At 31.0% G+C, this 109651-nt stretch carries 109 protein-coding genes and 6 tRNA genes; 73 read left to right on the forward strand and 42 right to left on the reverse strand.

What is annotated here, in order from left to right; all coding sequences use genetic code 11:
• Nucleotides 1–637, forward strand: a 637-nt coding sequence (locus FVF61_RS14175) for a hypothetical protein (protein WP_158635201.1), incomplete at its 5' end; no start/stop codon positions are given.
• A gap of 1 nt (nucleotide 638) precedes the next feature.
• On the opposite strand, the gene FVF61_RS08100 is transcribed toward FVF61_RS14175, so the two are convergent.
• Entirely contained in the window at nucleotides 639–1919 is a 1281-nt protein-coding gene (locus tag FVF61_RS08100) for an exo-beta-N-acetylmuramidase NamZ family protein (protein WP_148455166.1), read from the reverse strand.
• Here FVF61_RS08100 and FVF61_RS08105 point away from each other — a divergent pair, their 5' ends adjacent.
• Complete coding sequence (locus FVF61_RS08105) at nucleotides 1920–3155, forward strand: ABC transporter permease (RefSeq protein ID WP_148455168.1); 1236 nt, start codon at nucleotides 1920–1922, stop codon at nucleotides 3153–3155. It abuts the gene before it with no gap.
• A gap of 77 nt (nucleotides 3156–3232) precedes the next feature.
• Nucleotides 3233–4213, forward strand: a complete 981-nt coding sequence (locus tag FVF61_RS08110) for a PLP-dependent cysteine synthase family protein (RefSeq protein WP_148455170.1) — start codon at nucleotides 3233–3235, stop codon at nucleotides 4211–4213.
• 92 nt (nucleotides 4214–4305) lie between these two features.
• On the opposite strand, the gene FVF61_RS08115 is transcribed toward FVF61_RS08110, so the two are convergent.
• Both FVF61_RS08115 and FVF61_RS08120 read right to left on the reverse strand, forming a co-directional pair.
• Entirely contained in the window at nucleotides 4306–4722 is a 417-nt protein-coding gene (locus tag FVF61_RS08115; protein ID WP_148455172.1) for a hypothetical protein, read from the reverse strand.
• 196 nt (nucleotides 4723–4918) lie between these two features.
• Nucleotides 4919–5674, reverse strand: coding sequence for a hypothetical protein (locus FVF61_RS08120; RefSeq protein WP_148455174.1), 756 nt, complete (start codon nucleotides 5672–5674; stop codon nucleotides 4919–4921).
• Nucleotides 5675–5859: 185 nt separating this feature from the next.
• Between FVF61_RS08120 and FVF61_RS08125 the strand changes: the two genes are divergently transcribed.
• The 25 genes from FVF61_RS08125 to FVF61_RS08245 all read left to right on the forward strand — a co-directional run bounded on the left by FVF61_RS08125 (nucleotide 5860) and on the right by FVF61_RS08245 (nucleotide 28955).
• Nucleotides 5860–7131: a DUF2851 family protein gene (locus FVF61_RS08125; RefSeq protein WP_148455176.1), complete on the forward strand. Its 1272-nt coding sequence runs from the start codon at nucleotides 5860–5862 to the stop codon at nucleotides 7129–7131.
• Nucleotides 7132–7147: 16 nt separating this feature from the next.
• A complete protein-coding gene (locus tag FVF61_RS14350; protein WP_148455178.1) occupies nucleotides 7148–7375 on the forward strand; it encodes a PspC domain-containing protein in 228 nt (75 codons plus the stop codon).
• An 8-nt stretch (nucleotides 7376–7383) separates the two neighbouring features.
• On the forward strand, nucleotides 7384–8409 hold the full coding sequence (locus FVF61_RS08135) for a potassium channel family protein (protein WP_148455180.1): 1026 nt from the start codon (nucleotides 7384–7386) through the stop codon (nucleotides 8407–8409).
• Nucleotides 8410–8500: 91 nt separating this feature from the next.
• On the forward strand, nucleotides 8501–10219 hold the full coding sequence (locus FVF61_RS08140) for an alanine/glycine:cation symporter family protein (protein ID WP_148455182.1): 1719 nt from the start codon (nucleotides 8501–8503) through the stop codon (nucleotides 10217–10219).
• 17 nt (nucleotides 10220–10236) lie between these two features.
• The gene (locus FVF61_RS08145) at nucleotides 10237–11103 is read left to right on the forward strand and encodes a ComEA family DNA-binding protein (protein ID WP_148455184.1); all 867 of its coding nucleotides are present in this window, start codon (nucleotides 10237–10239) and stop codon (nucleotides 11101–11103) included.
• Between the two features lie 12 nt (nucleotides 11104–11115).
• A complete protein-coding gene (locus FVF61_RS08150) occupies nucleotides 11116–12282 on the forward strand; it encodes an acyl-CoA dehydrogenase family protein (RefSeq protein ID WP_148455186.1) in 1167 nt (388 codons plus the stop codon).
• Nucleotides 12283–12301: 19 nt separating this feature from the next.
• Nucleotides 12302–13726, forward strand: a complete 1425-nt coding sequence (locus tag FVF61_RS08155) for a carboxypeptidase-like regulatory domain-containing protein (RefSeq protein WP_148455187.1) — start codon at nucleotides 12302–12304, stop codon at nucleotides 13724–13726.
• Between the two features lie 82 nt (nucleotides 13727–13808).
• Nucleotides 13809–14003, forward strand: a complete 195-nt coding sequence (gene rpsU / locus FVF61_RS08160) for a 30S ribosomal protein S21 (protein WP_148455189.1) — start codon at nucleotides 13809–13811, stop codon at nucleotides 14001–14003.
• Between the two features lie 115 nt (nucleotides 14004–14118).
• Entirely contained in the window at nucleotides 14119–15009 is an 891-nt protein-coding gene (locus FVF61_RS08165) for a tyrosine-type recombinase/integrase (protein WP_148455191.1), read from the forward strand.
• Between the two features lie 38 nt (nucleotides 15010–15047).
• Complete coding sequence (hpf, locus tag FVF61_RS08170; protein WP_148455193.1) at nucleotides 15048–15350, forward strand: ribosome hibernation-promoting factor, HPF/YfiA family; 303 nt, start codon at nucleotides 15048–15050, stop codon at nucleotides 15348–15350.
• Nucleotides 15351–15450: 100 nt separating this feature from the next.
• A tRNA-Thr gene (locus FVF61_RS08175) sits at nucleotides 15451–15524 on the forward strand.
• Between the two features lie 80 nt (nucleotides 15525–15604).
• Nucleotides 15605–15686, forward strand: a tRNA-Tyr gene (locus FVF61_RS08180).
• 28 nt (nucleotides 15687–15714) lie between these two features.
• Nucleotides 15715–15787: transfer RNA gene (locus FVF61_RS08185), tRNA-Gly, on the forward strand.
• 9 nt (nucleotides 15788–15796) lie between these two features.
• A tRNA-Thr gene (locus tag FVF61_RS08190) sits at nucleotides 15797–15868 on the forward strand.
• A gap of 69 nt (nucleotides 15869–15937) precedes the next feature.
• Nucleotides 15938–17125 (forward strand): elongation factor Tu, encoded by a 1188-nt coding sequence (gene tuf / locus FVF61_RS08195; protein ID WP_148455195.1) that lies wholly within the window; start codon nucleotides 15938–15940, stop codon nucleotides 17123–17125.
• Between the two features lie 62 nt (nucleotides 17126–17187).
• A tRNA-Trp gene (locus FVF61_RS08200) sits at nucleotides 17188–17260 on the forward strand.
• A 16-nt stretch (nucleotides 17261–17276) separates the two neighbouring features.
• A complete protein-coding gene (gene secE, locus FVF61_RS08205; RefSeq protein ID WP_148455197.1) occupies nucleotides 17277–17474 on the forward strand; it encodes a preprotein translocase subunit SecE in 198 nt (65 codons plus the stop codon).
• Between the two features lie 11 nt (nucleotides 17475–17485).
• Nucleotides 17486–18040 (forward strand): transcription termination/antitermination protein NusG, encoded by a 555-nt coding sequence (nusG, locus tag FVF61_RS08210; RefSeq protein WP_148455199.1) that lies wholly within the window; start codon nucleotides 17486–17488, stop codon nucleotides 18038–18040.
• Between the two features lie 74 nt (nucleotides 18041–18114).
• Nucleotides 18115–18555 carry a 50S ribosomal protein L11 gene (gene rplK / locus FVF61_RS08215; RefSeq protein WP_148455201.1) on the forward strand — a complete coding sequence of 147 codons (441 nt, stop codon included), beginning with the start codon at nucleotides 18115–18117 and terminating at the stop codon, nucleotides 18553–18555.
• A gap of 17 nt (nucleotides 18556–18572) precedes the next feature.
• Nucleotides 18573–19262, forward strand: coding sequence for a 50S ribosomal protein L1 (gene rplA, locus FVF61_RS08220; protein WP_148455203.1), 690 nt, complete (start codon nucleotides 18573–18575; stop codon nucleotides 19260–19262).
• 19 nt (nucleotides 19263–19281) lie between these two features.
• The gene (gene rplJ / locus FVF61_RS08225; RefSeq protein ID WP_148455205.1) at nucleotides 19282–19803 is read left to right on the forward strand and encodes a 50S ribosomal protein L10; all 522 of its coding nucleotides are present in this window, start codon (nucleotides 19282–19284) and stop codon (nucleotides 19801–19803) included.
• 61 nt (nucleotides 19804–19864) lie between these two features.
• Nucleotides 19865–20239 carry a 50S ribosomal protein L7/L12 gene (gene rplL / locus FVF61_RS08230; protein ID WP_109682582.1) on the forward strand — a complete coding sequence of 125 codons (375 nt, stop codon included), beginning with the start codon at nucleotides 19865–19867 and terminating at the stop codon, nucleotides 20237–20239.
• Nucleotides 20240–20363: 124 nt separating this feature from the next.
• A complete protein-coding gene (gene rpoB, locus FVF61_RS08235; RefSeq protein ID WP_148455360.1) occupies nucleotides 20364–24176 on the forward strand; it encodes a DNA-directed RNA polymerase subunit beta in 3813 nt (1270 codons plus the stop codon).
• Nucleotides 24177–24257: 81 nt separating this feature from the next.
• On the forward strand, nucleotides 24258–28559 hold the full coding sequence (gene rpoC, locus FVF61_RS08240; RefSeq protein ID WP_148455207.1) for a DNA-directed RNA polymerase subunit beta': 4302 nt from the start codon (nucleotides 24258–24260) through the stop codon (nucleotides 28557–28559).
• Between the two features lie 78 nt (nucleotides 28560–28637).
• Nucleotides 28638–28955 carry a DUF3467 domain-containing protein gene (locus FVF61_RS08245; protein ID WP_109682579.1) on the forward strand — a complete coding sequence of 106 codons (318 nt, stop codon included), beginning with the start codon at nucleotides 28638–28640 and terminating at the stop codon, nucleotides 28953–28955.
• 123 nt (nucleotides 28956–29078) lie between these two features.
• Here the strand turns inward: FVF61_RS08245 and FVF61_RS08250 are convergent, their stop codons facing one another.
• The 3 genes from FVF61_RS08250 to FVF61_RS08260 form a co-directional block, all read right to left on the reverse strand.
• Entirely contained in the window at nucleotides 29079–30701 is a 1623-nt protein-coding gene (locus FVF61_RS08250; protein ID WP_148455209.1) for an aryl-sulfate sulfotransferase, read from the reverse strand.
• A gap of 70 nt (nucleotides 30702–30771) precedes the next feature.
• The gene (locus tag FVF61_RS08255) at nucleotides 30772–31005 is read right to left on the reverse strand and encodes a (4Fe-4S)-binding protein (protein WP_148455211.1); all 234 of its coding nucleotides are present in this window, start codon (nucleotides 31003–31005) and stop codon (nucleotides 30772–30774) included.
• Nucleotides 31006–31147: 142 nt separating this feature from the next.
• Nucleotides 31148–32737, reverse strand: coding sequence for a peptide chain release factor 3 (locus tag FVF61_RS08260; RefSeq protein ID WP_148455213.1), 1590 nt, complete (start codon nucleotides 32735–32737; stop codon nucleotides 31148–31150).
• 126 nt (nucleotides 32738–32863) lie between these two features.
• Between FVF61_RS08260 and idi the strand changes: the two genes are divergently transcribed.
• From idi to FVF61_RS08285, 5 genes are all read left to right on the forward strand, one after another.
• Nucleotides 32864–33406: an isopentenyl-diphosphate Delta-isomerase gene (gene idi / locus FVF61_RS08265; protein WP_148455214.1), complete on the forward strand. Its 543-nt coding sequence runs from the start codon at nucleotides 32864–32866 to the stop codon at nucleotides 33404–33406.
• The gene (locus FVF61_RS08270) at nucleotides 33387–33797 is read left to right on the forward strand and encodes a 6-pyruvoyl trahydropterin synthase family protein (RefSeq protein WP_148455216.1); all 411 of its coding nucleotides are present in this window, start codon (nucleotides 33387–33389) and stop codon (nucleotides 33795–33797) included. Before idi ends, FVF61_RS08270 begins: the two co-directional genes overlap by 20 nt.
• Before the next feature lie 2 nt (nucleotides 33798–33799).
• The gene (locus FVF61_RS08275; protein ID WP_148455218.1) at nucleotides 33800–34771 is read left to right on the forward strand and encodes a type I phosphomannose isomerase catalytic subunit; all 972 of its coding nucleotides are present in this window, start codon (nucleotides 33800–33802) and stop codon (nucleotides 34769–34771) included.
• Nucleotides 34772–34796: 25 nt separating this feature from the next.
• Complete coding sequence (locus FVF61_RS08280) at nucleotides 34797–35066, forward strand: hypothetical protein (protein ID WP_148455220.1); 270 nt, start codon at nucleotides 34797–34799, stop codon at nucleotides 35064–35066.
• A gap of 57 nt (nucleotides 35067–35123) precedes the next feature.
• Nucleotides 35124–35197 (forward strand) — tRNA-Thr (locus FVF61_RS08285).
• Nucleotides 35198–35352: 155 nt separating this feature from the next.
• On the opposite strand, the gene FVF61_RS08290 is transcribed toward FVF61_RS08285, so the two are convergent.
• The 9 genes from FVF61_RS08290 to FVF61_RS08330 all read right to left on the reverse strand — a co-directional run bounded on the left by FVF61_RS08290 (nucleotide 35353) and on the right by FVF61_RS08330 (nucleotide 41968).
• Nucleotides 35353–36051, reverse strand: a complete 699-nt coding sequence (locus tag FVF61_RS08290; RefSeq protein WP_148455222.1) for a DUF4369 domain-containing protein — start codon at nucleotides 36049–36051, stop codon at nucleotides 35353–35355.
• 50 nt (nucleotides 36052–36101) lie between these two features.
• On the reverse strand, nucleotides 36102–37412 hold the full coding sequence (locus FVF61_RS08295) for a DUF819 family protein (RefSeq protein ID WP_148455224.1): 1311 nt from the start codon (nucleotides 37410–37412) through the stop codon (nucleotides 36102–36104).
• Nucleotides 37413–37476: 64 nt separating this feature from the next.
• Nucleotides 37477–37644, reverse strand: coding sequence for an Arc family DNA binding domain-containing protein (locus FVF61_RS08300; RefSeq protein ID WP_148455226.1), 168 nt, complete (start codon nucleotides 37642–37644; stop codon nucleotides 37477–37479).
• A 1-nt stretch (nucleotide 37645) separates the two neighbouring features.
• Nucleotides 37646–38581 (reverse strand): alpha/beta hydrolase family protein, encoded by a 936-nt coding sequence (locus FVF61_RS08305; RefSeq protein WP_148455228.1) that lies wholly within the window; start codon nucleotides 38579–38581, stop codon nucleotides 37646–37648.
• Nucleotides 38582–38740, reverse strand: a complete 159-nt coding sequence (locus tag FVF61_RS08310; protein ID WP_148455230.1) for a DUF4177 domain-containing protein — start codon at nucleotides 38738–38740, stop codon at nucleotides 38582–38584.
• Between the two features lie 6 nt (nucleotides 38741–38746).
• Nucleotides 38747–38929, reverse strand: coding sequence for a hypothetical protein (locus FVF61_RS08315; protein ID WP_148455232.1), 183 nt, complete (start codon nucleotides 38927–38929; stop codon nucleotides 38747–38749).
• Between the two features lies 1 nt (nucleotide 38930).
• A complete protein-coding gene (locus tag FVF61_RS08320) occupies nucleotides 38931–39791 on the reverse strand; it encodes an SPFH domain-containing protein (protein ID WP_148455234.1) in 861 nt (286 codons plus the stop codon).
• Between the two features lie 252 nt (nucleotides 39792–40043).
• Nucleotides 40044–40970 carry an alpha/beta hydrolase gene (locus tag FVF61_RS08325; protein ID WP_148455236.1) on the reverse strand — a complete coding sequence of 309 codons (927 nt, stop codon included), beginning with the start codon at nucleotides 40968–40970 and terminating at the stop codon, nucleotides 40044–40046.
• Nucleotides 40971–41287: 317 nt separating this feature from the next.
• Nucleotides 41288–41968, reverse strand: a complete 681-nt coding sequence (locus FVF61_RS08330) for an alpha-ketoglutarate-dependent dioxygenase AlkB family protein (protein WP_233586739.1) — start codon at nucleotides 41966–41968, stop codon at nucleotides 41288–41290.
• A 6-nt stretch (nucleotides 41969–41974) separates the two neighbouring features.
• Between FVF61_RS08330 and FVF61_RS08335 the strand changes: the two genes are divergently transcribed.
• Nucleotides 41975–42655, forward strand: a complete 681-nt coding sequence (locus FVF61_RS08335) for a M15 family metallopeptidase (protein ID WP_148455238.1) — start codon at nucleotides 41975–41977, stop codon at nucleotides 42653–42655.
• 34 nt (nucleotides 42656–42689) lie between these two features.
• Here FVF61_RS08335 and FVF61_RS08340 read toward each other — a convergent pair whose 3' ends face one another.
• Genes FVF61_RS08340 through FVF61_RS08350 form a run of 3 tightly spaced genes read right to left on the reverse strand, consistent with a single transcriptional unit; the run spans nucleotide 42690 to nucleotide 46028 of the window.
• A complete protein-coding gene (locus FVF61_RS08340; RefSeq protein WP_148455240.1) occupies nucleotides 42690–44894 on the reverse strand; it encodes a tetratricopeptide repeat-containing hybrid sensor histidine kinase/response regulator in 2205 nt (734 codons plus the stop codon).
• The gene (locus tag FVF61_RS08345) at nucleotides 44894–45670 is read right to left on the reverse strand and encodes a LytR/AlgR family response regulator transcription factor (RefSeq protein WP_148455242.1); all 777 of its coding nucleotides are present in this window, start codon (nucleotides 45668–45670) and stop codon (nucleotides 44894–44896) included. Before FVF61_RS08345 ends, FVF61_RS08340 begins: the two co-directional genes overlap by 1 nt.
• Nucleotides 45663–46028: an Hpt domain-containing protein gene (locus FVF61_RS08350; RefSeq protein WP_148455244.1), complete on the reverse strand. Its 366-nt coding sequence runs from the start codon at nucleotides 46026–46028 to the stop codon at nucleotides 45663–45665. Before FVF61_RS08350 ends, FVF61_RS08345 begins: the two co-directional genes overlap by 8 nt.
• Before the next feature lie 251 nt (nucleotides 46029–46279).
• Here FVF61_RS08350 and FVF61_RS08355 point away from each other — a divergent pair, with 251 nt between their 5' ends.
• A complete protein-coding gene (locus tag FVF61_RS08355) occupies nucleotides 46280–46981 on the forward strand; it encodes a hypothetical protein (RefSeq protein WP_148455246.1) in 702 nt (233 codons plus the stop codon).
• A 63-nt stretch (nucleotides 46982–47044) separates the two neighbouring features.
• Here FVF61_RS08355 and FVF61_RS08360 read toward each other — a convergent pair whose 3' ends face one another.
• The 6 genes from FVF61_RS08360 to FVF61_RS08385 all read right to left on the reverse strand — a co-directional run bounded on the left by FVF61_RS08360 (nucleotide 47045) and on the right by FVF61_RS08385 (nucleotide 54069).
• Nucleotides 47045–47731, reverse strand: a complete 687-nt coding sequence (locus FVF61_RS08360) for an N-formylglutamate amidohydrolase (protein ID WP_148455248.1) — start codon at nucleotides 47729–47731, stop codon at nucleotides 47045–47047.
• Nucleotides 47728–48954, reverse strand: a complete 1227-nt coding sequence (locus FVF61_RS08365; RefSeq protein WP_148455250.1) for a glutamate-cysteine ligase family protein — start codon at nucleotides 48952–48954, stop codon at nucleotides 47728–47730. The genes FVF61_RS08360 and FVF61_RS08365 overlap by 4 nt, the downstream gene beginning before the upstream one ends.
• 1 nt (nucleotide 48955) lies before the next feature.
• Entirely contained in the window at nucleotides 48956–50401 is a 1446-nt protein-coding gene (locus FVF61_RS08370) for a RimK family protein (RefSeq protein WP_148455252.1), read from the reverse strand.
• Nucleotides 50402–50509: 108 nt separating this feature from the next.
• On the reverse strand, nucleotides 50510–50746 hold the full coding sequence (locus tag FVF61_RS08375) for a CBU_0592 family membrane protein (RefSeq protein ID WP_148455254.1): 237 nt from the start codon (nucleotides 50744–50746) through the stop codon (nucleotides 50510–50512).
• A complete protein-coding gene (locus tag FVF61_RS08380) occupies nucleotides 50743–52272 on the reverse strand; it encodes a carbon-nitrogen hydrolase family protein (protein ID WP_148455256.1) in 1530 nt (509 codons plus the stop codon). The genes FVF61_RS08375 and FVF61_RS08380 overlap by 4 nt, the downstream gene beginning before the upstream one ends.
• A 63-nt stretch (nucleotides 52273–52335) precedes the next feature.
• A complete protein-coding gene (locus FVF61_RS08385) occupies nucleotides 52336–54069 on the reverse strand; it encodes a M14 family metallopeptidase (protein ID WP_148455258.1) in 1734 nt (577 codons plus the stop codon).
• A gap of 100 nt (nucleotides 54070–54169) precedes the next feature.
• On the opposite strand from FVF61_RS08385, the gene FVF61_RS08390 reads away from it, so the two are divergent.
• Nucleotides 54170–55792, forward strand: a complete 1623-nt coding sequence (locus FVF61_RS08390) for a SulP family inorganic anion transporter (protein WP_148455260.1) — start codon at nucleotides 54170–54172, stop codon at nucleotides 55790–55792.
• 5 nt (nucleotides 55793–55797) lie between these two features.
• On the opposite strand, the gene coaD is transcribed toward FVF61_RS08390, so the two are convergent.
• Together coaD and FVF61_RS08400 are read right to left on the reverse strand one after the other, a co-directional pair.
• The gene (gene coaD, locus FVF61_RS08395; protein WP_148455262.1) at nucleotides 55798–56253 is read right to left on the reverse strand and encodes a pantetheine-phosphate adenylyltransferase; all 456 of its coding nucleotides are present in this window, start codon (nucleotides 56251–56253) and stop codon (nucleotides 55798–55800) included.
• Between the two features lie 56 nt (nucleotides 56254–56309).
• Nucleotides 56310–57284: a D-alanine--D-alanine ligase gene (locus tag FVF61_RS08400; protein WP_148455264.1), complete on the reverse strand. Its 975-nt coding sequence runs from the start codon at nucleotides 57282–57284 to the stop codon at nucleotides 56310–56312.
• A gap of 149 nt (nucleotides 57285–57433) precedes the next feature.
• Here FVF61_RS08400 and FVF61_RS08405 point away from each other — a divergent pair, with 149 nt between their 5' ends.
• From FVF61_RS08405 to FVF61_RS08430, 6 genes are all read left to right on the forward strand, one after another.
• A complete protein-coding gene (locus FVF61_RS08405) occupies nucleotides 57434–57997 on the forward strand; it encodes a PASTA domain-containing protein (protein ID WP_148455266.1) in 564 nt (187 codons plus the stop codon).
• 1 nt (nucleotide 57998) lies between these two features.
• Nucleotides 57999–59036 carry an RluA family pseudouridine synthase gene (locus FVF61_RS08410; protein WP_148455268.1) on the forward strand — a complete coding sequence of 346 codons (1038 nt, stop codon included), beginning with the start codon at nucleotides 57999–58001 and terminating at the stop codon, nucleotides 59034–59036.
• A 113-nt stretch (nucleotides 59037–59149) separates the two neighbouring features.
• Nucleotides 59150–60058, forward strand: a complete 909-nt coding sequence (locus FVF61_RS08415; RefSeq protein WP_148455270.1) for a hypothetical protein — start codon at nucleotides 59150–59152, stop codon at nucleotides 60056–60058.
• Between the two features lie 22 nt (nucleotides 60059–60080).
• Nucleotides 60081–60512 carry a hypothetical protein gene (locus tag FVF61_RS08420; protein ID WP_148455272.1) on the forward strand — a complete coding sequence of 144 codons (432 nt, stop codon included), beginning with the start codon at nucleotides 60081–60083 and terminating at the stop codon, nucleotides 60510–60512.
• A gap of 193 nt (nucleotides 60513–60705) precedes the next feature.
• The gene (gene yaaA, locus FVF61_RS08425; RefSeq protein WP_148455274.1) at nucleotides 60706–61464 is read left to right on the forward strand and encodes a peroxide stress protein YaaA; all 759 of its coding nucleotides are present in this window, start codon (nucleotides 60706–60708) and stop codon (nucleotides 61462–61464) included.
• Nucleotides 61421–61759, forward strand: a complete 339-nt coding sequence (locus FVF61_RS08430) for a hypothetical protein (protein ID WP_148455276.1) — start codon at nucleotides 61421–61423, stop codon at nucleotides 61757–61759. The genes yaaA and FVF61_RS08430 overlap by 44 nt, the downstream gene beginning before the upstream one ends.
• On the opposite strand, the gene FVF61_RS08435 is transcribed toward FVF61_RS08430, so the two are convergent.
• Entirely contained in the window at nucleotides 61749–61886 is a 138-nt protein-coding gene (locus tag FVF61_RS08435; protein WP_148455363.1) for a 30S ribosomal protein THX, read from the reverse strand. The genes FVF61_RS08430 and FVF61_RS08435 overlap by 11 nt on opposite strands.
• Nucleotides 61887–61979: 93 nt before the next feature.
• Between FVF61_RS08435 and FVF61_RS08440 the strand changes: the two genes are divergently transcribed.
• A complete protein-coding gene (locus FVF61_RS08440; RefSeq protein WP_148455278.1) occupies nucleotides 61980–62639 on the forward strand; it encodes a uracil-DNA glycosylase family protein in 660 nt (219 codons plus the stop codon).
• Here FVF61_RS08440 and FVF61_RS08445 read toward each other — a convergent pair whose 3' ends face one another.
• The 3 genes from FVF61_RS08445 to FVF61_RS08455 form a co-directional block, all read right to left on the reverse strand.
• Nucleotides 62640–64535, reverse strand: a complete 1896-nt coding sequence (locus FVF61_RS08445) for a Xaa-Pro dipeptidyl-peptidase (protein ID WP_148455280.1) — start codon at nucleotides 64533–64535, stop codon at nucleotides 62640–62642.
• A 102-nt stretch (nucleotides 64536–64637) separates the two neighbouring features.
• Nucleotides 64638–65618 (reverse strand): peptidase associated/transthyretin-like domain-containing protein, encoded by a 981-nt coding sequence (locus tag FVF61_RS08450; protein WP_148455282.1) that lies wholly within the window; start codon nucleotides 65616–65618, stop codon nucleotides 64638–64640.
• A 125-nt stretch (nucleotides 65619–65743) separates the two neighbouring features.
• The gene (locus tag FVF61_RS08455; protein ID WP_148455284.1) at nucleotides 65744–66088 is read right to left on the reverse strand and encodes a DUF6249 domain-containing protein; all 345 of its coding nucleotides are present in this window, start codon (nucleotides 66086–66088) and stop codon (nucleotides 65744–65746) included.
• Nucleotides 66089–66164: 76 nt separating this feature from the next.
• Here FVF61_RS08455 and FVF61_RS08460 point away from each other — a divergent pair, with 76 nt between their 5' ends.
• On the forward strand, nucleotides 66165–66818 hold the full coding sequence (locus tag FVF61_RS08460) for an RNA polymerase sigma factor (protein ID WP_317131663.1): 654 nt from the start codon (nucleotides 66165–66167) through the stop codon (nucleotides 66816–66818).
• Nucleotides 66799–67212, forward strand: a complete 414-nt coding sequence (locus tag FVF61_RS08465; RefSeq protein WP_148455286.1) for a hypothetical protein — start codon at nucleotides 66799–66801, stop codon at nucleotides 67210–67212. The genes FVF61_RS08460 and FVF61_RS08465 overlap by 20 nt, the downstream gene beginning before the upstream one ends.
• A gap of 69 nt (nucleotides 67213–67281) precedes the next feature.
• Here FVF61_RS08465 and FVF61_RS08470 read toward each other — a convergent pair whose 3' ends face one another.
• The gene (locus tag FVF61_RS08470; protein ID WP_148455288.1) at nucleotides 67282–68523 is read right to left on the reverse strand and encodes a DEAD/DEAH box helicase; all 1242 of its coding nucleotides are present in this window, start codon (nucleotides 68521–68523) and stop codon (nucleotides 67282–67284) included.
• Nucleotides 68524–69002: 479 nt separating this feature from the next.
• Here FVF61_RS08470 and FVF61_RS08475 point away from each other — a divergent pair, with 479 nt between their 5' ends.
• Nucleotides 69003–69860, forward strand: a complete 858-nt coding sequence (locus tag FVF61_RS08475; RefSeq protein ID WP_148455290.1) for a YitT family protein — start codon at nucleotides 69003–69005, stop codon at nucleotides 69858–69860.
• 9 nt (nucleotides 69861–69869) lie between these two features.
• On the opposite strand, the gene FVF61_RS08480 is transcribed toward FVF61_RS08475, so the two are convergent.
• Nucleotides 69870–70556: a hypothetical protein gene (locus FVF61_RS08480; protein WP_233586740.1), complete on the reverse strand. Its 687-nt coding sequence runs from the start codon at nucleotides 70554–70556 to the stop codon at nucleotides 69870–69872.
• Between the two features lie 97 nt (nucleotides 70557–70653).
• Between FVF61_RS08480 and FVF61_RS08485 the strand changes: the two genes are divergently transcribed.
• From FVF61_RS08485 to FVF61_RS08500, 4 genes are all read left to right on the forward strand, one after another.
• Complete coding sequence (locus FVF61_RS08485; protein WP_233586742.1) at nucleotides 70654–71676, forward strand: hypothetical protein; 1023 nt, start codon at nucleotides 70654–70656, stop codon at nucleotides 71674–71676.
• A 195-nt stretch (nucleotides 71677–71871) separates the two neighbouring features.
• On the forward strand, nucleotides 71872–72702 hold the full coding sequence (locus FVF61_RS08490; RefSeq protein WP_148455294.1) for a hypothetical protein: 831 nt from the start codon (nucleotides 71872–71874) through the stop codon (nucleotides 72700–72702).
• Between the two features lie 97 nt (nucleotides 72703–72799).
• Complete coding sequence (locus FVF61_RS08495; protein ID WP_148455296.1) at nucleotides 72800–73252, forward strand: hypothetical protein; 453 nt, start codon at nucleotides 72800–72802, stop codon at nucleotides 73250–73252.
• 32 nt (nucleotides 73253–73284) lie between these two features.
• A complete protein-coding gene (locus FVF61_RS08500; RefSeq protein WP_148455298.1) occupies nucleotides 73285–74478 on the forward strand; it encodes an NADH:flavin oxidoreductase in 1194 nt (397 codons plus the stop codon).
• Between the two features lie 90 nt (nucleotides 74479–74568).
• Here the strand turns inward: FVF61_RS08500 and htpG are convergent, their stop codons facing one another.
• Nucleotides 74569–76452 (reverse strand): molecular chaperone HtpG, encoded by a 1884-nt coding sequence (gene htpG / locus FVF61_RS08505; protein ID WP_148455300.1) that lies wholly within the window; start codon nucleotides 76450–76452, stop codon nucleotides 74569–74571.
• Nucleotides 76453–76687: 235 nt separating this feature from the next.
• Nucleotides 76688–77425, reverse strand: coding sequence for a DUF2490 domain-containing protein (locus FVF61_RS08510; protein ID WP_148455302.1), 738 nt, complete (start codon nucleotides 77423–77425; stop codon nucleotides 76688–76690).
• Between the two features lie 167 nt (nucleotides 77426–77592).
• On the opposite strand from FVF61_RS08510, the gene FVF61_RS08515 reads away from it, so the two are divergent.
• Nucleotides 77593–79164, forward strand: a complete 1572-nt coding sequence (locus FVF61_RS08515; protein ID WP_148455304.1) for a GMC oxidoreductase — start codon at nucleotides 77593–77595, stop codon at nucleotides 79162–79164.
• A gap of 165 nt (nucleotides 79165–79329) precedes the next feature.
• Here FVF61_RS08515 and FVF61_RS08520 read toward each other — a convergent pair whose 3' ends face one another.
• Nucleotides 79330–81762, reverse strand: coding sequence for an alpha/beta hydrolase family protein (locus FVF61_RS08520; protein ID WP_148455306.1), 2433 nt, complete (start codon nucleotides 81760–81762; stop codon nucleotides 79330–79332).
• A gap of 169 nt (nucleotides 81763–81931) precedes the next feature.
• Here FVF61_RS08520 and FVF61_RS08525 point away from each other — a divergent pair, with 169 nt between their 5' ends.
• Nucleotides 81932–82942, forward strand: a complete 1011-nt coding sequence (locus FVF61_RS08525; RefSeq protein WP_148455308.1) for a 3-oxoacyl-ACP synthase III family protein — start codon at nucleotides 81932–81934, stop codon at nucleotides 82940–82942.
• A 388-nt stretch (nucleotides 82943–83330) separates the two neighbouring features.
• Nucleotides 83331–83693: a CoA-binding protein gene (locus tag FVF61_RS08530; RefSeq protein ID WP_148455310.1), complete on the forward strand. Its 363-nt coding sequence runs from the start codon at nucleotides 83331–83333 to the stop codon at nucleotides 83691–83693.
• On the opposite strand, the gene FVF61_RS08535 is transcribed toward FVF61_RS08530, so the two are convergent.
• Nucleotides 83664–85106, reverse strand: coding sequence for a sodium:solute symporter (locus FVF61_RS08535; RefSeq protein ID WP_148455312.1), 1443 nt, complete (start codon nucleotides 85104–85106; stop codon nucleotides 83664–83666). The genes FVF61_RS08530 and FVF61_RS08535 overlap by 30 nt on opposite strands.
• An 83-nt stretch (nucleotides 85107–85189) precedes the next feature.
• On the opposite strand from FVF61_RS08535, the gene recR reads away from it, so the two are divergent.
• From recR to ftsY, 11 genes are all read left to right on the forward strand, one after another.
• Nucleotides 85190–85807: a recombination mediator RecR gene (gene recR, locus FVF61_RS08540; RefSeq protein ID WP_148455314.1), complete on the forward strand. Its 618-nt coding sequence runs from the start codon at nucleotides 85190–85192 to the stop codon at nucleotides 85805–85807.
• Between the two features lie 10 nt (nucleotides 85808–85817).
• A complete protein-coding gene (locus tag FVF61_RS08545) occupies nucleotides 85818–86924 on the forward strand; it encodes a glycosyltransferase family 2 protein (RefSeq protein ID WP_148455316.1) in 1107 nt (368 codons plus the stop codon).
• Nucleotides 86925–87004: 80 nt separating this feature from the next.
• The gene (locus tag FVF61_RS08550; protein ID WP_148455318.1) at nucleotides 87005–88324 is read left to right on the forward strand and encodes a dihydrolipoamide acetyltransferase family protein; all 1320 of its coding nucleotides are present in this window, start codon (nucleotides 87005–87007) and stop codon (nucleotides 88322–88324) included.
• Between the two features lie 158 nt (nucleotides 88325–88482).
• Nucleotides 88483–89259, forward strand: a complete 777-nt coding sequence (locus FVF61_RS08555; protein WP_148455320.1) for a 3'-5' exonuclease — start codon at nucleotides 88483–88485, stop codon at nucleotides 89257–89259.
• Nucleotides 89260–89345: 86 nt separating this feature from the next.
• The gene (locus tag FVF61_RS08560; protein ID WP_148455322.1) at nucleotides 89346–89957 is read left to right on the forward strand and encodes a fumarylacetoacetate hydrolase family protein; all 612 of its coding nucleotides are present in this window, start codon (nucleotides 89346–89348) and stop codon (nucleotides 89955–89957) included.
• Nucleotides 89958–90299: an Hpt domain-containing protein gene (locus FVF61_RS08565; RefSeq protein ID WP_148455324.1), complete on the forward strand. Its 342-nt coding sequence runs from the start codon at nucleotides 89958–89960 to the stop codon at nucleotides 90297–90299.
• Nucleotides 90299–91546 carry a competence/damage-inducible protein A gene (locus FVF61_RS08570; RefSeq protein ID WP_148455326.1) on the forward strand — a complete coding sequence of 416 codons (1248 nt, stop codon included), beginning with the start codon at nucleotides 90299–90301 and terminating at the stop codon, nucleotides 91544–91546. The genes FVF61_RS08565 and FVF61_RS08570 overlap by 1 nt, the downstream gene beginning before the upstream one ends.
• Before the next feature lie 112 nt (nucleotides 91547–91658).
• A complete protein-coding gene (gene rpmB / locus FVF61_RS08575; protein ID WP_148455328.1) occupies nucleotides 91659–91895 on the forward strand; it encodes a 50S ribosomal protein L28 in 237 nt (78 codons plus the stop codon).
• A 24-nt stretch (nucleotides 91896–91919) separates the two neighbouring features.
• A complete protein-coding gene (gene rpmG, locus FVF61_RS08580) occupies nucleotides 91920–92102 on the forward strand; it encodes a 50S ribosomal protein L33 (protein WP_007648529.1) in 183 nt (60 codons plus the stop codon).
• Nucleotides 92103–92136: 34 nt separating this feature from the next.
• Complete coding sequence (locus FVF61_RS08585) at nucleotides 92137–92289, forward strand: DUF4295 domain-containing protein (RefSeq protein ID WP_148455330.1); 153 nt, start codon at nucleotides 92137–92139, stop codon at nucleotides 92287–92289.
• A 146-nt stretch (nucleotides 92290–92435) separates the two neighbouring features.
• A complete protein-coding gene (gene ftsY / locus FVF61_RS08590) occupies nucleotides 92436–93389 on the forward strand; it encodes a signal recognition particle-docking protein FtsY (RefSeq protein WP_148455332.1) in 954 nt (317 codons plus the stop codon).
• 75 nt (nucleotides 93390–93464) lie between these two features.
• On the opposite strand, the gene FVF61_RS08595 is transcribed toward ftsY, so the two are convergent.
• Nucleotides 93465–94733: a fibronectin type III domain-containing protein gene (locus FVF61_RS08595; protein ID WP_148455334.1), complete on the reverse strand. Its 1269-nt coding sequence runs from the start codon at nucleotides 94731–94733 to the stop codon at nucleotides 93465–93467.
• Nucleotides 94734–94863: 130 nt separating this feature from the next.
• Between FVF61_RS08595 and rimO the strand changes: the two genes are divergently transcribed.
• Nucleotides 94864–96174 (forward strand): 30S ribosomal protein S12 methylthiotransferase RimO, encoded by a 1311-nt coding sequence (gene rimO / locus FVF61_RS08600; RefSeq protein ID WP_148455336.1) that lies wholly within the window; start codon nucleotides 94864–94866, stop codon nucleotides 96172–96174.
• Nucleotides 96175–96257: 83 nt separating this feature from the next.
• Here rimO and FVF61_RS08605 read toward each other — a convergent pair whose 3' ends face one another.
• The 4 genes from FVF61_RS08605 to miaE form a co-directional block, all read right to left on the reverse strand.
• Nucleotides 96258–96482: a hypothetical protein gene (locus FVF61_RS08605; protein WP_148455338.1), complete on the reverse strand. Its 225-nt coding sequence runs from the start codon at nucleotides 96480–96482 to the stop codon at nucleotides 96258–96260.
• 140 nt (nucleotides 96483–96622) lie between these two features.
• The gene (locus FVF61_RS08610; RefSeq protein ID WP_148455340.1) at nucleotides 96623–96823 is read right to left on the reverse strand and encodes a helix-turn-helix domain-containing protein; all 201 of its coding nucleotides are present in this window, start codon (nucleotides 96821–96823) and stop codon (nucleotides 96623–96625) included.
• A 3-nt stretch (nucleotides 96824–96826) separates the two neighbouring features.
• Nucleotides 96827–97360 (reverse strand): DUF2975 domain-containing protein, encoded by a 534-nt coding sequence (locus FVF61_RS08615; protein ID WP_148455342.1) that lies wholly within the window; start codon nucleotides 97358–97360, stop codon nucleotides 96827–96829.
• A gap of 90 nt (nucleotides 97361–97450) precedes the next feature.
• On the reverse strand, nucleotides 97451–98032 hold the full coding sequence (gene miaE / locus FVF61_RS08620; protein WP_148455343.1) for a tRNA-(ms[2]io[6]A)-hydroxylase: 582 nt from the start codon (nucleotides 98030–98032) through the stop codon (nucleotides 97451–97453).
• A 115-nt stretch (nucleotides 98033–98147) separates the two neighbouring features.
• Between miaE and bshC the strand changes: the two genes are divergently transcribed.
• The 6 genes from bshC to FVF61_RS08650 all read left to right on the forward strand — a co-directional run bounded on the left by bshC (nucleotide 98148) and on the right by FVF61_RS08650 (nucleotide 105552).
• Nucleotides 98148–99752, forward strand: coding sequence for a bacillithiol biosynthesis cysteine-adding enzyme BshC (bshC, locus tag FVF61_RS08625; RefSeq protein WP_148455345.1), 1605 nt, complete (start codon nucleotides 98148–98150; stop codon nucleotides 99750–99752).
• A gap of 4 nt (nucleotides 99753–99756) precedes the next feature.
• Nucleotides 99757–101127: a pyridoxal phosphate-dependent decarboxylase family protein gene (locus FVF61_RS08630; RefSeq protein WP_148455347.1), complete on the forward strand. Its 1371-nt coding sequence runs from the start codon at nucleotides 99757–99759 to the stop codon at nucleotides 101125–101127.
• 56 nt (nucleotides 101128–101183) lie between these two features.
• The gene (gene guaA, locus FVF61_RS08635) at nucleotides 101184–102719 is read left to right on the forward strand and encodes a glutamine-hydrolyzing GMP synthase (RefSeq protein WP_148455349.1); all 1536 of its coding nucleotides are present in this window, start codon (nucleotides 101184–101186) and stop codon (nucleotides 102717–102719) included.
• A 76-nt stretch (nucleotides 102720–102795) separates the two neighbouring features.
• Nucleotides 102796–104715: a PBP1 and LysM peptidoglycan-binding domain-containing protein gene (locus FVF61_RS08640; RefSeq protein WP_148455351.1), complete on the forward strand. Its 1920-nt coding sequence runs from the start codon at nucleotides 102796–102798 to the stop codon at nucleotides 104713–104715.
• Between the two features lie 52 nt (nucleotides 104716–104767).
• Nucleotides 104768–105319 carry a hypothetical protein gene (locus FVF61_RS08645; protein ID WP_148455353.1) on the forward strand — a complete coding sequence of 184 codons (552 nt, stop codon included), beginning with the start codon at nucleotides 104768–104770 and terminating at the stop codon, nucleotides 105317–105319.
• Nucleotides 105320–105321: 2 nt separating this feature from the next.
• Nucleotides 105322–105552 (forward strand): DUF3820 family protein, encoded by a 231-nt coding sequence (locus FVF61_RS08650; RefSeq protein ID WP_394348922.1) that lies wholly within the window; start codon nucleotides 105322–105324, stop codon nucleotides 105550–105552.
• A 35-nt stretch (nucleotides 105553–105587) separates the two neighbouring features.
• On the opposite strand, the gene FVF61_RS08655 is transcribed toward FVF61_RS08650, so the two are convergent.
• Nucleotides 105588–106169, reverse strand: a complete 582-nt coding sequence (locus FVF61_RS08655) for a hypothetical protein (protein ID WP_148455355.1) — start codon at nucleotides 106167–106169, stop codon at nucleotides 105588–105590.
• A 166-nt stretch (nucleotides 106170–106335) separates the two neighbouring features.
• On the opposite strand from FVF61_RS08655, the gene FVF61_RS08660 reads away from it, so the two are divergent.
• Together FVF61_RS08660 and yidC are read left to right on the forward strand one after the other, a co-directional pair.
• Nucleotides 106336–107976, forward strand: a complete 1641-nt coding sequence (locus tag FVF61_RS08660; protein WP_148455357.1) for a CTP synthase — start codon at nucleotides 106336–106338, stop codon at nucleotides 107974–107976.
• A 96-nt stretch (nucleotides 107977–108072) separates the two neighbouring features.
• Nucleotides 108073–109651, forward strand: a 1579-nt coding sequence (yidC, locus tag FVF61_RS08665) for a membrane protein insertase YidC (RefSeq protein ID WP_148455359.1), incomplete at its 3' end; no start/stop codon positions are given.

A 109651-nucleotide genomic window follows, 5' to 3' on the forward strand; every position in this document is an offset into this window, starting at 1 on the left:
TCAAGATGTAGTTTATTCTGCAATTTTTAAAAATGTAAATAAAACGGCCAAAAGTTTAAATCATTATTTAAATACTTCAGGAGATACTCTTTTTCTAAAAAGTACATTCAATTTAAATAAAATTGAAGTAATTGGCGCTTTTGGATTAAAAGAATATGCAGTAAACGATTCTTTAAAAAACATTATTATTCCGTTGAACGATTTACCACTTGGAGATTATACGATTGCTGTTGTCCATACTGAAGGTCATGATGACACCTATGTTTATAGAAAAACCATAATTTTTAAAATATCTAGACTGTTACCAATAGATCTTGGAATGAATGATCTTGCATCTAATTATTCTAATAGTGAAATTCAGATTCCCATATTAGATTTAAGCGAAAATAAAATAATTAAAGAGTTACCTGAGCCTTTAGATTTGGCAAGTAATTTAGAAATTAGTGGAACAACATTAATTTCAAATAGTGAAACTTTAGGGTCTATTAATGTATCTGAAAACGATATAATAAAAGAAAAACCTTTAAAACTTAAAGTATATAATCTCACAGATATTAGATATAGAAATCATAACATTCAATCAAGAGCTAATTATAGAAGAAATAATTTAAGACCTAACGGAAAACGCTACGATTAATCTAAGGATATAATAAATAGTTAGATCTAATTTTTCTGAAGGCTTCAAGGTCTTTTTGCCACGTAGCTTTAATATCTTTTTCGCTTAAACCAGCTTCAATTTGTTGTTGTAATTTAGCTGTTCCAGCATGCTTGGTAAAATTAGCTGTATTGAATACTTTAGATTTATCTGTAGCATTTTGATAAGCTTTAATAATCCATTTTAAAGTCATCTCTCCATGAATAGTTTCATTACTTAAATCTTCACCATAGCAAAGAACATCTTTATGTTTTGGAATTTTAGCTCCAAAATTGGATTCAGGAATATAAGTAAATGTCATTATTTCTGGATTAAGAAAAGGAGCTCCATAACGTTGAAACTGAAATTCTGTGCCACGTCCAGCATTAATATCTGTTCCTTCAAAAAGACCTAAACTTGGATACAATTTAATGGCTTGATCGTTTGGTAAATTTGGTGATGGTCTTATTGGAACATGATAAAACGTGTTATGCGTGTAGTTCTCAACAGGAATGATTGTAATGTTGCATTGTGCTTTATTTTCTAGCCATTTTTCACCATTTAACATCTTAGCAAATTCACCAATAGTTAAACCATGAACTAATGGAATTAGATGCATGCCTAAAAAACTTTTATTCTCAATCTCTAGAGTTGGGCCATCTACATAATGTCCATTGGGATTTGGTCTATCTAAAATTAGCAAAGGGATATTAGCTTCTGCACAAGATTCCATCATATAATGTAACGTAGATATATATGTGTAAAAACGAACGCCAACATCTTGGATATCGAAAATCATGATATCTAAATCTTTTAAGTTTTCAATAGTCGCTTTTTTGTTTTTTCCATATAGTGAAACAATTGGCAGCCCTGTTTTTGTGTCTTTCCCACTTTCTACTAATTCTCCAGCATCTGAAGCACCTCTAAAACCATGTTCTGGCGAAAGTACTTTTATAACATCAATGTTTAATGCTAGTAATGAATCTACTAAATGTGTATAACTTGTTTGCTCAGGGTTTTTAAAAATAACACTTGTTAAATTTCCAACAATACCAACACGTTTTCCTTTTAAAAGTGGTAAATATTTTTCAGTTTGATTGGCACCTACAATAATTTTTTTAACCATTTTGTTGTTCGTGTCATTCTGAGCTTGTCGAAGAATCTCACCATCATTTTGTTTAGCTAGTTTTTCACTTTTAGTATTCGAAAAGTTTCCACAAGAAAGGAGTATTAAAACAAATAATAAAACTGTATTTTTGAGCTGAATAAATTTTAATTGCATCATTTGAAATTCGAATATTTTATAGCCAAACGCATAATTGATAGTAAAGCGTATAAAAGTAGTGTTTCGGCACCAATAATAAAAATTGGTATTGCTGCAATTGCTATTGGAATTATTGTGATGATGATTGCTATTGCTACTGGAATAGGGCTTCAACAAAAAATTAGAGAAAAAGTAGTTGCTTTTAATGGCGATATTATAATTTCAAATTTCGATAGTAATAATTCACAGGAAAGTGGACGACCAGTATCACTAAATCAAGATTTTTATCCAGAGTTTAAATCGGTAGAAGGCATCAATCATATTCAAGCTGTGGCTTCTAAATTCGGAATTATTAGAACCGAAAGAGATTTTGAAGCCATCATTCTCAAAGGCGTTGGAGCAGATTATAATTGGATGTATTTTGAATCTTTTATGAAAGAAGGTAGAATGCCTGATTATTCTAAAGAGATGAACGATGAGGTTTTAATTTCTGAATATTTAGCAAATCGTTTAGGTTTCAAAATAAACGACAATTTTATTACTTTATTCAGAAAAGAAGATCCTAATAAACCACCATTTATGAGACCTAATAAAATAGTAGGTATTTATAATTCTGGTTTTAAAGATTTTGATGAAACTTATGTAATAGGAGATTTAAGACATTTGCAACGTTTAAATAAATGGGAAGAAGACCAAGCAGGACATTTTGAAGTTTTTGTAAACGATTATCGTAAATTAAACGAAATTTATAATAATGTGTATAACAATACACCATCCATGTTAAACGTTACAACGGTTGAGCAAAAGTTTGGTTCTATTTTCGAATGGATTAAAATTTTCGACAAAAATATTTATGGTATTATTGGTATCATGATTCTAGTTGCTGGTATCAATATGATAACTGCTTTATTAGTTTTAATATTAGAACGAACACAAATGATTGGTGTTTTAAAAGCACTTGGTTCTAATAATTGGACTATTAGAAAAATATTTTTATATAATGCATCTTATTTAATAACATTAGGGTTGATCTGGGGAAATGCTTTAGGCTTAGGCTTATTGTTTGCGCAAAAATATTTCAGTCTCTTTCCATTAAATCCAGATGTATATTATGTTACTGAAGCTCCAGTATATATTAGTATTAGTTATATTTTAGCATTAAATATTGGAACATTTATTCTATGTCTAATTATGCTTCTTTTGCCTTCTTACCTGATTACTAAAATTTCCCCTGTTAAAGCTATTAGATTTGAATAAATAGAATTTCAGAAACATAATAAATTAATTCGTGTATTCATGTCAAAAACATAAATTTGCAACTGAAAAATTTTATAATGGATTACTCAAAAAACATCTTAGAAACCATTGGAAACACACCTTTGGTAAAATTGAATAAATTAACTGAAGACTTACCATGTTTGGTATTAGCAAAATACGAAACTTTTAATCCTGGAAATTCTGTAAAAGACAGAATGGCTCTAACCATGATTGAAGATGCCGAAGCAGATGGACGTTTGAAACCTGGAGGAACTATTATTGAAGGAACATCTGGAAATACAGGAATGGGATTAGCGTTAGCTGCTATTGTTAAAGGTTACAAATGTATTTTTGTTATGGCAGACAAACAATCTAAAGAAAAAGTAGATATGTTAAGAGCAGTAGGAGCTGAGGTTGTTGTTTGTCCAACAGATGTGGAACCAACAGATCCACGATCTTATTATTCAGTATCTAAACGTTTGGGTGAAGAAATACCAAATTCTTGGTACGTCAATCAATATGATAATTTAAGCAATACTAAAGCACATTACCAAAGTACAGGTCCTGAAATCTGGAAACAAACAGAAGGAAAAATTACTCATTTTGTTGTTGGTGTTGGAACTGGTGGAACTATTTCTGGAGTTGGTAAATATTTAAAAGAACAAAACCCTAATATTAAAGTTTGGGGAATTGATACCTATGGCTCTGTGTTCAAAAAATATCACGAAACTGGAATTTTCGATGAAAAAGAAATTTATCCTTATGTAACCGAAGGTATTGGTGAAGACATTCTGCCAAAAAATGTGGATTTTGATATTATTGATGGATTTACAAAAGTAACCGATAAAGATGCAGCTGTTTACACGCAATTGTTAGCAAAGCAGGAAGGTATGTTTTTAGGAAATTCTGCTGGAGCAGCTATAAAAGGTTTGTTACAGTTAAAAGAACACTTTACAAAAGACGATGTGGTTGTGGTATTGTTTCACGATCATGGAAGTAGATACGTTGGTAAAATGTTTAATAACGACTGGATGAAGAAAATGGGTTATATTGAATAACCTGTTATTCAGAACGAGTGAAACGACTGTAGAAATATATTAAAAAAAACCTGAGCGAAAGCTCAGGTTTTTTTATGTGTTAATTTAAAATATTATTTATTTAAAGGCGCACCAACTGGAATGGCACAATCGTGACCTGGTTGTCCGTGAGCTGGATTCATGCCTGGAGCAGTCTGAACAGGAGATGAATTACCCGAGTTAATTACAGGTGATGAACTTCCAGGGTTTACCATAGGTGATGAATTGTTTTTACTATTCAAAGGTGCACCAACAGGAATAGCACAATCATGACCTGGTTGTCCATGAGCAGGATTCATGCCTGTAGCCGTTTGAGCAGGAATACTTAAAGCATTATTGGTATTATCTTCTGGGACATTTGTTGTTTGATTTACTGGTGATTCTTGTGTAACAGTCTGATCTGTATTACTATCTGTTGTTTTGGATTTAGATTGATCACATCCTAAAAATAAAATGATACCGAAACATATAATTCCTAAATAAGTCTTCATAGATATATGGTTTATACACCATTAAAACCAAATTATGGTTAAAATAATGGCTGATTATTAAAAGAAACAAAGATATAACATTATAAACCTTTTTATGTATGATTTGAAGATTACTATTTTATAGGTTTTTTTCCTATTGTAGCTGTAAATCGTTTCAAATGGTCATTAAATAGTTTTGTTTTCATGAATTCAGCTATTAAAAACTAAAGCCTAAACGCATTTCAGGACCAAAAGTGTCTATGTTATAGGCAAAATAATCAGATCCACTTCCAGTTTCGTAGTCGATACCAATGTATCTATAGCCAATCATTAAATGGAACAAATCTGAGAATTTATAACCAGCATCAACTTGTATTTGCCAAGTAAAATCGGAGCCTATTCCAAAACCTCCAATATCTCCTTTTAAGTTTACTAGAAAATTGTCTTTAATAATATTATGAGAACGGATAACAATAATAGGGTCAACCCAAGTTTCTGTTATATCTGCACTTCTATCCTGGAAAACAAATGAAAAATTTGCGTCTGCACTAACACTTACCAATCTCATACCTAAACCAACTTCAAGCATTGGAAGAATACGTCTGTAACCATCAAGTTCCCAAAGTGTTTCTTTTACCTCTAATTCGCCACTTTCTACTAAATTAGTTGGCGATACATCTTCACCAAGTTTCATGTAAACAAAATCTGAAGTAATAGCCCAATTTTCATTTTTTGCTTCTAGATAAAGCATGGCTCCCATTTTAAGGTGGCTAAAAATATTTTCTATATCTGCATCTACTCCAAGAGATGGAAGATTTTCACGTATTTGTGTGTCTCCTTTCATATTTGGAAACATTAAATAAGGTTCTACTGTAAAATTCCAGGAAGAGTTTTTAGTTTCAACAGTTTCATCTTGAGAAACAATAAATAGACTGCTTAATAAGAAACAAGCAAGAGTTATTTTTTTAATCATTTTTAAAGTTTTTTTTTAATATTTAACGTGTTAAATATATTTTAAAATCAATAGTCAATATTAGGTTAAAGATATAATAATATATTTATTTTAATTAGTGATTATTACTGTATTTTAGTCTTATTAATTGTGATTATTGATACATATTTGAATATTGAAATTTTGTATCTTGTACTTTTACTATTATGCAAGAAGACTTTCTACATTATATCTGGCAACATAAAAAAATAAATGGGTTTCATTTAAAAACTACTCAGTATGAAAGTTTAGAAATACTTTCAGTAGGTAAGCATAATATTAATTCTGGACCAGATTTTTTTAATGCACAACTAAAAATAGGAGATCAGCTTTGGGCAGGGAATGTTGAGATACATATAAAATCTAGCGATTGGTTTGTGCACAATCATGAAACAGATAAAGCTTATGACAATGTAATTTTACATGTAGTATGGGAACATGATACTGAGATTTTTCGAAAAAACAATTCAATTATTCCAACCTTAGAGCTTAAACAGTACATAGATAAAGATGTATTGCAGAACTATAATAAATTGTTTGCTTCTAAAAACAAGTGGATTAATTGTGAAACAGATTTTGCTGATGTAGATAGTTTTATTCTTAATAATTGGTTAGAACGTATTTATTTTGAGCGATTAGAAAGAAAGTCTAACACTATTGAAAAGCTTCTAGAGGTTTCAAAAAACAATTGGGAAGCAGTTTTATTCAAGATGCTAACCAAAAATTTCGGTTTAAAAGTTAATGGCGATTCTTTTTTTAGTTTAGCAAATTCAATTGATTATTCCATTGTAAGGAAATTACAAACTAATAATCAAGCACTAGAATCTTTAATTTTTGGTCAAGCTGGTTTGCTTGAAGAAGATATTCAAGAACCCTATTTTTTAGAATTAAAAAAGGAATACCTGTTTTTAAAACAAAAGTTTAGTTTGAGTAATACTCAAGTGACACCAATTCAATTTTTTAGATTAAGACCACAAAATTTTCCGACTATTAGATTATCTCAATTAGCATCACTTTACCATGAACAACATAACTTGTTTTCAAAAATTATTGAAATTAAAAATATAAACGATTATTATAAGTTGTTTTCAGTTTCGACTTCAGAATTCTGGAAAACACATTACACATTTCAAAAAGTATCAAAATTAACTCAGAAAAAAATAGCGAAATCATTTGTAGATTTATTACTTATAAATACTATAATCCCAATTAAATTTAGGTATGCAAAGCATATAAATGAAGATATAAATGACCTTATCATTAATTTACTTCAGCATATACCTTCAGAGAAAAATAGTATTGTTACTGCATTTAACAATTTAAAACAGGTTTCAAAATCAGCATTACAATCCCAGGCACTTATTCAGCTTAAGACTGAATATTGCGATAAAAATAAATGTTTACAATGTGCTGTAGGCAATGCATTAATCATCAAATAATTTGTTAAATTGCAGCATGAACATTTTTTATAAAATCTTACTTTATTTTCAAAAACACGGATACTATGTGTGTCAGCGAATAGCCGATAGATTAGGGATTAGAGCAAAAGTAGTACGAACATCATTTTTATATTTAACTTTTGTAACACTGGGTTTCGGATTTGCACTTTATCTTTTTATAGCATTTTGGATGCATATTAAAGATCTACTTTATACAAAGCGTTCTTCAGTTTTCGATTTATAAAAATAAAAATGAACAATCCATTAATAAAACTTTTTAGATCTAAAATTTATACTGCCATACTCTTGTTAGCTATTTTGTTAGCAGCAGGAGTTATTGGTTTTAAAGTGTTATCTCAACTTACCTGGATAGATGCTTTTTACATGACAGTAATAACTATTACAACTGTTGGTTTTGGAGAAGTACAACCACTAGATCAATCTTCCAAAATTTTTACTATATTTTTAATATTAACAAGTGTTGTTGTAGTAGGATACGCAATTAGTATTATTACAGAATATATTTTGAGTAAAAATAATTTAGAAGGATTAAAACAAAGAAAGATGCAAAAAAAGATTGATAGTCTTAAAAACCATATTATAATTTGTGGTTATGGTAGAAATGGCAAACAAGCTGCTACAAAACTATTAGCTTATGAGAAACCATTTGTTATTATTGAAAAAGATAAAGAAGTTGCAGAAAAATTTCAAAGTGATTTGGTGCCTTTTGTAGTTGGTAATGCCAATGAAGATGAAATACTTTTACAAGCTGGAATAGATAGAGCAAGTACTTTAATTTCTGCTTTGCCAAACGATGCAGATAATTTGTTTGTTGTACTTTCTTCTAGACAGATTAATAAGAATATGAACATTATTAGTCGTGCCTCTCAAGAAACATCCTATAAAAAACTTAAACTGGCAGGAGCAAATAATGTGATTTTACCAGATAAAATAGGTGGCGACCATATGGCTTCTTTAGTAGTAGTACCAGGTTTATTGGAGTTTATAGATAACCTATCAATTGTTGGAAAATCTAATATCAATATAGAAGAAATATCTGTTGAGCAATTATATGATACTTCAGAAATTAAAACTATAAGAGATTTAGATCTTCGTAAAAAAACGGGTTGTAGTATTATAGGTTATAAGGATGCTAATGGTGAATATTTAATAAATCCAGAAGCGGAATTGAAGCTAGTACCTAATTCTAAAATCATTGTTTTAGGTAGACCAGAACAAATACATACATTAAATTCTGTATATAATATTCATCAATAAGTACTTATTTTAACGAGAGATGTTTTAAAAAATCATTTTTTTTTAGCATCTTGTCACACTTATAAATAAAACTAACTAATTAATAATTCTTATGAAGAAATATCTTCTTTCAATTTTAACCTTAATCATACCATTTATCACCTTCTCACAAGAGGAGGAAGTGGGTCTTGACCAACAAATTGATGCAGCTTTTGCTCCAATTGCAGATTTTTTTACCAATGTAATATTTTTCCCAGTTTATCAAGATGATGTTTATACAATTCCTTTTGTGTTAGTACTTCTTGTAGGTAGTGCCTTATTTTTTACTATTTATTTTGGTTTTCCTAATATCAGATATTTCTGGACAGCTATCAATACTGTTAGAGGAAAATATGAAGATATAGAAAAGCATGGGGCAGCAGAACTATATGGTGAAGATGGTATTGCTCAAGGCCAAGATTTGACAAAAGTTGATATCGATGAACATTTAGATAAAGTTGAAGAAAAATTAGCAGCCAATGAAGATTTGGCAATAGATGGAGATATTGTAGATACTATTCGTGATGAAAGCTCAGATGGAGAAGTGTCTCACTTCCAAGCATTAGCTACTGCCGTTTCAGGTACTGTAGGTAATGGAAATATAGCTGGTGTAGCATTAGCGATTGCTTTAGGTGGTCCAGGAGCTACATTTTGGATGATTGTTTGTGGTTTATTAGGTATGTCTACCAAATTTGTTGAATGTACTTTAGGTGTACAATTTCGTGATGTTGGAGAAGATGGAACTGTTTATGGTGGACCTATGTACTATATAAGTAAAGGACTTAAAGCAAAAGGGTTTAAAACTTTAGGAAAAGTAGCTGCAGGATTATTTGCAGTTTTCTGTATTGGAGGTTCTTTTGGTGGTGGAAATGCAGCACAATCAAATCAAGCAACCATTGTAATTAAAGAATTATTTAATTGGGAGAGTACTGCAGCTGGCGCTATTGTTGGAGTTGTATTAGCTATATTGGTAGGTGTTATCATTATTGGAGGAATTAAGCGTATCGCATCTGTTACAGAAAAAGTAGTTCCATTTATGGCAATTATGTATATTCTAGCTTGTTTATATATCATCTTTAGTAATTTCGCTTTAATTGATGACGCTATTGCACTAATAGTTAGAGAAGCATTTAACCCAACAGCATTTGGTGTTGGTTCACTAATTGGTGTATTATTAGTTGGATTTCAACGTGCAGCCTTTTCAAATGAAGCTGGAGCAGGTTCTGCTTCCATTGCTCACTCGGCAGTAAGAACAAAATATTCAGCGTCTGAAGGTCTTGTAGCTTTATTAGAACCTTTTATTGATACAGTTGTAATATGTACTATGACTGCTTTAGTAATCGTTATATTTAACTTTGGAGGTTTCTTTGAATATGGTGGAGATGGTTCAGGTGTTGTTTTTATAGATGGTATGCCTTTTGAAGGAGCTGGAATCACATCGAAAGCATTTGCAGAATATATTCCTTATTCTAGTATATTTTTAACAGTTGCTGTAGTTTTATTTGCTGTATCTACCATGATTTCATGGTCTTATTACGGTTTACAATCCTGGAAATTTTTATTCGGAAGAGGAAAAACAGCAGATTTAGTTTATAAATTATTGTTTTTAACATTTGTGGTAATTGGTGCAGCAGCAAGTATGGGATCTATTTGGTCTTTCTCTGATGCCATGATTTTTGCTATGATCTTCCCAAATATGGTTGGATTATTTTTCTTATTCCCAGTTGTTAAAAAACAATTAAATAGGTATCTTGATGCTATCAAGCTAAAATCTGATGCTATAGAAGATTAACATTTAAATTAAAATATATGAAATCCCATTTCACGTTTTCTAAAAAACAAAGGAATGGGATTTTTTTATTATTACTTATCATAATCGTTTTGCAATGCGTTTATTATTTTGTTGATTTTTCTTCTGAAGAATTTGTTGTTGAAAACAATGAGTTAATTCAATATCGATCTGAAATAGATTCCCTTCGGTTGGTTGAAATTGAAAACAGAAAACCAAAAATCTATCCATTCAATCCTAATTTTATCACAGATTATAAAGGCTATACACTTGGTATGTCCAACGAAGAGATAGATAGATTATTAAAGTTTAGGTCTCAAGATAAATGGGTGAATTCTACTGAAGAATTTCAGCAGGTCACTAAAGTTTCAGATTCATTACTGTCAATAATTTCACCATTTTTTAAATTCCCTGAATGGGTAACCAATCCGAAACCCAAACCTAATTATTCATTTCAATATAGCAATCAACCAAAAACTTTTGAACAAAAACAGGATTTGAATAAAGCTTCGGCTTCACAGTTGCAGAGAATAAATGGAATTGGAGAAGGTTACTCTAAAAGAATTGTTGAATATAGAGAGAAATATGGAGGATTTATTGCAGATGTTCAATTGCTGGAAGTCTATGGTTTGTCACCAGAAGTTATTGAACGGATTACTGAACAATTTACTGTGAAGACTCCAAGACAGATTGAAAAAATAAGCTTAAACAATGCAACCATAGAAGAATTAGTAACCATTAAATATATAGATTACGAAATTGCACACAATATTATTGAACAAAGAACTTTAAGAGAAGGATATAAGTCTTTAGATGACTTATTAAAAGTTAAAAGCTTTCCAATTAACAAAATCGATATAATTAAATTATATTTGAAGCTCAATTAATAAAGAAAAAATATGAATGGTATGTACTTCACAGAAGAACATCAAATGTTTAGAGAAAGTCTAAAAGATTTTTTGCAGAAAGAAGTGGTTCCACACATTGAAAAATGGGAGAAAACGGGAACAGTTGAACGTTTCATTTGGAAAAAATTTGGCGACATGGGATTTTTTGGTTTGGTCTATCCGGAAGAATATGGAGGATTAAATCTCGATTTGTTTTATACAGTTATCTTCTTAGAAGAACTTCAGAAAGTAAATTCAGGAGGATTTGCTGCAAACATGTGGGCACATGCTTATTTAGCTATGACACATGTAAACAAAGAAGGAAACCATGAAATAAAACAAAAATATCTAACACCAAGTATTACTGGAGATAAGATAGGATGTTTATGTATTACAGAACCTTTTGGAGGTAGCGATGTAGCTGGCATGAGAACGACTGCAATAAAAAAGGGAGACACTTATGTTATAAACGGATCTAAAACATTCATTACTAATGGGGTTTATAGCGATTATTTGGTGGTTGCAGCTAAAACTAGTCCAGAATTAGGAAACAAAGGAATAAGCATTTTTATTATAGATAGAGAAACTCCAGGAATTTCTTCAACTAAACTAGACAAATTAGGTTGGAGAGCAAGTGATACTGCCGAAATTGCTTTCGATAATGTAGTTATTCCTGCTGGCAATTTAATGGGTGAAGAGAATAAAGGCTTTCCATACATCATGCAGCATTTTGCTTTAGAAAGATTAATTATGGCTGTAAATGCGCATGCTAGAGCAGAATTTGCTTTAGATTATGCTAAGCAATACATGAGCGAACGTACAGCTTTTGGTAAAACAATTAATAAATTTCAAGCTTTAAGACATCGTTATGCAGATGCGTATGCAGATATGGAAATTTGCCGCGAGTTTAATTATTCTGTTGCATATAGATTAAATAAAGGTGAGTATGTAGTAAAACAAGCTACCATGTCTAAATTGAAATCGACTAAAATGGCAGATGAAGTTATTAATGAATGTTTGCAGTTTTTAGGAGGTTATGGCTATATGGAAGAATATCCTATGGCAAGATTATTGCGTGATAGTAGGTTAGGCCCAATTGGTGGAGGAACTTCAGAGATTCTTCGTGAAATCTTAGCAAAAATGATTCTTGACGATAAGAATTATAAACCTGCTACTTAAACTTTAAGTCTATAATAATATGAAACCTCAATTTTTCAAACATATTTTAGGGATCATTGTTTTTATAACTTATATCTCTGCATTTTCACAAACGGAATTAAAAAATTCTGTGTTAGATGCCGAAACATTTTTACCATTAGAAAGTGCTAGTGTGTATGTAAAGAATACAACTATTGGTACTATAACAAATGTAGATGGAAAATTTATTTTAGTTGTTCCAGAAAGATATCAAAGCGATACATTGGTTATATCATCCATTGGTTTTAAAAGTTATAAGATTCCAGTGAATGAATTCGATAGCACTTTTGATGTTTATTTAGAACCAGATGTTGCCTCTTTAGATGAGGTTCTTCTTGTGGCTGAAACCAGACCTAAAACAGGAAATGATATTATGCTTCGTGCACTAGAAAGATTACCAGAAAACCTTCCAGATTCATCTTATTTGCAAAAAGGATTTTTAAGACATAAAGAACGAAACAAAAAAGAATTTAAATGGCTTATTGAAAGCGCTATAACACTTTACGATTCTAGTTCAGCAGTATCAGATGAATACCTTAAAATAAATGTCGATCAAGTTAGAAAAAGTTACGATTTACGAGATGTAGATAGTTTACTAGCTTATACTTCCTATTTAAAAAATCAAGCAAAGAACATCAAGCTTCAATCTAGAAATTTAAAACGTGATACCATAGAAACTGCTTCATTAATTAAGGCAATTAAGTGGAATGATAATCGTATTAATGGGTTAGAAACGTTATTTCATGGAAAATTGAATTTAGTTAGAAACTATGCTAGTGCAAAGGCATTATTTGGAGAAAATGTGTTGAATTTGCATCAATTTAAGTTAGATACAATTTTGGTTGAAAACGAAAGAAAGATATATAAAATAAAAATTTCTAAAAGTTTCGATTTTATAAATTTAGAAACAAAAGGAATATATAATGATGGTTATCAAGCAAATGGATGGATTTATATTTATTGGGACTCTTATGCAATAAAAAGAATTGAGTATGAATTAGTCGCAGCATCATCTGCTCAAAAAAGTAGAAGTAAAACACTTTATGATACAGATATTAACCATAAGTTAGTTATATCATATAAAGAATACCAAGACAAAATGTATTTAAACTATGTGTATTATGAAACACCAAAACTGGTAAATGTAGGTGTTGCAATTGATGATCCAAAAACAGAAATAGATGAATCTACTGTAAATAAAGACGAAAGGTATTACTATACTGTTCAAGAAATATTATTTACTGAAATTATTACAAACCCAGATGATATAGCAAGAGCAATAGAAAATGGTTGGGATGCTGATTTGTTTTCACCTAAGCCATACAACAAAGATTTCTGGAAAAATTATAACACCTTATTAGAAAGTAAAGAGGAAGAAAAGCTAATTCAAGACCTAACCAAAAGATATTCATTATTTAAAGAATAATTTTAAAAAAAATGATTGCCAGTTCTAAATTAGTTTTTATATTTGCGCACTGAAATTTTAAAAGAGAGGAGGTTAAGACACTATGTTAATAATACCAATTAAAGAAGGAGAAAATATAGATAGAGCGTTAAAGCGTTATAAGAGAAAGTTTGATAAAACTGGAACGAAACGTGCTTTACAAAGCCGTAAACAGTTTAACAAGCCATCTGTAGTACGTAGAGCTCAAATTCAAAAAGCGCAATACATCCAACATTTAAGAGACCAAGAAAATATCTAATCTCTAAATTTGTTAAATCCATATAAAAATCCTGCTATAGCAGGATTTTTTGTTTTAGACCTTTCCCTTCATTATTAATTATTATATTTACTATGATACTTACAAACTCTACACAATGTCCTATAATTCATTTATAGATTATTTATTACTTGAGAAAAAATACTCAAAATTAACTATAAATGCGTATCAAAAAGATTTAAACGAATTTTTAGATTTTATAAAAATAGAATTTGAATCAGATTCAATAGATACAATTAATTATTCACAAATAAGAAGTTGGATTGTGAGTTTGGTCGAAAAAGATATTTCCAACAGAAGTATAAATAGGAAAATTTCATCTTTAAATTCTTATTATAAGTTTTTATTGAAAATAGAAGCTATCCAAACAAATCCATTGTCTAAACATAAAGCTTTAAAAACTAGCAAAAAAATTCAAGTACCTTTTTCTGAAACAGAAATAGCAACAGTATTAGACCAGCTGCATTTTGAAGATAGTTTTGAAGGAATAAGAAATAAACTCATAATAGAATTATTCTATTCAACCGGAATTCGTAGAATTGAATTAGTAGAACTTAAATTAAAAGATGTTGATTATTCTAATAAAACGTTAAAAGTGTTAGGTAAAAGAAATAAGGAAAGAATTATTCCGTTATTAGATTCAGTAATCCAAACTTTATTAACTTATTTAGAGTCAAGAATTAAACTAATTAATATAAAGGATAAAGACTATCTTTTTTTAACAAAAAAAGGAGTTAAAATTTATGAAACACTTGTTTACCGAATAATTAATGAGTATTTTAGTTTAGCATCAAGTAAGGTAAAAAAGAGTCCGCATATTTTAAGACATTCATTCGCAACTCATTTACTTAACCAAGGTGCAGATTTAAATGCTGTTAAAGAACTTCTAGGACATTCAAGTTTAGCTGCTACTCAAGTATATACACATAATAGTATAGCAGAATTAAAAAAAGTGTATCTAAATACGCATCCAAGAAGTAAAAAATAATTTATTTAAACTATTGTCTAACCAAAAACAAAAGAAGTATGAAAGTAAACACGCAATCCGTCAATTTTAATGCAGACAAAAAATTGATAGACTTTATTCAAAAGCGTATGGATAAGTTAGATTTATTTTATGACAAAGTAATAAGTTCAGACGTTTTTTTAAAAGTAGAAAATACAAGCGATAAAGAAAATAAAATTTTCGAAGCACGAGTAAGTGTGCCTGGAGATAGTTTTGTTGTAAAAAAACAATGTAAAACATTTGAAGAAGGAACAGATATGGCAATTGCGTCCTTAGAAAGACAACTTAAAAAACGAAAAGAAAAATTAAGAGCACATTTATAATAAAATTTTTCAAAAAATGTTTTGAATACGAAAATAAATATTTACATTTGCAGTCCGTTAGAAATAGCGGGCTTTTTTTTATATAAAAAAGAGTTTAAAAGCCGATGTAGCTCAGCTGGCTAGAGCAGCTGATTTGTAATCAGCAGGTCGTGGGTTCGAGTCCCTCCATCGGCTCTAAAACATCAAAATTACTATATAGACTGCAAGGTTTGGTAAAATTGATAACGTTCTTTTAAAGAGTGAAAATTTTAATTGGGGAGATACTCAAGCGGCCAACGAGGGCAGACTGTAAATCTGCTGACTACGTCTTCGCAGGTTCGAATCCTGCTCTCCCCACTTTTAAAATTTAGGATATTAAATTATTGCGAGAGTAGCTCAGTTGGTAGAGCGTCAGCCTTCCAAGCTGAATGTCGCCGGTTCGAACCCGGTCTCTCGCTCTTTTTTAAGCCGGTGTAGCTCAGGGGTAGAGCGTTTCCTTGGTAAGGAAGAGGTCACGGGTTCAATTCCCGTCATTGGCTCTATATAAAGAATTTTTTAAATTAGAATACACTAATATTATTATATAACTAAGATTAAATTATTAAAACATGGCAAAGGCAACTTTCGATCGTTCAAAACCACACTTAAACATTGGTACAATTGGACACGTAGATCACGGTAAAACAACTTTAACTGCTGCTATTACTAAAGTATTAGCTGATGCAGGTTTCTCAGAAGCAAGATCATTTGATCAAATTGATAATGCACCAGAAGAAAAAGAAAGAGGTATTACAATTAATACTTCACACGTAGAATATGCAACTGCAAAACGTCACTATGCTCACGTTGACTGTCCAGGTCACGCGGATTACGTAAAGAACATGGTAACTGGAGCTGCTCAAATGGATGGTGCTATCTTAGTAGTTGCTGCTACTGATGGTCCAATGCCACAAACTAGAGAGCATATCTTATTAGGTCGTCAAGTAGGTATTCCTCGTATCGTTGTATTCATGAATAAAGTGGATATGGTTGATGATGAAGAGTTAATCGAATTAGTAGATATGGAAGTTAGAGATCTATTATCTTTCTATGAGTATGATGGAGATAATGGACCTGTAATTGCTGGTTCTGCATTAGGAGCTTTAAATGGTGAGCAAAAATGGGTAGATACAGTTTTAGAATTAATGGAAGCTGTTGATAACTGGATTGAAGAGCCTTTAAGAGAAGTTGATAAGCCTTTCTTAATGCCTATCGAAGACGTATTCTCTATTACTGGTCGTGGTACTGTAGCAACTGGTCGTATTGAAACTGGTATTGCTAATACAGGAGATCCTGTTGAAATTATTGGTATGGGAGCTGAGAAATTAACTTCTACAATTACAGGAATTGAAATGTTCCGTCAAATCCTTGATAGAGGTGAGGCTGGAGATAATGCAGGTATCTTATTAAGAGGTATTGAGAAAACTCAAATTTCTAGAGGAATGGTAATTTGTAAACCAGGTTCTGTAACACCTCATGCTAAATTTAAAGCTGAGGTTTATATCCTTAAAAAAGAAGAAGGTGGACGTCACACTCCATTCCATAATAACTACCGTCCTCAATTTTACGTTCGTACAACTGACGTAACTGGAAATATTGCACTTCCAGAAGGAGTTGAGATGGTAATGCCTGGAGATAACTTAACAATTCACGTTGAGTTAATTCAACCAATAGCAATGAATGTTGGTCTTCGTTTCGCTATCCGTGAAGGAGGAAGAACAGTTGGTGCTGGTCAGGTTACTGAAATTTTAGACTAATTAAGTTTAATAAATATTAAGTTAAGGTATTCCAGAATTCTGGAATGCCTTGACTTGTATTTACGGGTTTAGCTCAGTTGGTAGAGCACTGGTCTCCAAAACCAGGTGTCGGGAGTTCGAGTCTCTCAACCCGTGCAAATAAAATAATATAATGGCTGGATTTATAAATTATATAAAAGAATCATTTGAAGAATTGAAAAACAATGTGACTTGGCCAACATGGGCTGAAGCACAAAGTTTAACAGTTTTAGTAGCTGTATTCTCTATCATTTTCTCATTAGCAATTTGGGGAGTGGATACAGTTTTTAGTAAAGTGGTAGGGTTCTATTTTAAATTCATTAACGGTTAAAATTAGAATTTATGTCTGAAGGGAATGAAAAAAAATGGTACGTGGTTCGTGCTGTAAGTGGTCAAGAAAACAAAATTAAAACTTATATCGAAACAGAAATAGCTCGATTAGGTTTACAAGATTATGTTGACCAAGTTTTAGTTCCAACTGAAAAAGTAATTCAAATCCGTAACGGTAAGAAAGTAAATAAAGAAAAAGTTTATTTTCCAGGTTACATAATGATTAAAGCAAATTTAACTGGAGAAATACCTCATATTATTAAATCTGTTACAAATGTAATAGGCTTTTTAGGTGAAACAAAAGGCGGAGATCCAGTACCATTAAGACAGTCTGAAGTAAACAGAATGCTAGGTAAAGTAGATGAATTGACTGTAGATACCGACGCAAATGTTGCAATACCATTTAAAGTAGGAGAGACTGTTAAAGTAATCGATGGACCTTTCAATGGATTTGATGGGACAATCGAAAAAATAAATGAAGAAAAGCGTAAACTTGAAGTTATGGTGAAAATTTTCGGAAGAAAAACACCATTAGAATTAAGTTATATGCAAGTTGAAAAAGTATAATAATTGTTACATATATAAAAAGGCAATCTTAAGCTTCTAAATTTAAGAATTGCTAAAAAACTAAATTATTAAAAATGGCAAAAGAGTTAAGTAAAGTAGTTAAACTACAAGTTAGGGGAGGTGCAGCGAATCCGTCGCCACCGGTTGGACCCGCTTTAGGTGCCGCTGGAGTAAATATCATGGAGTTCTGTAAGCAATTTAATGCTAGAACCCAAGATAAACCAGGTAAAGTTTTACCTGTGGTAATTTCTGTTTTCAAAGACAAATCATTTGACTTTGTAATCAAAACACCACCTGCAGCTGTACAATTATTAGAAGCGGCCAAAGTAAAAAAAGGTTCAGGAGAACCACATATTAAGAAAATAGCAAAAGTTTCTTGGGATCAGGTTAGAACCATCGCAGAAGACAAAATGCAAGATTTAAATGCATTTACAATTGATTCTGCTATGAAAATGGTAGCAGGTACTGCTAGATCAATGGGTATAACTGTTAAAGGTGGCGAAGCCCCTAATTAATCTAAAAAATTTTTAAAATGGCAAGATTAACAAGAAAACAAAAAGAAGCTTTAGCTAAAATAGAAAAAGGAAAAATATATTCTATTACTGAAGCATCAGCATTAGTGAAAGAAATTACCAATACTAAATTTGACGCATCTGTTGATTTAGCAGTTCGTTTAGGCGTAGATCCTAGAAAAGCAAATCAAATGGTAAGAGGGGTTGTAACATTACCTCATGGTACTGGTAAAGACGTGAAAGTTTTAGCATTAGTAACACCAGATAAAGAAGCAGAAGCAAAAGAAGCTGGTGCAGATTACGTTGGTTTGGACGAATACCTAGACAAAATCAAAGGTGGTTGGACAGATGTTGACGTGATTGTAACTATGCCGAGTGTTATGGGTAAATTAGGTCCATTAGGACGTGTATTAGGTCCTCGTGGTTTAATGCCTAACCCAAAAACAGGTACAGTTACTATGGATGTAGCTAAAGCTGTAAGCGATGTTAAAGCAGGTAAAATTGACTTTAAAGTTGATAAAACTGGTATCGTTCATGCTTCAATTGGAAAAGCATCTTTTAGTGCTGATAAAATTGTAGATAACGCAAACGAATTATTACAAACATTAATGAAACTTAAACCAACTGCAGCTAAAGGAACTTACGTAAAAAGCATTTATATGTCTTCTACTATGAGTCCAAGTGTAGCTGTTGATCCTAAAATCGGTTAAGTAGTTTAAAACTTTAATTATGACAAGAGAAGAAAAATCACAAGTAATCGAAGAATTAACTGCACAATTAGCTGATAATACAATTATCTATTTAACAGATATTTCTGGATTAGACGCAGCTAATACTTCAAACTTACGTCGTGCTTGTTTTAAAGCAAACGTAAAATTAGCAGTTGTTAAAAATACATTGTTGTCAAAAGCAATGGAAGCATCAGATAAAGAATTTGGAGCACTTCCTGAAACATTAAAAGGAAATACTTCAGTTATGTATTCTGAAACGGGTAATGCTCCAGCAAAAATAATCCAAACATTTCGTAAAAAATCAAACAGACCACTTTTAAAAGGTGCGTTTATTGAAGAAGCGATTTATATTGGAGATGCTCAACTTGACGCTTTAGTTGATATTAAATCTAAGGAAGAAGTTATTGGAGATATTATTGGATTATTACAATCTCCAGCTAAAAATGTTATTTCTGCACTTAAATCAAGTGGTGGAAAACTAGCTGGAATTATGAAAACATTATCCGAAAAAGAAGGATAATAAAAATGTGTACGCACTTAAACAAATTATATTTTATTAAAATTATTAAAACGGTAGAAAAATGGCAGATTTAAAAGATTTCGCAGAACAATTAGTTAACTTAACTGTAAAAGAAGTAAACGAATTAGCAACTATATTAAAAGATGAGTATGGTATTGAGCCTGCAGCTGCTGCTGTAGCTATGGCTGGTCCTGTTGCTGGTGGTGGAGACGCTGCAGAAGAGCAATCAGAATTTGATGTAATGCTTAAAGCGGCTGGTGCTTCTAAATTAGCAGTTGTTAAATTAGTTAAAGAATTAACTGGTTTAGGATTAAAAGAAGCTAAAGAATTAGTTGATGGTGCACCAAGTGCTATCAAAGAAGGAGTTTCTAAAGATGAAGCTGAAGCTTTAAAAGCTTCTTTAGAAGAGGCTGGAGCAGAGGTTGAGCTTAAGTAAGCTTAACAACCAAAATTAACAAAGGTTTAGGTCTGGAGAATACTCTCTAAGACCTAGACCATTTGTCGTATATAGCCAGGAGGCTATAAACAAACATTTTTTTTAATCAAAATTTCGTCCATTGATGTTAGTAACACAAGCTGAAAGATTAAATTTCTCATCTATTATAAATAGAACAGAATACCCAGATTTTATGGATATTCAGATTAAATCCTTCCAGGATTTTTTCCAATTAGAAACTAAATCAGAAGAAAGAGGTACTGAAGGTTTATACAACACCTTCATGGAAAACTTCCCAATAACAGACACTCGTAATCAATTTGTTTTAGAATTTTTAGATTACTTTATTGATCCACCTAGATATACAATTGAAGAATGTATTGAAAGAGGACTTACTTATAGCGTTCCGTTAAAAGCAAGGTTAAAATTGTATTGTACAGACCCTGAACATGAGGACTTCGAGACCATTGTTCAAGATGTGTATTTAGGTACAATTCCTTACATGACGCCAAGTGGTACATTTTGTATCAATGGTGCAGAGCGTGTTGTAGTTTCTCAATTACATCGTTCTCCTGGTGTCTTTTTTGGACAATCATTTCATGCAAATGGTACGAAACTTTATTCGGCTAGAGTAATTCCTTTTAAAGGTTCTTGGATTGAGTTTGCAACAGATATTAATTCTGTAATGTATGCATATATCGATCGTAAGAAAAAATTACCTGTAACTACTTTATTTAGAGCTATTGGTTTTGAACGTGATAAAGACATTCTTGAAATTTTTGATCTTGCTGAAGAAGTAAAAGTTTCTAAAGCTGGATTAAAAAAAGTATTAGGACGAAAACTTGCTGCTCGTGTTCTTAACACTTGGCATGAAGATTTTGTAGATGAAGATACTGGTGAAGTAGTATCTATTGAACGTAACGAAATTATTTTAGATCGTGACACTGTTCTTGATAAAGATAATATTGAAGAAATTCTTGAAACAAGCGTAAAAACTATTCTTTTACACAAAGAAAGTGCGCAACAAGGAGATTACGCAATTATTCACAATACCTTACAAAAAGATCCAACAAACTCTGAAAAAGAAGCTGTAGAACATATCTATAGACAACTTCGTAATGCTGAGCCACCAGATGAGGAAACAGCACGTGGTATAATAGATAAATTATTCTTTAGTGACCAACGTTATTCTTTAGGAGAAGTAGGTCGTTATAGAATGAACAAGAAATTAGGTCTTGATATTGGAATGGATAAGCAAGTGCTTACAAAGGAAGATATCATTACTATTATTAAATATTTAATCGAGCTTATCAACTCTAAAGCAGAGATTGATGATATTGATCACTTATCTAACCGTCGTGTACGTACAGTTGGTGAACAATTATCACAACAATTTGGTGTTGGTCTAGCACGTATGGCTCGTACTATTCGTGAACGTATGAACGTTCGTGATAACGAAGTATTTACTCCAATAGATTTAATTAATGCGAAGACATTATCTTCAGTTATTAATTCATTCTTCGGAACAAATCAACTTTCTCAATTTATGGATCAAACCAATCCACTTGCTGAAATTACGCATAAGCGTCGTTTATCAGCTCTTGGACCTGGAGGTTTATCTCGTGAAAGAGCAGGTTTCGAAGTGCGTGACGTTCATTATACGCACTACGGAAGACTTTGTCCAATTGAAACTCCTGAGGGTCCAAACATTGGTCTTATTTCTTCACTTTCTGTATTTGCTAAAGTAAATTCAATGGGATTCATTGAAACGCCTTATAGAAAAGTAACTGATGGTGTTGTAGATATTAAAGGAGCTCCAATTTATTTAAGTGCTGAAGAAGAAGAAGAACAAATGATAGCTCAAGCAACTGTAAAAGTTGATGATAAAGGAGCAATTCTTCATGATAAGGTAATTGCTAGAATGGAAGGTGACTTCCCTGTTGTTGAACCAACTCAAGTTCATTACACAGATGTAGCACCTAACCAAATCGCTTCAATTTCAGCTTCTTTAATACCTTTCTTAGAGCATGATGATGCGAATAGAGCTTTAATGGGATCGAACATGATGCGTCAAGCTGTCCCTTTATTACGTCCTCAAGCTCCTATTGTAGGAACAGGATTAGAAAGACAAGTTGCATCAGATTCTCGTGTTTTAATTAATGCTGAAGGAAATGGTGTTGTTGAGTATGTAGATGCAAATGAAATTACTATCAAATACGATAGAACAGAAGACGAAGCAAAAGTTAGCTTTGATAGTGATGTTAAAACATACCAATTAGTAAAATTTAGAAAAACTAATCAAGGAACATCTATTAACTTAAAACCTATTGTTGAAAAAGGTGATAAAGTTGTAAAAGGTCAAGTTCTTTGTGAAGGATATGCAACTCAAAAAGGAGAGCTAGCTTTAGGTAGAAATATGAAAGTAGCCTTTATGCCTTGGAAAGGGTATAACTTTGAGGATGCGATTGTTATTTCTGAAGAAGTAGTTAGAAATGATGTTTTCACTTCTATTCATATAGATGAGTATTCACTTGAGGTTAGAGATACTAAATTAGGTAACGAGGAGTTAACTAACGATATTCCTAACGTTTCAGAAGAAGCTACTAAAGACCTTGATGAAAACGGAATGATTCGCGTTGGTGCCGAAGTAAAACCTGGAGATATCTTAATTGGAAAAATTACGCCTAAAGGAGAAAGTGATCCAACACCTGAAGAAAAATTATTACGTGCTATTTTTGGTGATAAAGCTGGAGACGTAAAAGATGCATCTTTAAAAGCCTCACCTTCATTAAATGGAGTAGTAATTGATAAAAAACTTTTTGCTCGTGCAGTTAAAGATAAGCGTAAACGTGCAAAAGATAAAGAAGATATTGCACAATTAGAAGGTATTTACGACAAGAAATTTGACGATTTAAAAGATATTTTAGTTGAAAAACTATTTGCTATTATTAATGGTAAAACTGCGCAAGGTGTCTTTAATGATTTAGGTGAAGAAGTATTACCAAAAGGTAAAAAATATACACTTAAAATGTTAAATGCTGTTGATGATTATACGCACTTAACTAGTGGTACTTGGACAACAGATGATTATACAAACAAACTTGTTGCAGATTTAATTCATAATTACAAGATTAAAGAAAACGACTTACAAGGTTCTTTACGTCGTGAGAAGTTTACAATTTCTGTAGGAGATGAATTACCAGCAGGGATTATCAAATTAGCTAAGGTTTACATTGCTAAAAAACGTAAACTAAAAGTTGGTGATAAAATGGCAGGACGTCACGGTAATAAAGGTATTGTTGCTCGTATCGTTCGTCAAGAAGATATGCCTTTCTTAGAAGATGGAACACCTGTTGATATTGTATTAAATCCACTTGGTGTACCTTCTCGTATGAATATTGGTCAGATTTATGAAACTGTTTTAGGATGGGCTGGGCAAAAATTAGGACGTACGTATGCAACTCCAATTTTTGATGGTGCAACACTAGATCAAATTAACGGATTTACAGATGAAGCTGGAATTCCAAGATTTGGACATACTTATCTTTATGATGGTGGTACTGGAGATCGTTTTGACCAACCAGCAACTGTTGGAGTTATCTATATGTTAAAATTAGGACATATGGTTGACGATAAAATGCATGCTCGTTCAATTGGACCATACTCATTAATTACACAACAACCTCTTGGTGGAAAAGCACAATTTGGAGGTCAACGTTTTGGAGAGATGGAAGTTTGGGCTCTTGAAGCGTATGGAGCATCTGCAACATTAAGAGAAATATTGACCGTTAAATCTGATGATGTTATTGGTAGAGCTAAAACTTACGAAAGTATTGTAAAAGGCGAGCCAATGCCAGAACCTGGATTACCAGAATCTTTCAACGTACTTATGCACGAATTGAAAGGGTTAGGACTAGACATTAGATTAGAAGAATAAAAAAATAGTATACAGTCATAGTATTCAGTTAATAATATCACAAAACTGAATGCTGAGACTGAGACTAAATACTAAAAGAAAATGGCAAGAAAACAAGATAAGAATACAGTACAGAGATTTAATAAAATCTCCATTGGTTTAGCATCACCAGAATCTATTTTAGCAGAATCTAGAGGTGAAGTTTTAAAGCCAGAAACTATCAATTATCGAACTCATAAACCAGAACGTGATGGTTTATTCTGTGAGCGTATTTTTGGTCCTGTAAAGGATTACGAATGTGCTTGTGGTAAATATAAAAGAATTCGTTACAAAGGTATTATTTGCGACCGTTGTGGAGTAGAAGTAACAGAAAAGAAAGTACGTAGAGATAGAGTAGGACACATTAATTTAGTTGTTCCTGTAGCTCATATTTGGTATTTCCGTTCGTTACCAAACAAAATTGGTTACCTTTTAGGATTACCTTCTAAGAAATTAGATATGATTATTTACTACGAACGTTATGTAGTAATTCAGCCAGGTATTGCAAATAATGCAGAAGGTGAACCAGTTCAAAAAATGGATTTCTTAACTGAAGAAGAATATTTAAATATTCTAGAAACACTTCCTAAAGAAAATCTATATTTAGAAGATTCTGACCCTAATAAGTTTATAGCTAAAATGGGAGCTGAATGTTTAATTGATTTATTAGCTAGAATTGATTTAGATGCTTTGTCTTTTGAATTACGTCATAAAGCAAACACAGAAACGTCTAAACAACGTAAAACTGAAGCTCTAAAACGCTTACAAGTTGTAGAATCTTTACGTGAGTCTAATGAGAATAGAGAAAATCGTCCTGAATGGATGATTATGAAAGTTATTCCAATTATTCCACCAGAATTACGTCCATTAGTACCACTAGATGGAGGACGTTTTGCAACGTCAGATTTAAACGATCTTTATCGTCGTGTTATTATCCGTAATAACCGTCTTAAAAGATTAGTTGAAATTAAAGCACCAGAAGTAATTTTACGTAATGAAAAACGTATGTTACAAGAGTCTGTAGATTCGTTATTCGATAACACTCGTAAGTCTTCTGCTGTAAAAACAGATTCTAACAGACCTTTAAAATCTTTATCAGATTCATTAAAAGGGAAGCAAGGACGTTTCCGTCAAAACTTACTTGGTAAACGTGTTGATTATTCAGCTCGTTCGGTAATTGTTGTTGGGCCAGAATTAAAATTATTCGAATGTGGATTGCCAAAAAATATGGCTGCTGAACTATACAAACCTTTCGTAATTAGAAAATTAATTGAAAGAGGTATTGTAAAAACAGTAAAATCTGCTAAGAAAATTATAGATAGAAGAGAACCTGTTGTTTGGGATATTTTAGAGAATGTTTTAAAAGGGCATCCAGTTCTTTTAAATCGTGCTCCTACATTGCACAGACTAGGTATTCAAGCTTTTCAACCTAAATTAATTGAAGGAAAAGCAATTCAGTTACATCCACTTGTAACAACTGCCTTTAATGCTGATTTTGATGGTGACCAAATGGCTGTACATTTACCTTTAGGACCAGAAGCTATTTTAGAGTCGCAATTATTAATGTTAGCGTCTCATAATATTTTAAATCCAGCAAATGGTTCTCCAGTAGCTGTACCTTCTCAAGATATGGTACTTGGCTTATATTATATGACTAAGGAACGTAAATCTACTAAAGATGTAAAAATAACAGGTGAAGGATTAACTTTCTATTCACCAGAAGAGGTTGTTATAGCTTATAATGAAAAAAGAGTTGAATTAAATGCTTCAATTAAAGTTAGAACTTATGATTTTAATGAAGCAGGAGAATTAACACTACAAATAATACCTACAACTGTTGGACGTGTTTTATTTAATCAAAACGTTCCTCATGCTGCTGGATATATAAATGAAGTACTTACTAAAAAATCATTAAGAAATATTATTGGAGATATTTTAAAAGTAACATCTGTTCCAGAAACGGCTGAGTTTCTTGATGAAATAAAAAGTTTAGGATATAACTTCGCTTTTAAAGGAGGTTTATCATTCAGTTTAGGAGATATTATTATTCCACCAGAAAAACAAAGTATGATTGACAAAGCTAATGGCTTAGTTGATGGTATTATGGGTAATTATAACATGGGTCTTATTACTAATAACGAACGTTATAACCAAGTTATTGATATCTGGACTTCAACCAATGCTGAGTTAACTGAGTTATCAATGAAACGTATTCGTGAAGACCAACAAGGATTCAACTCTGTGTATATGATGCTTGATTCTGGAGCTCGTGGATCTAAAGAGCAGATTCGTCAGCTTACAGGTATGCGTGGATTAATGGCGAAACCTAAAAAATCTAATGCAGGTGGAGGAGAAATTATTGAAAATCCAATTCTTTCAAACTTTAAAGAAGGTCTATCCATTTTAGAATACTTTATCTCAACGCATGGTGCTCGTAAAGGTCTTGCCGATACAGCTCTTAAAACGGCAGATGCTGGTTACTTAACTCGTCGTTTAGTAGATGTTTCTCAAGATGTTATTGTTAATAGCGAAGATTGTGGAACTTTAAGAGGTGTTGAAGTAACTCCATTAAAGAAAAATGATGAAGTAGTAGAATCTTTACAAGATAGAATAGTTGGTAGAATTTCTTTAAATGATGTTTATGATCCTTTAAGTGATGATTTATTTGTTGCTTCAGGAGAATTAATTGATGAAAATGTTGCTAAAGCAATAGAGAATTCACCTTTAGAAGCTGTTGAAGTTCGTTCTCCATTAACTTGTGAAGCAAAACAAGGAATTTGTGCTAAATGTTACGGACGTAACTTAGCAACAAATAAAATGGTTCAACGTGGCGAAGCAGTAGGAGTTGTGGCAGCACAATCTATTGGTGAACCAGGTACACAGTTAACATTACGTACATTCCACGTAGGTGGTATTGCAGGAAACATTTCAGAAGAAAATAAATTAGCTGTTAAGTTTGATGGTATTGCTGAGATAGATGATCTTAAAACAGTTAAAGGAGAAGATGGTGAAGGAAATCCAATTAACATTGTAATTTCTCGAACTTCTGAACTTAAACTTATAGATAAGAAAACAGGAATTACGCTAAGTACTAATAATATTCCTTATGGTTCTACTGTTTTTGTTAAAAATGGAGATACTCTTAAAAAAGGAGACGTTGTATGTTCTTGGGATCCATATAATGGTGTTATTATTTCAGAATTTGCTGGAAAAGTTAGTTACGAAAATATTGAACAAGGTATTACTTATCAAGTTGAAATAGATGAGCAAACTGGTTTCCAAGAAAAAGTAATTTCTGAATCTAGAAATAAAAAGTTAATTCCAACCCTTCATATTGAAGATTCTAAAGGAGAAACAATACGTTCTTACAACTTACCAGTTGGAGCTCACTTAATGATTGACGATGGAGATAAAATTAAAGTTGGAAAAGTTTTAGTTAAAATTCCACGTAAGTCAGCTAAGTCTGGAGATATTACAGGAGGTTTACCTCGTGTAACCGAGTTATTTGAAGCTCGTAACCCTTCCAATCCAGCTGTAGTTAGTGCTATTGATGGTGTTATTTCATTCGGTAAGATTAAAAGAGGAAATAGAGAGATTATTGTAGAATCTAAGTTAGGAGAAATTAAGAAATACCTAGTTAAATTATCAAATCAAATTCTAGTTCAAGAAAATGATTTTATTAAAGCAGGTATGCCATTATCTGATGGCTCTATAACTCCAAATGATATTTTAGATATTAAAGGGCCTTCTGCAGTACAACAATACTTAGTAAATGAAGTACAAGAAGTATACCGTTTACAAGGTGTGAAAATTAATGATAAACACTTTGAAGTTGTTGTAAGACAAATGATGCGTAAAGTTAGAATTATTGATTCTGGCGATACAACGTTCTTAGAAGATCAATTAGTTCATAAATCTGACTTTATTGAAGAAAACGATGAAGTATTTGGAATGAAAGTAATTGAAGATGCAGGAGAATCTGCAACTTTTAAAGCAGGACAGATAGTTACACCTCGTGAATTACGAGATGAGAATTCGATTCTTCGTAGAGAAGATAAGAAACTTGTTGTTGCAAGAGATGCACAACCAGCTACAGCAACTCCAATTTTACAAGGTATTACTAGAGCTTCATTACAAACTAAATCGTTTATTTCTGCAGCATCGTTCCAAGAAACAACTAAAGTTCTTAACGAAGCAGCTGTAAATGGTAAAGTTGATGATTTAGAAGGACTAAAAGAAAATGTTATTGTAGGTCATAGAATTCCAGCTGGAACTGGTATGAGAACTTATGAGAATATTATAGTTGGTTCTAAAGAAGAATTCGATGAAATGATGCAAGCAAAACAAGAAGTTAATTATAACTAATTTTGACTGTTTCATTCAATATAAATAATTAAAAGAATCCTGCACAAGCAGGATTCTTTGTTTAAAAATTTTAAAATAATGTCAGACGAAAAAAACAAAAAAAAACCCGGACAAATTAATATAGAGTTAGATGAGAAAGTTGCTGAAGGAACATATTCTAATTTAGCAATCATAAACCATTCTGTTTCAGAATTCGTGATAGATTTTGTAAGTATCATGCCTGGAACGCCTAAAAGCAAAGTTAAATCAAGAATTATATTAACTCCACAACATGCTAAAAGATTATTTAAAGCATTAGGTGATAATGTTCATAAATTTGAAAATGCTCATGGCGAAATTAAAGATTATGAGCAACCTCCAATTCCTCTTAATTTTGGGCCAACAGGAGAAGCTTAAAATATTTTATTGCGAGATTTAAAAACCACGAATTTTATTTAAGTTTGGACCAACTGGTGAAGCTTTATAAACAAAAAAACCAAAGATTATTTTCTATGGTTTTTTTGTTTATTTAACACCTATTTATTGAACTATTATTTTGAAAATATCTTGATTAAATGCATTATCATTTTCTATTTTCACAAAATACAAACCAGTTTTAAGATTAGATACTTCTATCTGGTTGCCATTTAAATTAGATGAATTAAAAATTTGTTGTCCAGATATGTTATAAATTGAAACTGAAGCATTATTAAGAACAGAGTTAAATTGTAATATATTATTTAAAACAGGATTTTTAATTCTAATCTTGTTAGAAATAGTATGACTATTAATAGATAAATTTTCAAAACAAGTAGTAGAATTGTCATTAACATCCTCAATTATAGAACCAGGAGTTAAATCTTTACCATCAAATGCAGGATGATTTTTTGGGTATTTTTCACCTCTAAATAGACTATTATTACTAACAATCTCTAAATTTGTTGCAAACTGATTGAAAACAACAGTTCCTGAAGGATTTCTATAAATCCATACAATATTCCCATTTACATCAATTTCTGTTAACCTTCCTAATGAGGTTTCACATAATATCATGTTTCCATTTGGAAGTGATTGTACTCCAGATTTTTTTAGTTCTAGAACAGTTTCACCTAAAATATCTCCACTCCAAGACCAAAAATAATCAGAAGGTAGAAAGGTGTTATTAGTTATTTGATATTCATTATTAGAATTTAATTCAGGTGTTAATAAATGAATAGAACTATGAGTTTGAGTACCACCTTGATCGTTATTAAAAACGGAAATCTTACCTTCATTTAAATACCCATTGGTAACCCATTTGGCATCATGTTGTTCAAAAAGTTTTCTGTCTGATGGTGTACCTTGTCTATATACTTCAGGATTTCCCCAACGCCAAAGAAAATCGCCTCCTTTGCCAGAATTTCCACCTGTATGACCAGCAGCTTCAGTAGTTGTTGTGCTATGGTCTATAATATAAATTTCTCCCATACTTTTTGCAGACAATATAATATGATCTAAATCTGCATTATAATCTATACTATTCATATGTAACCAATCTGAATGATTCATATTATAGTCTTCATAGTTAAAGTCTACGAGTTCAGGATGACTAGCAACATCACCAAAATTTGGTGCATTAGAATCGAAATCTTGAATTAAATGATCTACAAATCGCCATTCCCAAACAATGTTTATTTGATCAATTCCGATAGGTTGGAACTCAATGATTTTTTCAGATCTAAAATTTCCATTTAGTAAAGTAGGATCTTTTCCTAATAGAATTTGATCAGCTTCAGTAATTATTTCCTTGACTAGGCATAATATATTTCCATTTGGTAAAGGTTCTATATCATGATGTTGATTTAATTCAAGGTTATCTAAATTGTATTGCCAAATTAAATTACTATTCCAATCTCTAATTTCAAGACTTTGTTGTCCTGCTCTTAATAGATTTCCATTCTCTAATAAATAGCATGTTAACCCTGGGTTTTCAGAAAATGTCCAAGTATTGATTACATTTCCACAATTATTTATTAAGTAAACAGTGTTGTTTTTTTCAGGTGAAAATAAAGTATATCCATCATAAGAACTGATGTCGTGATGTAATAAACCAATAGTTTCTTGACAATATATTACAGTCGAGAAGTTTAAGAAAAAAAATAAGTAAAGTAGTTTTAGTTTCATGTTTTATTTAAAAAGTGAAATTACAATTTAAAGCTAAAACATGAAACTAAAACTAGGTTAAAATTTAATTTTAACAAGCTTCTTTTTTATTTAAACAATAATCTAATGCTCCAGAAGGGCATTTTTTAATTTGATTAATAATTTTTTTGGTTGAAGCTCCATCTAAGTCTATCCAAGGAATAACAGAGTCTCTAAAGACATTTGAAAGTTCTCTTGCACAACGTTCAGCATGAATACAAACATGAGGTTTGTAGGTTACAGTAATCTCGTTATTACTGAAAACATTTGGGTTATTTGTTTCCATAAGTAGATCATTATTTGGGGTTATAATCTAAATTAAATGTAAAAAAATGATAATTTGAACAAATTAAAATTCGATTAAATGTATTAAAAATTCGATAAAAAACAATAAAATTGATTTTTATTCGATGAAATACATAGTGTTTTTATTGAAACTCTGAAGTAAAATGGAATTTAATGTTAGGATATTTTTGTTGAGTCATCTGTAGTGAAAAAGGTGAATCTGCTAAGAACACCAATTGATTTTGTTTGTCTTTAGCTAAAAAACGTTGTTTCACTCTTAAAAATTCTTTGTATTCTTCACTTTTAGGATCTTTGGTTTCAACCCAACAAGCTTTATGTACATTTAGATTTTCGTAGGTACATTTTGCACCATATTCATGCTCAAGTCTATATTGAATAACTTCATATTGTAAAGCTCCAACGGTTCCAATAACTTTTCTTCCGTTTAATTCTAAGGTAAATAATTGTGCAACACCTTCGTCCATTAATTGGTCGATACCTTTGTATAGCTGTTTGGATTTTAATGGATCTGCATTGTTAATATATCTAAAATGTTCAGGAGAAAAACTTGGAACACCTTTATAATTTATAATTTCTCCTTCTGTTAATGTATCTCCAATTTTAAAATTTCCAGTATCGTGTAAACCTACAATATCTCCAGGGTATGATACATCTACAATTTCTTTCTTTTCAGCAAAAAAAGCATTCGGACTAGAAAATTTTAGGTTCTTTCCATGTCTAACATGTAAATAAGGAGTGTTACGTTTAAATTTTCCTGATACAATTTTTATAAAAGCCAAACGGTCTCTGTGATTAGGATCCATATTGGCATGAATTTTAAATACAAAACCAGTAAATTTATCTTCATCAGGTTTAACTAATCTTTCTTCACTTTGTTTTGGTCTTGGTTCTGGAGCAATATCTACAAAGCAATCTAGCAGTTCTCTAACACCAAAATTATTTAAAGCAGATCCAAAAAAGACTGGCTGTTGTTGTCCACTTAAATATTCATCTTTATCAAAAGTTGGATAAATTCCTTCAACCAATTCTATTTCTTCACGTAATGTATTTGAAGCCTTATCGCCAACTAATTTGTTTAATTCTGGAGATTGTAAATCGGAAATTTCAATGGTTTCTTCAATGTTTTTTCTACTATCTCCACTAAATAGGTTGATGTTGTTTTCCCAAAGGTTATAAATTCCTTTAAAGTCGTAACCCATTCCAATTGGAAAACTTAAAGGCACTACATGCAACCCAAGTTTTTGTTCAATTTCATCCAACAAATCAAAAGCATCTTTTCCTTCACGATCCATTTTATTGATAAAAACAATCATTGGAATATTTCGCATTCTACAAACCTCAACTAGTTTTTCGGTTTGCTCTTCAACACCTTTTGCAACGTCAATAACAACAATAACACTATCTACAGCAGTTAAAGTCCTAAAGGTGTCTTCAGCAAAATCTTTATGTCCAGGTGTATCTAAAATATTAATTTTCACACCATCATATTCAAAAGCAAGTACAGAAGTTGCTACCGAAATTCCACGCTGACGCTCAATTTCCATAAAATCACTAGTTGCTCCTTTTTTAATTTTATTACTTTTTACAGCTCCAGCTTCTTGAATAGCTCCTCCAAAAAGTAGTAATTTTTCTGTTAAAGTTGTTTTTCCAGCATCAGGATGCGAAATAATACCAAAGGTTCTTCGTCTGTTAATTTCCTTTATAAAACTCATAATATTCTTGCAAATGGGTTGCAAAGATACTATTATTAAACACAATTTGAATGATTGTTTTGTTAGCTTTTTAATTTTATGAAAAGTTTGACGTATTTTTAATATTTTGATTGGTATTTTTACACAATGATTGAAGAACTGGTAATTTTAGTTAATGAAAATAATGAGCAAATTGGCTTAATGCCCAAATTAGAAGCTCATGAAAAAGCCTTATTACATCGTGCTTTTTCTGTATTTATTTTTAATGACAAAAATGAATTAATGATGCAACAAAGGGCTGCAGATAAATATCATTCTCCAAAATTATGGACTAATACATGTTGTAGTCATCAACGAAATGGAGAATCAAATATTGAAGCAGGAAAACGTCGATTGAATGAAGAGATGGGATTTGAAACTGAATTAACAGAATCAATTTCTTTTATTTATAAAGCACCTTTTGATAACGGTTTGACAGAACACGAATACGATCATATTTTAAAAGGAAAGTATAACAATGCTCCAAATATAAATCATGACGAAGTGTTAGACTGGAAATGGATGTCTTTAGATGCTATAAATAATGATATAAAATTACATCCTGAAATTTATACAGAGTGGTTTAAAATAATTTTTGATAAATTCTACGAACATATAAATATTACTGAAAATGGAAGTAACTGTAAGTAGAAAGGCACATTTTAATGCTGCACACAGATTATATAGAAAAGATTGGAGCAATGAAAAAAATGAAGCGGTTTTTGGAAAGTGTAATAACCCTAATTATCATGGACATAATTATGAATTGATTGTAAGTGTTACTGGCAAAATTGATAAGGAAACGGGTTATGTAATTGACATGAAAATATTGAAAGATATTATTAAGGAGGAAGTTGAAGATGCATTTGATCATAAAAATTTAAATGAAGATGTTGCAATTTTTAAAAACTTAAATCCAACTGCCGAAAATATTGTGGTAGTTATTTATAATAAATTAAAACCTAAATTAAAATCAGATTTAAAACTTGAGGTAACACTATTCGAAACACCTCGTAATTATGTAAGTTATTCAGGTAATTAAGTATGACAAATTCATTATATCCATTAAAGTTTAAACCAATTTTAAAAGAAAAAATTTGGGGAGGACAAAAATTAAATACACTACTAAATAAAAATAGTCAATCTCCAAATATTGGAGAAAGTTGGGAAATTAGCGATGTGGAAGGCAATACTTCAATTGTAGCTAATGGTAAATTAATAGGGTTATCATTAAAACAACTTTTAGAAATCTATAAAGCAGAGTTAATTGGCACAAAAAACTATAAAAAGTTTGGTCATACTTTTCCATTACTAATCAAGTTTATAGATGCAAAAGCAGATTTATCCATTCAACTGCATCCTAATGATGAAATAGCTTCTAGAAGACATAACTCTTTTGGAAAAACAGAAATGTGGTATGTAATGCAAACAAATCCTAATTCAAATTTAATTATTGGATTTAATCAAGAAATGACACCTGAAAAGTACTTAAATCATCTTCACAATAAGACTTTAACTGAAATATTGAATTATGAGCGTGTTAAATCTGGTGATACTTTTCTTATAAAAGAAGGTAAAGTGCATTCGATAGGTTCTGGAGTAATGCTGGCAGAAATTCAGCAAACAAGTGATGTTACATATCGAATTTACGATTGGGATAGAAGGGATGATTTAGGAGAACAAAGAGAACTTCACACAGAATTAGCGCTAGAAGCTATAAACTTTAGCTTAAAGAATGATTTTAAAGTAGAATATAAAAAAGAGGAAAACAAACCGAATAAAATGGTTTGTAGTCCATATTTTACAACTAATTATTTAAAAATCAATCAATCAATTAAAATAAATAATACATACGATTCTTTTATTATTTACTTATGTGTTGAAGGTGGAGCTAATATTTCAACTTCTAACTCTAAAGAACATATTAAAAAAGGTGAAACAATTTTAATTCCAGCAAATATTTTAGAATTTGAAATTACTTCTAAAAATGCAACACTATTAGAAGTTTATGTTTAATTTTGCATTTAAATAAAATAATAAAATGGCAAATAAAAGAGATTTAAAAAAGGATATCAATTATGTTTTAGGAGACATTATTGAAGCAGTATATGTTTGGGAATATTCAAACACAGAAAAAGACACTAAAAAAAGTGAAGCAATAATAGATGAAGCCATATCAACTTTTGATGAGTTAATTACAAAAGTTAATGATAAAAATGTTGAAAACAAAAAAGCACATTTTAAGGCCATTAACAACGAATTAGAAACTAAAGGAAGAGCATTAATTGAAAAAATTAATAAACTAGGATAAAAACAGAAAAAAATATTTGCAAATATTATTTTCAAGATTATATTTGCATCCTGTTTTGCCGATGTAGCTCAGCTGGCTAGAGCAGCTGATTTGTAATCAGCAGGTCGTGGGTTCGAGTCCCTCCATCGGCTCAAAATAAGTTCAGTAGAAATACTGGACTTTTTGCGTTTTATAGATTTGTATTAATTAAAAAAAGGAGGGAAGAGAAGTTTATCCTGAGCTTAGTCGAAGTGAGTCCCTCCATCGGCTCAAAAAAAGCCTCTCAATTTGAGAGGCTTTTTTAGTTTTAATTTTCAGATTTTCTAATTTTTATATAGCCTTCTAAAGATTTACCATATTTAGATTCTTTAACCTTAGGAGTTAAAGATTGATTGATAGTATCAAGCCATTTAGTTTGAGCATCATAAATTTCTGTTAGTGCTAAATAAGGAGCTACTTCGCTATTGTTATTTGTTACTGCAAAATTAACTGTATATAAATATTTACTTTTTACTAAACTGTTTAGTGCATCATTATTAGTGCTAATTCTTAATGAATCTTTAGTTTTTTTGGCTTCAAAACTTTCTTTAATTAAGTCTAAATTTTTATCGTCATACCTAGCAATAACTTTTAAGTATTCTTCATAAATTTTTTGTTGTTCAGAGCCAGTTATTTTTGCATCAGAAACAAAGTTTTTTAATGTAGTATTAATTTCAGTAATACCTTTATCTGCAAAAAACACAATTCTAGTATTAGTCTCATGACTGTTTTTTTTGTCTAAACGTAAATAGAATGCTTCAGGAGACTCTAATTGACTTTTTAATTCAAATTCTGAAGAACCATTTAGAAATATGGAATCAACAATAATTATGGATGAATCTTTTTCTTTTTCAAGATAGATAGTTCCTTTTTTTAATCCTTTAACCTGACCTTTTACTATTAAATCTGGATCTTTACCACAAGAAACAATCAATATAAGCGCAAATAAAACGGTTAATTTTTTCATAGATATTTTAATTTTTGGAGCGCAAATATCACATAAAAATATTTTAAATACTAACCTCCAGCTGCTATTTTCATTAAAATTGTACAACCAATGGCAGCAATGGTTCCTATAGCGTATCCAAAGACAGCTAGTAGTACACCAACTGTTGCTAAAGAAGGATGAAACGCTGAAGCTACTATAGGAGCAGAAGCTGCTCCACCAACGTTTGCTTGGCTTCCAACTGCTAAAAAGAAATAAGGTGCTTTAATTATTTTTGCTACAAATATTAGTAAAATGGCATGAATACTTATCCAAATTAATCCAACTGCTATTAACCCTGGATTATCGAAAATTGACATTAAATCTATTTTCATTCCTATAGAAGCTACTAGAATATAAATAAATACGCTTCCAAATTTACTAGCTCCTGCACCTTCATAATTTTTTGCTTTTGTAAATGATAATAGAATAGCTACAAGAGTTGCTATACTTATCATCCAAAAGAATTGTGAGTCTAAAAATGTAAATGTGTTTCTTAGGGTAGGAGACTCAATACTTTTAACGATACTACTAAAATATGGTGCTAAAAAATTTGCACAAATATGAGAAAAACTAACTGTCCCAAAAGCAATAGCAACAATAATCATAATATCTGTTAAAGAAGGATTTCGCTTCACACTTTTTGCAAATGTTGTTACTTTTTCTTTTAATGCTTCAATTGCTGAATTATCTGCTCCTAGCCATTTGTCTATAACTTTGGATCGACCAATTCCTATAAGTATAATAGCCATCCAAATATTAGCAACTACTATATCTACAAAAACCATTTTACCATATTCGGATTGATTATATTCAAAAATCTCAAGCATAGCTGTTTGATTGGCTCCACCACCAATCCAACTACCAGCTAATGTAGAAAGTCCTCTCCATACAGCATCTGGTCCAACTCCTCCAACTGTATCTGGAGAGATCATGGAAATTAATAAAATGGCAATAGGTCCACCAATTACAATTCCAAGAGTTCCTGTTAAAAACATGACTAATGCTTTCCACCCTAAGTTGAAAACAGCTTTTAAGTCTATACTTAAAGTCATTAAAACTAATGCTGCAGGTAATAAATAACGACTTGATACATAATATAAACTTGTACTATGTTCTACAATTTCTCCAGACTCTGAAACTGTTTGCCATTCTGGAGCTATAAGCCCTAAGGTTGTTAAAACAGCAGGAAGCATATAAGCCATAAACAAACCTGGCACAATTCTATAAAATTTAGGCCAAAAACCTGTTTTTATAGATTCGGTATAAAAAATAAACCCTAATGTAAGCATTAGGAGTCCAAATACAATAGTATCGTCTGTAAAAATAGGTGCTTGTTGCATGTTTTAAATTTTGAAGCTGCAAAATACCAAAATAATGACTATAAAAAAAGTAACTTTTTTATAGTCACTTTTTATCTGTTTTTTTTGGGTCTCTATTATGTTCTTTAAGGTATTGCATAAGCATCCATTCTATTTGTCCATTGGTACTCCTAAACTCGTCTGAAGCCCATTTTTCAATAGCTTTAAGCATGTCTTCATTGATTCTTAATGCAAAGGCTTTCTTTTTTGACATATTATTTTTTTATAAAAACTTCAATCGTATTAATTAATTCTTCAGATAATGGAAATTCAGGAGTATAATATGATTTTATATTGTCTTCATCTTTTTCAATAGTTTTTAAAACATGATTCATATTTTCTATAATCATTAATTCTGAATCTGATTTAGCTTCATGTAACAGATTTGCTTCTTCAACTTTTACTTGAAGATCTTTTGTACCGTTAAGAATAAGTACTGGAATTTGTAATTTTTTAATTTCTTCTGAAGGATTATAAGCCATCCACGATATAAAAAATGGTTGATTAGCTTTACTAAACAGATGCGCTAAGGCTGGATTAACTGTTTCAATGGTTCCAGTTTCTTTAAGTTCGTTAATTTGTTCTTTTGCTATGTTTGACATCTCATCACTTACTTGTTTGTAGCTATTAATGATAAATTCTCCCATATCTTCACTAATTCCAGCCAGAGAAATATATTTATCTACATTTTCAATTGAAGCTAGCATAGCTACTAAAGAGCCTTGGCTATGTCCAATTAAAATAATGCTGGTAAATCGTTTGTCATCTTTAAATTTATTTATAGCAAGTTTTGCATCGTCAACAAAACGATAAAAATCTAAATCGTCCATCATGAATTTTAAATTTTCTTCTGTAGAACTACGCTTATCATATCTATAGAAAGCAATTCCCTTAACATTTAAACTATCAGCTAATTGTTTTATATAGTTCGCTTTAATATTAACTCCAGCTTGATTTCCATTTCTATCAACATTTCCTGAACCATGAATAAAGATAACTAATGGCTGACTTTTTAATTCTTTGTTATAAGTTAAAGTACCAGGAAGTTTGATACTCTCATTCATTAATAGGAAATTTTCTGAAGCAATTTGTACTTGAGAAAACCCAAAGTTTAAGCTTATTAATAATATTACGTATAATATAGATTTCATTTATCTGTTTTTATCACGTTCTAAAACAATTCTTGTAGAATGCTCTGAAATATGAACTAATCTCCATCCAGAAACGGCATGCTGGTTAAGAGTTTCTTCTAAACGTTCGTTATTATTGGTAAAACTCATTTTCCATGATATTACTTTATATTCTTTCATAAGTTTTTATGGTTTATTGTTTTCATTTTTAAAATAAGTAATGGCAAGTATGATACCAATAAAAGTTCCAATCATTGAACCATAAACTATTCCCATAGCTACATTACCTATTACTGCTCCAACAGTAGTTCCAATACTTGAACCTAGCGCAACTCCAATAGCAATGCTGTAAGTTTGGTTTTTAGTCATCTTAATGGTTTAAAGTTCCTGTGTTTAACACTGGTGAAGCATCTTTATCACCACATAAAATAACCATTAGGTTACTTACCATAGCTGCTTTGCGTTCTTCATCTAAATCTACTATTTGCTTTTTGCCTAATTCGTGTAAAGCCATTTCTACCATACTAACTGCGCCTTCAACAATCTTATGTCTTGCTGCAACAATAGCAGTTGCTTGCTGACGTTTCAACATGGCATTTGCAATTTCTTGGGCATAAGCTAAATAGCCAATTCTAGCTTCAAGAACTTCTATTCCAGCAATCGATAAGCGTTCGTCTATTTCTTTTTCTAAAGCTTCACTTACTTCGTTTACACTAGATCGAAGTGTGATATCTTCGGCAAGGCCTTCATCTGCAAAATTATCGTAAGGATACATACTTGCCAGTTTTCTTACTGCAGCATCTGTTTGTACACGTACAAAGTTTTCATAATTATCAACATCGAAAGCTGCTTTATATGTATTTTGAACTCTCCATACAAGTATGGTACTTATCATTACTGGATTACCTAGTTTGTCGTTCACTTTCAATCGTTCGCTATCGAAGTTACTTGCGCGAAGTGATATTTTCTTTTTTGTATAAAATGGATTAGTCCAATAAAAACCATTTCTTTTAATACTACCAACATACTTTCCAAATAATAATAAAACCCTAGAATTATTAGGTTGAACCATAATAAACCCTAATGCTATAAATAATGCAGATACTATGGAAACTACAAACCAAGGGTTTTTACTAGCAATAACGGATGCAATGCCTCCAAAAAATAATACTAAAAAAACAAATAGCATTAAATAACCGTTTGCTGGGACAATAATTTTTTCTTCTTTCATGTGTTTAAATTTAAATTATAGTATTTTAATATGATATTATAATGATATCATAAAGATATGTATAATTTATTTAACTGCAAAATTAAGTTTGGCACGAAGATTGGACTATATATAATACAAAAATTTGCTACACAAGACTTTTTATAGAGTGTGGTTACTTTTTAAAAAGGTAGTAATTCATATTTTTGGTTGGTTAGTTAGGAAAAGCATCTCGAACGAGGTGCTTTTCTTTTTTATAACTAAAATGAAATGCTATTTTAAGAAATCTACAATTGCAGGAATAAGCTCTGGACTTAATTGTCTAAAAGATTCGTTATAAGATTTTGAATTTTCTAAATCATCTCCAAGAATAGGAAATAAAACATGATTCATATTTTCAATAATCAAGAGACTTCCATTTTGCGATGCTTCTTTTAATAAATTAGCTTCTTCGACAGGAACTTGTAAGTCTTTTGTTCCATTTATAATTAAAGAAGGTATGTTTAGTTCAGCAATTCTAGTTTGAGGATTGTATTGCATCCAACTTCTTATAAAGTTTTGGTTTTCTAAACTGAATATAGATTCAAGAGCAGGAGGATAGTTTGTTGTGGTTCTTCCTTCTTTTAAAGTTTGAAAAGCCACTTTAGATTCTGCTAATAGTCCAGGAACTGTTTGTTCAATTTGTTCAAGAATAACTTCGTCAATAGATTTTCCAGAACCACCAATAGAAATAAAACCTGTTACATGTTCTTTAGATGCAAGCATTCCTACTAGACTTCCTTGTCCATGACCTAGTATATATATGTTATTAAATGTATTTTTTTCATTAAAGTAATTAACTATAGAAGTAGCATCAGTTACAAAATCTGTAAACATGATGTTTTTATCTACTTTCCCTTTTCTAATTTGTTTTACTATACGTTTATCATATCTGTATGTAGCTAAACCATTATTTACTAACCCTTCTGCTAGTTTTTTTAAGTTATTATTTTTTTGAAAGTTCTGATTTCCATTTCTATCTATTGGGCCAGAATCGCCAATTAAAATTATTAATGGTGGATTTTCTATATTATTTGGAATGAGTAATGTACCATCTACAAACTGATTTATAGAAAGTTCTTCTGCTTTAAATACATTTTCCTGTGAAGTAATTTTAGAGAAATGGCATATTAATAAAACAATTAGAACATTTAGTTTCATAGAATTTAATTTTAAATAGTGTAATACTTAGGAATTTAGATGCCACTATAACGTAAAATTACTTTAAAATTATCTTTTAATAAGATTTATTTTACAAGATTTTTAGTTAATCAAGTAGTGTATTTCATCGATTATTTGTGATATTTCACCTTCAAATGTTAAAAAAAAGCGTATTTCATCGAAAATAATAGCTTTTAAACGTTGAAATTCAAAATTAATTTTACATTTGAAGTGTACTAAAATATTACTTTTTAGTTCAATGGATTAATTAATTAATATTTGCATTATGTTGTTGATACTAGAGACCCTAAATCTGACTACATAATAAAGATGCAAATTAAATTAAACCGAGGTTGAGGGACCTCGGTTTTTTTTGTTATAAACCGAAAAGTTAAATTAATTCGTTTTCCTACTTCGTTTTTAGTTTTTGGTATTTGGTGTAACCAATAGTGTTGCATTTCTCCTTTCATTATTAATAAACTTCCATGTTCTAATTCCAATTTATGATTTTCGGATTTAAGTGTTCGATGTTTATATTTAAAACTTCGTCTAGCTCCAAAACTTACAGAGGTAATTACTGGATTAACACCCAATTCCTTTTCATTGTCTGCATGCCATCCGTTGCTATCATTACCATCTCTATATAAATTTAAAAGAACAGAATTAAACTTGTGTTTTGTTGCTACCTCTACTTGCTCTTTAATTTTTAGTAGCAATTTGTTAAAAGGTTGAGGATTCATAGTAATTCCAGAATAGGTATAAGGTGTATTACTTTCAGCGTATAACGCAGTTAACCTTGGTTGTTTATGTGCTTTTCCAAAAAGAGTAATATTATCTTGTTGCCATAAAATGTCTTTTAATAAACTTTCAAAAATTATATTAGCTTCAGTTTGGCTATAAAATTGAGATATATAAATAAGTTCTGCTTGAGGCAAATTAAATTTGGTTTTTTCTGAAGGAAACAAATTCATCAGGTATTTTTTTTCTAAATTAGCCATAACTCTATGAAAATAAAAATTGCCATAATAGTTTCTCTTTTTTTTATTCTTGTTTCTTTTAAACAGGAAAAAAATAAGTTGCCCGAAGGTTTTGTTTATGCAAATTCCATCATTCCAGATTTAGAAGTTGAATTGCGTTATTATTCAATAAATAATTTTATAGGTGATACTATAACAGGATATTTATCTAATAAATTAATTATTACAAAACAAACAGCTGAAGCTTTAAAAATGGTTCAGGAAGAATTGCTTAAACAAAATTTATGTTTAAAAGTATATGATGGTTACAGACCACAACAAGCTGTAAATCATTTTATGACTTGGGCAAGAAATTTAAAAGATACCATAAACAAGCAACAATTTTATCCTGATGTTAAAAAGAAACATTTGTTTCGGGAAGGATATATTGCTTCTCAATCTGGACATAGTCGAGGAAGTACTTTAGACTTAACAATTATTAATGCAGATTCTCATGAAGCTTTGGATATGGGAAGCCCTTACGATTTTTTTGGTGAAATTTCTTGGGTAGATTATCATGAAATTTCTAAAGAACAAAAAGCAAATAGACAGCTTTTACAGAAAGTGATGTTAAAATATGGTTTTAGAAATTACCCAAAAGAATGGTGGCATTTTACATTGAGAAATGAACCATTTCCTGATACTTATTTTAATTTTCCTATTGAGTAATAGAATTTGAATTGAGCCTTTAGAGTAATGGATCTCATTTATTTAGAATATTATATATTGAGATAATTAAGTCTTCGGGTTTATAAGGCTTTGGAATATAGTCATCCATGCCAGCAGCTAAACATTTGTCAATTTCAGATTTAATAATGTTAGCTGTCATTGCCAAAATAGGTATTCTTTTTTCATTGTTTTCAAGTTCTCTAATTATTTCTGTTGCATCAATCCCATTCATAATTGGCATGTGCATATCCATTAAAATAATATCAAAAGAATGTTGCTTGAATAAATCTATGGCTTCTTGACCGTTAGTAGCTACTTGTAATGTTACATTTTTTAAATAGTAATTCAAATCGTCTTTTACGACCATAATATTAAATTCGTCATCATCAACAATAAGAATGTTTAAATCTTTTATAGTTTCTTTGATGTGCTCTAAATTGGTTTGCTGATAATTCTTATTGATTATTTTTTTTGATAATTCTGTTTGCATTGGTAATTGAAAATAGAATGTACTTCCTTTGTCAACTACACTTTCTGCCCATATTTTACCATTCTGTAATTCAATTAATTTTTTAGAAATGCTTAACCCTAAACCTGTGCCACCATAAATTTGTGATCGTGACCGTTCACCTTGTTCAAAATTTTTAAAAATAGTATTTATTTTATCTGGTTCTACACCCATTCCTGTATCGGATATCTCAAATTGAATGGCATTATCTACTTGACATAATTTAATTGTAATGTTTCCTGAATGTGTGAATTTTATGGCGTTACCAACCAAATTGATTAGAATTTGTGTTAATCGTTGAGCATCTCCAATTATCTGTTCTGGAAAATTTTCTTCAATATTAGTTTTGAGTATTAACTCTTTTTCTTCCGCTTTATATTTGAGCATTTGTACAATGTCTTTTACAACCTGTATAGGATTAAAAATCTCCTGCTTAATTTCTAGTTTACCAGAATCTATCTTTGATAAATCCAAAATATCATTCAACAAAACCAATAAATTATCAGAACTAGTTTTCATAGCCTCCAGATAGGGACTTTGATTACTGTAATGCCTGTTTCTTAATAGCGTATTAGTCATCCCTGAAATGGCGTGCATGGGAGTTCTAATTTCATGACTCATATTAGCCAAAAATTGTTCTTTGTGCTTTTCAGATTGTTCAGCTCTAGCTTTTTCTTGTTGTATGATTACATTTTGTTTTCTAATAAACTTTAAACGATTAAAAATATACAGAATGCCTGAAAACAAGATAAATAAGGCAAATACATTAATCCAAATTACAATTCGTTGATTAGTGATCCTTTCGGAAGTAAGTTGTTCTTGCAATTTTATTTTATCTTCAAGTATTTCATTGTTAATTTTTACCAGTTCCATACCTGATTTAAAAGAACCAGATTTTATTGAAATTTCTTCAAACTTCAAAGTGTGTTTCATGGCATTCTCATAATCTTTAAGTGCCAAATAAATTTCTTTTAATTGAACATGTGCGTTTGACTGTGTTTGTTTTATATTATTTAATTCTGCAATTTTTAGACCTTTTTGTGTGTATGCTAAAGCGCTATCATATTGTTTAACTGTAAAATAGGCAGTACCAATATTAATACTCCTAAACGCTTTTTCACTAACTGTAGGACCTGGTTTACTTAATTTTATATGTTTTAGTGCTTCTTTGTAGTTGTTATCTTCATTATTTAGTAAATAATAAAGGTAATGGGCTCTAGAAATTAATAAATCAATATCTTTTGTTTTTGCTACTTTCATTAATGAATCTGCAATATCATGGGCTTCTTTTTCTTTGCCTAATAGATGTGAATAGAATGCAATGGAGCTTTTTGATTCAAAAACTAAATCATTTAAATTTTGATCATTTGCTTTTTCAATGGCCTTATTAAGATAGTTTATGCTTTTTTCATATTGTACTAATGCACTAAATAACCAACCCATTCTCTTGTAAAAATGAGGGGCAATTTTTATAGCTGAATCATTGGTTTTATTAGCTAATAGTTGTTCTTCTAATACAATACTATTTATGTATGCTTGGTTGTAATCAACTTGGTTAAGATTAGCTAAAAATATTTGATACATTATTGAAATTTCAGAACTTTTATCTCCACTTTTCTTGACAGTTACTAATGCAGATTGTAAACTGTCTATTATATGGTTTTGGCTTGTGGGTTGTGAATAACAAGACAAGTGAATCATTAAACTTATTATTATGCAGGTAGATTTCATTAATGATTGCTTTTAATTAACCAGCCTTGAAAAGCTTCTTTTTTACGTCTTGAAATAGGAATTTTCATCCCATTAGAAAGTAAAATGTTAAAACTATTAGTTAACTCTACAATATGATTTTTACTTATTAAATGAGACTTATGGCATCTAAAAAAACCTTTGTTCGATAATAAATCTTCTAAATCACTTAAGGTTTTAGAAACCAGTTCTTTTCTGTTTCCAGTTAGATAAATGTTGCTGTAATTTCTATCACCTTCAATTGAAATAATATCTTTTAATACTAAATGTAAATCGCCTTGTTGCGTTTTTAAAGATAATACTTGGTCTGATATGTTTTTGGTTTTAATGTTGTTTAATGCAATGTCAACTTTATAACTAGAACCAATGGCATTATAATTGTTTTTAAACCTTTTTATAGCATTTTTTAATTCCTCTAAATCAAAAGGTTTTAACAAATAATCTAAAGCATTAAACCTAATGGCTTTAATTGCATAGTGTTTATAAGAGGTAATAAAAATGGTTTTAAAATTTATGGATGCCAGTCGTGACAGCATTTCAAATCCAGTCATGTCTGTCATTTCTACATCAAGAAACACCAAATCAGGTTTTAAAACTATAATTTTTTCAATACCTTCTTTTCCATCATTACCTAAACCAACAATATTAATTTCTGGGAAATATTGGTTAAGTTTGTCCTTTAATAACTCTTGTATAAATGGATCGTCGTCGACAATAACACATGTTATAGTATTGGATGTAGATTTTAAATTATTCAAATTGTGTTTGTATAGTTTTAGTTACTTCAGAAATAGCTCCTTCTAATTTATAAATTAAATCATTAACTAAGACGTTTAATTCGAATAACGGCATCGATTCATATTCCATTTCTAAACGTTGAATGGGGTTAACAACATCTTGAATGCCAAAAAACTGTAATTGCGGACTCATTTTATGTAGAATTTGTCGTATTTGTCTTCGGTCATTTTCTGCTAATGCATCTTTTAGTTGTTCTAATCGTTCTGGAATTAATTCTTGAAACTGTTTTAAATATTTCAACATTCTACCTGAATCGCCTCTAGAAATGGAGACTATATTTTTAAGATTTATAAAGGTTTTGTGTCGTTCGGCATTCATGGCTATTAATTTCTATACTGGAATAAAGCTTAAAGATACTTTAATTTATTAATACATTGATTGTCAATTAATCGATAGGCTTATCAAACGGTTTATTGCCGTTTGATAAGCCATTTGTACAATAGTTATATCACAGGATAAAAACGTTTAGGTTTCAGGGAATTCATGTTCTAATATTGGTCACAGATTTAGAAATGTAAATGCTAAATCAATAAAAACATATTAATCTATTAATCCTAACACAAACAATTATGAAAAATTCAATTTTAATTATTTTCGTGCTAGCTCTTCTATTATCAGGGTGTAGTAAAGAAGATGTATCAGAAGTACAAGAAGTAAATACGTTTAATAAAGCGGTAGAACTTAATAAACTAATAGAAAAAACCTTTCAAAGTGAAGCGTTTAGAAGTGCAATTGGAATGGATAAAAATGGGCAATTCCGTAACAACGAAAATAGTAATGGGGTTGTGGTAGTTGAAGATGGAACTTTTTTTATTATGGGTATTTTCGAAGGTACAACACTTTATCTTTTTGCAGAAGACTGGAGTGATGATTTTGTAGCATTAATGCCAAATGGTAATGCAAGATTTTTTGCGCATTCTAATAATCCGATAGCAGCGGTTTTAGATTTATCTGGAGTAAACCCTCCATTAAATAATAGTTGTATAGAAGGAAGAATTGGAAGGCTCAATGCTAATTTAGTGGCTTCTTCGTATGATGTTACAGAACTTCCTTCCGGTACTATTTATACAATAAATGAAGCCAGTTCTGCAAGCGTATTGGTAGGACATAGTGAAGTGTCAAATGCGCAATTATTTACACCACCTGGAGAAGACCCTTATTGTACTGATGCAACCGTGTATAAAACACTTCATGGTCGTGTTATTTATAGAAATAATAACAATGGTAACGGTCAAAGCTCTGAACCTATAATTAGTTTTACATTGCGATAAGTAATTTAACCAACCAGTTTTAGTTAAGTGCAAACACCTCAAAGGTTCTTATTGAGGTGTTTTCTATTGGTTTATAATAGTTTTTAAAACTGAATATAAATCTTGCTTTAATTGGACATCTATTATCTCATCTTTTGTGAATTTCTGATTGATTTCAAGCTCAATGCCTATATAATTTTTTGGGAACTGTTTTCTTAAATAGGTTGTAAAACCATCAGCTTTTCCTAAATAAGGGTAATTAAATCTCACACGATATTTGGTTTTTTCTTTAGCTAAATATTCTTTAAAGGTTTTACTGAATTGTTTTTCTGAAGGTTTTCTAGAATCAAACAGCAATCCTATATCACAATTTCTGGATTCAGAATTTAAAACTGGAGTAAACGAGTGAACTGAAATATGAAGAACTGTTTCTTCAGCATTAATAAACTGCTTGATTTTATTTTCAACCGTATTTCTGTATACTAAATAATATGATTGGATGAGGTGTTCTTTTTCTTCTATTGAAAGGGTTTTTGAAAATTCAGAAAATAGCTTATTGTGGTGTAAAGACCTATTTAGCTCAATAAGCAAACGACTTGTTTCACTTGCAAGAAAAAAATTTGAAAGAGGCTTTAAAGTTTCAAATAAATCTAAAGAACCTAAATCGTAACCTTTATGTGAGTTTAAAACAGTTTGATGTTCTTTAAATAAAAAAGCAAATTCTTTTGGAATTGTATTTCCTCCATGCTCACAGGTTAGAACAAGTTTCATGAAAGAAATAGTTTATTTTCTTGTAAACAAACAGCTAGTTTAGAGTAAACAACTTTAATGTTTTTTTCAGAATAATCGTCACCTACAGCTTTTAAAATTCTAGTAGCTAAAGTGCCTTCATTTAAAATTATTTCTATTGTGTTATGATGTGATTCATGAATGTTTTCTTTAACTAGGTTATATAAGTGTTTCCAAAGATTTTTTACTGAAATTGTTTCTTTAATTTGAAACATATTTAAATATTCCACATTAAAAATGGTATAGTTCTCTGCGTCTTTAATAATCGGATTTAAAATATCGAAAAGCTCTTGTTTTAACCATTTTTTTTGTTGCTGAAGTGTCGCTAGTTTTTTATCAACTAAAAGTTTTAAAACTTCAATAATCAGAACACAAATGGCAATATCAGCTTTCGGACATTCTTGAATATCAACCAATCTTATTTCAATGGCATTTCTGTCAAATCGAGCTATAGCACCACGAGAATTTAAAAAATGATGATCTAAAATATTCTTAATATCGTGAGGTCTAATCGCTCTTTTTATGGGTTCAAAAATAGTAGTATAATAATCTTCTTTTGTAAAAACACGTTCCGGAATTACTAAACCTGTTAATTCTGGAATTTTTTTCTGGTTGGTTTTATAATACTCTAATCGTGCATCTTTAAAACCCGTGTTTTTTCCTTCTAAGATAGGTGAACTAGCACATAATCCAGGAATTAATGGTAGGATGATTCTAATTGCTGCATGTAATTTTTCAAACTCTTTATCATCGAAAAAAGGTAAATTAATGTGTGTGCTTTGTACGTTAGACCAACCATGGCCATGACAATCGAAAATCCTGTTATATAATTCGTAAACCTCGCTATAGCTATGTTTCCAAAGCTCAGTATCTTTTAATGGATTTAATAATGGATGTGCAGCAGTAGGTAACAAATTTGCTTCTAATGGTTTTAATAGCGCGTTAATTTCAAGAACGTCTTTATGAAATAAATCTGATAATCCATTTAAGTTATTAGTTGGACCATTGGTTTTTAATTCCACAACATGTGCCACAAGCTCATTACTCCAAGCTATGTTTCCATTTTCAACATCTGAAGTTAGTTTTCCAGCCTTTTTAGTTAATAATTTATCAACTATTGGAGCAGATTTAAAACTTTTGCTATATACCAACATATATTCCAACTCTATACCGTAAACTTCGAATAAATGATATTTTTTACTCATGTTAATCTAATCTGTTTTTTAATGCTGAAAGTATTTCGGTGTAAACAAGGTCTCCGTAATATTCGTCTTCAACACCATTATCAATATTAGGATTATCGTTTATTTCAATTACCATAGGTTTGTTGTTAATTACTTTTATATCAATTCCATATAATCCTTTTCCCATTAATTTGGCTGATTTTAAAGCCATATCTAAAACATTTTTAGGAACTTTTTCTATAGGTAAACAATCGGCATTTCCATCTTGATCATCTTTTTTCTTCGCATTCCAATTATAGATTTGCCAATGGCCTTTTGCCATATAATATTTACATGCAAAAAAAGGTTTATCGTCTATAATACCTATTCGCCAATCGTAATCTGAAGGGCAAAATTCTTGGGCAATAATTAAATCGGATTCTTTTAACATACTAGATACTAAGTTCTGGTATTCTGTTTCTGTTTTAGCTTTTTTTACACCAAAAGAAAAAGTAGAGTCAGGTGCTTTTAAAACACATGGTAATCCAACTTCATTTAAAACATCATTTTTATTGTTTTTATGAACTATAACTGTTTTAGGTGTTGCAATATTGGCATTATTTAAAGCTTCAGCCATATAAACCTTATTGCAGCATTTTAAAATAGCATCAGGATAATCTATAATAGCAATTCCATCTTGTTGTGCTTTTCTAGCAAAAGCATAAGCTTCGTTATTCACTTCAGTACTTTGACGAATAAATAAGGCATCAAAAGAAGATAAGCGCGACAAATCTTTTGGTTCAATAATTTCAGCATAAATATTCATCTTTTCAGCTATATCAATAAACTTTTTTAAGGCTTTCTGATTGCTAGGTGGAGCAGGATCGTTAGGGTTTACTAATATAGCTAAATCGAAATCTGAAGTTGTAAGTTTGGGTGTGTCATAACGTTTTTTAGAAAAATACTGATTTGCAAAAACATGCACACTTTCCATATGTTCTAGAGGAATTTCAGATTCTGAAATAGCTCTTACACTTTGCACATTCCATTTCGTAGTATGATTGAATTTAACACGCAAAAAAGGTACTTGAAAATGCTTATAAAAGAGCGAACTCAATTCTTTATATTTTTGAGCCACATTTTGTCCAAAATAAATGCTTAAAGTAAATTCTTGAGATTTGATGTTTTTTAAACTCTGCTGAATAACATCATCAAACTCATCAGATACTATTCGTACTAATTTTAATGCTTTTAAATCGACAATATTCTTAACTGTTGGAATAGCTAAATGTCCTCTAGCTTCAGCTAAAAGTGATACGTAGTAACCTTTAGATTGATAAGAATAATCTTTACAAAGATTAAAGATTCTGGCGTTTTTTAATAAAGAATAATTTGGATTTGTAAGGTAATCTTGAGAGGAAATAACACTAATATTTTCAATGGAAAAATTCCATTTATCAGGTTGATTAACAACGATGTATTTTTTCATGTAAAGCGTAAATCGCTATATTTATTTAAAGCAAAATTATAGTATTTTTTAATTGCTTTTACAAAAGTACAAAAATATTTTAAGCAGTTATAATTGAAGTGTTTAAAGTTAAATTTTGTAATGTTTAAATAACAATATAATGGACACTATGGTCCAAATTCCTTCTAGAATAATAAATGGTAAATATTTTAATAAAATGGATGCTGTACATGCAAGTACAGCTCCAATTAAATTTAGTAAAATAAAAGATAAATCTGTATGTTTTAATTTATTGGTTACGTTTAAAAAGTAGGCTAATAAAATTTGAAAAACACCGATAAAACCTATCCAGTCTATATAACTCATTTCTTACGAAGTTCGAAAATATCTGTTCGTCTATCTCTTAAATTTCTTACAGACCCAAATTGGTTTAACTCTCGCAATAAATCAATATCAACATCTGCAATTAAAATCATTTCTGTATTGGTAGTAGCTTCAGCTTTAATTCCGTTTGCAGGAAAAGAAAAATCGCATGGTGTAAAAACCATTGATTGTGCAAATTGAATATCCATATTATGCACTTTAGGTAAATTCCCTACACTTCCAGCAATAGCAACATAGCATTCGTTTTCTATAGCTCTGGCTTGTGCACAATGTCTAACTCTGGAATAGCCATTTTGAGTATCTGTTAAAAAAGGAATGAATAAAATATCCATACCTTCATCTGCTAAAATTCTGCTTAATTCTGGAAATTCAGAATCGTAACAAATTAAAATGCCAATTTTACCACAATCTGTATCAAAAGCTTTTAATTGAGATCCACCTTGTAATCCCCAAACTTTTGCTTCGTCTGGAGTTACATGAAGTTTTTCATAACGTTCAATAGAACCATCTCTTCGACATAAATAACCAGCATTGTACAATAAATCGTTTTTAACTTCTGGCATACTACCAGTAATTATATTGATATTATAAGTAATTGCAAATTCAGAAAATTTTTGAACAATAGATTTTGTGTGTTTTGCTAATTCACGAATGGCTTCAGATTCTGATAAATGATTATTTTCAGCCATTAATGGCGCATTAAAAAACTCTGGAAATAACGCGAAATCAGAACGATAACCTGATACTGCATCAATAAAATATTCTGCTTGTTGCATCAACTCTTCCAAATCTTTATACAAACGCATTTGCCATTGAATAAGACCTAAACGGACAATTTTCTTCATGGTAGCAGCTTTTTTCGTTGGCTTTTCGTAATAAATATTATCCCATTCCAGCAATACAGCATATTCTCCAGAAGATTCATCTCCTTCTAAATATCCTTTTAAAATACGAACAGGATGGAAGTCGTTTGAAATTTGAAAATTTAAAACTGGATCATGAATTTCTTTTCTTCTTACTTTATCAATATATTCTTTAGGTGTCATCTCTGTAGAATATTTGTGATAGTTTGGTATTCTTCCACCAAAAGCGATGCCTCGTAAATTTAATTTTTCACAAACTTCTTTTCTATAATCATATAATCGTCTTCCTAATCGTAAGCCACGAAATTCTGGTTTTATAAACACTTCAATGCCATATAAAGCATCACCTTTTGCAGCATCGTGAGTATCGAAAGTATAATTTCCTGTAATATCTTCATAGGTATGAATATCATCAATACTGTCGTAATCCACTATTATAGAAAGTGCACAACCAGCAATTTGATTATTAATCTTAATAACCACTTGACCTTCTGGGAATTTATCAATAAGTGTTTTTATTTGTTTTTCTCTCCAAAATAATTCTGGCATAGAGCTATATGCTTGTTGCATAGCGCCTTTTAATTCTTGATAGTCATCTAAAGTTAGATATTGTAATTCAATATTCTCAATGTCTTGTGGTTTCATATTATATGAATGATTTTTACAAATGTAGTCGAATTTATTTCAGAATATTCACTCTTATTTTAATTAATTCAATCTATAAATTGGATATTGCATATAAGCTTTTTCAGCATGATTGGATTGCTCATACAACCAATTTAATTGCGCAAACCAATTGGCAGAAAAACTAGTGTCACTTGCTTTTTTTTCTTCAAATGCTGCATTTAACTCAGGATTATTTTCAAGCATATTTTTAGCAGTATCTTCAAAGACATAAGGTGAAAAACCTTCTTTTTGTTGCAAAATAGTATCGAAAAAATTCCAGTTAAAAAAAGAATCTGGAGCTTGTGGTTCTAATGTTTCTAATAAATAGCGTTTAGCAGGTTGATTTGTTGAAATATAATAATCTCCTTTTCTAAAACTTACTTTTTCTTCTGAAGACTTAACAGTTGTATTATAATGTGGATAATGGCCTTCATAAGCAGATTTTTTGGTTTCAAATGAAGCTATTTTATAAGATAAAACAGTAATTGTAGTGTCTTTTTTAAACCGTGTCATTTGTACTTGATTCAGTTTTAGTAAATCAATCACATCATGCCAGCCTTGAGGAATAACGAATGCTTCTGGAATTGTAACTTCAGCTGAAGGTTTAAAGTAATTTTTGTAAACAATATCTTTTGTAAACGGTTTGTCTCTGTTGTATTTTAAACGTTGAGAATCTGTAACATCGCTGGTTATCATGTCTCCTTCAAAGCCTTTAAAGTTTAGGGTTGTCGATTTTGTCTCGTCTATGTTCCAATCTAATGGATAACTTGTGCCTTCTTTAAAATTTGAAAACGAAGCTTCTCTCAATAATGCGATTTCTTCATGGTTTTCTTCTATAATTTCAATCATACTAATCATAAGTTCATATGTGCCTTCAACACGTTGTTTATAAGGTTTAAGCATATGTGTTTCCACCATCATGCCTAATACATTCCATAAAGTCGTATAACCTGTTGAATATCTAGGATAATCTATAAACTGACTAAACCCAATTTCAGGCACCTGATTAAATACATTGACATAAGGTGTAATATCCCAATCTTTTTCGGCTAGTTTTTCTTCTAAGTCTGGCATCATTTCTGTATTTAGATACTCGCCTAAAGAACCACCTAATTTATTGTGTTGTGTAAATAAATGAGTCAAAGTATATTGATAATCTGCACCATTACTTACATGATTGTCTATAAATACATCTGGTTGCACCAAATGAAAAATTTTGGCAAAACTTTTGGCATTTTCGGTATCACATTTAATAAAATCCCGATTCAAATCGAAGTTTCTGGCATTCCCTCTAAAACCGTAGGCTTTGGGACCATTTTGGTTGGCTCTTGAACCCGTATTTCGGTTTAAACTGCCTCCAATATTGTAAACTGGAATAGTAACCAAAACGGTATTTTCAGGCACTTTTATTTTTCCTTGAGCTAAATCTCGATAGAGCATCATGGTAGCATCAATGCCATCAGATTCTCCTGGATGGATGCCATTGTTGATTAATAATATGCGCTTGTTTTTACTTATTTCTGAAAAATCGAATTGCTTATCTGGATTGTAAGTTATGATATGTAAAGGTTCGCCAGAATCGGTTTTACCCATTTCTTGAATTGAAATTTCCGGGAATGTTTCACTTAAATTTTTATAAAAATGAACGACTTCAGGATAAGTTGCAGTTTCTGTGCCTCCACTTTTTTCGAACGTTGTAATAAATTGTTGAGTTGTTTGAGAAGATAAAAAATTGAATGACAAACAAATAAAGAATAGAACAATGGTTTTTTTCATAAGTTGAAGATTAAAGTATAAAACTAAACAATTTAAAAGAATATAACCTTGTGTTTAACCATATTAAGTCTATTTTTGCACCTCCAAAAAAAACACGAATATGACCGATTTTATAAGAAAGCGAGCAGCTAATGCTAAAAATGATATCTTATCAGGATTAACAGTTGCTCTAGCTTTGGTGCCAGAAGCTGTTGCATTTGCTTTTGTCGCTGGTGTAGATCCATTAGTAGGTTTGTATGCTGCTTTTATGATAGGTTTAATTACTTCTATTTTTGGTGGACGACCAGGAATGATAAGTGGAGCCACAGGCGCATTAGCAGTAGTTATGGTAAGTTTGGTTGCTGAAGGAAATGCTATGGGAGCAGCCGGAGAGCAGTTAGGATTATATTATCTATTCGCTACGGTTATTTTAATGGGAATGATACAAATGCTGGCTGGTGTTTTTAAATTAGGGAAGTTTGTTCGTCTTATTCCTCATCCAGTAATGATGGGGTTTGTAAACGGTTTAGCCATTGTTATATTCTTGTCTCAACTAGGCATGTTTATGACTGTTGAAAATGGCCAAGAAACTTGGTTACAAGGTTCACAATTATGGATTATGATTGGTTTGGTAACTTTAACTATGGGAATCATGTTTGGATTACCTAAACTCACTAAAAAATTACCTGAAGCTTTAATAGCTATCTTAGTGGTTTCTGCTATTGTAATTTTTGGAAATTTAGATGTAGCTACTGTTGGAAGTTTTATTCGTGATGGAGGTGGAGAAGGTTTAAAAGGAGGTTTGCCAACTTTTCAAACAGATATTTTCTCTAAAGTACCTTTTACATGGGAAACTTTAATGTTTATTTTTCCTTATGCGTTAATCCTTGCTGCCATTGGTTTGATAGAATCTTTAATGACTTTAAATTTAATTGATGAACTAACCGAAACCAGAGGAAATTCTAATCGTGAGTGTTTGGCTCAAGGTGGAGCAAACATTGTTACAGGACTTTTTGGAGGAATGGGTGGATGCGCCATGATTGGTCAATCTATTATAAATATTAAAGGTGGAGGACGTGGTAGATTATCAGGTATTGTTGCAGCTCTAGCCTTATTAGGATTTATTTTATTTGCTTCTGGACTTATTGAACAAGTGCCTATTGCAGCTTTGGTAGGCGTTATGTTTATGGTAGTTTTTGGAACCTTTGCTTGGTCTAGTTTTAGAATTATGAATAAGATTCCAAAGACTGATTTATTCGTCCTTATTTTAGTGTCTGGACTAACGGTTCTATTCGATTTAGCTATAGCAGTTATAGCTGGTGTTATTGTGAGTGCTCTGGTATTTTCTTGGGAAAATGCCAAACGAATTCGTGCCAGAAAACGTATTAAAGAAGATGGTACAAAAATTTATGAAATTTGGGGACCTTTATTCTTTGGTTCTATTAAAGCATTTAACGATAAGTTTGATGTTAAAAACGATCCTGATAAGGTGGAGATTGACTTTATAGAATCTCGTGTAAGCGATCATTCTGCTTTGGAAGCTATTTCTAATTTAGTTGAAAGGTATAAAGCTGAAGGAAAACATATCAAACTAAAACATTTAAGTAAAGATTGTAAAGCCTTACTTTATAAAGCAAATCCGAAGTTTAGAGAAGTGATAGAAGAAGATATAGACGATCCAAGGTATCATTTAGCTGCCAATCCTGAAGATTTCCCGAAGCCACTTTCTCATTATAAACTTTAGTTACATTATTTCACTCTTACACTATCAGGAACCAAAACGGTATAGTCACCTTTGTTTCTAATTACATCGCGAACAATACTAGAACTGATATAAGAAGTGCTAGCAGCAGTTAATAAAAAGATGGTTTCTATTTTAGAAAGCATTCTGTTGGTATGAGCAATTGCTTTTTCAAATTCAAAATCAGCAGGATTTCTTAAACCACGTAAAATAAATTCGGCATCTATTTCCTTGCAAAAATCGATGGTCATCCCTTTGTAAGTAACAATTTTCACTTTAGGTTCATCCTTAAAAGCTTCTTCAATAAATTTTTTACGCTCGTCTAGTGAAAACATGTATTTTTTATCAGCATTGATACCAATAGCAATAACAACTTCATCAAAAAGATGCACACCACGTTTTATAATATCGTAATGACCTAAAGTAAGTGGATCAAAAGATCCTGGAAAAAGTGCTCGTTTCATATTTATTTCCCACGAAAGTGGGAATCTCTTTAATTTATATCAAATATAAACAATAATTATTTTAGGCTTTCCTCAATGGCATTCTCAAACAATTCAGACAAACTAATTCCAGCAGCTGCAGCTTGTTGAGGTAAGATGCTAGCTTTTGTTAAACCTGGAACTGTATTCACTTCCAGTAAATGTGGTTCTCCATCTTTAAAAATATATTCACTTCGGCTAAAACCTGTCATTTTTAAAATCTCATAGACTTTTTTTGCTACATTATTTACTTTTTCTTCTTGTTCTTTCGTTATTCTAGCTGGTGTAATTTCTTTAGATTCACCTAAATACTTGGCTTTATAATCGAAGAAATCGTTATCGCTAACTATTTCAGTTATGGGTAAGACTTTTGTTTCTCCTTTGTATTTAATAACGCCAACAGACACCTCAGTGCCATCTAAAAAAGATTCGATAATAATTTCGTCGTCTTCTTTAAAAGCCACTTCAATAGCGTTTTGCAAGTCTTCAGTTTTATAAACTTTAGTAATGCCAAAACTACTTCCAGCTTTATTGGCTTTCACAAAACAAGGCAATCCCACTTTATTTACAATTGCTTGTTCATATATTTTATCTCCTAAATTCACATAAAAACTTTCTGCAGTTTTTATTCCGTAAGGTTTTAAAACACTCAAGCAATCACGTTTGTTAAAAGTAAGTGCTGCTTGATACATACCACAACTGGTTTGAGGTATATTTAAAAGCTTAAAATAAGCTTGCATGTAGCCATCTTCGCCAGGAGTTCCATGAATGGCGTTAAAAACACAGTCAAATTTAATCTTTGAGTTGTTTATAGTGATGGAAAAATCGTTTCTATCTACAGGGAATTCTTGGTCTTCATCATCGACATAAACCCATTTATTTTTAAAGATATGAATTCTATAAGCTGCATATTTTTCGTTGTTAAGTGTCTGGTAAACAACGTTTCCACTTTTTAATGAGATTTCGTATTCGCTGGAGAAACCTCCCATAATAATGGCAATGTTTTTTTTCATATGTATTTCCCAAGAAAATGGGAATCTCTTTAATTATTAACTAAATTTACAATAAAACCTTTAGTTTATCAGTTAAGCTAAAATATCACAATAAAAGCAAAAGAAAAAACAGTTCTGTTTTTATATCTTTGTTTCACAAATAAATCTAAATGAGCTTTATAAACTTTATAAAAAGTAAAACCTTTTTAAAACAAATAGTATTGGCTGTTGTAGCTATATTTATATTGACCTTTATCATGTTGAAATGGTTGAAAGTATCTACTAATCATGGTGAATTTGAAACAGTTCCAGAACTAAAAGGAAAATCTATTAAAGTTGCAGACATAGAACTAAAAGAAAATAATTTGGTGATGGAAATTTTGGATTCATCCAACTATAATCCAGATTATCCGAAGTTTTCAGTAATAGATCAAGACCCAATTGCTGGCGAAAAAGTAAAAGAAAACCGAAAAATATATTTAACTCTAAATCCTTCTGGTTATAGAAAAGTATTAGTTCCAGACTTAAAGGAACGAACCTTTAGACAAGCAAAACCTACCCTTGAAGCCTTAGGCTTTGAAGTTGGAAAACTAACTTATATAGATAACATTGCAAAAGATATGGTTTTGGATATGAGTTTTCAAGGTGAAAACATTAAACCTGGAGATATGCTTCCAAAAACCTCTAAAATCGATTTGGTTTTAGGAAATGGTACCAGACCAACTTCAGAATAGTATGACAGATTATACGCCAGAACAGGAAGGTGACGATGAATTATATGAACATTACACATTTACTGTTGAAAAAGGCCAGAAACCTTTAAGAATTGATAAATATTTAATGAATTTTATTGAAAACGCGACGCGTAATAAAATTCAAGCTGCAGCTAAAAATGGCAGCATTTATGTAAACGATGTTCCTGTAAAATCTAATTACAAGGTAAAACCTTTTGATGTAATTCGAGTACTTTTAGAGCATCCTCCATATGAAAATTTGCTTACTCCAGAGAACATTCCTTTAAACATTGTTTATGAAGACAACGATTTACTGGTTGTAAATAAAGAGGCTGGCATGGTTGTGCATCCTGGACATGGCAACTATACAGGAACTTTAATAAACGCCTTGATTTATCATTTTGATAATCTGCCAAATAATTCGAGCAATCGTCCTGGATTGGTACATAGAATTGATAAAGACACCAGTGGACTTCTAGTAATCGCTAAAAACGAAGAGACCATGACACATCTAGCCAAACAGTTTTTCGACAAAACAAGTGAGCGTGAATATGTAGCTATTGTTTGGGGAAATATGGAAGAGGACGAAGGCATCATTGAAGGCAATATTGGTCGTCATCCAAAAAACAGATTACAAAATACGGTCTTTTTTGGTGACGATGAGGACAAAGGCAAGCCAGCAGTTACTCATTATAAAGTTATAGAACGATTAGGTTATGTTACTTTGGTGTCTTGTAAGTTAGAAACAGGTAGAACACACCAAATTCGTGTGCACATGAAACATATTGGTCATACCTTGTTTAATGATGAACGTTATGGAGGAGAACGTATTTTAAAAGGAACCACCTTTACCAAATACAAGCAGTTTGTAGATAACTGTTTTAAAGTCTTACCAAGACAAGCGCTTCATGCAAAAACTTTAGGGTTTGTACATCCAAAAACTAAAAAGTTTATGAGTTTCGATACGAAAATACCTGAAGATATGCAGCAATGTATTGAAAAGTGGAGACACTATGTGAAGCATCAGGAAACGGAGTAAGTTTTTATATAATTCAACAATAATTAAACATATAAAAAGTTGAAAAATTTTTAGAAAAGTTGGTTATATATATATATATATATATATATATTGCACTAACTTAAACCTACAAGATGATGAAAAACAACCTTTTTTACTTAGCAATATTCATCTCATTATTAACAAATTTTAGTTGTAGTCATGATGATGACTCAGGCGAACAAGTTGTTGAACCTAGTGACAACTTTTATATTGAAAGTTATCACGGATTTTATGCTCAATACAACACCCATTTGTCTACATTTTTTAATTATAGTAATATAATTTCTTTTGAGTATGATGATTCCAACAGAATCTCAAAAAGACATGGAGATATACTATATACTGGCTCTGGCAGTGGAGGTGGAGGTTATTTGCACGATTCTCTCTATACAGATTTAGTCTATACAAATAATAAAATACATCTTGAAAGAAAAGTTCTTCCATTTATGGGTTATGAAATTCCAGAAAATGAAACCATTATCGAGTTAGATGCTCATAATAGAATGATTAAGAAAATAAGGTTTCAAGAAAATGATTATCCAGAAAGAGATACTACAAACTACACATATAGCAATGGGAAATTAATGTCATTTGTTAAAACCTCAAATAGAGTTTCAACTATTGGAGATTGGTCTGTACGTTATTATCAAGAATCTAATCTGTATTATACCAATGATAATTTAGATAGTATTGTAACCATTTATTCGGGCAAAGAAAGTTCTGTACCATATACGATACTTTCAAAGAAAGAAACCAAGTATTTCAGTGGTTACGATACTGCTGAAAACCCATTTAGAAAACTTCAAATTTTTGAAGAAACATTCAATAGATCCTTATCTAAAAATAATTTCACGGAATATAGAAAAACTTCCAATTCTTACCACTATCCAAATGATGATTATTATCAAACACCAATTTTATACCCAACTCAAGAAGAAGCTTTTCAAAACTGGAGTTTTGCCTATGATGAAGATGGTGAATGGATTTATAATCAATTTTAATTTTTATTAAAACCCAAATCTTATGAAAACCTCTATTAAATTAATTGCATTCATTGCGTTTTTAATTTTAGCCATGTTCCAAACATCATGTAAAAGTGATGATGATAGTGGAGATGAATGCGAGGGTGTTGCTTGCCCAACAGATGCTCCAGGTCTTTATGTTTATATCATTGATGAAAACCAAGATCCAGTTGCTTTAGATGCTTATGAAGTCATTAATATTGCAACTGGAGAAGTTTTAACAACGCTAATTCCACCAGTTATATTTGAGCAATATCAGCAAGCAGGCGAATATCCATTATCTACTGGTCCTTTGGAAATAGGTCAAGAAAGAGATGTTTTATTTAAAGGGTTTATTAATGACATAGAAGTCATTAGCAGTAATTATAGGGTAGGAAGAGGCTGTTGTTATTTAGGTGTAGTTTCTGGAGATGTAAATTTGGTACTTGAATAAAGAAACCACATAAAATAAACACAAAATTACCTAAATTATTAACTTTGCTATAACAGTTTCCATTCGTTAGTTTATAGATTTATATGTAACTTTGAATCTATAATTAGAGACTTTTAATATCTGTAATTTTTCGTCTTTAATTGAAGTTATTTATTAATCTATAATGAGATACCCACTTTCGTGGGTAATAAATATGAAGCTTGTATTATCACCAGCAAAATCACTCGATTTTGAAAGTAAATTACCAACAACAAAAACATCTGAAGCTCAATTTCTTTCAGATTCAGAGCGCATTAATAAAGTGTTAAAAAAGAAATCAGCTAAGAGTTTATCGAAGTTGATGAGTATATCTAAAGATTTGTCAGAATTAAACTATCAACGCAATCAAGACTGGCAATTACCTTTTACAAAAGAGAATGCCAGACCAGCAGTGTATGCCTTTAATGGCGATGTGTATAGAGGCTTGGATGTGTATACTTTAGATACAAAAAACATTGATAAATTACAGGATACCGTAAGGATCCTTTCTGGCTTATACGGCGTTTTAAAACCATTGGATTTAATGCAAGCCTACAGATTGGAAATGGGAACGAAACTTTCAATAGGAAGAAATAAAAACCTCTATGAATTCTGGAAAAAGAAAGTCACCAAAGCTTTAAACGACGAGCTAGAAGATAATGAACTTTTTTTAAATCTGGCAAGTAATGAGTATTTTAAAGCTATTGATGCCAAAGCACTAAAAGTTCCAGTAATAAACATTGATTTTAAAGAACTTAAAAATGGCGACTATAAAACCATTGGCATTTTTGCAAAATTAGCAAGAGGCTTAATGGCACGATATATTCTAGAGACCAATGCCAAAACTTTAGAAGATATCAAAGGTTTTAATTTAGAAAACTACAGATTTCATGAGCAACTCTCCAAAGAAAACAGTTTGGTCTTTACAAGATAATAAACGTACAGAAGAACAACGAGAAGCTTTTAAACCTACAGGTAAAAAACCGAGAAACAAAACGCTTCAATATATTTTAGTTTTTATTTTAGTTCTTTTAGTGATGAGTTTTTTGCTAATTCAAATCTATGAAGAAACTCTAGAAACTTGCATTGTAGATACTTTTTGTATTAACTCTAACGATAACATATTACTTTATACACTCTATGTTTTTGTAAATATGAGTATGGTTATATTAGCGATAGCTGGAGCTTATGTTATTGGTAAAAAATTAGGAAATTACTTTAAGGTTTAGGATTTACTTTTTTATTAACGTTTAATTGATCTTCTAATCTTTGTTTTTTTTTAATTCGTGGTCGTCTAGCACCAAAAGTACCACGATGAATTTTTCCTCTTTTGGTTTTTTTGTCTCCTTTTCCCATAATAATTCCCCACGTAAGTGGGAGTCTCTTTTTAATTAAACTTACTTTTGTGGTTATAAAATACAATTTTTTGACCTTAAAAACAAGAAAGTTTTGTTCAAACACCAGCATCCATACAAACCATTTATTCCAAAAAACACTACAAAATTAATAGTTGGTACGTTGCCTCCTCCAAGATTTACAATTGGTAAGTTAAAACCAGAAGATGTTAATTTTTGTTATGGAAGTAGCGATGGACAATTATGGAAAATTTTAGATGAATTGTTTCAGCTAAACTTAAAGTATGAAACCACAGATGAAGCCATCCATCAACGTAAACAATTTTTAATTGATAGGAATATTGGAATTTGCGATATCGTTGAATCTGCTGAACGTGAGAAGATTGATGCTTCAGATTTAGGCATGCAAAATGTGGTATTTAGAGATTTGATAGGTTACTTAAAAGTTTATCCAAAAGTGGAAACCTTATTATTTACAGGAGGTAACAGTAAAAATGGACCTGAATATTTTTTTAGAAAACATTTAAAAGAATACAATTTAAAACTGGAATTGGTTTCTAAGGAAGTTCCTAGAATTCATCAATTTGAGCTTTTTAATTCAGAACGTATAATCAAAACAGTTTCTTTAACAGCACCTTCAGGAGCAGCTAATAGAGCAGTTGGTAGTATGCCATTATACAAGCAGCTCAAACAAAAAAATCCAGAATTTAATACTCTGGATTTTAGAATGATGCAATATCGTGAGTTTTTCTAATTAGTTTTTAATAGCATTATTTAATGCATTTTCTCCTCCAACAATTGGCAATCTAATAAGCGTGCCATTTAAATCGACAGTCAATTTAGTTCCAGGTTCTGGTAATAAGGTGTATTGATTATCGCTAGAGAATATCATCAAACCAATTTGTTGTCCTTTTGGAATCACTTGATCGTCTGGTTGCATATCAAACGTCATGTTATAAAATCTTCCTGGCTCAAGTGGTTCACTTTCCGTTAGCGATTTATAATTTTGTAAATCTGCCCAACCACGAGTAATAATATTATCAGTTATTTTAGCTTTTTCATCAGCATTCCAAGGCAGTGATACTAACCAAACAGATAGATTAGCTGCTGGTTTACTGCTTGCTATGTTTACTGTAATTTTAGCCAAACCAGAAATATGTAAATCTTCGGTAAGTATAGGAGTAACGTATAATAATCGGTTTTCAGAACTTTCAGCTTGCGCTAATTCATTTCCAGAAATATTATGGTCATCTATTAATGTTTCTTTTACTTCAGCTATTGGTTTTTCTGTAGATAAAGCACCTGTTTTTAATCCTCCAGACTTTAAATGTAATGTTACTAGTGAAGCATCTGGATTTGGATAATCTTTATAAGTCGTAGGACTTTCTGGAGAATCATTCTCTCTAACAATCCAAGCTCTAGCATCGTTTTCAACACCATTATCAATGCCATATAAATAGTGAGTAAACCATCTATTCATCATGACCATTGGAGGAGGTCCGCCATGTCCATTTTGATGATAATAAATTTGAGAAGGAATGCCTTGTTTTTTTGCCTGTTCGTAAATTCTATAACTGTGTTCTGGCATCACGTTCCAGTCGTTAAACCCATGAGACATCAATAAGGCTGCTTTCATAGGTTTCATATCGTTTAAATAATCTCGTCCAGCCCAGAATTCGTTATAATCTCCAGTCAGTCTATCTAAACCATTTTTCATTTCGGTATCTCTAACTGTTTTATTACTAAATTCTCTTTTAGTAATGAGTTTTTTAGAATCATTACCATCTAAAGCTTTAGAATCGTTATTAAGAGTAATATATTCTTCTCCGCCACTATGAATAAAATCGTATAACACATCAATATCTTCTCCTAAATAACCACCTGGAGACCTAACCAAACCATTCGATCTGTAATAATGGTAATAAGATGTATTTGGAGCAATAGGAATAATAGCCTCTAAGCCTTCAACTCCTGTTGTTGCAGCAGCTAAGGGAATGGTTCCATTATAAGATGTTCCAGTCATACCCACTTTTCCAGTAGACCAATAAGCTTTTACTTCTTCATTACTATCTTTTTCAGTGTATCCTTTTGCACGACCACATAACCAGTCTATAACTGCTTTTGGTGCTAAAGATTCGTTATCTGCTCCAACAGTTGGAGAACCATCTGATAATCCAGTTCCTGGTGAAGATGAATGTACTACAATATAACCTCTTGGAACCCATTTTTTGATATGCGAATTAGAAATAATTGGTCTTTGTCCCATTCTTTTTACTTCTGGATGCACACGATCTTTGGCAGCTTCACCTATTTCATGATTGACATTCCAAAACAAGCCATCGACATTTGGTGCAACACCTGCAAAATAAGGACTTGAAACATAAATTACTGGAAGTTTTAGCCCTTCAGATTCTGTTTGTTCTGGTCTAGTTACTGCTACGTGAATTCGGTCTAATTTTCCATCTCCATCTGTATCGAATTCTGTTTCAACAAATAAATCTGTTCTTATCCAAGATTCAGATTCACTAAAAGCTGGAACTATTTGAGCTTCTCCATTTTCAAAAATTGGAACAGCCTTTTCTTGTGAAAATGATACTGTTAAGGTTAGAAAAAATAGGAAATTGAGGAATAAGTTGAAGGTAGTTTTCATAATATATGAATCTCTTTATTTGAATATTTATTTGTTGTTTACTAAGTTCGTTTTTTTTAATTTTAAAAACAAGTTAGATGTAGTTTTAAGCCAGGCTAGGGATTATTCATCTTTATAAACTTTAAATGAAATTCCCATGCCATAATTATTTAATCCAGCAGATAGTAAGCTCGAGTCATTTATATTTTCTTCTTTAAACTGAATCCATTGGTTTTTATTCACAAACACTCGTTTTATAAAAGTATTATTTTCTGGAATTAGATCTGTAAAAGGTAGTAGAGGTCTAAAATTGGTTGGTATTTTTACAACACCATCTCTAGACTTAATTTCCTTGTATTTTTTATTTGGTAATAATTTTCCGGTTTTGTCTGTATAACCTAAAACTTGAATAGAAACAAACAAACCAGTTTTTGGAATATAAACATCGTAAGCAGATACATCTAAATTAAATGCGTCACCATCTTTTTCAGTAACTCTAAATACGATATTCTGAAAAGTTAAAGGTTTGCCAGGAATACCATTGTCATTATTGTAAATATTCACTTTAAATAAAGTTGAAAAAGGCTTTTTTTCAGCATTCGATTTATTTCTTTTATCCCAATCTTTAGATTCTAATGCGATTGGGAAATGTATGTTTGATAGTTTTTTTAGTTTATCGTCTGGATTGTTAAAATAAACTGCAATTTCAGACTCAATAGTAGGAAGCCAACATTTATAATAATCGTCGTCTAAATAAGGCTTTAAAGATTCTACTTTAAATTTTCTGTCAATTTTAGCTCTAATAACAACTTCGTCTAATTGGTCGATATGTGGTTCTAATAGAAGTGTATCTAATAAATTTTCAGTAGCAATACGTATTTCTTTAAACCCTAAAGCAGAAACAAAAAGACTATCAATATCTGGATATATTTTTTTTGTAAAAAGGAATTTGCCTTCATCATCTGCAAAAACACCTTGACCATTTCCAAAAGAAATAGTGGCATAAGATACAGGTTGTTTTGTTTGAGAGTCTAATATTATTGTTTGAGAAAAACAATTAATTGAAATAAATAAAAATATACAAAGGGAAGATATTTTAATCATGCTATTAAAGAATACTAATTTTTTATGAGTCCTAAATATACAGATTCTAAATGTAAAAATTTGAAATAAAAAAAACCTGCTATCAATTAAATAGCAGGTTTAATAAAATGCTAAATTGTAATAAGTTACTCTTTGTCTAAATCTTTTGTCATTTTAAAGCCAAAAAATAAGCCAATACCAGCAGTTAAGAAAATAGTTGCTGGATAGACATCTTCACCTAAACTTGTAAAATTGTATAAAATGGAAGCTACAAATATTCCAAATCCAATCCCTATTAATAATAAAGCCAAATTTAAAATAAGTACTTTCCATATGGGAGCAGTACTTTGCTTTCCTTTCATAAAAATACTGGCATCTGCACCTTTCTCTATAAGTGCTAAACGTTCTTTGTTTCTAGTTGAAAAAAATAAATAAAATACTCCGAAAATTGCTCCAAATATAATTGGAATAATAATTAATTCTGATCCCATAACTGTTTGTTTTTAATTGATTAATTTTAATGTGTTCATAGCTTATGACGACAACTTATTATTTATGGTTACAACTTTGTCTAAATATTTTTATTTTATTTCTGTAACCACAAATACAAATTCATCGTCTAAAACAGAAATGACCATCAAACAAGACCAATATTACATAGATCAAGTATTAGAAGGGAATACAAATGCCTTTACTATATTGGTTGATCAATATAAAGATTTGGTGTTTACTTTAGCTCTACGAATGCTTAAAAATAGGGAAGAAGCTGAAGAAGTATCTCAAGATACGTTTATAAAAGTGTTCAAGTCTTTGCAGAAATTTAAAGGCGATTCAAAATTTTCGACATGGATTTATAAGGTAGCATATAATACGTGTTTAGATAGAATTAAAAGGAATAAAAGACAACAACAAGTTGTAGCAATTGATGAGTATACTGAAAAATATGTCAAGTCGATAGACAATGCACTAAATAACATGGTTGAAGAAGAGCGATTACTAGCCATTCAAGATTGTATAAATTTTTTACCAAATGATGATGGCTTTTTGCTAACCTTGTATTATTTCGAAGAACAATCTTTAGCTGAAATTTCAAATATTGTTGGAATTTCGGCAAATCATGTGAAAGTAAAATTATATAGAAGCAGACAAAAGTTGGCTACAATTTTAAAAGAACGTCTCGAACCTGAAATGATTGAATATTATGAAAGAGAAAAAAAATAATCAATTAGATACATTAATTAAAGATGTTATGAAGCAATCTGCTTTAGAAACACCGTCGTTTAATTTTACTGCAAATGTGATGCAACAAATAGCAGCTGATTCTAAAAACACAGCTACGGTTTATAAGCCATTAATTTCCAAAACTGGTTGGGTTGTAATGTTTATAGGTGTTTTGGCAATAATAGTTTATATTTTATTATCTGGAGATTCACAAAGTAATGGTTGGATTGATTCTATAGATTTTAGTGTGCTTTCAAATATTAAAATTCCTAATTTATTTTCTGGAATACAATTTTCACACACAACCATGTATGCTTTATTGTTTTTTGGTATTATGGTCTGTGTACAAATTCCATTCCTTAAAAACTATTTTAATAAACGGATGAGCTTGTAGAATTAATTTTCAGACAATTTTTTTCATCTTTATTCTAATATCTAACAACGAAGTGGTCTTGACTATTTTTTAATACCAACGCTTTTTTTTCTTTTTAGAAGCGACGCTTTTTCGTCCCTTTTTATGTTTACTTCCTGATTGTTTAGATTTATGAATTTCAGCTTTGGCCTTAGGGTCTAAAGGATAAGGATGTGCTTCTTCAACTGGAATTTGAATCTGAATAAGTTGTTGAATAGTTTGAACATAAGCTTTTTCGTCTGCACCACAAAAAGAATAAGACATACCAGAATTTCCTGCACGACCAGTTCTTCCAATTCTATGAACATAGGTTTCTGGAATGTTTGGTAAATCGAAATTAATAACAGCATCTAATTCGTTAATATCAATACCACGAGCAGCAACATCTGTAGCAATAAGAATGTTTACTTCGTTGTTTTTAAATTTTTTTAAAGCAATTTGTCTATCTGTTTGACTTTTATCACCATGAAGCGTTTCTACCTGATAACCGTTTTTAATTAAAGTTTGCTCTAATTTATCGACACCAAATTTAGTACGTCTAAAAATTAAAATACTTCCTTTAATGTCATTTCGTAATAAGTGTAAACACAATTCAATTTTGTTGCGTTTTGGCACATAATACAAAACTTGACCTACATTATTTGTAACGGAAGACGTAGGTGATACTTCAACACGTTGTGGGAAATTTAAAATAGAATTAGCTAATTGTTCTACCTTAAAAGGCATGGTTGCAGAAAACAATAAGACTTGTTTTTTCTTCGGACATAAACTTTCAATATGTTTAACATCGTCAATAAAACCCATGTCTAGCATTAAATCCGCTTCATCTAAAACTAATATTTCAACTTGATTTAGATTGATAACCTCCTGTTTTTGTAAATCGATTAATCGTCCTGGAGTTGCCACCAAAATATCGACACCTTTAGTTAAAACATCTATTTGAGGTTCAATAGATGTGCCACCAAAAATAACAGTTGTTCTTAAATTAGTATGTCTGCCATAAGCTTTAAAATTGTTCCCAATCTGCAAAGCTAATTCTCGAGTAGGACTTATTATAAGTGCTTTAATGGTTTTTCCACCTCTTGGAGCATCTTGTTTATCAGACAACAATTGTAATATTGGTAGAGCAAAAGCAGCCGTTTTTCCAGTTCCAGTTTGAGCAGAAGTAATGACATCTTTTTTTGATAGTACAAAAGGAATTGTTTTTTGTTGAACTTCAGTTGGGTTAGTATAACCTTGTTCTTCAATGGCTTTTAAAAGTGGATTAATAAGTTGTAAGTCTTTAAATGACATGTGTTCATATTTCCGACAAAGATAGATGAAAAAAAGAGATCCAATTTGTGAAGCATATTTTTTTAGTTATATAAAAACAGAATAATAGTTGGCTTCAGAAAAAAAATGAAAAATTTTAAGAAATATATGATGCGACTTAAAAATTAATTCTAAATTTGTCTCTTCAAAATGAGAAAAAATAACGTACATAGCATTTGTAAGATGAATTGGAAATTTTCCAAAGGCTAGAGCGTATTATATATTTAAAAATTATTAAAAGCGTTCTACTAAAAGTAAGAACGCTTTTTTTTATTAAAAGAGTTTAATAATGAAACAATTTAAGGTAACATCAATTTGTAAGATTAATAAGATTGCATTTATGCCTATACATAAGTGTAAGCAAACATCTATAAATCAAAGAGAATAAAATAATTAAAACAATAAATTTAAAACCCTTTGATTAACATAACAATCAAAGGGTTTTTTTTATAGCATATATCATGAAAAACAAATTAACACTTATATTAAAGAAAGACGTTTTACTTAAAGAACTTAAAAGCTATACTTGGGTTTTTGCTGGTTCTGTACTATTGTCAATAGCTTACGTAGTATTTATTATTCCACATAATATTGTTCCAGGTGGTATTTTGGGATTAAGCATTGTTGTAAATAAACTAACAGGTTTATCTATTGGACTTTTGGCTTTATTAGTCAATATTCCATTGCTTTTATGGGGAACTAAAGTCTTAGGAGTAAAAACAGGAATTAAAACTGCTTTTTCTATGGTTTTGGTTTCGTTTTATATTGATGTGTTTACAGCTTTACTAAAAAATAAAATTTATGTAGAAGATGTATTAGTATCATCAGTATTTGGAGGTGTTATTATAGGTTTATCAGTGTCTATTGTTATGAGTGCTGGTGCAACTACAGGAGGAAACGATATATTAGTTAGAATTTTAGCAACAAAAATTAAGCTACCATACAATCAATTAATTTTGATTATAGACGGAATTGTTATCTTTTTAGGGATTTTGGTTTTTGAAGATTTTACAATGGCTGCCTATAGTATTATAGCCATTATCGCAATTAGTAAAACCATAGAATATTACATAAAAAAATCGCTTAAAAGCTTGACTTTATTAGTGTTTTCATCTGAAAATTTATTAATACAAGAAACTATTTTAGAAAACAAAAAGATTACAGGAAGCATCTTAAAATTAATACATTATGATGCAAATGGGAAACTTATATTAATTACTAAAAACACTAAAAAGTTAAAGATGGTTCGAGAAATGATCTATAAAATAGATTCTAAAGCTACTATTTCAGTTTTAGAATCTAATAACGAAATGAATTAGCTTAAATTTTTATCTTTCAATCTTAAAAATATCCAGATGAATATCATCCAACCCAATATTATCAAAAGGGTATTCTAAATGGTTTTGAATGTTATAAAGTGAAATTAAAATAAATTCAGTTAATAGAATAATAAGAAAAGAAACCCATGGAGCTGATCCTTCACCAATATTATGAATCACAGTTGGAGCATAAACTACAGGGAACACATAGATGAAAAGTTCGCAATAAGCTTTTAGACTTATGGGTGTTCTGTGCATGTGTATGGCGTGAAGATTCTCAACACATTCATGAACATCTTTCATAAAACGGAACAACTTATCTCTAAGGCTTCTTGATAGAAATTCATCTTTTTCTAAGATAAATAGATATACTTTATTAATAGTTTCATCCAGATCTTTAGTTGATTCCGAATTGCTATGTAAATGTTCAAGGACTTTATTATTTATCTCAATAACAATAGCTTTTATTTCAGCTTTATTTTCATCTGTTAAGTTATTACTACTCAGAAAAAAGTATTTAAGGGTTTTTAAAGCACTTCTAAATTCACTTAAATGTTCTAAGGCTTTTTCTCTTCTTCTAAAAGAACCACGTATGGTAAAAACTAATGGAAATATTATGGCAATACTTAATAAGGTTAAATCTACATTAAATGTAAATTGATATCTGTATGCTAAATAGGTTATAGTAGCAGACAAAATTAGAGCAATACCTGTTCTGTAATTTATTATGGATAAATATTGTTTGATAAGTTTTTATTTAATGTGTTATATTTGATGAAGTTAAGATAATATTATGAAAAAACAAGCCTTTATTTTTCTAGTTATAAATATTTTTTTTAGTTCTGTAACTTTTTCTCAACTAGTAAAGGCAGATCTTTTTTCCAATCAAAGCATCCTTCCTTTAAAATTAAGTTATTCTAATAAGGAAGTTAAAAATAGCAAAGTTGATTCTATATATTTTAAAACTATAATCACTTATAAACTGCAAGATAATTCATGGGATTCTTTAGAGGTAGGAATTAGAAAAAGAGGTTATAGCAGATTAAGAAATTGCTATTTTGCGCCAATTAGAATGAAATTTAAAAAAGAGGATATAAAGAACACCATTTTTGAAGATAATAAAAAATTAAAACTAGTACTTCCTTGTTTAAAAGAATCTGATAATAATGATAATGTAGTAAAAGAATTTATTGCTTATAAAATTTACGAAATAATCTCTCCATATTACTTTAAAACACGTTTGGTAGATATTGATTACGAAGAAAATAAAGGAAGTAAAACAAAACCATTTAATTTAAAAGGTATTTTAAAGGAAGACGATAAAGATGTTGCTAAAAGATTTGATGGAAAAATATTTGAACGAGAATCAGTCAGCCCCTATGCTTTAGATTCCTTGACTTCAGTTAGAAATTCTTTTTTTAATTATTTAATAGGGAATACAGATTTTTCACAATCTCATTTACATAATGTGAAACTAATTTATATCGATAAAAGTATCGTGCCAATTTGTTATGATTTTGATATGAGTGGATTAGTAAATGCTAGTTATGCAGCAGTTTCTGAAACTGTAAATATTGAAAGCGTTACAGATAGAACCTATAGAGGAGTAAAAAGAAACCAACTACTTTACAATCAAGTTAGAAATGAATTTTTAGGACACAAATCACAAATCTTAAAGAGTATAAATGACACCGAAAAATATTTTGAAAGCTCTAAAGAATTCTCATCTTTAAAAACGTTTGTATTAGAATTTTTTGATGTTTTAAATAATGATGCCATGTTTAAACAACGCATAATTGACCAAGCAAGAGGTTAATAAGTATGGCATTTCTAGCAATTTTCAAATATTTAGATAAGTAAAACCCATCTTTCGGACAATGAAATAGTTGTTTCGTCCATAACTGCTTGATATCCTGATTCATAATATTGTATCTTTAATCATCTCCAAAGCTGATCCTTATCTTAAATGGATTTAGTATCTCCATTTATTATACAATTATTACTATAAAGTATGTCATTTTTACCATTTGCAATAGTTGCAAATAGTGCTATTAATCAATTAAATTCAAGTATTATGTTTAAAAAAAGTATCGCATCTATAATGATGCTAATTATGGTTTTAGGAGTTTCATTTGACACAGATGCACAGGAGTCAAAAGATTACACCATGTGGCAAAACGTGATGATAACTCCAGATTACACCAACCTTAAAGTGTTTGGTGAGAATATGCGAAAGCATAATGAAACATATCATAAAGATGGAAATTTCAATGCAACTGTCTTTAATATTTCAACTGGGCCAAATGCTGGAAGTATCATTTGGCAAATGGGACCTTTAATGTTTAAACACAACGATTCAAGACCTGAAGGCGCTCACGATATAGATTGGAGAGACAATGTCATGCCTTATGTTAAAAAAATTCATACTGTTGAGTATTGGTCTCAAGATGATGAATTAACAAATACAAATATGATTAGTGGGAAAATTGAAACTTATCCTATTTTATTTGTTAGAGTTATGAAAATTAAAGATGATGGACAGTATTTAATGAAAGATTTTTTCAAAAAAGTGAGTTCAACGTTAAAATCCATGCCTGGAGATAATCCTTGGGGATTATATTACAACGAGTTTATTCAAGGTGATATAGGAAGACATGTAGCTACTGTAAGTTTCAATAAAAACTGGGCAGAATTTGATGAAGATGGTCCGAATTTTAAAGAAGCTTTTGAGAAGCTTCATGGAAATAATAGCTTTCAAAACTTTCTTGATACTAGAGATAATCTATTTGATGATACCTATGATGAAATCTGGATTTACAATAAAGAATTAAGTGGAGACTAACCAGCAAACCAACCAATTTTTATTGATAGAATCCACCTTGTAAATTCAAGGTGGTTTTTATTTTTATTGCTTTTATTGAAATATTTAAAACATTAAGTTGAAAAGAAAATTAGCTTATTTTGTTTCATTATCATTTATAATTACCGATATTTCTCACCTATTAAAACACATGAAAAACGGTTCAAATAAATATTTTGATTATAAAATTGGTGTAGCTGGAGCCATTTTTATGGGAACAATTGTTTTCTGTATTAATTATTTTTCAACAACCCTTGTTATAGAATCCCTTACTGCAGCTTTAAAGCAAGCAGCTTATACCTTTATATTTGGAGGATTTTTAATGAATGGCTGCGAATACATTGCCACTCATATTAAAAAACGAAACAAGGCAATAGGGTTGGCCATTGTTATTCCTACAGTTTTTACACTGATTCTTACTACTGTCATGCATTTTTTAAAAGGTACACCAAAACCATTGGCATCTGTCATCCCAACATTAATGATTATTCCAGCAACTGCAGTTTGGGCTATGAGAAAAAGAAAAAAATAGATAATTATATTATGAAGAATAGTTGGTTTTAAATGGATAATAAAGCAAATAACATATTAACTTCCGGGAACATTGGAAACCTTGTTTTAAAAAATAGGATTATTAAAGCTGGTTGTTTTGAAGGCATGTCTCAAAATGGAGGTGTGACTCCAGAACTCATTGAACATCATAGAAAAATGGCAGCTGGTGGGACAGCCATGACAACTGTTGCTTACTGTTCAGTAAGTAAGGATGGACGTGCGTATGGACATGAAATGTGGATGCGTAAAGAACTTATTCCAGAGTTAAAATCATTAACTTCTAAAATCCAAGCTGAAGCTGCTTATGCATCCATACAACTTGGACATTGTGGCTATTTTGCAAGTAAACAAGTCATTGGTAAAAGATCTTTAGGCGCTTCTTCGAAATTTAATCTCTTTAGAATGTCTATTGCTAAAAAAATGAAGGCTACAGATATTCAAGAAAAAATAACCGATTTTATAAATGCTACCTCAATGGCTATTGAAGCTGGCTTTGATGCTGTTGAAATTCATGCTGGACATGGCTATTTAATAAGTCAGTTTTTGTCTCCTTACACAAATAACCGTAAGGATGAATATGGCGGCAGTCTAGAAAACAGATTGCGTTTTCCTCTTGAAATCATTAAAGGCATTCGAAAGAAAGTAGGAACGGATTTTCCAATTCTTATTAAAATGAATCTTTATGATGGTATCAAAGGAGGTTTAGAAATAAATGAAGCTATAGAAATAGCTAAAGCCTTTGAAACTGAAGGAGCAAGTGCGCTTATTCCAAGTAGCGGCTTTACATCTAAAACACCATTTTTAATGCTTCGCGGCAGATTGCCTATTTTCGAAATGGTTGCAAATCAATCTAGTTGGCTCATGAAACTTAGTTTAGCCTTATTTGGGAAACTAATAGTTCAAGAGTATACATATACTAGACTTTTTCATTTAAAAGAAGCTAAAAAAATAAAGACAGTAGTAAACATTCCTGTGATTTATATTGGTGGAATTAAAACCTCTGAAGATGTTGAAGAAGCACTCCAATCTGGATTTGATTTTGTGCAAATTGGTCGCGCTTTAATTCACGATAATAATTTTGTAAATCATATTGCTCAAAATTCAAGCAATCTAAATATCTGCGATACATGTAACCGTTGTGTTGCAGCCATGGATGGAGGAGGAGTGTATTGTGTTTCTAAAGTAACTGGTAACTATGTTGAATGATTTTTTTTTGCTTAAGTTCTTCTTGAATAAAATGTAAAAACCACCTTGTAAAAAGGCGGTTTTTTTAATATAACACTTATTATGTCAAGACTACTTGATCATCTCATAGCTACGTTTGATAAAGTTTGTTAATTCTTCACCTTTTAAAAGTCCTTGAGACAATCTGGCTAAGTCCAAACTTTGCGTAATTAAACGTTCTTGTTTCTTCTTCGTTTTAGTAGCTAAAATTTCGCCAACTAATTCAGAATTCGTGTTTACAACCAAGTTATACATATCTGGCATATTACCCATTCCAAACATACCACCTCCAGTTTGCTGCATTTCTTTCATTCTACGCATAAATTCCGGTTGCGTAATCATAAATGGGGTAGAAGTATTGTCCATAGTTTCTAATTGTACAGAGAATTTTTCTGCAGGAATCACTTCTTTTAAAATGGTTTCTAATTCTGTTTTTTGCTCATCGGTTAATTTTGAAATCTTGGTATCGTCTTTCTTAATTAAATTGTCAATATGATCTGCATCTACACGAGTAAAGGTGATATTTTCTTTAGTAGATTCCAGTTTTTGCATTAAATGACTTATAATTGGAGAGTCTAATAATAATACTTCATATCCTTTTGCAGTAGCTGCTTCAATATAGCTATGTTGAGCATCTTCGTTAGAAGCATATAGAATTACTAGTTTTCCATCTTTATCTGTTTGATTTGCTTTTATTTTGTTGAAAAGTTCTTCGTAGGTATAATATTTCCCATCAACCGTTGGATATAGTGCAAAAGCATCTGCCTTTTCAAAGAATTTATCTTCTGATAGCATGCCGTATTCAATCACTATTTTAATATCGTTCCATTTAGCTTCAAAATCTTCTCTATTGTTGTTGAATAAGGATTTCAGTTTATCAGCAACTTTTCTGGTAATGTAAGAAGATATCTTTTTAACTGCTCCATCAGCTTGTAGATAAGAACGAGACACATTTAATGGAATGTCTGGAGAATCTATAACACCACGTAACATGGTTAAGAATTCTGGCACAATGCCTTCTACATTATCTGTTACAAAAACCTGATTTTGATATAATTGTATTTTATCCTTTTGAATGTTTAAATCGGTAGTCATCTTAGGGAAATACAAGATTCCAGTTAAGTTAAACGGATAATCTACATTTAAATGAATGTGAAATAAAGGTTCTTCAAATTGTGTTGGATACAATTCTCTATAGAAACTTTTATAGTTTTCGTCTTCTAAATCTGCAGGTTGTTTGGTCCATGCAGGATTAGGATTGTTGATGATGTTATCAACGGTTTCCTTTTTAGGTTTTGCGTCTTTTGGAGCATCTTCTGCTAAAGGAATAGTCACTTCTTTGGTTCCAAATTTAATTGGAATAGGCATAAACTTGTTATACTTAGTAAGTAAACTGTTAATGCGAGCTTCTTCTAAAAACTCAGTTGAATCTTCAGCTATATGAAGAATGATTTCTGTTCCTCTTTCAGTTTTGTCATGAGGTTCTAAAGTAAATTCTGGGCTACCATCGCAAGTCCAGATAACTGCAGGTTCATCTTTAAATGATTTGGTGATGATATCTACTTTTTCAGCAACCATAAAGGCCGAATAGAAACCAAGACCAAAATGACCGATAATTCCAGAATCTTTTCCAGAATCTTTATACTTGTCTAAAAACTCTTCAGCGCCAGAAAAAGCAATTTGATTGATGTATTTTTCAACTTCATCAGCAGTCATCCCTATACCTTGATCGATAATATGAAGTTTTTTTCCTTTTTTATCGATTTTAATTTCAATTTGTGGATTGCCATATTCTACTTTTGCATCACCTATGCTTGTTAAGTGTTTTAATTTTAATGTCGCATCTGTAGCGTTACTAATTAACTCACGTAAAAAGATTTCGTGATCACTATATAAGAATTTTTTTATGAGAGGGAAGATGTTTTCTACCGATACATTAATGTTTCCTTTTGTCATAATTTGTTTATTTGTCATTCCTACGTAGGAAGGAATCTTAATTAATACTTATTTTATAATACTTTTAGTGTATTGTCAAAAAAAATACCAAGTATGATAATATGACAAACTGACATTTTAAATAAATAATAAACACATTAATTAGAAATAAAAAACGTTTTAAACTGGATTGTTGATAAAATATTTTTTTAGTTAAATAAAATATTTGCTTTGGACTTGAAAAATAAAAAACACGTTAAGAATCTGCTCTATATTTTTTATTAGCAGTTTTATAACCTGTAGAGAACGGAATTTGTATATGAATTACTTGGTCACTTAAATTTGGAGAGTTTCTATTAACTTCAAACCTATATAAATAACCAACTTCTATATCCATAAAATCGTTTATATGAAAACCATAAGATAATCTAAACCTTACTTGCTCAAAACCTTCAACAGGACCTGTACCTTTATTAACTAAATTGAATCTAACTTCAGAATAACCGGTAAGGTAATTTTGTTTTTTTCCAATAGGGATATGATAATTAAATAAGTATCTGATTCGTGGAATTATACCTTCAATTCCTTGATAAAAGCGTTCTTCTAATCGAAAGTTTTGACTTATGCTAAACTTATTAAAACTTTTTGGAAATAATACTTCTTGCCATGGCTCCCACTCATTTGATGACGTTGGTCTATAGATATATTTAAACCCAAAATTTAATCCTATTTTTTCATTAAAATTAACTCTTCCGTTTAACTTTACTATAACTTGATTTAATTTGCTAATATCATCTTGAAATCGGGTTTCTTCCTGAAGATTTAGAGACCATTTTTCGTTAAAATGATTGGTTAAACGCACCACATTCCAAGACTGTAAATCAGGATCAGTGTTTTGAGCATAGACTGAAGAATACATGATAGTTAACAAAATAAAGAAAAATAGGATTCTTTTATTTTGAACAATAAGTTCTTGGTAAATATGATGTCTCATAATTTCAATCTTTTGGTACAAATCTAAAAAAAAAAAGGAAACAATAAGACTATCTATTTACTATTCAAATTTTAGATAATTTAATAATTAATATCTTTAAATAATCTAAGAAATTATAAAAGTCAATATTGTATCTTTAATCTATAAACTTAAACAATAGAATTAGTGTGAAGTTAGATTATGATTATGCGATTATTGGAAGTGGTTTTGGAGGATCGGTAAGTGCTTTACGACTTTCAGAAAAAGGCTATAAAGTTCTGGTTATTGAAAAAGGAAAATGGTTTAAAGACAAAGACTTCCCTAAAACCAATTGGAATTTAAAACAATGGCTTTGGGAACCGAAAGCAAGACTTCATGGCATTTTTAAAATAACCTTTTTAAATCATGTCACAGTTCTTTCTGGTGTTGGTGTTGGAGGTGGCTCTCTAACCTATGCGAATACCTTACCAATACCAAAAACAGAATTTTTTAAAACTGGGAGTTGGGCATGCTTAAACGATTGGGAAACCAATCTAAAGCCATATTATGATACGGCTTATACCATGTTAGGCGCAAATACAAATCCAAAACTTTACGAATCAGATTTACTAATAAAGGACTTAGCAAAAGATATTGGAAAAGAAGCTTATTTTGAAGCCACTAAAGTAGCCGTCTATTTTGGGGAAGCTGGTAAAACAGTAGCAGATCCTTACTTTAATGGTAAAGGTCCAGATAGAACAGGTTGTGTGTTTTGTGGTGCTTGTATGACAGGTTGTAGATACAATGCTAAAAACACTTTGGATAAAAATTATCTATATCTGGCACAACAATTAGGTGCTGAAATTATTGCTGAAAAAGAAGTTTTTAATGTATCTGTTTTGGGGAAAGATGATGGTTCAGATGGTTACAAAATAGATTATAAATCTAGTATTGGAAAAAGAAGCATTGAAAGCGTTACAGCAAAAGGAGTTATTTTTTCTGGAGGTGTCATGGGAACCGTTCCATTATTATTAAAATTGAAAGAAACCTCCTTGCCAAACTTGTCTAATGCTGTCGGGAAAAATATTAGAACCAATAATGAGTCTTTGTTATTAGTGACATCCACAGATAAAAATCCAAAAGATTATTCCAAAGGAATAGCTATTGGTTCTATTTTGCATACTGATGAAAACAGTCATTTAGAACCAGTTCGTTATGGAGAAGGTTCTAGTTTTTCAAAAGCATTGACCATGCCAACCATTCATAACAAATTTGCAATTTTTAGATTGTTAGGCATAATCGGATTATTTTTTAAACAGCCATCACGATTTTTTAAAACCATCTTTTCTAAAAAATATGCACAACGAACAACTATCCTTTTATTTATGCAAACTTTAGATAGTACGCTACAAATTAAGTTAGGTAAGTTTACCAAAATGAAAACTGTTAAAGAATCTGGACCAAAACCAATTGCTTTTATTCCAGAAGCTATGGAATTAGGAAAAAAAGTTGCCAAGAAAGTGAATGGGATTCCGTATGCTAATTTTACAGATGCTTTATTAGGAACTCCAACTACAGCTCATATTTTGGGTGGAGCAGTTATGGCAAAAGACGCTTCAAGAGGAGTGATTGATAAACACAATAAGGTCTTTGGCTACAAAAACATGTTGGTTTGTGATGGCTCCATGATATCAGCAAATCCTGGGGTAAATCCATCTTTATCCATTACAGCTATTTCAGAACATGCCATGAGTCAAATAGATTCAATTAATGTTGTTTAATAATAATAATTTAAAATGTGTCATTCCGACAATAGGAGGAATCTATTAGAAATATTTCTAAATAGTAGATTTCTCACTGCGTTCGAAATGACATACATACTCGAAAAGATATTAAAACAAAAAAACCACCAATTTGGTGGTTTTTTTATTCTTAAAAAGTTTTAGTTAATTTGTTCCTTCAGGTGTTTCTGGTCTGTTTTTTACATTATTCTCTAGCCATGTGTCTTGTTCCCAAAGCATATGAAGAATAGATTCTTCTGCTACATACCCATGACTTTCCTTTGGTAACATCACCAATCTAACAGGAGCTCCTAATCCTTTTAAAGCATTAAAATAACGTTCACTTTGTAAAGGATAAGTTCCCGAATTATTGTCTGCTTCTCCATGGATTAAAAGTAAAGGGGTTTTCATGGTATCTGCATGCATAAATGGAGACATGTTATAGTAAATCTCTGGAGCTTCCCAATAATTACGTTCTTCACTCTGGAATCCAAAAGGAGTTAATGTTCTATTATAAGCACCACTTCTCGCAATTCCAGCAGCAAAAAGATTGGAATGCGATAGTAAATTGGCTGTCATAAAGGCGCCATAACTATGTCCACCAACTGCTACTTTGTTTCTGTCAATATAACCTAATTCATCTACTGCATCTATAGCTGCTTTTGCATTAGCTACTAATTGAATAATGAATGAGTCGTTAGGTTCTTCATCTCCTTCTCCAACAATTGGGAATGAAGCATCGTCTAACACTACATAACCCCTAGTTACCCAATAAATTGGCGAACCATACCAAGGATAAGTAAACTCGTTGGAGCTTTTAGTATTTTGTCCAGCACTGTTTTTGTCTTTAAATTCTTCAGGATAAGCCCACATAACCATTGGATGTTTTTTTCCAGCTTCATAATCTGTTGGTAAATAAAGTGTTCCAGTTAATTCCAAGCCATCTGCACGTTTGTATTTTATTACTTCTTTTTGAACATTTTGAATGCTCATAAATGGGTTTTCAAATTCTGTTAATGGAATTAATCCTATTTTCTTTTTTATATTTCTTATATAATAATTTGGGTATTCATTTTTAGATTCTATTCTTACAATATATTCACCTTGTTTGGCATTTAAAGCCATAGAAATATCTTCAAGTTGATCGGTTAATTTAGAATGATATAGTCTATTGGTTTCAAGAGTTTCAAGATTTATTTCATCTATAAAAGGAAATTTCCCAGCTTCGCTATAACCATCTCCAATTAAATAAGCATTGTTATTATCCAAGGCTAAAACATATTCATCGAAATCGTTTTTTGTAGAAACAAAACTACCAGGATTATTATAGACATCTTGATAATTTCTGTCGAAAACAATTTTTGTTTCTTGATTATTATCTGATGGATTAAATAAATAAGTTCTGGTATTCCTAGTATTCCACCAATAATCATGTGCTAAAGCTGTATCGTCATTTCCCCATTGGATATATCTAAAGCGATCTTTAGTCTTTAAAAGCGATGTTACTTTGCCAGTAAAAGGGGCTTCTTGCATAAAAACTTCATCTCTAAAAGGGACTTCGTTTTCAGGATCTCCACCATCTAAAACTTCTGCCCAAACTAAGGTTGCAGGTTTGTCGTTTCTCCAAGAAATATCTCGCTTTCCAGTTCGTTCTGCCATAAAGCCCTTTGGTAAGTCTTCAATTAAAGGCACCACTAAAAAGGTATTTACAAAATCGCCATTTGCTTTATAGATTGTAGTTGTAGATGGGAACCTGTAATAAGGAACTAAATAAGAAAAAGGTCTATTAATAGTTGTAACCATAACATAATTACCATCTGGAGAAAAAGATAAATCGCGATACATATCGATTTTTTTCCAAAGACTTGAAGTGCCATCGATATTAAATTTATATAATTCTGCTTGAGCTAATAGCTCAAAATTATATTCATCGTTTTTATTTTTAAGTAAATCTTGATAGGTTCTGTTTTGAGCTTCAACACCAGCTTCACTAATGGAAATAGTTGGTCCTGTTGGCACAGCTTCTTTAGTATCTATTAATGCTTTTCTATTAGAAGGTAGCATACTTACTAAAAGAGATTTGCTATCTTTAAACCAAGTAATTGGATTTCCCATATTGGCATTTATATTAGCCTGACTAATTTTTGTAGCCTTAGCATTCTTTATATCTAAAACCCAAAGTTCAACTCCAGAAGTTAGCGTATTAGTAAAAGCCATATACTCTTGGTTTGGCGACCATGAAAAGTTGGCTAATCTTTTGTTGTCTGGTAATCCATTTACATTTTGTGGGTTTCCGTCTTGACCAATTCTAATTGTAATATCATTGTAATAGGTAGTTCTACTTCCAATATTAGTAACAGGATTGATGCGTAATCCTCCTAAGCGCATTTCGGTTTCAGATAGTTCTTCAATACTTTTAAAATTGCTTCTATATAAAAAGACAATGTTATTTCCTTTACTATCCATTCTAATGCTTGGAGCTAAAGGAGCTTCGGCAAGTTCTAGAATGTTTTGATGAGGTTTTTGATAAGTTAAATTTTCTTGTCCGAAACTTAAAAAAGTAACAAACAAAAACAGGTGAAATAAAGATGTTTTCATGTGGTTTGTATTTTGGTTTTTAAAGCTACTAAAACTTAGGATTGAAATTATTAAAAGCGTGTTAAAAAGATGAAATTTTATGAAATTTATATTTAAAATCAATAATTATGAGAATACTATTTTTAATGATTAAATTGCAAACCTGATTAAATAACTAAATTGTTTATTTATGTATAATTCAAAAATTATTGGTTTAGGAAAATATGTTCCTGATAATGTGGTGACTAATGATGATTTGTCAAAAATGATGGACACCAACGATGCATGGATTCAAGAACGTACCGGAATTAAAGAAAGACGTTGGGTAAAACCAGGCTCTGGAGATACTACCTCTGTTATGGGTGTTAAAGCAGCCAAAATTGCTATAGAACGAGCTGGAATAGATAAAGATGATATAGATTTTATTGTTTTTGCAACTTTAAGCCCTGATTACTATTTTCCTGGTCCAGGAGTTTTTGTTCAAAAAGAATTAGATATTAAAACAGTTGGAGCCTTAGATGTACGTAATCAATGTTCTGGTTTTGTATATGCTCTGTCTGTAGCAGATAATTTTATTAAAACTGGTATGTATAAAAATGTGTTGGTAATAGGCAGCGAATTACATTCTCATGGATTGGATAAGACTGATAGAGGTAGAGGTGTTTCGGTAATTTTTGGAGATGGAGCAGGAGCTGCAGTTTTAACTAGAGAAGAAGATAATTCTAAAGGTATTTTATCGACGCATTTGCATTCGCAAGGAGAATATGCTGAAGAATTAGTAGTGAAAGCTCCAGGAATGGGAACACGTTGGGTAACAGATATTCTAGCAGAAAACAATCCAGAAGATGAAAGTTATTTCCCATATATGAATGGGCAATTTGTATTTAAAAATGCCGTAGTTCGTTTTAGTGAAGTAATTAATGAAGGTTTGAAAAAAAATAATTTGAAGGTAGATGATATTAATATGTTAATTCCACATCAGGCCAATTTAAGAATCGCTCAGTTTATTCAAAATAAGTTCAAACTTTCAGACGACCAAGTATTTAATAATATTCAGAAATATGGAAACACAACAGCTGCTTCTATACCAATTGCGTTAACCGAAGCTTGGGAAGAAGGAAAAATAAAAGAAGGAGACACTGTAGTACTTGCTGCTTTTGGTAGTGGCTTTACTTGGGGAAGCGTTATTATAAAATGGTAAATGGAAATAAAGTTTAAAAGAAAAAGCCTCGAATCAAGTCTGTTTCGAGGCTTTCCTACTATTAACCAATTTTAACTAACACTAACCATAAAAAGTTTTTTATAGTTACTAATTACTTAAAAACTTATCACTTATTATATAGACGTAAAAAAGCTGTTTTTATTTCATAGATTTGAATATTTAACTATCATTTAACAATTTTAAATTAAAAACCCAAAGCTTTTGCTTTGGGTTTTCTCCATCTAATAGTCAGACTTAACACTAACCATCAACTATTATGTTGACTATTAAATATATTGGATATGAATTTGTTTTTTGTTATTATTAAATAGACGTCTATTTTTGAAAACTGTTACTCTTTTTAACAATACTTAACAAAATTTAACAAATGAAAAAGAAAACATTAGTTATTGGAGCTTCTTTAAAACCAGATAGATATTCAAATTTAGTAATACATAGATTGATTCAATCTGGTCATAAAGTGGTTGCTTTTGGGATAAAACAAGGAACAGTAAATGGTGTACAAATTGACACCGATTTAATGCCTTATAAGGATATTGATATAGTAACCCTTTACTTAAACCCAAACAATCAAAAAGCTTATTACGATTATATTTTATCTCTTAAACCAAAACGTGTTATTTTTAATCCAGGAACAGAAAATCCGGAGTTTTATAATATTTTAAAATTGAATAAAATTGATTTTGAAGTTGCTTGTACGTTAGTTTTGCTTTCTACGAATCAATATTAACCCAAAGAAAGTTAAAAATCCGTTTAAGATTAAAATAAAGAATCCAAATTCAAATCCAAACCATATCGAGCTATTCACACTTATTATATAAGATAATATTGGTGAAAGAATAGCAATCATTGGAACCAATCTGTCTTTTACTTGCCATTTTGTAAACAGACCAAAAGCATAAAGTCCTAGTAAAGGTCCATACGTATAACCTGCAAAAACAAAAAGTTTAGCAATAACACTTTCATCTTTAATTAGGTATTTGAATGAGATAATTACCAGAATTAATATTAAAGAGAACAAAATATGAATTTGCTTTCTTTTGGCTATTTGTGCTTTTTCGTCATGTTTCTTTTCAATATCTAAAATATCTATACTAAAAGAGGTTGTTAACGCTGTTAAAGCACTATCTGCACTACTATAAGCTGCTGCTATTAATCCGATAAGGAAGAAAACAAAAACACCAATTCCTAAATGGTTTTTTGCCAAGATTGGAAACAAATCGTCTTTATGAGCATCAATCCCATTTTGCTGTGCATAAACTGTTAATAGTAAACCTAAACATAAAAAGATAAAGTTAACTACTGTTAGAACGATAGTAAACCAAAACATGTTTTTTTGAGCATCTTTAAGCGTCTTACAAGTCAGGTTTTTCTGCATCATGTCTTGGTCCAAACCTGTCATCACAATGGCAATAAAAGCTCCTGAAATAAATTGCTTCCAAAAATAATTACTGGATTTAAAATCGTCGAAAAAGAAGGTTTTAGATAATTCGCTATCTAATACATAACCTAATATATTGCCTCCTGTTAATCCCAATTCATCACTAACAAAATAAATGGTCACGCCAACTGCAATTAACATAAATAGCGTTTGAAGCGTATCTGTCCAAACAATGGTTTTTATGCCAGATTTAAAGGTGTACAACCAAATAAGTAAGACAGTTATAATGACGGTTTGCCAAAAAGCAATGCCAATTTCATCAAAAAGAATTACCTGTAATACGTTTGCCACTAGAAACAGCCTAAAACTAGCTCCAACAACTCTCGAAATTAAGAAAAAACTAGCTCCAGTTTTATAAGAATAATTCCCAAACCGTTCTTCTAAATAGGTGTAAATAGAAGTTAAATTAAGCTTGTAATATAGAGGTAATAAAACGGTTCCTATAACTAAATATCCAACAATATAACCCAGAACCACTTGCATATAGCTAAACTGCGAGGCTTCTATCCAGCCAGGAACAGAAATAAAAGTGACTCCAGAAAGTGAGGCTCCAATCATACCAAAAGCCACAACAAACCAAGGTGATTTTTTGTTTCCTTTAAAAAAGGCATCATTTCCAGAATTTTTTCCGGTGAAATATGAGATTAAAATTAAAACTCCAAAATAGGAAAGTATAAGTAGGATAATTTGTGTAGCATTCATAGAAACTAGTTTTCAGATGCCAAAATACGTAAAAGTTGATAAGAATTTGAAACAAGTTAAGAATAAATAGTAAATTCGCAGCCATGGAATTTTCATCTAAACTTTTAGAAAAAGCAGTCAACGAAATGTCACAATTACCAGGAATTGGTAAACGTACAGCATTGCGTTTGGTTCTCCATTTACTTAGACAGCCTGAAGGTCAAACCCTTCAGTTAACAAAGGCTTTAGAATCTATGAGAACTGATATTAAATTCTGTAAAAGCTGCAATAATATTAGTGATAATGAGATTTGTGAAATTTGTGCCAATCCACACAGAACAAACGAAATTATTTGTGTGGTTGAAGATATACGAGATGTTATGGCAATAGAAAACACCAGTTCATTTAGAGGCTTGTATCATGTTCTAGGTGGAAAAATTTCACCCATGGATGGCATTGGTCCAAACGATTTAAACATACAACCCTTAGTCGAAAAAGTAAAACAAGGAACCGTTAAAGAGCTTATTTTTGCACTAGGTTCAACTATGGAAGGAGATACCACCAATTTTTACATCTATAGACAAATTCAAGATTATAAAATCACAACTTCAACCATTGCTCGAGGGATTTCGGTTGGAAATGAATTGGAGTATACAGACGAAATTACTCTTGGAAGAAGCATTATTAATCGCATTCCTTTTGAAGCATCTTTAAAATCTTGATAAGAATTATTTGAAATTATCTATCATCATATTAAACTATAATGTACGCTATTTTTTAGAGCTTTGTCTAAGTAGTGTGGAAGCAGCAATTTCTAATATAGATGCCGAAATTATAGTAGTTGATAATAATTCTCTAGACGATAGCTGCCAAATGGTCAAACAATTATTTCCAAAGGTAAAACTCATAGAGAATAAATCTAATGATGGGTTTTCTAAAGGAAATAATATTGGAGTGAAACATGCTCAAGGCGAATATCTTTGTATTTTAAATCCAGATACTGTTGTTGCTGAAGACACCTTTGAAATTCTTTTAAAATTTGCTGAAACTAAAGCAGATTTAGGAATTGTAGGTTGCAAATTAATTGATGGAAAAGGACAGTTTCTACCTGAAAGCAAGCGTAATATTCCAACGCCAATAGTTTCAATAAAAAAGATTTTAGGCTATACAAAACCGTATTATGCTACTCAGATAAATGAAAACGAAATAGGAAAAGCGCCAATTTTTGTGGGAGCTTTTATGCTATTAAAAAGAGATGTTTATCTTGAAGTAGGAGGTTTTGATGAAGATTATTTTATGTATGGCGAAGATTTAGATCTGTCTTATAAAATATTAAAAGCAGGTTATCAAAATTATTACAATCCTAAGACTACAGTAGTTCATTTTAAAGGCGAAAGCACATTAAAAGATAAAACCTATGCCAAACGTTTTAACGGTTCTATGCAATTGTTTTTCGAAAAGCATTTTAAACCAAATGGGTTTTTTAATCTACTTATCTGGGTTGGTATTAAAATAGTTTCCATATTTTTTCCAAAAGCTGAAGAATCATCTAAAAATGTTCAAGAATATGTGCTTGTTTCAAATAAAGAAAATCTGGAACTTGAAAGCTCATTAAACAAAAAAATGACAGTTCTCAATTCAGTGACAAACTATTTTCCAAACTTCGAATATATTTTGGATATACATTTTTTAGGTTACAAAAAAGCAATTGATTTACTAACTAATAACACTAAAAAACAATCAAGCACATTTATGTTTTTGCTTAAAAATTCTAAGTTTATTTTAGGTAGTAATAGCTCTAAAAGTCGAGGTGAAGTCATTCATATAAAAAATAATTAATTAAAGAAACTGTAATAGATTCAATGAAATTTCATTAATTTTGCAGTCATTATTTAAAAAACAACCATTCCATTACAGATATGGCAAAATTTGAATTAACACTCCCAAAAATGGGTGAAAGCGTTGCTGAAGCTACCATTACTTCTTGGTTAAAAGAAGTTGGTGATACCATTGAAGCAGACGAAGCAGTTCTTGAAATTGCAACAGATAAAGTAGATAGCGAAGTTCCTAGTGAAGTTACAGGTGTTTTAGTTGAAAAATTATTCAATGTAGACGATGTAGTTCAAGTAGGACAAGTTATTGCAATTATTGAAACAGATGCTCAAGGCTCAGTTGAAGCTGCTCCAAAAACAGAACCAGTAAAGCAAGTAGTTGCAGAACAAGTTGCTGTTGCTCAAGTTTCTCAAGCAGTTGAGACTACTAAAGAAACAGTTGCTGCTGTAAGTTCATCGGAAGATAGATTTTATTCACCTTTAGTTAAAAATATTGCGAAACAAGAAGGCGTTTCTCAAACAGAATTAGATGCAATCTCAGGAACTGGAAAAGATGGTCGTGTCACTAAAAACGACATTCTTGCACATTTAGAGTCTAGAAGAAGTGCTGCTCCACAAATAGCAAAAATGGTTGGAACTCCAAAGGCAGCTCCCGCTAAGACAGAAAAACCTGCTGCAGCTCCAGTTATGGCTAGTGGTGACGACGAGATTATAGAAATGACCAGAATGGGCAAAATTATTGCACATCACATGGTTGAGTCTGTTCAAACATCTGCTCACGTACAGAGTTTTATTGAAGCAGATGTTACTAAAATATGGAATTGGCGTAATAAAGTAAAAGATGCTTTTGCAAAACGTGAAGGCGAAAATTTAACCTTTACTCCAATCTTTATGGAAGCTGTTGCAAAAGCAATTCGCGATTTCCCAATGATAAATATCTCAATTCAAGGAGATACCATTGTTAAGAAAAAACATATCAATTTGGGTATGGCTGCTGCTTTAGGTGATGGAAACTTAATTGTTCCTGTTATTAAAGATGCAGACCAACTTAACTTAGTTGGTATGACTAAAAAGGTAAACGATTTAGCCAATAGAGCCAGATTAAACCAATTGAAACCAGACGATATTCAAGGTGGAACTTATACAGTTACTAACGTTGGAACTTTTGGTAGCATCATGGGAACACCTATTATCAATCAGCCACAAGTAGCTATTTTAGCACTTGGAGCCATTAGAAAAGTGCCTGCAGTTGTAGAAACTCCTGAAGGCGATTTTATAGGAATCCGTTACAAAATGTTCTTATCACATTCTTACGACCACAGAGTTGTAAATGGAGCACTTGGAGGCCAATTTGTAAAAGCCGTTAAAGATTATTTAGAGGCTTGGGATTCTAATAGAGAGATTTAGAAACTGTTATTCCCATTTGCCACACTGAGCTTGTCGAAGTGTTGTCTAGGAATCTCATATAAAACAAAAAGCACAATTTTAGGATTGTGCTTTTTGTTTTAATCTTTAGGCAACCCTTTTTTATTTATTCTCATTATCTTTGCCCAAAATAAAATTGCATGCAACTTAATCTTACAAAACCCATCTGCTTTTTCGATTTGGAAACCACTGGAGTTAATATTTCAAATGACAGAATTGTGGAAATTTCCATTTTAAAAGTCTATCCAGATGGCAAAGAAGAACGCTATACACGTCTGGTAAATCCTACCATTCCCATTCCTGCCGAAGTCACCAAAATTCATGGTATTTCAGATGCTAATGTAGCAGATAAACCAACCTTTAAAGAGTTGGCCAAAGAAATTAATAACCTGATTAAAGATTCAGATTTAGGTGGTTTTAATTCCAATAGATTTGATATTCCGTTGTTGGCTGAAGAAATGCTTCGTGCTGATATCGATTTCGATATGAAAAACAGACAATCTGTAGATGTGCAAACTATTTTTCATAAAATGGAACAAAGAACTCTAGTTGCTGCTTACAAATTTTATTGCGATAAAAACCTGGATGATGCACATAGTGCAGAAGCAGATACCTTGGCTACCTACGAAGTTTTAAAAGCTCAAGTTGCTAAATATGACACTTTAGAAAACGATACCAAGTTTTTAGCAGAATTTAGCTCACGTAAAAAGTTTGCCGATTTTGCTGGATTCCTTATCTATAATAAAGAAGGCGAAGAATGCTTTTCGTTCGGGAAACATAAAGGAAAACGTGTGGTAGATGTGTTAGAAAACGAACCTGGTTATTTTGGATGGTTGCTAAATGCCGATTTTCCATTATATACAAAAAAGGTATTGACATCTATTAAATTGAGGTCTTTTAATAACAAATTAGATTAATTTGTCATTCCTGCGAGGCAGGAATCCATAAAGCAAGAAATTAATAATAAAAAAGAGATTCCTGCCTTAGCAGGAATGACAGAAAAATGAAATTAATTTGCATCGGAAGAAATTATACAGAACACATTAAAGAGTTGGCAAACGAAAAACCAACAGATCCAGTCGTATTTTTAAAACCAGATACGGCTATTTTATTAAAAAAGCAGCCATTTTTTATTCCAGATTTCTCTAACGATGTGCATCATGAAGTAGAAATTTTGGTAAAAATAAATAAAGTAGGAAAGCATATAGCTGAAAAATTTGCTCATAAATATTATGATGAAATTGGTTTAGGAATTGATTTTACAGCTAGAGATCTACAAGCAAAACTTAAAGAAAAAGGCTTGCCTTGGGAAAAAGCTAAAGCTTTTGATGGAGCAGCAGTAATAGGAAACTGGATGCCTAAAACAAATATTGAAAATGTGAATAATCTAACTTTTTCTTTAGAAAAAAATGGAGAAGTGGTACAAACAGGAAATACCAGTCACATGCTTTGGAGAATAGATGAATTGATAGAATATATCTCAAAATATTTTACTTTAAAGATTGGAGATATTATCTTTACAGGAACTCCTGCTGGAGTTGGAAGAGTAAATGCAGATGATAAATTAGTGGGATTTATAGAAAACAAACAAATGTTTGCAATAACAGTAAAATAAATGGAACAACATTATAAATTATTTAGAGTTAGAGAATTAGCAGATAACGACGAAGAATTTGTTGCTACTCTAGCTGCTGCATTTTTAGAAGAAGTGCCTGAAGATGCAGAGCGTTTAGAAAAAGCAGTTGCAGAAAATGATTATTACAATGCCTATCAGGCTGCTCATAAAATGAAACCAACAATCGATTTGTTTGAACTTGGAGTACTTCAAGATCTAATTGAAGTTCAAGATTGGGGAAAATTCGAAAAAACAGGAGTAGATATTTCAGAGAAATTAGAAATAGTCTTAGCTGCTGTAAATAACGCTACTGAAGAAATAAAAGTAGACTTTAATCTGTAATGCAAGCAGAAATTATAACTATTGGTGATGAAATTCTTATTGGTCAGGTTGTAGATACCAATTCAACTTATATCAGTAAAGCTTTAAATAATATTGGAGTATCAGTATATCAAATTACTTCTATACAAGACGAAAAAAGCCATATCTTAAAAGCTTTAAAAGAAGCAGAAGAAAATGCTGACATCATTATCATTACTGGAGGTTTAGGGCCAACAAAAGACGACATTACCAAAAAAACTATCACAGAATATTTTAACGATACCTTAATTCAAAGCGATGCTGTTTTAAAAAACATTCAACATATTTGGGATACATATATTAAGCAACCATTAGCTCAAGTAAATATAGATCAAGCTTTGGTGCCTACTAAAGCACAAGTGCTAATGAATGTGAACGGGAGTGCTCCAGGCATGTGGATGGAACAAAACGGGAAAGTGTTTATTTCTCTTCCAGGTGTGCCTTTCGAGATGAAAGCCTTAATGGATAATTTAGTGATTCCAAAACTTCGAGATACTTATAAGTTTCCATATATAAAACACACCACAATTTTAACCTATGGTTTAGGAGAAAGTACTTTGGCAGAAAGAATTGAAGAATGGGAAGACAACTTACCAAGTTTTATGAAACTGGCTTATTTACCTGGATTAGGTAGAGTACGTTTACGTTTGTCTGCTAAAAATATGGATAAGTCAAAAGTTGAAACTGAAATGAATAATCAGGTCGAGAAACTTTTACCATTAATCAAAGATATATTTGTTGGTTTAGAAGCAGACGATTCTATTGAAGCTATTTTAGGGAATCAACTCACACATTTAGGAAAAACTGTAGCCACTGCCGAAAGTTGTACTGGAGGTAAAATAGCAGAATCATTTACCAAAATCCCAGGAGCATCAAAATATTTTAAAGGTTCTGTAGTAAGTTATGCTACCGAAGCAAAAATAGATGTTTTAAAAGTTTCAGAAGAACTCATTAATAAACATTCAGTAGTTAGTTTTCAAGTGGCAGAAGCTATGGCTAAAAATGTTTTAAAACTTTTTAAAACAGATTATGCCATTGCAACTACAGGAAATGCAGGGCCAGAAAAAGGAGATTCAAATGCTGAGGTTGGAACTGTATTTATAGCTATTGCTACAAAAGACGTTGTTTTTTCTGAAGAATTTAACTTTGGAAATCATAGAACTAAAGTGATAAGAAAAGCTGTAAATAAGGCTTTTGAAATGCTTCAAAAAGAAATTTTAAAAAAGTAACAATTTTAGTTTGTTGATATTGTAAAGTTTTACTAAATTTGCAGCCTGTTTAAAAACATCCATAATAGATTTTTAATAAACAGATCAAATAACAACATTAAAGTTAGAAGAAATGTCAAGAGTTTGTGAACTTACTGGTAAGAAAGCGATGGTTGGAAACAACGTATCTCACGCAATGAATAAAACAAAACGTAAATTTGATGCAAATCTTATTAAAAAACGTTTTTATCTTCCAGAAGAAGATAAGTGGGTAACTTTAAAAGTTTCTACTGCTGCATTAAAGACAATCAATAGAATTGGAATTGCTGCTGCAATTAAAGAAGCTAAATCTAAAGGGTTTTATAAATAATAGCGGCAATTAAAAGTTAAGAAAATGGCAAAGAAAGGTAACAGAATACAAGTAATATTAGAATGCACAGAGCATAAAGAGTCTGGACAACCAGGAACTTCTAGATATATTACAACTAAGAATAAAAAGAATACTCCTGATAGAATGGAAATTAAAAAATTCAATCCTATCTTAAAGAGAATGACTGTTCATAAAGAGATTAAATAATAACTTTTTATATAAAGTTTTAAAAACATAAGACATGGCAAAGAAATCAGTTGCATCGTTACAAACAGGATCTAAAAGATTAACAAAAGCTATTAAAATGGTGAAATCTCCTAAAACAGGAGCTTACATGTTTGTTGAATCAATTATGTCACCAGAACAAGTAAACGATTGGTTATCTAAACAATAATCGGTACTTGCATTACAATATTTTAAGCTGCTTTCTATTTTAGAAAGCAGCTTTTATTTTATATTTACAGAAGTAAAAAGGACAAATGTTTAGCTACTATATATAAACTAGACAAGTGTTTAAGAAATATAATTGATTGACATAAAATGAGTTTTTTTAAAAAAATATTTTCTTCAGAAAAAAAAGAAACATTAGACAAAGGGTTAGAAAAGTCTAAAACCAATTTCTTTAACAAGTTAAGCAAAGCTGTTGCTGGAAAATCTAAAGTAGATGATGAGGTTCTTGATAATCTAGAAGAAATTCTGGTAACTAGTGATGTTGGTGTAAATACAACCCTTAAAATTATTAAAAGAATTGAAGCTCGAGTAGAACAAGATAAATATTTAGGAACTGACGAGTTAAATAAAATTCTTCGTGAAGAAATTGCTGGTTTACTAAGTGAAACCAATTCTGGCGAAGAAACAGAATACACTATTCCAAAAGATAAGAAACCTTATGTGTTAATGGTTGTTGGAGTAAATGGTGTTGGAAAAACAACCACTATAGGTAAATTAGCCTATCAATTTAAAAAACAAGGACTAAATGTAGTACTTGGTGCTGCAGATACGTTTAGAGCTGCTGCTATAGATCAATTACAAGTCTGGGCAGACCGTGTAGATGTTCCTATGGTAAGACAAGATATGGGAAGCGATCCGGCTTCTGTTGCTTTCGATGCATTGCAATCTGGAGTCAATCAAAATGCTGATGTTATAATTATAGATACTGCTGGTCGTTTACATAACAAAGTAAATTTAATGAACGAGCTTACTAAAGTAAAGCGTGTCATGCAGAAAGTTATAGGAGATGCACCTCACGATGTATTATTAGTATTGGATGGTTCTACAGGACAAAATGCGTTTGAACAAGCCAAACAATTTACAGCAGCAACAGAAGTAACCTCACTTGCAGTAACCAAATTAGATGGAACAGCAAAAGGTGGTGTAGTAATTGGTATTTCAGATCAGTTTCAAATTCCTGTTAAATATATTGGAGTAGGAGAAGGTATTGAAGATCTTCAAGTATTTAATAAATACGAATTTGTAGATTCGTTTTTTAAATAGAAAAAAATATAAAATAAGATAAAAAAAATGGGCTTTTAAGCCCATTTTTTTTATAAATAGTATTTATATATAAAATTATTGTTTTTCATAAAAAGCTTGAAAGATTCTATCTCCAGAATCAAATTCTATCATATATTCCATGTATAAATCACCATTAGGTAAGACTTCGCCATTTTGAGTACCGAATACATTATTAGCATAGTAACCTTGACATAATTGCTGATTAGGAATAATTATCTCATTACAACTATTAGCAAAATTAAAACCTTGATCTGGAGCTACCGCACCAATAGCCCATAGTCCAGTTGTCTCTGTCTTATAATAATTAGGAGAAACTAAAATAATGGTTTCTAATCCATGAGAATAAGTAGCTCCGTCGTCTCTAGTAACAGTTACATCATACATGCCAGTTAAATCATTTGAGTCTGTTGTAACGACAAGGGCATCAGAATACTCACTATAACCATCAGAACCACAATTTGCTCTTACATATATTTCATAAGTAGTGCCTTGATCTAGATTAGTATCTATTTCATAATAGCTGTTAGATGTGTTAATAGTATTACCTGTACCTAAAGTAAAACCAGATTCCCCATATTCTATTTCAAAAGAAGTTTCACCATTTGTATACCAATCAAACGAAATACTACAGACTTCAACACTATTCAGATTAAGCAAGGTTGGTTGTTGGCAAGCTGCCTCTGTTATAAAAGTTGAAGGACCTACAGTGTCTCCAAAATTAGTGTCGCTACATTGCGCTGTTATATAAAAATCATATTGAGTAGATGGTGTTAATCCAGTTAAATCATAGCCTTGATTAGAAGTTGTTATTATTGTTCCTTGACCTAGGGTAAAACCAATAATGCCATATTCTATTTTCCATGATGTAGGAGTTACAGTTCCAATATAAGACCATTCAATATTTGCTGAAGTTTCTGTAATGTTATATGTATTTAAACTTTGCGCTTCTGGGCAATTAATTGCCGAGGTTGTAAAATTTTGAGGCCCAACCCAAGAACTATAACTGTTATTGGCACAATTAGCTCTTATATAATACTGATATGATGTGTCAGAATTAAGATTAGTCAATATACTATTAGAATTAGAAGATGTTATAGTTTGACCTTGACCTTGAGTAAAACCAGTAGTTCCATATTCAATTTGAAATGTGTTAGAATCATTTGCTGATGTCCAATTTATTGTAGCAGAATCTTCTGTTATTGAATTTGTTGAAATATTAGTTGGAGAATTGCATGTAATTGTATCGTCTGAATCGTTTGAATCATCACTTGAACAACTAAAAACAAATAAGGTAACAGAAAAGAGTAAGATTATTTTTTTCATAGTGGATTTTATAAGAATTATCGCTCGCGAATATAGAATTTATTTGGCTTTATAAAAACTTATGCTATAAAAAATAATTCCTGTTATTTACTCTAAAAAGAAGCTTATATTTGCAGTCCAAAATAATAAGATGAGAACAAAGTCACTTAAGAAGAACAAAATCAATGTAGTAACTCTTGGTTGTAGTAAAAATGTATACGATAGCGAAGTGTTAATGGGGCAACTTAAAGCCAGTGGTAAAGAGGTTGTACATGAGGAAGAAGGTAATATTGTGGTCATCAATACTTGTGGCTTTATTAATAATGCTAAAGAAGAGAGTGTCAATACCATTCTCGAATTTATGCAGAAAAAGGAAGATGGCGAAGTTGATAAAGTGTTTGTTACTGGTTGTTTAAGTGAGCGTTACAAGCCAGATTTACAAAAGGAAATTCCGAATGTGGACCAGTATTTTGGAACCACAGAATTACCCGGATTATTAAAAGCATTAGGAGCAGATTATAAACACGAATTAATTGGAGAACGTTTAACGACCACTCCAAAAAATTATGCTTATTTAAAAATTGCTGAAGGTTGCGACAGACCTTGTAGTTTTTGCGCCATACCAATTATGCGTGGTAAACACAGATCAACACCAATTGAAGAGATAGTTATTGAAGCTGAAAAGTTGGCTGCTAACGGAGTAAAGGAATTAATTCTTATTGCCCAGGACCTAACCTATTACGGACTCGATTTATACAAAAAAAGAAATCTTGCCGAATTGCTTGAAGCGCTTGTAAAAGTTGAAGGTATTGAATGGATTCGTTTGCATTATGCTTTTCCAACTGGATTTCCAATGAATGTCTTAGAGGTGATGAATCGTGAGCCTAAAATTTGTAATTATTTAGATATACCTTTGCAACATATTTCAGACCACATTTTAAAAAGTATGCGTCGTGGTACTACCAAAGAAAAAACCACGAAACTGCTTAAGGAATTTAGAAAGGAAGTTCCGAAAATGACAATTCGTACCACTTTAATTGTTGGCTATCCAGGAGAAACTGAAGCAGATTTCCAGGAATTAAAACAATGGGTTACAGATATGCGTTTTGAACGCTTAGGTTGTTTTACCTATTCTCATGAAGAAAATACGCATGCTTATAATCTGGAAGACGATGTGCCTGAAGATGTTAAGCAAGATCGTGCCAATCAGATAATGGAAGTCCAGTCGCAAATTTCATGGGAACTAAACCAAGCTAAAATTGGACAAACTTTCAAGGTGGTTATCGATAGAAAAGAAGGCGAATATTTTATAGGACGTACCGAATTCGATTCTCCAGATGTCGATAACGAAGTGCTTATTGATGCTTCAAAAACCTATTTAAAAACCGGAGAATTTACAACCGTAAAAATTACAGAAGCAGCTGACTTTGATCTTTATGGCGAAGTTGCAGTTATAGATTAAGCTGTATAAGTCTTTCCTTGCTTTCCGTTTTATTTGGAGAGGGAAAATCTATAATATTTGACTAATTTAAAAATATTTGATTTCTAATAAGTCAAGAAATTTGCCCATTTTAATAGAAACAATATGATAGTTGTAAATCCGAGGCTGTATAATATAGCAGCTTGCCAATATGATAATCTAGTTGACCAATGTTTCCACATTTTTGTACCAGATTCTTTTTTAGCATAACCACTAGTTAATGCCCAAAAAAGAAAAATGAAAACCAAGAAAATAAGTATGGCTATTAGGAAAATCCATTTTTTTTCCATTTTTTAAACTTTTAGTTTATTTAATTTTTCTTTACTCATTTTAATATAATTATTTCAAACTTTGCGTAGATTAAATTTAATAATTTATCTATTCTTAACGAAGTTAACTTTTTAATCCTACATATTCAAACAAACTAGTTTTAATCATTCACCAACAAATCTCCAGGTTGACAATCTAATGCTTCGCAAATAGCTTCCAAAGTGCTAAATCTTATGGCTTTGGCTTTTCCGGTTTTTAAAATGGATAAATTGGCTAAGGTCAGTCCTACTTTTTCTGAGAGTTCATTCAACGACATTTTTCGCTTGGCCATCATCACGTCTAAATTTACAGTTATTGCCATAGCTTAAACAGTTAAATCGTTTTCGGATTGTAATTCAATGCCTTTTTTAAAAATAATGGCAATAATATAAATTACTGCTGCCATTATAATATATGCTTGACTATCTGCCCAAAATGGGGTTAAATTATCGACCACATAGTCATGATGTTCCAAATTTTTTGCAGTTTGTCTGGCAATATAACTTATAAGTCCAATTGAAAAGGTGTAGTAACTAATTTTTGAAATCTGTTTCGAAACAAAGCTGTTGAATGGTTTCGATAAGTCGATTTTTGTAATTAAGACGATAACGACATAAAATAGCAATGCTTTTAAAATAGCAATGAATAATACAAAACTATACATACTGAAAAATACCCAAGTATTTCTCTCATGTATGTCGTTTAAGTCTAGTTTTTGATATAAATTAGGAACAAATTCAGGTTTAAACAAACTGAAAATAAAATTGACAATCAAGCCTCCTGCTTCAATACATAAGCCAATAAAAATGATCCAAGTAATAATTTTTAGACCAATAAATATGAAGTTATTTGTTTTCATCGATATTCATTTAATATTATTTAAAACAAATATCAATAAAAATTTATTGAAAAACAATAAAAAAAGATTGTTATTTAATAAATAGTTTGGTTAACCATGAATTGTTTCAGATTTCCCATAGCTCTGAATGACTTCTCCTTCAAAGTCAATGAGTTCTTTCCAACGCTTGTCCACATCCACATCTTGTCCATATTTTCTAGCAAAGCCTATAAAAAGAGTATAGTGTCCAGCTTCACTAATCATGAGATCATGATAGAATTTAGAAAGTTCAGGATCTTTAATTTTTTGAGATAAAAGTTTAAAACGTTCACAACTTCTGGCTTCAATCATTGCAGAAAACAAGAGTCTGTCTACCATAGATTGTACTCGATTACCACCTTTATTCATGAACTTATATAGCTCGTTGACGTAACTGTCTTTACGTTCTCTTCCTAGTTTATAACCTCTTTTTTTAATAATGTCATGAACCATTTGAAAATGTTCCAACTCTTCTTTTGCCAATTCAAGCAGGTCAGTTACTAAATCTTCATATTCAGAATTATGAGTAATGATGGTTATGGCATTTGTTGCGGCCTTTTGCTCACACCAAGCATGATCTGTAAGTATTTCTTCAATATTCGTTTCTACAATATCAACCCAACGAGGATCTGTAGCTAATTTTAAACCAAGCATATCTATAATTTTAGGTAAAGATAAGTATTCTTTTTAGCTATGAATCACATTTATTTTAAGTTATTTTTAAGACTAGAAACTGTATCTTTACTTTTTAAAACTGCAAAGCGTAACTATGCCAACAGACTGTATTCCGTTTAAAGACACCAACTATTTTTCAAGTTTAATTTGCGATTATTTAGATGAAAAAGAAGCTTTAAAACCTTTCTATCATAGATTTCCTAATCTTGAAAGTTTTAAGGCGCAATTAGATGAAAAAAAAGAATCTTTCTCTGAACAGTCGCGAACGACTTTGGTTTCTAGTTTAAAAAATCAATATCAGGACATTAATATGTCATCTGAAACGCTTCAAAATATAGAAGCTTTAAAAGATGAAAATACCTTTACCATTACAACAGGTCATCAGTTGAATTTATTTACGGGACCTTTGTATTTTTTCTATAAAATTATTTCCACCATCAATTTGTGTAAAGACTTAAAAGCTGCTTATCCAAAACAGAATTTTGTGCCTGTGTATTGGATGGCTACGGAAGATCATGACTTTGAGGAAATTAATTTTTTCAATTTTGAAGGAAAAAAAATCCGATGGCAAAGAGACGCTTCTGGAGCTGTAGGTGAGTTAGATTTAGAAGGTTTACAGCACATAGCAGAAGTATTTGCATCTTATTTAAATACTGGTATATATGCAAACGAATTAAAGAAGTTATTCAAAGAAGCATATACAAAACAAGATAATCTAACCGAAGCTACCAGATATTTAGTAAACGAATTATTTTCTGAAACAGGCTTGGTCATATTAGATGGAAACGATATTGAGTTAAAACGCTTATTTATTCCTTATGTTAAAGATGAATTGCTTAATCAAACGTCCTTTAAAAAAGTTTCAGAGACAAACCTACACATTAACAAATTACCTGAAAACTATAAAATTCAAGTCAACCCAAGAGAAATTAATTTATTCTATATAACAGAGAATCTAAGAGAACGTATTGTTTATGAAGATGGTGTATTTAAAGTTCTTAAAACAGATATTGTATGGAGCAAGAGTGAGATAATACAACACCTCGACGAGGTGCCAGAACGGTTTAGTCCGAATGTTATTTTAAGACCTTTATATCAGGAAGTGGTTTTACCAAACCTCTGTTATATTGGTGGTGGTGGAGAACTGGCTTATTGGTTCCAGCTAAAATCTAATTTTGAAACACAACAAGTGCCTTTCCCTATCTTATTACTTAGAAATTCTGCTCTATTAGTTTCAAAAAAACAACAGAAGAAACTTGAAAATTTAGATCTTAACATTGCCGATTTGTTTCTAAACCAAGACGATTTAATAGAAAAATTAACAAGAAAACTGTCTGAAGTTGATATTGATTTTTCTAATCAGAAAGCATTCTTAAAAAAACAGTTTGAAGATCTATATATTCTAGCTAAAAAAACAGATAAATCCTTTTTAGGAGCAGTTTCAGCACAAGAGAAAAAGCAAATTAAGGGTTTAGAGAATCTTGAAAAGAGATTGCTAAAAGCTCAAAAAAGAAAATTAAAAGAGATTTTAGATCGCGTTGTCTCATTACAAAACGAATTATTCCCAAATCAAAGTCTTCAAGAACGTCAGGCTAATTTTTCTGAATTTTATTTAGAATATGGAGACCAATTTATTCAGCAGTTAATGTTAAATTTGCAACCTCTTAAACAGGAGTTTTTAATATTAAATTTAGAATAAATCCATGCATAAAATAGATATAGACCTGATAGAAATGACCTTAGATGTCATGAAATATGCCATTGGTAGAATTTCAGCAACAGAGCATCCTATTGGTAAACCAAAAAAGTACGAAGAACTTAAAGAACTTGTTGGAGAAACTGTAACTGAAAAAGGTGTTGGAGGAGAATATGCTTTTAATTTATGGAAAGAACATTTAGCTAAAGCCAATGTGCCTGTAGATCATCCTAGAAATTTGGCGTTTGTTCCAGCCTCTCCTACACGTGCTGCTGTGATGTTCGATTTAGTGACATCAGCTTCAAGTATTCATGGTGCTTATTGGATGGAAGGAGCTGGAGGTATTTTTTGTGAAAATGAAGCCATGACATGGATTGTCTCATTAACAGGATTGCCAGAAGGTGCTTTTGGAGTGTTCACTAGTGGAGGAACAGCAGCAAACTTATCTGCCATTGTTACTGCTAGAGAACACTGGAGGGAAGACGAAACTTATAAAAGAGAAAAGGGTCTAATCATTACCTCAATTGGAGCTCATTCTTCTATTAAAGCAATGGCTAAAGTAGCAGATGTGGATATTCTTTTAGTTGATTCTGAAGAAAAATTAACAGGAACAGCACTTCGTGAAACTATTGATAAGTTAAACTTCCACCAACGTAAACGTCTGTTTGCCGTTGTTGCAACTGGAGGAACAACTAATGCAGGAATTATTGATGATTTAGAAGGTATTGCTGAAATATGTGAAAAAGAGAATATTTGGTTTCATGTAGATGCAGCTTATGGAGGAGGAGCTTTGGCAGCCGATTCTGTAAGACATTTATTCAATGGAATAGAAAAAGCAGATAGTATTACCATTGATCCACATAAATGGATGTTCTCGCCTTACGATTGTGGAGCAGTTATTTATAAAAATCCTGAGTTGGCTAAAAATGCACATTCACAACAAGGATCTTATCTGGATATTTTTAAAGACGAAGGTGCGCATGGTTTTAATCCAACTGACTATCAAATTCAATTAACACGTCGTGTTCGTGGTTTGCCTTTATGGTTTTCTTTAGCAACACACGGAACAGATAAATATAAAGAAGCTGTAGAACGTGGTATTGAATTAGCTCAGATTGCTGGTAGAATGATTGAAGAAAACCCAAATGTGGAATTGGTAAGGGAACCAAGTTTATCTTGTGTGCTTTATAGAAGATTAGGATGGAAGCCAGAAGATTATACACATTGGACTTACGAAAATCATAATAAAGGCTTTGCCTTAGTAACACCAACCAAATGGAAAAATGGAGATACTTACGAAACCGTTTCTCGTTTTTGTTTTATCAATCCAGATACCACTGAAAAAGATATACAATTGATTTTAGAGTCAATGAATTAATTTTAAAAATAGGTTTACGAAACTGAAAATTAAAAAATCAATTACTATTTTTGCGCATGCAACACAACAACATACTTATTTTAGATTTCGGTTCGCAATACACACAGCTTATTGCACGAAGAGTGAGAGAACTCAATATTTATTGCGAGATTCATCCGTTTAATAAAATTCCAAAAAACCTAGAAGATTATAAAGCGGTTATACTTTCTGGAAGTCCTTTTTCAGTGAGGGGAGAAAATGCATTACATCCTGATTTGTCAAAAATCAGAGGTGTAAAACCTGTTTTGGCAGTTTGTTATGGAGCTCAATATTTGGCACATTTTTCTGGAGGCGAAGTGGCTCCTTCTAATACCAGAGAATATGGTCGAGCTAAACTATCATTCATAAAACCTAATGAAGCTTTCTTTAAAAATATAAATGAAGGATCTCAGGTATGGATGAGTCATAGCGATACCATTAAGCATCTTCCTACAAACGGAGTTTTATTGGCAAGTACGCATGATGTGAAAAATGCAGCCTATAAAATTGAAGGTGAAGAAACTTATGCTATTCAATTTCACCCTGAAGTGTATCATTCTACAGATGGGAAACAATTGTTAGAGAATTTTTTAGTTCATATTGCAAATGTGGAACAAGACTGGACACCACAATCTTTTGTGGAAGAAACTGTTGAAGATTTACAGAATAATTTAGGAAACGATAAAGTAGTTCTTGGTCTTTCTGGTGGAGTAGATTCCTCAGTTGCTGCCATGCTACTACATAAAGCCATTGGCAAAAATCTATATTGCATTTTTGTGAATAATGGTTTGTTGAGAAAAAATGAATTTACAGATGTCCTAGAACAATACAAAGGTATGGGGCTGAATGTTAAAGGAGTGGATGCTTCGGCACGCTTTTTGGATGCACTTGCAGGATTGAGCGATCCAGAGTTAAAAAGAAAAGCTATTGGTCGTGTGTTCATTGAAGTGTTTGACGATGAAGCTCATTTAATAGAAAATGTTAAATGGTTAGCACAAGGAACCATTTATCCAGATGTAATTGAAAGTGTTTCAGCAACTGGTGGACCAAGTGCCACTATTAAAAGTCATCATAATGTTGGTGGATTACCAGATTATATGAAGCTTAAAATTGTAGAACCATTAAAAGCATTGTTTAAAGATGAAGTACGTCGTGTTGGTGCTTCTATGGATATGGATGCAACTTTATTAGGTCGTCATCCGTTTCCTGGACCAGGTTTAGCTATCAGGATTTTAGGAGATATTACTGCCGAGAAAGTGAGAATTTTACAGGAAGTAGATGCTGTTTTTATTAATGGCTTGAAAGAATGGAATTTGTACGATAAAGTGTGGCAAGCAGGAGCTATGTTATTACCTGTTAATAGTGTGGGTGTTATGGGAGACGAACGTACTTACGAAAAATGCGTCGCTTTAAGAGCTGTAGAAAGTACAGATGGCATGACTGCAGATTGGGTAAATTTGCCTTATGAGTTTTTGCAAAAAACTTCAAACGATATAATAAATAAAGTAAAAGGCGTTAATAGAGTAGTGTACGACATTAGTTCAAAACCACCAGCAACCATTGAGTGGGAGTAATATTCCTTTGAAGTAGGAGATTTATGAATATAATTTAAATAATCTCTATAACGATTTTGAACGTATAATTAATAATATGAAGAAAATAATATACATTCTATCACTTGTTTTAATGCTTGGTTGTATTTCAACTCAAGCACAGAATTACAAGACACATAAAGTAAAGCAGGGTGAATCTATAGAAAGCATTGCAAAATTATATCAAGTGACTCCTTACGATATTTATGGATTAAATCCAGATGCTAAAAAAGGATTAAAAACTAATTCGATATTAATAATTCCTAAATCTAAAGTAAGTAATAATGCTCCTCAAGCAGCTATAGAAAAAGAGTTAATAGGATTTAAAGAGCATAAAGTTAAACGTAAAGAAACCTTATATAGTTTATGTAAAGAGTTTGATATTACAGAAGACGAACTTAAAAAACACAACACCTTTTTATATGCAAATAATTTAAGAAAAGGAGATGTTTTAAAAGTGCCAGTTTATAAAAAAGTATTGACAGTTTCTAAACCAGAATCTACAACTAAAAGTTATACAGTTTTACCAAAAGAAGGTAAATGGAGAATTGCTTATAAATTTGGAATTACAGTAGATGAGTTGGAAACTTTAAATCCTGGAATGAATGAGGTACTTAAAGACGGTGAAGTTATTCTAGTGCCAAATATTACTGAAACAGAAGAAAAAACTATAGACGAAAGATATTCTTACTATCAAGTTTTACCAAAAGAAGGTTTTTATAGGTTAAAGATTAAATTAGGAGTTGAACAAGACCAATTAGAAATTTTAAATCCAGAACTAAAAGAATCTGGATTAAAAGAGGGAATGGTTTTAAAAATCCCTTTTAGTTCTTCAGTAAATGAAATAATTCAAACCGATGAAAGAACGGAATCTAATTTAACAAATCAAATTAAAGACTATAATACCAAGCATTTGGTTGTTATGTTACCATTTCAGTTAAATAAAGTGGATACAGATTCAATTCAAGATTCTAAAAGAGAATTGGTTAAAAACCCTTATTTAAACATGTCTTTAGATTTTCATTCTGGAGCATTAATGGCGTTAGATTCTCTTAAAAAATTAGGAATTTCACTAAAAGTAGATGTTTATGATACTAGAAACTTATTAAGTGAAGTGTCTCAGATTCTTAACACCAATTCATTTAATGATGTAGATGCTGTAATTGGGCCATTTATGCCTAATAATATAGAAAAAGTTGCTTCAGAATTACAAAAGTATAACATTCCTGTAATTTCACCAATTACTAAAAATGTACAGCTATCAGAGAATGTATTTCAATCTAGACCTTCTGAAGATTTGTTGTATGAAAAGATGATACAATTTGTAAAAAATGATTCTACTATAAACCATATTCTTATAATTTCAGATTCAAAGCATACAAAAGTTAGCGACGAATTAAAACGAATGTTCAACTTTGCTTCTTTAGTAACTTCAAGAAAAAATAAAGAAGGTAAAGATGCCTTTTATTTGTTAGACGAAGATATTTCTAGTAAGTTGAAATTAGGAAAGAATTTGGTGTTCTTAGAATCTGATAATCCAGGATTTATTTCTAATGTAACTAGTAAATTAAATTCTATGAAAAGCAAGGAAAGAAATATAATACTAGCAACTACAAATAAAAACGATGCATTTGAAGACGATGAGGTTTCAAATTATCATTTATCTCATTTAGAATTTCATTTTCCAACCATTTCAAAATCTTATAATGAAGACGATGGAAATACGTTTGTAAAAGCCTATGAAAAGCGATATGGAATAACACCCAATAAAATTGCTGTTCGTGGTTTCGATTTAACAATGGATGTGGTATTGCGTTTGGCAACCTCAGAAGATTTGTATTCATCTGTAACAGAAACGCCATTAACAACCTATGTAGAAAATAAATTTGCCTATAAAAAGAAATTTTTAGGAGGTTACTATAACGATACGGTTTATCTTGTTAAATATCAAGATTTAAAAATTGTTGAAGTAAATTAAAATATACATAACCACAGTTTATTATTAAGAATTAAATCTTATTGTTGTTATTATGTGGTTTAAAATATCATGTCTTTTTATATTTATTAGCACCTTTGGATATTCTCAAAACAACGAGCAAATTATTATTTGGCAAGATTCTATTAAATTATCTTGGAAGAACTTTAAAGACAAACCAGATCCTAATGTAGATGTCGTAGCTATAACAGCATCTGGAATTACCTTTAAATATTCCATAAAGAAAAGAGATGATGTAATTATAGGGTTTACGACACAAGTTCAAACCATTTTTTATCCTGAAAAATCATGGTACAAACCAGAAAGAGCTAATGCTTATATATTGTCTCACGAACAGCTACATTTCGATATTACAGAATTACATTCTAGAAAATTTAGACAACAGATAACATCTATACTTGTAACAGAAAATTTAGTTGAAAATCTAGATTTGTTACATCTTCAAATACAAAAAGATCTTAAATACATGCAGAATTTGTATGATTCAGAAACAGATAATTCTAGAATTATTGAAGCACAAACTAAATGGCAAAAAATCATACACGATCAATTATCTAAATATTCTAACTATAAATCTTTAAATTAATTTTGATACAACCAGATAAAGATTTTCTAATAAAATTGGCACACACCAAAATGCCATTTGGTAAATATAAAAACAGAGACCTTATTGATTTACCAGAATATTATGTGGTTTGGTATCATAACAAAGGGTTCCCAAAAGGAAAATTAGGAGAGATGCTTCAAACGGTTTACGAATTAAAGCTAAACGGATTAGAAGATTTGATTAAAAATATAAAACGCCAATTTCCTAAGTAAATAAAATTGGCGTTTTAAAATTTTAAAAGATAAGCTTATTCAACTTTTTCTAATGTTATAGCCATGGCTTCAGCATAAGTTAAAATAACTACTTGTCCTACGTGAAGCTTTTGAATTAACTCTTTATCTTTCATATGAATGGTTGTAAAACTCCCTTCAGGACCTTGAATATTTACATACATAAAAGGTAGATTTATAACTTGAATAGTTACAACAGCTTGAACAATAGCACCTAAAACAGCTCCTGGTTTCATGTCTGCTGGAGCTTTAGCTCCTTCAGTAACAACTACAATAGGATTTTCTAGTTCTTCTTCAGTTGGTTGTCTAAATTCAGCCTTCATGTATTTGTAAAAATCAAAAGTAATGACATCTCCAACTTCAATATCGTCAAAGCGTTTTACTTCTTCTCCAGCAGTAATAGTATGTAATTCTCCTTTTGAACCAATGATTGTAACCTCACGAGTATCTTTGTTAATGTCTGTTATGGTTCCTTGCATTTCTACAAGATCCCATACTTCTTTGTCTTCTAAAGTAGTCTCTTTGTCTTGAGAAAAACTAATTTGTGCTATAAGTAAAAACACAATTAAATAAGTCCAATTATTTGTAATAGATTTCATAAATAATAGTTTTAATTTTTAAGTGAATAAGTTTCCTTCAAAATTAGATATTTATAAGTTGAAAACTGCAATTATTTAAATAAAATAATTGACAAATAAATTACTATAAACAATACCTTAATTACTGGTTTAATTTTGTAAATTTGCCTGCGTTTAACAGCGCAACATGACAACTACAACAAAATACATATTTGTAACAGGAGGTGTAACTTCTTCTTTAGGAAAAGGAATCATTGCAGCTTCTCTTGCAAAGTTACTTCAAGCACAAGGTTATAGAACAACCATTCAAAAATTAGACCCTTATATTAATGTAGATCCTGGAACTTTAAATCCTTACGAACATGGCGAATGCTATGTAACAGATGATGGTGCAGAGACCGATTTAGATTTAGGTCATTATGAGCGTTTTTTAAACGTACCTACAAGTCAAGCAAATAACGTAACTACAGGTCGTATTTATCAAAGTGTGATAGAAAAAGAACGTAGAGGAGAGTTTTTAGGAAAAACGGTTCAGGTGATTCCTCATATCACAGACGAAATTAAAGAACGTGTTCAGATTTTAGGAAATTCTGGTGATTATGATATAGTTATTACTGAAATAGGTGGAACTGTTGGTGATATTGAATCCTTGCCTTATGTAGAAGCAGTACGTCAGTTAAAATGGGATTTAGGAGATAACAACGCCATAGTAATTCATTTAACTTTAGTGCCTTATCTATCAGCTGCAGGTGAACTTAAAACTAAACCAACCCAACATAGTATTAAAACGTTGATGGAATCTGGAGTTGTAGCAGATATATTAGTGTGTAGAACAGAACACGAATTACCAGATGAGCTTAGAAGTAAACTAGCCAAATTCTGTAATGTTCGTGAAGAGGCTGTTATTCAATCAATCGATGCTTCAACTATTTATGATGTGCCTAATTTAATGCTACAACAAGGCTTAGATAAAGTTGTATTAAAAAAACTGGCGTTAAATAGTCATACTCCAGATTTAACACAATGGAATAAGTTTTTACAACGTCATAAAAACCCAACATCAGAAATAACTATTGGATTAATTGGAAAGTATGTAGAATTGCAGGATTCTTATAAGTCTATTTTAGAGGCTTTTATTCATGCTGGTGCAGAAAACGAAGTAAAGGTAAATGTAGAGCCTATTCATTCAGAATATTTAAATGAAGATAATGTAAAAGCGAAGCTTGCACATTTAGATGGCGTTTTGGTAGCTCCTGGATTTGGAGAACGTGGTATTGAAGGTAAAATAGACGCAGTAAAATATGTTCGTGAACATAACATACCGTTTTTAGGCATTTGTCTTGGAATGCAGATGGCAGTTATAGAATTTGCTAGAAATGTATTATACTTAAAAGAAGCAAACTCTACAGAAATGGATGCAAAAACAAGTCATCCTGTTATCGATTTAATGGAAAATCAAAAAAACATTACTGATAAAGGTGGAACCATGAGATTAGGTGCTTGGTCCTGCGAGTTAAAAATGGATTCTTTAGCACAGAAAATCTATAAAGCTAATAATATTCTAGAAAGACACAGACATCGTTTTGAGTTTAATAATAAGTATAAAGAACAAATTGAAATTGCAGGAATGAAAGCTACAGGTCTAAATCTTGATACTGGTTTGGTTGAGATAGTAGAAATTCCAGAACATCCATGGTTTATTGGTGTACAATATCATCCAGAATATAAAAGCACAGTGGCAAATCCACATCCTTTATTTGTAGCATTTGTAAAAGCAGCTTTAAAACATAAAAGAAATACGAAGAGTGCCAGTATGGCACAAAAATAAAATTGGATTGCTTTTTGAGTTATCCAAGAGTCTCATTTAATATAGAGATATAATACAATCACAATAAATCTCTTTAGTTTAAGAGAAAATTTAAATATGGAAGAAAAGAAAATTGACATAAATTCGATTATCGGATTTGTACTTATTTTTGGAATACTAGTGTACATGATGTACACAAACAAACCAACTGAAGAAGAAGTAACAGCTGAAGCACAAGCAAAACAAGAACAAGTTGAAGCAGAGAAAAAAGAATCTAAAGAAAATGATGTAGCTGTTACAACTGCTGAAGATTTTTCTGCATCATCAATTACAGATTCTACGCAATTAGCAGCTTTAAATAATAAATTAGGGGCTTTTGCATATTCATCTACATTGCCTTCTGCTACAAACAAAGAAACGGTTGTAGAAAACAATGTATTATTACTAAAATTTAACAATAAAGGTGGTTTTCTATCTGAAATTAAATTAAAGAAATTTGTCGATTTTGATTCTGTACCAATTTACTTAGTTAAAAATAACAATACAGATTTCAATATTAACTTTGGTACAACCGATAGTAGAATATTAAATACGAAGGATCTTTATTTCCAACCTACCATAACTAAGAATGGAGAAAGCACAGTAGTTTCCATGAAACTAAAAGTATCTCCAGACAAATATTTGGAGTATCGTTATGAGTTAAAACCAGACGATTATATGATGGATTTTACCATCCAATCTAAAGGTTTAAATAATGTTATAAATAGTTCTCAAGAGGTAAATTTAGATTGGAAATTAGACACCTATCGACACGACCAAAGTATTTCTTACGAAAACCGTTATACAAGACTAACCTACCAATACGATGAAGGAAAAGTCGATAAATTAGCTCAGGCAGGAGAAGACGAAGAAACCATTCAAGATGTCAAATGGTTATCTTATAGACAACATTTCTTTAGCTCTATATTAGTGTCTAAAGAACCTCTAAAAAATGTTAAAATTTCTTCTAAAGATTTAGTTGCAAACGAAGATATAGATACGGTTTTTACAAAACAGTTTAACACAAAACTTCCACTAGCATTTCAAGCAGGAGAAATCAATCAATCATTACAGTTTTATTTTGGTCCTACAGATAGTAAGATTTTAAAGAAATACGATAATAATTTAGATGAGAGTATTCCATTTGGATGGGGAATTTTTGGATGGATTAACAAAGCCTTATTTATTCCATTATTTGGATTTTTAAGTGGCTTCTTACCTTATGGTATAGCTATTATAGTTATGACCATTCTTATTAAATTATTAATGTCTTTTGTACAATACAAGCAATTCTTATCTCAGGCAAAATTAAAAGTATTGAAGCCAGAGTTGGATGCTATTAGAGAAAAATATAAAGACAATAAAATGAAAGCGCAACAAGAAACTATGGCGCTTCAAAACAAAGCAGGAGCAAGCCCTTTAAGTGGTTGTTTACCAGGATTAATCCAGTTACCAGTTTTCTATGCCTTGTTTATGTTTTTTCCAACTGCGTTTGATTTAAGACAAAAAAGTTTCCTGTGGGCAGACGATTTATCTTCTTATGATGCAGTAGCATATCTACCATTTAAAATTCCATTTTATGGAGATCACGTAAGTTTATTTCCAATCCTTGCAGCTTTAGCAATTTTTGTTTACATGAAAATGACTACAGGACAAC

Source organism: Xanthomarina maritima, assembly GCF_008084905.1.
GTDB lineage: Bacteria > Bacteroidota > Bacteroidia > Flavobacteriales > Flavobacteriaceae > Xanthomarina > Xanthomarina maritima.

Coding starts and splice junctions, on each gene's coding strand:
- FVF61_RS08100 (WP_148455166.1), bottom strand. CDS start 1,919: ATGATGCAATTAAAATTTATTCAGCTCAAAAATACAGTTTTATTATTT.
- FVF61_RS08110 (WP_148455170.1), top strand. CDS start 3,233: ATGGATTACTCAAAAAACATCTTAGAAACCATTGGAAACACACCTTTG.
- FVF61_RS08115 (WP_148455172.1), bottom strand. CDS start 4,722: ATGAAGACTTATTTAGGAATTATATGTTTCGGTATCATTTTATTTTTA.
- FVF61_RS08120 (WP_148455174.1), bottom strand. CDS start 5,674: ATGATTAAAAAAATAACTCTTGCTTGTTTCTTATTAAGCAGTCTATTT.
- FVF61_RS08125 (WP_148455176.1), top strand. CDS start 5,860: ATGCAAGAAGACTTTCTACATTATATCTGGCAACATAAAAAAATAAAT.
- FVF61_RS14350 (WP_148455178.1), top strand. CDS start 7,148: ATGAACATTTTTTATAAAATCTTACTTTATTTTCAAAAACACGGATAC.
- FVF61_RS08135 (WP_148455180.1), top strand. CDS start 7,384: ATGAACAATCCATTAATAAAACTTTTTAGATCTAAAATTTATACTGCC.
- FVF61_RS08140 (WP_148455182.1), top strand. CDS start 8,501: ATGAAGAAATATCTTCTTTCAATTTTAACCTTAATCATACCATTTATC.
- FVF61_RS08145 (WP_148455184.1), top strand. CDS start 10,237: ATGAAATCCCATTTCACGTTTTCTAAAAAACAAAGGAATGGGATTTTT.
- FVF61_RS08150 (WP_148455186.1), top strand. CDS start 11,116: ATGAATGGTATGTACTTCACAGAAGAACATCAAATGTTTAGAGAAAGT.
- FVF61_RS08155 (WP_148455187.1), top strand. CDS start 12,302: ATGAAACCTCAATTTTTCAAACATATTTTAGGGATCATTGTTTTTATA.
- rpsU (WP_148455189.1), top strand. CDS start 13,809: ATGTTAATAATACCAATTAAAGAAGGAGAAAATATAGATAGAGCGTTA.
- FVF61_RS08165 (WP_148455191.1), top strand. CDS start 14,119: ATGTCCTATAATTCATTTATAGATTATTTATTACTTGAGAAAAAATAC.
- hpf (WP_148455193.1), top strand. CDS start 15,048: ATGAAAGTAAACACGCAATCCGTCAATTTTAATGCAGACAAAAAATTG.
- tuf (WP_148455195.1), top strand. CDS start 15,938: ATGGCAAAGGCAACTTTCGATCGTTCAAAACCACACTTAAACATTGGT.
- secE (WP_148455197.1), top strand. CDS start 17,277: ATGGCTGGATTTATAAATTATATAAAAGAATCATTTGAAGAATTGAAA.
- nusG (WP_148455199.1), top strand. CDS start 17,486: ATGTCTGAAGGGAATGAAAAAAAATGGTACGTGGTTCGTGCTGTAAGT.
- rplK (WP_148455201.1), top strand. CDS start 18,115: ATGGCAAAAGAGTTAAGTAAAGTAGTTAAACTACAAGTTAGGGGAGGT.
- rplA (WP_148455203.1), top strand. CDS start 18,573: ATGGCAAGATTAACAAGAAAACAAAAAGAAGCTTTAGCTAAAATAGAA.
- rplJ (WP_148455205.1), top strand. CDS start 19,282: ATGACAAGAGAAGAAAAATCACAAGTAATCGAAGAATTAACTGCACAA.
- rplL (WP_109682582.1), top strand. CDS start 19,865: ATGGCAGATTTAAAAGATTTCGCAGAACAATTAGTTAACTTAACTGTA.
- rpoB (WP_148455360.1), top strand. CDS start 20,364: ATGTTAGTAACACAAGCTGAAAGATTAAATTTCTCATCTATTATAAAT.
- rpoC (WP_148455207.1), top strand. CDS start 24,258: ATGGCAAGAAAACAAGATAAGAATACAGTACAGAGATTTAATAAAATC.
- FVF61_RS08245 (WP_109682579.1), top strand. CDS start 28,638: ATGTCAGACGAAAAAAACAAAAAAAAACCCGGACAAATTAATATAGAG.
- FVF61_RS08250 (WP_148455209.1), bottom strand. CDS start 30,701: ATGAAACTAAAACTACTTTACTTATTTTTTTTCTTAAACTTCTCGACT.
- FVF61_RS08255 (WP_148455211.1), bottom strand. CDS start 31,005: ATGGAAACAAATAACCCAAATGTTTTCAGTAATAACGAGATTACTGTA.
- FVF61_RS08260 (WP_148455213.1), bottom strand. CDS start 32,737: ATGAGTTTTATAAAGGAAATTAACAGACGAAGAACCTTTGGTATTATT.
- idi (WP_148455214.1), top strand. CDS start 32,864: ATGATTGAAGAACTGGTAATTTTAGTTAATGAAAATAATGAGCAAATT.
- FVF61_RS08270 (WP_148455216.1), top strand. CDS start 33,387: ATGGAAGTAACTGTAAGTAGAAAGGCACATTTTAATGCTGCACACAGA.
- FVF61_RS08275 (WP_148455218.1), top strand. CDS start 33,800: ATGACAAATTCATTATATCCATTAAAGTTTAAACCAATTTTAAAAGAA.
- FVF61_RS08280 (WP_148455220.1), top strand. CDS start 34,797: ATGGCAAATAAAAGAGATTTAAAAAAGGATATCAATTATGTTTTAGGA.
- FVF61_RS08290 (WP_148455222.1), bottom strand. CDS start 36,051: ATGAAAAAATTAACCGTTTTATTTGCGCTTATATTGATTGTTTCTTGT.
- FVF61_RS08295 (WP_148455224.1), bottom strand. CDS start 37,412: ATGCAACAAGCACCTATTTTTACAGACGATACTATTGTATTTGGACTC.
- FVF61_RS08300 (WP_148455226.1), bottom strand. CDS start 37,644: ATGTCAAAAAAGAAAGCCTTTGCATTAAGAATCAATGAAGACATGCTT.
- FVF61_RS08305 (WP_148455228.1), bottom strand. CDS start 38,581: ATGAAATCTATATTATACGTAATATTATTAATAAGCTTAAACTTTGGG.
- FVF61_RS08310 (WP_148455230.1), bottom strand. CDS start 38,740: ATGAAAGAATATAAAGTAATATCATGGAAAATGAGTTTTACCAATAAT.
- FVF61_RS08315 (WP_148455232.1), bottom strand. CDS start 38,929: ATGACTAAAAACCAAACTTACAGCATTGCTATTGGAGTTGCGCTAGGT.
- FVF61_RS08320 (WP_148455234.1), bottom strand. CDS start 39,791: ATGAAAGAAGAAAAAATTATTGTCCCAGCAAACGGTTATTTAATGCTA.
- FVF61_RS08325 (WP_148455236.1), bottom strand. CDS start 40,970: ATGAAACTAAATGTTCTAATTGTTTTATTAATATGCCATTTCTCTAAA.
- FVF61_RS08330 (WP_233586739.1), bottom strand. CDS start 41,968: ATGGCTAATTTAGAAAAAAAATACCTGATGAATTTGTTTCCTTCAGAA.
- FVF61_RS08335 (WP_148455238.1), top strand. CDS start 41,975: ATGAAAATAAAAATTGCCATAATAGTTTCTCTTTTTTTTATTCTTGTT.
- FVF61_RS08340 (WP_148455240.1), bottom strand. CDS start 44,894: ATGAAATCTACCTGCATAATAATAAGTTTAATGATTCACTTGTCTTGT.
- FVF61_RS08350 (WP_148455244.1), bottom strand. CDS start 46,028: ATGAATGCCGAACGACACAAAACCTTTATAAATCTTAAAAATATAGTC.
- FVF61_RS08355 (WP_148455246.1), top strand. CDS start 46,280: ATGAAAAATTCAATTTTAATTATTTTCGTGCTAGCTCTTCTATTATCA.
- FVF61_RS08360 (WP_148455248.1), bottom strand. CDS start 47,731: ATGAAACTTGTTCTAACCTGTGAGCATGGAGGAAATACAATTCCAAAA.
- FVF61_RS08365 (WP_148455250.1), bottom strand. CDS start 48,954: ATGAGTAAAAAATATCATTTATTCGAAGTTTACGGTATAGAGTTGGAA.
- FVF61_RS08370 (WP_148455252.1), bottom strand. CDS start 50,401: ATGAAAAAATACATCGTTGTTAATCAACCTGATAAATGGAATTTTTCC.
- FVF61_RS08375 (WP_148455254.1), bottom strand. CDS start 50,746: ATGAGTTATATAGACTGGATAGGTTTTATCGGTGTTTTTCAAATTTTA.
- FVF61_RS08380 (WP_148455256.1), bottom strand. CDS start 52,272: ATGAAACCACAAGACATTGAGAATATTGAATTACAATATCTAACTTTA.
- FVF61_RS08385 (WP_148455258.1), bottom strand. CDS start 54,069: ATGAAAAAAACCATTGTTCTATTCTTTATTTGTTTGTCATTCAATTTT.
- FVF61_RS08390 (WP_148455260.1), top strand. CDS start 54,170: ATGACCGATTTTATAAGAAAGCGAGCAGCTAATGCTAAAAATGATATC.
- coaD (WP_148455262.1), bottom strand. CDS start 56,253: ATGAAACGAGCACTTTTTCCAGGATCTTTTGATCCACTTACTTTAGGT.
- FVF61_RS08400 (WP_148455264.1), bottom strand. CDS start 57,284: ATGAAAAAAAACATTGCCATTATTATGGGAGGTTTCTCCAGCGAATAC.
- FVF61_RS08405 (WP_148455266.1), top strand. CDS start 57,434: ATGAGCTTTATAAACTTTATAAAAAGTAAAACCTTTTTAAAACAAATA.
- FVF61_RS08410 (WP_148455268.1), top strand. CDS start 57,999: ATGACAGATTATACGCCAGAACAGGAAGGTGACGATGAATTATATGAA.
- FVF61_RS08415 (WP_148455270.1), top strand. CDS start 59,150: ATGATGAAAAACAACCTTTTTTACTTAGCAATATTCATCTCATTATTA.
- FVF61_RS08420 (WP_148455272.1), top strand. CDS start 60,081: ATGAAAACCTCTATTAAATTAATTGCATTCATTGCGTTTTTAATTTTA.
- yaaA (WP_148455274.1), top strand. CDS start 60,706: ATGAAGCTTGTATTATCACCAGCAAAATCACTCGATTTTGAAAGTAAA.
- FVF61_RS08430 (WP_148455276.1), top strand. CDS start 61,421: ATGAGCAACTCTCCAAAGAAAACAGTTTGGTCTTTACAAGATAATAAA.
- FVF61_RS08435 (WP_148455363.1), bottom strand. CDS start 61,886: ATGGGAAAAGGAGACAAAAAAACCAAAAGAGGAAAAATTCATCGTGGT.
- FVF61_RS08445 (WP_148455280.1), bottom strand. CDS start 64,535: ATGAAAACTACCTTCAACTTATTCCTCAATTTCCTATTTTTTCTAACC.
- FVF61_RS08450 (WP_148455282.1), bottom strand. CDS start 65,618: ATGATTAAAATATCTTCCCTTTGTATATTTTTATTTATTTCAATTAAT.
- FVF61_RS08455 (WP_148455284.1), bottom strand. CDS start 66,088: ATGGGATCAGAATTAATTATTATTCCAATTATATTTGGAGCAATTTTC.
- FVF61_RS08465 (WP_148455286.1), top strand. CDS start 66,799: ATGAAAGAGAAAAAAAATAATCAATTAGATACATTAATTAAAGATGTT.
- FVF61_RS08470 (WP_148455288.1), bottom strand. CDS start 68,523: ATGTCATTTAAAGACTTACAACTTATTAATCCACTTTTAAAAGCCATT.
- FVF61_RS08475 (WP_148455290.1), top strand. CDS start 69,003: ATGAAAAACAAATTAACACTTATATTAAAGAAAGACGTTTTACTTAAA.
- FVF61_RS08485 (WP_233586742.1), top strand. CDS start 70,654: ATGAAAAAACAAGCCTTTATTTTTCTAGTTATAAATATTTTTTTTAGT.
- FVF61_RS08490 (WP_148455294.1), top strand. CDS start 71,872: ATGTCATTTTTACCATTTGCAATAGTTGCAAATAGTGCTATTAATCAA.
- FVF61_RS08500 (WP_148455298.1), top strand. CDS start 73,285: ATGGATAATAAAGCAAATAACATATTAACTTCCGGGAACATTGGAAAC.
- htpG (WP_148455300.1), bottom strand. CDS start 76,452: ATGACAAAAGGAAACATTAATGTATCGGTAGAAAACATCTTCCCTCTC.
- FVF61_RS08510 (WP_148455302.1), bottom strand. CDS start 77,425: ATGAGACATCATATTTACCAAGAACTTATTGTTCAAAATAAAAGAATC.
- FVF61_RS08520 (WP_148455306.1), bottom strand. CDS start 81,762: ATGAAAACATCTTTATTTCACCTGTTTTTGTTTGTTACTTTTTTAAGT.
- FVF61_RS08525 (WP_148455308.1), top strand. CDS start 81,932: ATGTATAATTCAAAAATTATTGGTTTAGGAAAATATGTTCCTGATAAT.
- FVF61_RS08530 (WP_148455310.1), top strand. CDS start 83,331: ATGAAAAAGAAAACATTAGTTATTGGAGCTTCTTTAAAACCAGATAGA.
- FVF61_RS08535 (WP_148455312.1), bottom strand. CDS start 85,106: ATGAATGCTACACAAATTATCCTACTTATACTTTCCTATTTTGGAGTT.
- recR (WP_148455314.1), top strand. CDS start 85,190: ATGGAATTTTCATCTAAACTTTTAGAAAAAGCAGTCAACGAAATGTCA.
- FVF61_RS08550 (WP_148455318.1), top strand. CDS start 87,005: ATGGCAAAATTTGAATTAACACTCCCAAAAATGGGTGAAAGCGTTGCT.
- FVF61_RS08555 (WP_148455320.1), top strand. CDS start 88,483: ATGCAACTTAATCTTACAAAACCCATCTGCTTTTTCGATTTGGAAACC.
- FVF61_RS08560 (WP_148455322.1), top strand. CDS start 89,346: ATGAAATTAATTTGCATCGGAAGAAATTATACAGAACACATTAAAGAG.
- FVF61_RS08565 (WP_148455324.1), top strand. CDS start 89,958: ATGGAACAACATTATAAATTATTTAGAGTTAGAGAATTAGCAGATAAC.
- FVF61_RS08570 (WP_148455326.1), top strand. CDS start 90,299: ATGCAAGCAGAAATTATAACTATTGGTGATGAAATTCTTATTGGTCAG.
- rpmB (WP_148455328.1), top strand. CDS start 91,659: ATGTCAAGAGTTTGTGAACTTACTGGTAAGAAAGCGATGGTTGGAAAC.
- rpmG (WP_007648529.1), top strand. CDS start 91,920: ATGGCAAAGAAAGGTAACAGAATACAAGTAATATTAGAATGCACAGAG.
- FVF61_RS08585 (WP_148455330.1), top strand. CDS start 92,137: ATGGCAAAGAAATCAGTTGCATCGTTACAAACAGGATCTAAAAGATTA.
- ftsY (WP_148455332.1), top strand. CDS start 92,436: ATGAGTTTTTTTAAAAAAATATTTTCTTCAGAAAAAAAAGAAACATTA.
- FVF61_RS08595 (WP_148455334.1), bottom strand. CDS start 94,733: ATGAAAAAAATAATCTTACTCTTTTCTGTTACCTTATTTGTTTTTAGT.
- rimO (WP_148455336.1), top strand. CDS start 94,864: ATGAGAACAAAGTCACTTAAGAAGAACAAAATCAATGTAGTAACTCTT.
- FVF61_RS08605 (WP_148455338.1), bottom strand. CDS start 96,482: ATGGAAAAAAAATGGATTTTCCTAATAGCCATACTTATTTTCTTGGTT.
- FVF61_RS08610 (WP_148455340.1), bottom strand. CDS start 96,823: ATGGCAATAACTGTAAATTTAGACGTGATGATGGCCAAGCGAAAAATG.
- FVF61_RS08615 (WP_148455342.1), bottom strand. CDS start 97,360: ATGAAAACAAATAACTTCATATTTATTGGTCTAAAAATTATTACTTGG.
- miaE (WP_148455343.1), bottom strand. CDS start 98,032: ATGCTTGGTTTAAAATTAGCTACAGATCCTCGTTGGGTTGATATTGTA.
- bshC (WP_148455345.1), top strand. CDS start 98,148: ATGCCAACAGACTGTATTCCGTTTAAAGACACCAACTATTTTTCAAGT.
- FVF61_RS08630 (WP_148455347.1), top strand. CDS start 99,757: ATGCATAAAATAGATATAGACCTGATAGAAATGACCTTAGATGTCATG.
- guaA (WP_148455349.1), top strand. CDS start 101,184: ATGCAACACAACAACATACTTATTTTAGATTTCGGTTCGCAATACACA.
- FVF61_RS08640 (WP_148455351.1), top strand. CDS start 102,796: ATGAAGAAAATAATATACATTCTATCACTTGTTTTAATGCTTGGTTGT.
- FVF61_RS08645 (WP_148455353.1), top strand. CDS start 104,768: ATGTGGTTTAAAATATCATGTCTTTTTATATTTATTAGCACCTTTGGA.
- FVF61_RS08655 (WP_148455355.1), bottom strand. CDS start 106,169: ATGAAATCTATTACAAATAATTGGACTTATTTAATTGTGTTTTTACTT.
- FVF61_RS08660 (WP_148455357.1), top strand. CDS start 106,336: ATGACAACTACAACAAAATACATATTTGTAACAGGAGGTGTAACTTCT.